This is a genomic window from Xanthomonas sp. (genome assembly GCF_017163755.1).
Classification (GTDB): Bacteria; Pseudomonadota; Gammaproteobacteria; order Xanthomonadales; family Xanthomonadaceae; genus Xanthomonas_A.
Map to the genome: position 1 here is coordinate 284786 of NZ_JAFIWC010000001.1, position 114145 is coordinate 398930.

Genomic DNA, 114145 nt, shown 5'->3' on the forward strand with positions numbered 1-114145 from the left:
CCGGCCCAGGCCGGGCCGGCCCAGGTCCGACAGGTCGCGGTTGAGATCGGCGTAGACCGCGCCGGGCAGGTGCGACTGCGCGTACACGCGGCGCCCGGCCTCGGCGTCGGCCAGCGCGAAACGCGCATCCACCAGCCGCAGCCCAGGCCGGCCGAGCGCCGCGGCCAGCGTCGGCGCATCGACCAGGCCCTGCCAATCGGGTATCGCCTCGCTCATGCGGTTTGCTCCAGTCGTCGGCGCAGGTTGAGCAGGATCGCCGCGGTCGCGCCCCAGATCCGCTGCTCCGGCCAGTCGTATTCGAGCACTTCGCGCTGCAGGCCGCGGTAGTCCACTTCCAGGCTGCGCAGGTTCTGCGGCGCCATCAGGTAGGCCAGCGGCACCTCGAACACCTCGGCGACCTCGTCCGGATGCGGCTGCGCCACGAACGCCGGATCGATCACCGCCACCACCGGCATCACCCTGAAACCGCTGATGGTCATGAACGGATCCAGGTAGCCCAGCGGTTCGGCCTGCGCGGCCGGCAGCGCGATTTCCTCGTGGCTCTCGCGCAGCGCCGCGGCCACCGCGTCGGCGTCGTCGGGCTCGATCCGGCCGCCGGGAAAACTGACCTGGCCGCCATGGTGGCGCAGGCGGTCGGTGCGCCGGGTCAGCAGCACCCGGGTGCCATCGGCACGCGGCACCAGCCCGGCGAGCACCGCGGCCTCGGCCGGCGGATCGGGCAGCAGGTCGCGCAGTTCGTGATGGTTCCAGCCCGGGCCGGTCGGCGGCGCGTGCAGCGGATGCAGCGCGCGCAGCAGGCGTTCACGTTCGGCCAGCACCGGCGGCGGCGCGGGCGGCGACCAGCCGCGCGCCGGCAGCACCTCGTCCATGTAGCGCTGGCGTTCGTCCTCGCTCATGGCTCGCCAGCGCGCGATCTCGTCGCCGGTGCGCAGGCAGCCCGCACAGTAGCCCTGCGCGTCCAGCGAGCAGATGCCGATACAGGGCGTAGCAACACGGGAAGCGGAATCCATCGGAGTTGACACCCGGCCAGCGTAGCGCGATTCGGCCGCGGCCACACTTTCATCGTCTACAAAAAAATGCGCCGGCGTTGCCGCCGGCGCATCGTGCAACGCAGGGACAGTCGCGATTACTTGACGCTGACCAGCTTGATCTCGAACTGCACCGCCACGTTCGGCGGGAACGGCGTGCGCGGGTCGGCGCCGTAGGCCTTGTCCGCCGGCAGCGTCACTTCCCACTTGGAACCGGCCGGCATCTGCAGCAGCGTGTCGCGCATGGCCTGCATCTCGACTTCGCTGACCTTGATCGACGGGATCTGCTGCGCCGGACGCGCCTGCGCCGGACGCTCGCCGTACGGGTACGGCCCGGCCACTTCCAGCTGCACGGTGCTGGCCTGGGTCGGCTTGGCGCCCTTGCCCGCCTCGATCACGCGGTACTGCACGCCGCTGGGCAGCGTCTGCACGCCGGCCTTGGCCTTGTTCTGCGCGATGAACTGGTCGCTCTTGGTCTTGTTTTCCGCAGCGGCCTTTTCGTACGCCGCCTTGGCCTGCTGGGCACGGCCCTGCTCGCGCTTCTGGAACGCCTCCACGGCCGGCTTGAGCTGGTCGGCGCTGATCGCCGGCTGCTTCTTGGCGTAGGCATCCTGCAGGCCCTTCACCACCGAATTGATATCCAGCTGCTCGCCGCGGCCGGACAGTTCGGCAAGGTTGTTGCCGTAGTCGTAACCGAAGTAATAGCTCAGCTTGCCCTTCTCGGACGTGGTGTCCTGGGCGAACGCATTGCCGCTCAGGGCTAGGGCCGCCGCGGCGACCGCAATAGAACGCAACTTCATCAAACAATTCTCCAGGGTGGTGGCACAGGGCGGCCTGTGCCGCCTGAGATGACGCGTTAGGATAGCCGCCGCGGCGCATAACCGCCACCGACGACGCAGATCTGACAGGTCTACGTCTACGGAGTTCCCTTTACCGTTTTTTTACATGCAGGAGCCGCCATGTCCGGCGAACCGGTCCTCATCGCCCACCAAGATGCGCTGCGCATCGTCACCGTGAACCGGCCCGACAAGCTCAACGCCTTGAATCGGCAGACATTAATCGCGCTGGACGCGGCCTTCGCCGAGGCCGAGGCGGACCCGGCGGTGCGCGTGGTGGTGCTGACCGGGGCCGGCGACAAGGCCTTCGTCGCCGGTGCCGACATCGCCGAAATGAACGAACTGACACCGGTTCAGGGCCGCGATTTCTCGCAACTGGGCCAGCGCCTGATGCGCCGCATCGAGCGCATGCCCAAGCCGGTGCTGGCGATGGTCAACGGTTTCGCGCTCGGCGGCGGGCTGGAACTGGCGATGGCCTGCCACCTGCGGGTGGCCGCCGATGGCGCCAGGCTCGGCCAGCCGGAGGTCAACCTGGGGCTGATTCCCGGCTTCGGCGGCACCCAGCGCCTGGCGCGGCTGGCCGGCCGCGCCGCCGCGCTGGAACTGTGCCTGCTCGGCGCGCCGATCGACGCGGCGCGCGCGCTGCAGCTGGGCGTGGTCAACCGCGTGGTGCCGGCCGCCGAGCTGCGCGCGACGACGCTGCAGATCGCCGGACAGCTCGCCGCGTCGGCGCCGCTGGCGGTGCGCGGCATCCTCGACGCGATCCAGGTCGGCGGCGAATGCGCGATCGACCAGGGACTGGACTACGAGACCACCCAGTTCGGGCTGCTGTTCGCCAGCGAGGACATGCGCGAAGGCACCCGCGCCTTCCTGGAACGGCGCAAGCCGGTGTTCCGCAACTGCTGAGCGGTGCCGAGCCCGATGCCACGCACACCTGACCCCTCCGCTGCGCCCCTGCCCCATCCGCTGCGACTGCTGCGCTGGGTGCTGGACGACGACCTGGACGCGGCGATCGACGCCGGCCTGATGGACTACCGCCCGGCCGCCGGCGACGACGCGCTCGATCCGCTGCATCCGCAGCTGAGCGCGCAGTTGCTCGCCGCGCAACGGCGCCTGCGCGAGGCCTGGGACGCGCGCGAGCGCTATCGCGCGCGCAGCGCACGGCTGGCGCGGCGCGGCGCCGAACGCGAAGCGCGCCGCGCGCCGCCGCCGGCCACGCCGAGCGCGGCCGCCGCGCTGCCCCCCGCCGCCGCCGCGATCCTGGCGCGGGCCAAGGCCAGGGCCGCCGAACGGGGCACGCGATGAGCGAGCTCGCCGCCGCGACGCGGCGCAGCCGCACGCTGAGCAAGCCGGAGATCCACGAACTGTTCTCGCGGCTGGCCGAGCTCAATCCCGCGCCGACCACCGAACTGGAGTACCGCACGCCGTTCGAACTGCTGATCGCGGTGATCCTGTCGGCGCAGGCCACCGACGTGGGCGTCAACAAGGCCACGCGCCGGCTGTATCCGGTGGCCAACACGCCGGCGGCGATCCTGGCGCTGGGCGAGGACGGCCTCAAGCCCTACATCTCCACCATCGGCCTGTTCAACGCCAAGGCCAAGAACGTCATCGCCACCTGCCGCATCCTGGTCGAGCAATACGCCGGACAGGTGCCGCGCGAGCGCGCCGCGCTGGAGGCGCTGCCCGGCGTCGGCCGCAAGACCGCGAACGTGGTGCTCAATACCGCCTTCGGCGAGCCGACCATCGCCGTGGACACGCACATCTTCCGCGTCGCCAACCGCACCGGCCTGGCGCCGGGCAAGGACGTGCGCGCGGTCGAGGACCGGTTGATGAAGGTGGTGCCGGACGCGTTCAAGCAGGACGCGCACCACTGGCTGATCCTGCACGGGCGCTATGTCTGCAAGGCGCGCCGGCCGGACTGCCCGCAATGCGTGATCCGCGACCTGTGCCGGTTCAAGGACAAGACGCCCGGCTGAGGGGAAGCCGCCACGGCGAATGGGCGGGGCCACCGCGAGCGGCAGCCCCATGAATGGGGCGCCCGCTCGGTGCACTGGATGCACAGCACCAGGATCCGTGGCCTTGTGCCGGCAGACGACCGAACCGGCCATCGCTTGCGTGTCGCGACTGAAGCCGCTCCTACCGGGAGCAGCGAACCTCCAGATGGCTGGCCGGACGCACTGCAGGAGGGGCTTGAGCCTCGACGCTGGCGACGCCGGGCACCCGCGCTCCGCGCGTCGCGGCTGAAGCCGCTCCTGCAGTGGCCTTCGGATGGAATCTGGAGCTGCCGATCGCCCCGGCGCCCTATGCTGCGCGCTGCCCCTCCACGCGGCGGTCCAGTTCCTTCCAGTCCACCACCAGTTGGCAGCCGCGCGCGGCCGCGTTGCGGCTCCAGTCGCGCAACAGCTCCAGGCAGGCGTGGTCGACGTGGTGCAGCCGCGCCACGTCCAGATGCAGTTCGGTGTTCGGTGGCAGCTGCTCCAGCGTGCGCGCCATCGTCGGCACGCGCAGGAACGTCGCCGAGCCTTCCAGCGACAGGCGCAGCCTGCCGCCGCCGGCACCGGCGCCGGCGCGCTCGTCCTCGTGCGCGTGCACGCCCACCTTCAGCCGCGACTGCTGCAACGCCAGGCGCAGCAGCGACAGCGCAAAGCCGGTCAGCACTCCGGTCAGCAGGTCGGTGGCGACGATCGCGAACGTGGTCGCCAGGTAGATAGCCGCAGTGCCGCGGCCGTATGCCGCCAGCTCGCGCACCTGCCCCAGCTTGACCATCTTCGCTCCGGTATAGACCAGGATGCCGGCCAGGCACGCCACCGGCGTCATCCGCAGCAGCCACGGCAGCAGCAGCGCGAACACCAGCAGCCAGCCGCCATGCAGGATCGTGGACATGCGGCTGGCGGCGCCGGCCTGCACGTTGGCCGCGCTGCGCACGATCACCCCGGTCATCGGCAGCGCGCCCAGAAAGCCGCACAGCATGTTGCCCACGCCCTGCGCCGCCAGCTCGCGGTCGTAGCGGGTGCGCGGGCCGTCGTGCATGCGGTCCACCGCCGCCGCCGACAACAGGGTCTCGGCGCTGGCGATGAAGGCGAAGGTGAACGCGGACAGCAGCAAGGTCGCGTCGAACACGCCGAGCAGTTGCGCCACGTCGGGAACGGCGATGGCCGAGAACAGGTTCGCCGGCACCTCGACCTTGGCCACGTCCAGGCCCTGCATCTGCACCAGCGCGGTCATCGCCACCACCGCCAGCAACGCGCCGGGCAGGAAGCGCAGCCGCGCCGGACGCAGCCTGTCCCAGGCGAGGATGATCGCGATCGTGCCCAGCCCGACCGACAGCGCGGTGCGGCCCACGCCCTCGTCCAGCGCGCGCCACAGCACCGCCGGCAACGCGGCGAAGTTCTCCAGGCCGCGCGCCTTCGGCGCCGCGTCCATCAGCACGTGCGACTGCGAGGCGACGATCAGGATGCCGATGCCCGAGAGCATGCCGGCGACCACCGCCGGCGAGGTCATGCGGAACCACACCCCGGCCCGGCACAATCCGGCGAGCAGCTGGATCGCGCCGGCGAGCAGCACCACCGGCCCCAGCGCGGCGACGCCGTGCTGGCGCACCAGCTCGAACACCAGCACCGCCAGGCCCGCGGCCGGGCCGCTGACCTGCAGCGGCGATCCGGCCAGTACGCCGACCACCAGCCCGCCGACGATGCCGGTGATCAATCCCGCCGCCGGCGGCATGCCCGAGGCGATGGCGATGCCCATGCACAGCGGCAGCGCCACCAGGAACACCACCACCGATGCCAGCAGGTCGCGGCCGAACAGGCCGCCGCGCAGATATCCTTCGCGTGTCGATCGCATCGTGCCGGCCTCCTTCATGCGGCGACGCCGCCCACCGCCTGCGCCAGGCGCGGCCGCGGGGTGGCTTCGGGGGTGCGGCCGCTGTCGGGCAGCAGCGGCACGAAACGGCCGTGCTCGGCGTCGAACGCGCGGATCTCGCCGTGCGCGATGTCGTAGATCCAGCCGTGGATGCGCAGCGTGCCGCTGGCCAGGCGCGCCGCCACCACCGGCTGCGTGCGCAGGTGGTCGAGCTGCGACACCACGTTCTCCTCGGTCAGGCAGGCCAACGCGGCGTCGCTGTGCGGCTCGTGGCCGTGCTGCGCGGCGACGTGGCGCGCGCTGTCGGTGTGCTTGAGCCATGCCGCCACCGTGGGCACGCCCTCCAGCGACTCGGGCCTGAGCACCGCCTTCATCGCCCCGCAGTCGCTGTGGCCGCAGACCACGATGTGCTTGACCTCCAGCACCGCCACCGCGTACTCGATCGCCGCGACCACGCCGCTGACGTGCTGCGAATACGGCGGCACGACGTTGCCGACGTTGCGGTAGACGAACAGTTCGCCCGGCTGGGTGGAGAACATCAACTCCGGCATCACCCGCGAATCGGCGCAGGTGACGAACAGGGTATGCGGGGTCTGGCCGGCGGCCAGTTGCCGGAACAGGCCGCGCTGGCGCGGATAGACCTCCTTGCGGAAGTGGCGAAAACCGTTCAACAGACTTTCCATGGGGCACCTCGGAACAGGGGGATGGGGAGAGCGTCGCCGCGGCAGTGCGCCGCAGAACTCAAGGAAGCGATAGGGACGGGTGGATGCCGGCGCGAGGGCGCGGCGGATCAGGCGGTCGCGACCGGGCGCCGGCGACAAGGAGGCCGCAACCACGACGGCAGGTCGCCGCCATGGCTGCGTCGCGTGGCCGGCTCGGGCCGCATCGGCAGCGCACGCGCGAAGCGCCGCAGCAACGGCGGCAGCATCGGCGTGTCGTCGTAGACGTTCTGGTCGCCCGGGTCGGCCACGTGTCCGGGCATTGCCGGATCGGCGTGCGCATCCGCGCCGGCGGCGGCCTGCGCCTGCGGCATCTGCCCGGCGTCGGCGCACGACGCTGGCATCGACGGCATCGCTGCCACATCCGGCGCCGCGATCCCCCATAGCGTCGGCAGCGCCGCGGCCAGCAGCACGGCGAGCGACAGCATCAGCATCCAACAGGTGGCCTGCATCCTCATGCGTCCACGCTAGCCAAGGCCGCGCGCATGCGGAAGTGGTGCAGCGCACAAATCGGCCGATACGCTGGCGCAACCGCGAGACGATGCGCCACTGTGTGATCGCGTTCCGCAGAAAACGCGCGACGCACGCTTCGTTTTCGCGCCTGCCATCTGCGCGCCATCTGCGCGCAACATCGCCGGCGTTCAATCGTCGCGTGCGATCTCGACCGGCATTGCCGTGCGTCGGTAATGTTGCAGTGTCACATTTACGCAATCTTCACATATTAGCCTGCGCGCATCTTCCCACCGCCCAGGCAACCCATGAAACTGTCTCGCACCCTCCTCTCGGCAGCCGTGCTCACCGCCGTGTTCGCGCCGGCCGCGCAAGCGGAAATCGCCATCGACGTGATCGGCGGCTCGGAAATCTCCTTCGAGGGCCTGTTCCAGGTCGACGGCAACTGGTACGACAACGACATCCAGGATCTCAACGGCGCGATCGGCGCCAACGGCAAGGATTCGGAGTTCGGCCTGCGCCGCGCCGAGCTGGTGCTCAAGGGCAAGGGCCCGGGCAACATCGAGTGGGTCGCCGGCTACGACGCCAGCACGCTGAAGGACGTGTCCATCCAGGGCACCACCGTGCGCAGCAGCGGCAAGTTCCTCGACACCAACATCAAGTACAAGTTCGGCGGCAACAGCAACCACTTCGTCCAGCTGGGCCAGTACAAGCAGCCCAACAGCCTGGAAGAGCTGTCCAGCACCAAGAACAACGACTTCATCTCCAAGTCCTCGGTCACCAACACCTATGCGGTGGCGCGCCGCCTGGGCGCCGCCTACGGCGTGGGCGACAACAACTGGAGCGTGACCGCCAGCGCGTTCGGCCGCGAGCTGACCCGCAACCTGGCCCACGGCAGCGGCTACGGCGCGCGCGGCACCTTCGCGCCGATCAACGAGTCCGGCAACATCCTGCATTTCGGCCTGAGCTACGTGAACTACGACACCGACGCCGACACGCTGCGCCTGCGCGCGCGTCCGAACGCGGACCTGGCGACGGTGCGCCTGGTGGACAGCGGCAGCCTGACCAATACCGACCGCATCGGCGTGATCGGCGGCGAAGCGATGTGGGTCACCGGCCCGTTCAAGGCGCAGGGCGAGTACTACAACGCCAAGGTCGAGCGCAACGGCGCCAGCGACAACTACAGCAACGACGGCTGGTACGTCAGCGGCGTGTGGAACATCACCGGCGAGACCTGGGGCTACAGGGGCGGCGTGCCGACCACCCCGCTGCCGAACGAACCGGCCAGCGGCATGTGGCAGCTGGGCGTGCGCTACGACAGCATCGACCTCAACGACGGCAACCTGGTGCCGCGCGCCACCGGCGCCCCGCTGGTCGACGGCGTGCTCGGCGGCAAGATGGACACCTGGACGGTCGGCGCCAACTGGTACTGGCGCTCCAACTTCAAGTTCGCGCTGAACTACGTGATGGTCGACAGCGAGAAGTACAGCAGCGCGGTCCGTGGCAACGTGTCGGACAAGCCGAACATCCTCGAAGCGCGCGCGCAGTTCTACTGGTAATCCGCGGCCGCTGCCTGCGGCCTTCCGAGCGCGGCGGCGACGCCGCGCTCCTCCCCGAACGCAATACCGCAGCGGCGTCATGCGCCGGTCATGGACCGGCCGCGGCGCCGTCATCGAACGGTTATGTAATGGCCGTCTGCGGCCACCCGCCCATCCTTTCAGGAGTTTCCTCGTGATCTTCTCGCTCAAGTCCCGCGTCTTGGCTGCCGCCGTCGCCGCGTCGTTCGTGTTCTCCGCCAACGCCGCCGACGTCACCGGCGCGGGCGCCTCGTTCATCTACCCGGTGATGTCGAAGTGGTCGGCCGACTACAACGCCGCCACCGGCAAGAAGGTCAACTACCAGTCGATCGGTTCGGGCGGCGGCATCGCCCAGATCAAGGCGGCCACGGTCGACTTCGGTTCGTCCGATGCGCCGCTGAAGCCCGAAGAGCTGGCCGCGGCCGGCCTGGCGCAGTTCCCGTCGGTGATCGGCGGCGTGGTGCCGGTGGTCAATGTGCAGGGCATCGCGCCGGGCGCGCTGAAGCTGGACGGCAAGACCCTGGGCGACATCTTCCTGGGCAAGGTCAAGACCTGGAACGACCCGGCGATCGCCGCGCTGAACCCGGGCCTGAAGCTGCCCGACGGCAAGATCACCGTGGTGCACCGCTCCGACGGTTCGGGCACCAGCTTCAACTTCACCAACTACCTGTCCAAGGTCAACCCGGACTGGAAGAGCAAGGTCGGCGAAGGCACCGCGGTGCAGTGGCCGGTCGGCATCGGCGGCAAGGGCAACGAGGGCGTGGCCGCCTACGTCAAGCAGATCAAGGGCGGCATCGGCTACGTCGAACTGTCCTACGCGCTGCAGAACAAGATGTCCTACACCTCGATGAAGAACGCCTCGGGCAAGTTCGTGCAGCCCAGCGACGAGAGCTTCGCCGCCGCGGCCGCCAGCGCCGACTGGGCCAGCGCCAAGGACTTCTACTTGGTGATGACCAACGCCCCGGGCGACGCCTCGTGGCCGATCACCGCGACCAACTTCATCCTGGTCCACAAGCAGCCGAAGAACCCGGCCAGCGCCAAGGCCACCAAGGAGTTCTTCAAGTGGGTCTACGCCAGCGGCGACGCCCAGGCCAAGCAGCTGGACTACGTGCCGCTGCCGGACGCGTTGGTCAAGCAGATCGATACGTACTGGAGCAGCAACCTGAAGTATTGATCGGCGGGTCTCTCTCCCCCAGCCGGTCGACACGGGACGCGGGCCTCTCACGGGGCCCGCGTTTTTTTTGTTCCTTCTTCCACCGGGAGAGGCTGCGCGCAGGCGGATGAGCGCGTCCGAAGCGTCCCGCGAAGGACGCCTCGGGACCCGCCGCGACGGGCGAACGAGCCGGCCGCGCTGCGCGAGACGTTCGCCCCGCCCCCCGCCCGGCCCTCCTGCCGGCGTGAACGGCCGGGCCAGGCTGACGCGCAACCGGCTGTTTTCCTTGACCAATTTCACGTACCGGCAGCCGCGTCATGAGGCTGTAACAAAAACATCATTTCATAGCCCGCATCCGCCGGACATCCGGCCATCTTCGCCCACGGAGTGACTCCATGAAACTGCAGCCGGCGCGCTTTGCCGTACTGTCCCTTGCCCTCGCTGTCGCCGTCGCCGCCTGCCAGCCGGGCAACGGCGACAAGCCGCAGTCCTCCGCCGACGCGGGCAGCAGCGCGCCCGCCGCCGCTCCGGCCGCCGGCGACAAGGCCATCGCCGAGATCTCCGGCGCCGGTGCGTCCTTCATCTATCCGCTGGTGTCCAAGTGGTCGGCCGACTACAACGCCGCCACCGGCAACAAGATCAACTACCAGTCGATCGGTTCCGGCGGCGGCATCGCCCAGATCAAGGCCGGCACGGTCGACTTCGGCTCCTCCGACAAGCCGCTGGACAGCGCCGAGCTGGCCGCCGCCGGCCTGGGCCAGTTCCCGTCGGCGATCGGCGGCGTGGTGCCGGTGGTCAACCTGGAAGGCATGGAGTCGGGCAAGCTGAAGCTGACCGGCGCGGTGCTGGCCGACATCTTCCTGGGCAAGATCACCAAGTGGAACGACCCGGCGATCGCCGCGCTCAATGCCGGCACCGCCCTGCCCGACACCAAGATCAACCTGGTGCACCGTTCCGACGGCTCCGGCACCAGCTTCAACTTCACCAACTACCTGTCCAAGCTCAGCCCGGAGTGGAAGAGCAAGGTCGGCGAAGGCACCTCGGTGCAGTGGCCCGGCGGCGTCGGCGGCAAGGGCAACGAAGGCGTGGCCTCGTACGTGCAGCAGATCAAGGGGTCGATCGGCTACGTCGAACTGGCCTACGCGCTGCAGAACAACATGCCGTACGCGTCGCTGCAGAACGCCGCCGGCAACTGGGTGCAGCCCAACGCCGACAGCTTCGCCGCGGCTGCCGCGTCGGCCGACTGGGCCAACGCCAAGGACTTCAACCTGGTCATCACCAATGCGCCGGGCGCGCAGGCGTGGCCGATCACCGCGACCAACTTCATGCTGATGCACAAGCAGCCCAAGGACGCGGCGCGCAGCAAGGCCACGCTGGAGTTCTTCAAGTGGGCCTTCGAGAAGGGCCAGCCGCAGGCCAGCGAACTGCACTACGTGCCGCTGCCGCCGGAGCTGGTGCAGCAGATCGAGGCCTACTGGGCCAAGGAATTCAAGTAATGCCACGCGCGCTCGCCGACAGCGGCGAGCGCGCCTGCGCGGGGCCGGTTTCGCAACGGATGCGGACCGGCGCCCGGGCTGCCGCCATCCGGCAGCCGACGTTGCACCGGTACGACGTACTCCGAACTTTCGGGTTCCCGCCTGCGCGGGAACTACGCCAGCCACTCGCCGCGACCGGCCACCCCCGCCGCGGCCACGACCGATCCCCGCCTGCGCGGGATTCGGCGACACCGAGCCCATGAACGCCACCCTCATTCCCGAAGTGATATCGGCTCCCACAGGACGCGATCTGCGCGACGCGCGCGCCGACCGATTCTTCCGCTGGACCCTCACCGCCACCGTGATCTTCGTGCTCGTCGCGCTGGCCAGCGCGGCGCTGTCGATGCTGTGGGGCGGCCGCCACGCGCTGCAGATGGAAGGCCTGAGCTTCTTCTATTCCAGCGAGTGGAACCCGGTCGAGAACAAGTACGGCGCGCTGGCGCCGATCTACGGCACCCTGGTCACCGCGCTGATCGCGATGCTGATCGCGGTGCCGGTGAGCTTCGGCATCGCCTTCTTCCTCACCGAGGTGGCGCCGCGCTGGCTGCGCGGCCCGGTCGGCACCGCCATCGAACTGCTGGCCGGCATCCCGTCGATCATCTACGGCATGTGGGGCCTGTTCGTGCTGGTGCCGGTGATGACCGAGTACGGCACGCCGTGGCTCAACGACCACGTCGGCACGCTGCCGGTGATCGGCCCGATGTTCCAGGGCCCGCCGCTGGGCATCGGCCTGCTCACCGCCGGCTTCGTGCTGGCGATCATGGTGATCCCGTTCATTTCCTCGGTGATGCGCGAGGTGTTCCTGACCGTGCCGACGCGACTGAAGGAGTCGGCCTACGCGCTGGGCTCCACGCGCTGGGAAGTGAGCTGGGACATCGTGCTGCCCTACACCCGCTCGGCGGTGATCGGCGGCATCTTCCTGGGCCTGGGCCGCGCGCTCGGCGAAACCATGGCGGTGGCGTTCGTGGTCGGCAACACGGTGCGGCTGTCGCCGTCGCTGCTCGAGCCCGGCACCACCATCGCCGCGCTGATCGCCAACGACTTCGGCGAAGCCACCGAGACCTACCGTTCGGCGCTGCTGCTGCTGGGCTTCGTGCTGTTCATCGTCACCTTCATCGTGCTGGCGATCGCCCGCCTGATGCTGCAGCAACTTTCGCGCCGGGAGGGCACCTGATGGCCAGCACCGTCGCCGACCGCCTGTACAACCGCCGCCGCGTGGTCAACGTGATCGCGTTGACCCTGTCGTGCGCCACCGCACTGTTCGGCCTGTTCTTCCTCGGCTGGATCCTGTGGACGCTGCTGGCCAAGGGCCTGCCCGGCATCGACATCGACCTGTTCACCAAGATGACCCCGCCGCCGATGCAGGACGGCGGCCTGCTCAACGCCTTCTTCGGCAGCGCGGTGATGTGCGGGCTGGCGATCGCCTTCGGCACGCCGCTGGGCGTGGCCGCCGGCACCTGGCTGGCCGAATACGGCAACGCGCGCAAGGCCGGCCTGGTGGTGCGCTTCGTCAACGACATCCTGCTGTCGGCGCCGTCGATCGTGCTCGGCCTGTTCGTCTACACCCTGTACGTGATGCAGACCGGCGGGCGCTTCTCGGCGATGGCCGGCGCGCTGTCGCTGGCGTTCATCGTGCTGCCGGTGGTGGTGCGCACCACCGACGAGATGCTGCGGCTGGTGCCGGCGCAGATGCGCGAGGCGGCGCTGTCGCTGGGCGTGCCGCAGTGGAAGGTGACGGTGCAGGTGCTGTACCGCAGCGCCTCGGCCGGCATCGTCACCGGCGTGCTGCTGGCGCTGGCGCGGATCAGCGGCGAGACCGCGCCGCTGCTGTTCACCGCGTTCGGCAACCAGTACTGGAACAACAACGTGATGCAGCCGATGGCCAGCGTGCCGGTGGTGATGAACCAGTTCGCCGGCAGCCCCTACGATTCGTGGAAGACGCTGGCCTGGGCCGGCGCCCTGGTGCTCACCGCCTTCGTGCTGATCGTCAGCCTGAGCGCGCGCGGCCTGCTGTTGCGCAACAAGATTTCCAACGATTGACACTCCTACGGACCCGGCCATGAACGATCTGCACAACGCCACGCCGATGCACCGCATCGCCGTGCCGAACGCCCACACCGCCCTGGCGCCGTCGCCGGTCAAGGTGGCCGCGCGCGGCCTGGATTTCTATTACGACAAGTACCACGCGCTCAAGGGCATCAACCTGGAGGTGCCGGAGAAGCGCGTCACCGCGCTGATCGGCCCGTCCGGCTGCGGCAAGTCGACGCTGCTGCGCATCTTCAACCGCATCTACGCGCTGTACCCGAAGCTGGAAGCGCGCGGCGAAGTGCTGCTGGACGGCGAGAACATCCTGTCGCCGAAGTACCCGATGAACCGGCTGCGCAGCAAGGTCGGCATGGTGTTCCAGAAGCCGGTGCCGTTCCCGATGACGATCTTCGAGAACGTCGCCTACGGGATCCGCCACCACGAGAAGCTGTCCAAGGCGGACATGAGCGACCGCGTCGAGCACGCGCTGCGCCAGGGCGCGCTGTGGGACGAGGTCAAGGACAAGCTCGGGCAGAGCGCGCTCGGCCTGTCCGGCGGCCAGCAGCAGCGCCTGTGCATCGCCCGCGCGGTGGCGCTGCGCCCGGACGTGCTGCTGCTCGACGAGCCGACCTCGGCGCTGGACCCGATCTCCACCAGCCGCATCGAGCAGCTGGTCGAAGAGCTGAAGAACTCCTACACCATCGTCATCGTCACCCACAACATGCAGCAGGCCGCGCGCGTCTCCGACTACACGGGCTTCATGTACCTGGGCGACCTGATCGAACACGACCGCACCGACGTCATCTTCTCGCAGCCCAGCAAGCAGCAGACCGAAGACTACATCACCGGCCGCTTCGGCTGACCGCGCGCGCGGCCACCGCCTCCTCGGCGGCGGCCGCACGCCAACGGCACGAAACCGGCCCTGCAACGCCACGGAAGGCCGCGGCGACACCCACGAATTCACCGGACTACGACATGACTACCCTGCCGAACGAGCACATCGTCAAGAGCTACGACGAAGAACAACACCGCATCTCCGCCGAGATCGTGCGCATGGGCGAGACCGCGGTGGCGCAGCTGGAAGCGGCGCTGGACGTGGTCGACCGCCGCGACGACAACGCCGCGCTGCGCATCGTGGTCAACGACGAGGCGATCGACGCACTCGAGCATTCGATCGCCAACGACGTGATGCGCCTGGCGCTGCGCGGTCCGATGGCGCGCGACCTGCGCGAGATCCTCGCCGGCCTGCGCATCCCCGCCGACATCGAGCGCATCGGCGACTACGCCGCCAACGTGGCCAAGCGCTCGATCGCGCTCAACGCCTCGCCGCCGATGCCGCACACCCTGGGCCTGCGCGCGCTCGGCCAGCTCGCCGCGCAGCAGGTGCGCGAAGTGCTGATCGCCTACCGCGACAACGACGCCGATGCCGCGCTGCGGGTACGCCAGGACGACGCTTCGCTGGACGCGCAGTACACCGCGCTGTTCCGCGAACTGCTGACCTACATGATGGAAGATCCGCGCAACATCACCCCGTGCACGCACCTGCTGTTCATGGCCAAGAACCTGGAGCGGATCGGCGACCACGCCACCAACATCGCCGAGAACGTCTGGTTCCTGGTGCACGGCGATCAGCCGCTGCCGCCGCGCGACAAGCGCGACGACACCAGCAGCACGTCCAGCGTCTAACGGTGGCGGCGTTCATCTTGCTGGACGCCGGGCATACGAACGCCATGGTCCAACGTGACCAGCGGCTGATTGTTACGAGCGATTCAGTGGTCGGCGCCTAGGGTGCAAGACGCAAGTGGAGCCCCTGCTCCACCGACACCAGGAATCACCATGAAGCGCATCATCGGTTCGGTCCTCGCGCTGTCGCTGCTCACCTCCGGCGCCGCCTTCGCGGCGGGCCAGGACGGGCGCCGCGATCAGGACGATCGCCAGGAGCATCGCGACGACCGCAAGGGCGTCGCCAAGGGCCACGACGACCATCGCGAAGGCGACCGCCGCGACGACGACCGCCACGACAACCGCGGGCAGGCCAAGCACCATCCGTCGCACAAGCGTGGCGAGCGCCTGGCCCTGGGCCATCGCGGCGATCGCGTTTCCGACTACCGAAAGCATGGCCTGAAGCCGCCGCCGCGCGGCCACGAATGGCGCCGCGTCGATGACCAGTACGTGCTGATCGCCGTCGCCACCGGCATCATTGCCAGCGTGATCGCCGGCAGCCGCTGACCGCGCCGGCGCAACGGCGTCCAGAAGGCCCCGCCCCGGCGGGGCCTTTTCTTTGGCCGCAGCCGGCCGCAAGACGCACTGCGTCGATGCGCGAGAAGCTTCGGAAAGACCCTCCAGGACTCGAGTCCCGGCCCGGCCTTGGCTGGGATCCACGACGTCTTCGGCTAAACGGCGGCCTGCGCCGCCGCGAACGGCGCCGCTCCGGTGCCTGCCAGCGGCCGTTCGTGCCGTACCGCCGGCCGGCCGAACCGACCGCAGCGCAGGCACATGCGGTGCCCGCCGCCAGCGGGTAGGCTGCCGTGGCAACCGCCGCACCTGCCGCACGATTCCTCCCATCCTGGAGACGCCCATGTCCACCCCGCTGCGATCTTCCACCGCCCTCGCCGGCGCCGTCCTGATCGGCGGCCTGAGCGTGGCCTCGCCGGCCTTGGCGATGAACGAACTGGCGCAAGGCTATGCGCTGGGGGCGCAGGCCGCGCCGCCGGCCGACCGCGCGCACGCCGACGCCGATCCTGCGCGCGAGGCCGACCACGCCGGCCAGGGCACCGGCACCGCGGCCGCGCAGCGGGCCGATACCGCGCTCGATCGCCGCGCCGCGCCGAAGGCGGCGCTGAAAACCAAGGCGAAGACCGACGCCAGCGCGGCCGGCGCGCCGCGCGAGCCGGCGAAGAAGATGGACGCCAAGGACATGGCCGAAGGCAAGTGCGGCGAAGGCAAGTGCGGTGGCGGCGGCTGACGGCCCCGCCCCTGCGTGCGCGCCGGCGCCTGCCGCGGCCGGCCTGGGCCTGCGTCGCGCGCTGCTGCAACCGCTGCTCGACGCGCCGGCGCAGGCGTTCGACTTCCTCGAATGCGCGCCGGACAACTGGATCGGTGTCGGCGGCCGGCTCGGCGCGACGCTGGCCGCGCTCGCCGAGCGCCACCCGCTCAGCTGCCACGGCCTGTCGCTGTCGCTGGGCGGGGTCGCGCCGCTGGACGTCGCGCTGCTGCGGCAGACCCGGCAGTTCCTGGACCGCCACCGGGTGGCGCTGTACAGCGAACACCTGAGCTACAGCGCCGACGACGGCCAGCTCTACGAACTGTTGCCGCTGCCGTTCAGCGACGAGGCGGTGCGCCATGTCGCCGCGCGCATCCGCCAGGCGCAGGATGCGCTGGGACGGCGCATCGCGGTGGAGAACGTGTCCTACTACGCCGCACCGGGCCAGCTGCTGAGCGAGGCCGAATTCGTCAACGCCGTGCTCGCCGAAGCCGACTGCGAGCTGTTGCTGGACATCAACAACGTCCACGTCAACGCCTTCAACCACGGCTACGACGCGCAGGCGTTCCTGGCCGCGATGCCGTCCGCGCGCGTCGCCTCCTACCATGTCGCCGGCCACTACGACGACGCGGCCAGCGCGCTGAAGATCGACAGCCACGGCAGCGCGGTGGCGGCGCCGGTGTGGTCCCTGCTGGCCCAGGCCTACCGCCTGCATGGCGTGCGCCCGACCCTGCTCGAGCGCGACGCGCACTTCCCGCCGCTGCCCGAGCTGCTGGCCGAGGTGCAGCGCATCCGCACCGCGCAGGCGCAGGCGCTTGCCGATGAATGAGTCGCTGCGCGCGCAGCAGTTCGCGCTGACCCGGCACCTGCGCGATCCGCTGCGCCACCCCGCGCCCGACGGCATCGAACCGCGGCGCCTGGCGGTGTACCGCACGCTGCTGTTCGACAACCTCGAACGACTGCTGTCCGGCAACTTCCCGGTGCTGCGCGCCTGCCTGCCCGGCGACGCCTGGCCGGCGCTGGTGCGCGCGTTCTGCGCCGAGCACCGCGCGCGCACGCCGCTGTTCCCGCGCATCGGCGAGGAGTTCGTGCAGTTCCTGAGCCAGCGCCAGGATCCGCGCCAGGCGCCATGGCTGGCGGAGCTGGCGCACTACGAGACGGTGGAACTGTCGCTACAGATCGACGATGCGCCGCTGCCGCCGCACGACCCGCACGGCGACCTGCTGGACGGCGTGCCGCAGTTGTCGCCGTGGCTGCGCCTGCTGGCCTACCGCTGGCCGGTACAGCGCATCGGCCCCACCTGGCAGCCGGCCGAACCGCCGGCCGCGGCGACCTTGCTGCTGGCGCGCCGCGACGGCGACGGCCAGGTGCGCTTTGCCGAACTGGCGCCGCTGGCCTACCGGCTGATCGACGCCTTGGGCACGGGCAGGCGCAGCGGCCGCGAGCTGCTGCTGCACCTGGCGGCCGAAGCCGGCGCCGCGGCGCCGGAGCTGCTGCACGAAGGCGCGGCGCTGCTGCAGCGCCTGCGCCAGCAGGACAGCATCCTGGGCACGCGCCGCGCATAGGGCGCTGCCGCGAGCCACCGCGGTTTGCCGCCCTCGATCCGGTACGCGCAGCGCCAGCCGAACCCGACGACCGCGACGGCCCCGCCAGGCGCACCCGCGCTGCGAGGGCGGAGTTTAGCCGCGCTCTGCTACCCTTGCCGGATGAACGATCATGTCGACACCTCGCCGCAGCCCCTCGCCGTCACGCCCATGTCGCGGCGCTTCCGCAGCTATCTTCCGGTGGTGGTGGACGTGGAGACCGGCGGCTTCGACTGGAACCGCCATGCGCTGCTCGAGATCGCGGTGGTGCCGATCGAGATGGACGAAAACGGCCTGCTGTATCCCGGCGCCACCGCCAGCGCGCACGTGATCCCCGCGGCGGGCACCGACATCGACCCGAAGTCGCTGGAGATCACCGGCATCATCCTCGACCACCCGTTCCGCTTCGCCAAGCCCGAGCGCGAGGCGCTGGACCACGTGTTCGCGCCGGTGCGCGCGGCGGTGAAGAAGTACGGGTGCCAGCGCGCGATCCTGGTCGGCCACAACGCGCACTTCGACCTGAACTTCCTCAACGCCACGGTGGCGCGTTGCGGCCACAAGCGCAACCCGTTCCATCCCTTCAGCGTGTTCGACACCGTGACCCTGGCCGGCATCGCCTACGGCCAGACCGTGCTGGCGCGCGCGGTGCAGGCCGCCGGCTTCGACTGGAACGCCGCCGACGCGCACAGCGCCGTATACGACACCGAACAGACCGCGCGCCTGTTCTGCAAGATCGCCAACGCCTGGCCGGCGCCGCAGATCGGCTGAGCGTCGCGCGCGCCGCGTCGCGCGATTGGATCAAGCAGTGGGCATCATCGGAGTGTCCGTGCAGAAGATTGACCTCAAGCAGGATCTGAAGCATCTCTACAAGCCGTCGGCCAAGGCGGTGGTCCGGATCGACGTGCCGACCCTGCGGTTCCTGATGATCGACGGCGAAGGCGATCCCGACACGTCGCCGGCGTATGCCCAGGCGGTGGAAGCGTTGTTCTCCGTGGCGTACACCGCGAAGTTCATGACCAAGAAGGGCCCCCTCGCGGTGGACTACGCGGTCATGCCGCTGGAAGGCCTGTGGTGGGCGGACGACCTGTCCACTTTCGCCGCCAACGACAGGGCGAAGTGGAAATGGACCATGATGATCATGCAGCCGGGTTTCGTGGCGCCGGAAGTTCTTCGCGCCGCCATCGCCGACGTGGAGAGGAAGAAGGCGCTACCGGCGGCGGGCAAACTCAGGATCGAGGACTTCGCGGAAGGTCCGTGCGCGCAGGTGCTTCATGTCGGCCCGTTCAGCGAAGAGGGTCCCACGATCCAGAAAGTGCACGCGTTCATCAACGCCAGATCCGGCCTGGCAGGCAAGCACCACGAAATCTATCTCAGCGACATCCGCCGTGCCGATCCGTCGAAGTGGAAGACGATCATTCGCCAGCCAATGAAATGATGGCCGGCAGTTCCCTCCGGCATGCACGCGACTGAAGGATGGCGTTGGGCATCGGCGAGCACGTCGCGGCCAATGCGGCACGATGCTCTGCACGGACGTTGGCACGAGCCGGCGTAGGACGCGGCCATCCCAGCGTCGTCCTGCACGGTGCGAGGGAGCATAGGCACGGTGCCTGTCGCAGCGTCGGAAGACGCCGGCCGCCGTAGACGGGCGCCGCATACGAAGGAAACGGCCAGTTGCGGTGCGGACCGCAACGTCCACCCCGCCCTCACCCCACGCAAACCCGGTCGCGTCCTTCGCTCTTGGCCCGGTACAAGGCCACGTCCGCGCGCTGCAGCAGCTGGTCCGCGGTTTCGCCCTCGGCCAAGGCCACCAGCCCGCCGCTGAAGGTGACCCGCAGCGTCGGCGCGTCGGCCCACTGCGCGCGCGCGTGGAAGCGCGCGCGCATGCGCTGCGCCACGCGCTCGGCCTCGGCCAGCGGGGTATCGGCGAGCAGCACCGCGAATTCCTCGCCGCCCATGCGCGCCGGCACATCCTCGGCGCGGCACGCCTCGGCCAGCAGGCGCCCGACCTCGCGCAGCACCGCATCGCCGACCGCGTGCGAATGGCCGTCGTTGATCTGCTTGAACCGGTCGATGTCCAGCACCAGCAGGCACAGCGGCAGGCCGCTGCGCTGCGCGCGGGCGATGCCGCGCGCCAGCGCGTCGTCGAAGTGGCGGCGGTTGGGCAACGCGGTCAGCGCGTCCTCGTGCGCCTGGCGCTCGAACGCGTCGGCCTGGCGCTGCAGTTCGTCCAGCAACCGGCTCTTCTCGGTGTCGGCGGCCAGCAGGCGTTCGGTCTGCAGCCGCAGGTCGCCGGTCCGCTGCTCGACCAGCCGCTCCAGGCGCAGGTTGCGGCGCTTGTAGCGCGCGATCAGGTAGCGGTACAGCGCCACCAGCGCGACCAGCAGCGCCAGCGCCGCGCCGGCCTGCACGCTGCGCCGCTGCCACCACAGCGGCGCGACGGAAAAGCGCCAGCGCGCTTCGTGGTCGCTCCAGCGCCCGTCGGCGTGCGCGGCGGCCACCCGCAGCGTGTAGTCGCCGGGCGGCAGGCCGATGAACTCGACGCTGCGCTGCTGCCCGCGCTCCACCCAGCCGCTGTCCAGCCCGTCCAGCCGGGTGCGGTAGCGGATGCGCTCGGGCAGCAGGTAGCTCAGGCCGACGTACGACACCGCGATGCGCTGGCCGCCCGGCAGCCGCGACTGCTGCCGCCACGGGAACGCGTGTCCGTCCAGGCGCACGTTCTCGATCACCGCCGGCGGCGGCAGGTGCTCGCGAAACCGCTGCAGGCGCCGCGGATCGACGCTGCTGAGGCCGCCGGCGGTCACCAGCCACACGCTGCCGTCGCCGCGCAGGATCGCCGACGGCCCGGAACTGCCGTTGGCCTGCGAGTTGGCCATGCCGTCGATCTCATTGTAGCGCGCCACCTGCAATCTGCCGCCGCGTCCATCGGCGGCCGCGTTCAGCGCCGCCGGCGTGGTCCGCAGCACGCCGCGGTTGCTGGTGATCCATACGTCGCCCTGGCGGTCGCGCACCAGCTGGAACAGCGCGTCCACCGGCATCCCCTGCTCCAGCCCGACCCGCGCCAGGCGGCCGTCGCGATAGCGGTGCAGGCCGCGGTCGGTGGAGATCCACACGTCGCCGTCCATGCCCTGGAAACCGAACACGGTGCGCGCGCCACCGAGCGGCTCCAGCGCCAGCCGCTCCACGCGCTCGCCGCGCAGCGCCGCGGCGCCTTCGACCGAACCGATCCACAGCGCGCCGTCGATGCTGGCCAGCGCGGTGATCAAGCCCTGCGGCAGCCCGGGCACGCGCGGACTGCTCGCCTGCTCGCCGTCGATGCGCACCAGGCCGCGTTGGGTGCCGATCCATACCGTGCCGGCGGCATCGACGGCGATGGTGCGCACGTGCCCGCTGGGCAGGCCGTCGGCCTGCCCGTAGTGGCGGCGCACGCGGCCGTCGCGCAACCGGTACACGCCGTCGGCGTAGGTGCCGACCCACAGGTCGCCGTCGGCGCCGCGCGCCAGGCTCAGCACCGATGGCGCCTTGCCGCCCGGCGTGCGCAGCGCGACCGGCGCGATGCGGCCGTCGCCATCCATCCGGTCCAGGCCGGCCGCGCTGCCGATCCACAGCGCGCCGTCGGGCGCTTCCAGCACCGCGCGCAGGTAGTCGCCGCTGAGCCCGTCGCGGCGGGTGTAGCTGGTGAACAGGGTCTCGCGCAGCCGGAACAGGCCGCCGTTGGCGCCGATCCACAGGCTGCCTTCGGCGTCCTCCAGCAGGCTGACCACGCGCCCGTTCGGCAGCAGGTCGCCGGCCGGCAGGTGCTCCACGCCATGGCGGCCGATGCGCAACAGGCCCTGGTTCTCGGTGCCCAGCCACAGTTCGCCGTTGCGGTCGCGCAGCATCGCGGTGAAGTGGCCCTGGCCGGGAATGCGCGCGACCCGCACCGCGCGCTCGCCCTGCAGACGGTAGATGTCCTCGCCGGCCACCAGCCACAGCGTGCCGTCGGCGGCGCGGTACGGCCACGCCAGTCCCGGCGGCAGCCCGAACGCGGCCGGGGCGCGGCGCAGCTGTCCGCGTTCGTCGCGAAGCAGCAACCCGTCCAGGCTGCCGATCCACACCCGGTCGCGCGCATCGATGGCCAGGTGCGGGAAGCTGGCCGCCAGCGGCACGCCCGGCGGCGGCGGCTGGTAGTCGAAGCGGCCGTCTGGCCACAGGCAGCCCAGCCCGTTGCCTTCGAACAGCAGCCACATGCGGCCGTGGCGGTCCTGCGCCATGGCGTGGATCAGCGCGCGCGGCCAGCCCGGCGGCTGCACCCAGAAGCGCCAGCGGCCATCGCGGCCGTAGCGGCCCAGGTTGCCGCGCGAATCGCTCAGCCACAGCGCGCCGTCGCGGTCGGCGTACAGCGCGCCCACGCCGTTGTCGGGCAGCCCCGGGCGCGTGCCGCGGTCGATCACCGCGAAGTCCAGGCCGTTGTAGCGGACCAGCCCCTCCCAGGTGGCGAACCACAGCTGGCCGTCGGGGGTCTGCGCCAGGTCGCGCAGCGAGTTGTGCGGCAGGCCGTCGCGCGAGGTCCACGCGTCCACCGCATAGTCGCGCAGCGGCGGCGGACCGGCGTCGCCGGCCGACGCCGCACCGGCCAGCCACCACAGCAGCAACGACAGCGCAGGCACGCCGCGCAGCCACGCCCGCCGCATGCGCCAACGCCGTGGCGCAGGCGCCTGTGCGATCGCCGCGGCACTCACCGCAGCGGCGCTCCGCGCCCTGCGCGGGCCAGCGGCATGCGGGATTCGGGGCGCGTGCATCGATCCGGAACGACGGCGCAGGGGTGACGCTGGCTCATTGCCGCAACGAAGGCGCGAAGGGGACGCTTATGGTAGGCAAAAACTCCGCTGCGCGGGCGTCCCCGTCCGCAAGCAGGGCCAGCGCTGCCGCCTGGACTGCCGGCCGAACGGCTGGGATGGCGCCCGACCTGCATGGCCGGACTGCGCCTGCGAGGCACCGGCCATGCAGCCGCGGACGTTCGCAGCGGAACCTGTCGCCGCCGACCTCCTTGCCGGCGAACGCCGCTTCAGCCGCGCTGTCGCACCGCCTCGAACAGGGTCACGCCGGCGGCGACCGACACGTTGAGGCTTTCGATGTCGCCCGGCATCGGGATCTTGACCAGGCCGTCGCAGTGCTCGCGGGTCAGCCGGCGCAGGCCGTCGGATTCGCCGCCCAGCACCAGCGCCACGTTGCCGCGCAGGTCCTGCGCGTACAGCGAGGTCTCGGCGTCGCCGACCAGGCCGTAGATCCACACGCCCTGCTTCTGCAGGTCGCGCAGGCAGCGCGCCAGGTTGGTCACCGCCACGATCGGGATGCGGTCGGCGGCGCCGGCGGAGGTCTTGCGCACGGTGGCGTTGACCGGCGCCGACTTGTCCTTCGGGATCACCACCGCGGTCGCGCCGGCCGCGGCCGCGCTGCGCAGGCAGGCGCCGAGGTTGTGCGGGTCCTGCACGCCGTCGAGCACCAGCAGCAGCGCGCGCCCCTCGGCGGCGGCGACCAGCCCTTCCAGTTCGTTCTCGCCCCAGGTGCGCGCGGCGGCATAGCGCGCCGCCACGCCCTGGTGCCGCACCGAACCGCCGACCCCATCCAGCGCCTGGGTGTTGACCCGGCGCACCTCGATGCCCTTGCGCCGCGCGTTCTCCTCGATCTCGACCAGCCGCGGGTTCTTGCTGCCCGCCTCGATCAGCACTTCGCGCACGTTGTCGGCGTCGTTCTCGATCGACGATGCCACGGCGTTGACGCCGACGATCCACGGGTTCTGCTTGCTCATGAGGCGGGGACTGCGAGGAAGGAAAGCGGGAATGGTAGGCGTTGCCGGCGCCCACGTCACATCGCCGGCGCGCGGGCTGGACCGCGCCCGCCTCCATGCGGTCCGCATCCGGGGGCCAAGCGCGCAGAAGTCCTGTCGCGAACGTGCGCCCACCGCGCGCGATTTACAGAAAGCCGCATGGAACGGCAGCACTCCGGCTCAGGCGGGCCAGCGCTCGGTGTCGTGGTCCGGATGCTGGTGCGACACCACCTGCGCCAGGAACGGCGCAGCGTCCAGGTCGGCATCGGTGCGGATCGCCGGCAACCGGTGCAGGCCGTCCACGAACGGCAGTTTGCCCTCCAGCCCGTACTGGATCCGCGGCGGCAGCGCCGCCGGGTCGTCGAACGCGCCGGCGGCCACCGCGACGCCGTCCGGCGCCTCGTAGGTCAGCGGCGTGCCGCAGTCGGCGCAGAAACCGCGCCGCACCAGATTGGAAGACTGGAAATGCTTCGGCGCCCCGCGCGTCCACACCAGTTCCGCGCCGCGCGTGGATACCAGCGGCGCGTAGTAGGCGCCGAACGCCTTCTGGCACATCCGGCAATGGCAGATCGAGGCGTCGTCGAGCCGGCCGCGCACCCGGAAGCGCACCGCACCGCACTGGCAACCGCCGCTGTAGTCGTCATGGTCCATGCATGCCCCTTGGTTGCGGACTTGGCGCTTGGCCGGCCCAAACTGTTTTACCAGAACGTCGCGATACAGACTGTGGAACGCGTGCAGCTTGCACAAGGCGCGCCTGCCGCGCCGCAGGAGCGACTCATTCTGCGCCGCCCGGATCGCGAAGCGGCATTTCGAACGCCACGTGGCCCAGGCGATTGCTGACCCGGTAAGCGCCTTCGCCGAGTTCTGCGGATTTAAACAGCTCGCGCCGGTCGATGAATCCCGGTACCTCGTGCATCCAGACCCGTTCTGCCTTTGCGTCCCCTTGGCTCGCGACTTCGCAATACCAGGCTTCGCCAACGTCGGAATTCAACAGCTTGAACACAGTGACCTTCCGCTTGCCGTCCTTGCTGCGTTTTGCAAGCCTTTTGATCGGAATCAGCAAGCGGAAACCGGCATTCAAGACCGAATCAGCGGTGGATTCCACGAGCTTGACGAGCCCATCGCCGCCACTCCTTTGGGCAATTGCAACCAGCGCGCCGCGCAGTTCTTCCAATAGCCTGATGTCCTGGCCCGGCCGGTCCAACGACAAAAAATGCTCGAAGTCGAAGTCTTCAACAAAGACGTTGGTCACGCCCAACACGTTGTCGAACACGGCCTCGTTGCCGCGCGGACCCAGCGACACCACGATCTTGCTGGAGCCGTTGATCTCCATCTTCGGCAGCAGCGCCATGAACATCTGTGTGATGTGATGGCTCGACCGACGAATACGGCCGTTCTCCGGGAGAACGGCCGCGTCGCTTTCCTGCAGGACGAGCAGATTCAGATGCATTGCTGTTCGCAACCATGAACCACATCGCGCGCGGCATGCCCGCCGCGCGCCACTTGCGCGATCGCGGCGGCCGCTGGGCGGCCCACCGCGATCCTGCGCCGTCAGTACTTCTTTTTCTTGCGCTTGGCCGGCTGCTGCTGCCCGCGTTCCGGCGGCGGCGGCATGGCGGTCATCGGCTCGCCTTCCACCACCAGGCGGAAGTCGATCTTGCGCTCTTCCATGCTGGCCTTGAGCACCAGGATGCGGACCCGGTCGCCGAGCCGGAACTGCATGCCGCGGCGCTCGCCGGACAGGGTCTTGCGCACCGCGTCGAACTGGTAATAGTCCTGCGGCAGCTGGGTCACGTGGATCAGGCCGTTGACCTTGGACTGGTCCAGTTCCACGAACAGGCCGAAGCTGGTGACGCCGCTGACCACGCCGTCGAACTGGCCGCCGACGTGCTTCTCCATCCATGCCGCGCGGTAGCGCTCGTCGACCTCGCGCTCGGCCTCGTCGGCGCGGCGCTCGCGCTCGGAGCACTGCAGCGCCAGCGCCGCCATCTCGCGCGGCGAGTACAGGTACTTGTCCGGCGCACCACGGGTCAGCGCGTACTTGATCGCGCGGTGCACCAGCAGGTCCGGATAGCGGCGGATCGGCGAGGTGAAGTGCGCGTACGCCTCCAGCGCCAGGCCGAAATGGCCGGCGTTGTCCGGCGAGTACACCGCCATGCTCTGGCTGCGCAGCAGCACCGACTCCAGCAACGCCGCGTCCGGGCGCTCGCGCACCTTCTTCAGCAGCTTGGTGTAGTCGCCCGGCACCACCTTGCTCCACGGCGGCAGGCTCAGCTTGAATTCCTTCAGGAACTCGAGCAGGTCCGCGTACTTGGACTCCGGCGGCCGCTCGTGCACGCGGTACGGCGCCGGGATGCGCGCCTCCAGCAGGTGCCGCGCCGCGGCCACGTTGGCGGCGATCATGCATTCCTCGATCAGCTTGTGCGCGTCGTTGCGCACCAGCATGCCGGCCTGGGTCACTTCGCCGGTGTTGTCGAGCACGAAGCGCACTTCCGAGGTCTCGAACTCGATCGCGCCGCGGCGCGAACGCGCCTTGGCCAGCACGTGGAACAGCTGGTACAGGCGCTCGATCTGCGGCAGCACCGCGGCCACGTCCTTGCGCACCTGTTCGTCTTTCTCGCCCACCGCCTGCCACACCTGGTCGTAGGTGAGCCGCGCATGCGAATTCATCACCGCCTCGTAGAAGCGCGCGCCGGCCACCTCGCCCTGGCGATCGATCTGCATGTCGCAGACGAAGCACATGCGGTCGACCTTGGGATTGAGCGAACAGATGCCGTTGGACAGCGTCTCCGGCAGCATCGGCACCACGAAGCCGGGGAAGTACACCGAGGTCGCGCGGCGGATCGCTTCCGCGTCCAGCGGCGTGCCCGGGCGCACGTAATGCGACACGTCGGCGATGGCCACCACCAGGCGGAAGCCCTCGGCGTTTGGCTCGCAGTACACCGCGTCGTCGAAATCCTTGGCGTCGGCGCCGTCGATGGTCACCAGCGGCGTCTGCCGCAGGTCCACGCGGCCCTTGATCGCCGCCGGCTCCACCGTCATCGGCACCGCCGCGGCTTCGTCGAGCACCGCCTGCGGGAATTCGTACGGCAGCTCGCGGCCGTGGATCGCAGTCTCCACCACCAGCGACGGGGTCAGCTTGTCGCCGAGCACGGCGATGATCTTGCCGATCGGCGGGCGCCGCCCGTCCGGGGTGGAGGTCAGTTCGCACACCACCAGCTGGCCGTCGCGGGCCTCGCCCATCGCATCGGTCGGGATCTGGATGTTGCGCTGGATGCGCTTGTCGTCCGGCACCACGTAGGCGATGCCGCCCTCCATGCTGAAGCGGCCGATCAGCCGGCTCAGGCCGCGCTCGATCACCCGCGCGATGCTGCCTTCGCGGCGGCCGCGGCGGTCGATGCCGGTGACGTTGGCCAGCGCGCGGTCGCCATGCAGCACCTTGCGCATTTCGTACGGCGGCAGGAACAGGTCGTCGCCGCCCTCGTCCGGGCGCAGGAAGCCGAAGCCGTCGGGATTGGCGATCACCACGCCGGGGATCAGGTTGGTCTGCTGCACCGGCGCGTAGCCGCCGCGGCGGTTCTGCACCAGCTGCGCCTCGCGCAGCATCGCGCCCAGGCGCTTGCTCAACGCCTCCATGCGCGTGGGCTCGGTCAGGCCGAGCTGCGTGGCCAGTTCTTCCAGGGTCTGCGGGCCATCGCAGCGGTCGAGCAGTTGCAGGATCGCCTCGCGGCTGGCGATCGGCTCGGCATAGCGCTCGGCCTCGCGCGCGGCGAACGGATCGGCGACCGCGGCAGGTTTCTTGCGCGAGGACGGTGCGGACACAGGCTCGGGCGGATGCAGCGGCTGCAACGGCGGCTTGGGGCTACGCCGCAGGAAGCTGGGGAGACTGGGCATCCACGACGGCATCCGGGATTTCTTCGCCGCAGGCGGAGCGGCCGGGGCGCCGCCCTTGCTGGCGGGCGTGTCGTGGGATGCAGACTTGCCGGGCTTGCCGGACTTGGTTTTTCGATTGGTCATCCCCCCATGGTACTCGCTGGGCCGTCAACGCAGGCAAACCCGCCCCCGGATCGGGGCCGCCCCAGAAACGACGAAGCCCGCGTCAGCGGGCCGGTCGTTGCGGGAGTTCAGCGCTCCCGCGGGTTGCATGTGGTGCCCAGGAGAGGACTCGAACCTCCACGGAGTTGCCCCCGCTAGCACCTGAAGCTAGTGCGTCTACCAATTCCGCCACCTGGGCGCTGAAGGCCGCGAATTCTGCGGGCAGCGTGCCGACTTGTCAACGCGCAGGCGTGCGCGACGAAACCGGCCGTCCCGGTCGGCGCGCGGCACCGCGTACCCGCTTTGTTGCGACAGCGGCAGCGCCGCGGTCGGGCGCCACCGATAGGCGCGAGCCGCGGATGCGCGCTCGACGCGCCGGCGCACGCGCATCCAGGGTGGCGCTATCGCGGCACCGCCGGCACATCGTGGCGCTCGCCAGGATCAGCCGGGCGCCGTTCGGTCGTCGGCAGCTTGCCGGCGCGCTGCCGGTGGTCACTGTGCAGCGCGGCCAGGCCCTCGATCAGATACGCGCGATGTATTCAATTCAAGCCGGGTTCCCGTGCAACGATCTTCCATGGCTGCCATTTCCCTAGCGCAGCCGGCTTGGCGGCGGGCGGCCCCCATCGAAGAGCTCATGCCTGCCGCACAGGGCGCCTCCGGTGCGGTCGACACGCGCTGCTCCGCTCTTCCCTGCCCTGTGCGACCGGGCACGGCGTGGCGCGCTTCAATCGGTGGCGCCACACGCCTGCCCATGCTTGACAGCGCCGCAGGCAGGCCGCAAACTTCGCCGCCTGTTGCCCAGGTGGCGGAATTGGTAGACGCACTAGCTTCAGGTGCTAGCGGGGGCAACTCCGTGGAGGTTCGAGTCCTCTCCTGGGCACCATCCTGAAAGACGCTCCAAGAAAAAACCCGCTGCGGCGGGATTTTTTTTGCCTGCGGTTCCCGCGGCACGCGCGCTCGCAGCCGCGCCGCGGATCGCCGCACGCCTCGCTTGCCACCGTACCGGTGTTCACGCCCGCGCCATGCCGGAGCGGTCGGTTCGGACGAGCCCTGCCCGGCTGCAGCGAAGGCGTGGCGCAACCGAATGATCCCTACGGACGTTCATCGCTCGCTAGCTCGGCGGCCGCGGCCGCCGATCCGCAGCGCGCTGCGGCGAGCGGATCGGGCATGATCGGTCGGCCGCCGCGAGCGGGATGCGGACGCGTCGAGCACAGGAAGAGGACGAAGCCTTCCGTTACACGTCACGACGGCTTCGCCGCGCGCGTGGCGAGATCCCGCATCCATGCGCCACGCGACCCGCGTGCCCTGCGCAGGCACCGCCGCGACGCGGTCGCTGTTCGCCGCTGCTTGACAGCCATGCGCGCAGCCAGCACACTTCTCCGCCTGAGTCGCCCAGGTGGCGGAATTGGTAGACGCACTAGCTTCAGGTGCTAGCGGGGGCAACTTCGTGGAGGTTCGAGTCCTCTCCTGGGCACCACGACTCAAGTAAACGGCAGTGAACGCAGAGACCCGCTTCGGCGGGTTTTTTGTTGCCCTGCCCGCTCTTTTTCCGTTCCCAGGTCCCGCGACGTCGTTGCCGCATGCTCAGTGCCTCAATGCGGCTCCATCGCCCAGGCGCCGGCGTCCACCCAGTTGCCGTTCACCCATGCCGCCACCCTGCGCACGCGGTAGCCGGGATTGTGCCGCTCGGCGGCGCGCGCGGCCTGTTGCGCCGTGACCGCGTGGACGATGACCCGCACCTCGCGCTCGAAGCGCCGCGCGCGCCGCAACGTCACTTCGTAGGTCGTCGCCATGGCCGGCGCTACCGTGCGGCGCCGCCCTGTGCGCCGCGTGCGCGGGTGCGTCGGCGCGCGCGCGTGGCGGCAGATGCGCAATGGCTACGGGAAGGCTCGCCGCCGGGCCGCGGCAGTAGCGAAAGGCGAAGCATCGGTGCGCTCCTGATCGTCCTTGTCGGGGGTGCGCGCCCGCGTTCGGCAAGGCCCGCACCGCAAAAGTATGGTTTTTCCGAATATACAGAGTCAAGCCTGCCTGTACGACAAGCCTACGGATGCTCCATATCTTGATAAGCCTCGATCAGGCAGGGGCCATCGCGATGAAAAGCTTCGGCGACCGCTTGCGCGAGGCCAGGAAAGCCGCCGGCCTGACCCAGGAACAGCTCGGCTTCGCGCTGGGCGTCACCAAGTCGTCGGTCTCGGCCTGGGAGAACAACCGCGAGACGCCCAGCTTCCGCCTGCTGCCGGCGTTGCGCGGCACGCTCAAGCGCTCGCTCGACGAACTGATCTGCGAGCACGGCAACGCCGCCTCGCGCGTGCAGGACACGCACGCCGACTACGCGTTGCAGGCCCACGACGTGCACGAGCAGGCGCTGCTGACCCGCTACCGCAACCTGCCCCCGCGCCGCCGCGAGGCGGTGCTGGAACTGCTCAAGCCGGACAAGGAAGACCTGCCGAAGACCCGCGCCAGGTCCAGGCGGGCATCGTCGTCGCCGCAGGAGTGATCCGGCGCCGGCGACCGGCATCGTTCGCGCTCGCCTCGCGCGTCTTTAGTCTGCGGGCCACCGACCCTGCGCGATGGATTCTTCCATCCGGCGAGCGAATCGACCGGGCGTATCGGTAAGGCCCCTCGCGACCGATCGCCGACGCTGCCCGAAATCGTTCCTGCAGCGCCGCCGATCGCGGACGCCGCGGAGCGGCGCTAGCGCAGCAGCCCGGTCTCGCCCAGCGCCTGGCCCCAGATCCGGTAGCCCTCTTCGCTGGGATGGGTGGTATCGGGCATCAGCGCCGGCGGCAGGCTGCCGTCCGGCTGCAGGAAACGTTCGCCGATCTCCAGCCAGCGCACCGCCGGATCGCGTGCGAAGCGCGCGGCCAACAGCCGGTTGGTGGCGCGGATCGGCGCGCGCAGCGGCGCGTCGGCGGCCAAGCCGCGCGGCAGGATGCCCATCAGCACCAGCTTGCTTCGCGGCAGCCGCCGCCGCACCTCGGCGACGATCGTGGCCACGCCGTCGGCGGTTTCCTGCGGGGTGCTGGCGCGCGCATTGCCGGTGCCGGCCAGGTTGTTGGTGCCGATCGCGATCACCACCCAGTCCGGGTCCAGCCCGTCCAGTTCGCCCTGGCGCAGCCGCCACAGCACGTTCTGGGTGCGGTCCCAGCCGAAGCCGAGGTTGAGCACCGGGGTGTCGCCGAAGGTGCGCCGCCACGCCTGCGCGCCGCTGACCCGCGCCGCCTGCGGCGGGCCGGCCCAGAAATGGGTGATCGAATCGCCGATCAGCACGCCGCGCGGCCGCATCCGCCGGCCCTGCTCGAGCGCCGCGTGATGGCGCGCGTACCAGTCGTAGGAATCGGGCTCCAGCCACGGCACCGGGATGGTCGCGGTGTTGACGTCGGTCATGTCCGCCAGCGGCACGCGCGGCGGCTCGCCGAGCAGCCTGGCCAGGGTCGGCTCGATCGCCTCGGCCATGCGCCGCTGGCCGCGCGTGTCCGGATGCAGCGCGCGGCCCGCCGGACGCAGCCGCGGATCGTAGAACAGGCCGCCGTCGAGCTTGCCGTCCTTGAGGAAGACCGAGCCGATGTCCAGGTAGGTCACGCGCGGATGCTCGCCGTAGCGCACCGCCAGCTGGCGATTGACCTCCGCGTCGCGCGCGCTCTTGTCGGCGGAGACGTCGCTGGGCAGCAGGCCGAGCAGCAGGATCCGCGTGTCCGGCAGGCGCCGCTGCAGCGACACCAGCACCGCATCGATGCCGAGCAGGGTCTGCGCCGCGCTCTGCCCTTCGTGGCCGGTGTTGTTGGTGCCGATCAGCAGCATCGCCACCTTCGGCCGCAGCCCGTCCACTTCGCCGTGCTCCAGCCGCCACAGCACGTGCTCGGTGGCATCGCCGCTGAAGCCCAGGTTGAGCGCGCCGCGCGCGCCGTAGAAGGTCTGCCAGGTCGGCTGGAAGTTCTCGTCCGGCAGCGTCGCCTTGTCGTAGTTGTGGGTGATCGAATCGCCGATCAGCAGCAGCGGCGCGTCGGCGTGCGCGCGCACCTGCGCGAGCACCTGCTGGTGACGCTGCGCCCACCAGGCTTCGCCGAGCCGGTCGGCCGGCGTGGTCGCGATCGCCGCATCGCCCGCATCGCCCGCATCGCCCGCGTCGTCGGCGGCGCGGACGCCGCCGGCGGCCAGGCATGCACATAGCGCCAGCGCGGCCAGCCACCCGCGTGCGCCGGCGAGACGCGGAACAGCCGACCAACCTACGCGTGATGCCAGGAAACCGTGCATGCCGAGCCTACCGATCCGCTGCGAGGGAGCGGCATTCTGGTCCGCGCGACGGCGCCGCCGCAAGCGCGGCGCTATGCGCGTGCGATCACGCGCGCATGCCGCCTGCGGTCAGCGCGAGCAAGGACGTCGCCTTGGCCCGGAGCCACGATGGTTGCGGAGACAGGCCGCGGCCAGAGACTCTGCCGGCAACGCGCGTCGGGACTGTAGTCCCTCCCACAGCTTCGCGGCGCTTCCGCAACGTCGCGGTCCCTCCCGCGACGCGGCGACTCATGCCGGCGACCGCCGCCATGGCGCAGCACCCCACCTGTGCAGGGTTGCCGCGCCGCGCGAGCCGCTCGCCGGCGCCGGCTCAGTGGCCGCCTGCCGCCGCCGCGCTGCCGCCGCCTGCGAACGGCGGCTTGGCCAGCCACAGGAAGAAGATGATGGCCAGGAACACCCAGCCGAGCAGGTAGAAGATGTCGTTGAAGCCCATCTGCGAGGCCTGGTGGTTGATGGTGTTGTTGAGGAACGCCGCGCCGGTCTGCAGGTCGCCCTGCCCCATCGCCTGCACCTGCTCCTGCATGCCCGGCGTATAGGTCGAAACGTGCTCGGTCAGGTGCGCATGGTGCATCTGCGTGCGCTTGGCCCACAGGTAGGTGGTCAACGACGCGGCGAAGCTGCCGCCCAGAGTGCGCAGGAACGTCGCCAGGCCGGAGCCGGCGGCGATCTCGCGCCCGTCCAGATCCGACAGCAGGATCTGCAGCACCGGCATGAAGAACAGCGCCACGCCCACGCCCATCAGCAGCTGCACGCCGGCCACGTGCTGGAAGTCGACCTGCAGGTTGAAATCCGAGCGCATGAAACTGGTCACGGCCATGAAGATGAAGGCGACGCTGGCGAGCATGCGCAGGTCGAAGCGCGGGGCGTACTTGCCGACGAACGGGGTCATGATCACCGGCAGGATGCCGATCGGCGCGGTGGCCAGGCCAGCCCAGATCGCGGTATAGCCCATGTCGCGCTGCAGCCACTGCGGGATCAGCAGCGACACGCTGAAGAATGCGGCATAGGCCACGATCAGCGCCAGCGTGCCGGCGCGGAAGTTGCGGTGGCGGAACAGGCGCAGGTTGACGATCGGGTCCTTGTCGGTCAGCTCCCAGATCAGGAACACCGCCAGCGCCACCGCCGAGACCGCGGCCAGCACGATGATCTTGTCCGAACTGAACCAGTCCTCGTCGTTGCCCAGGTCCAGCACCAGCTGCAGGCAGCCCACGCCGATGACCAGGGTGATCAGGCCGACGTAGTCCATGCGCGGGCGCTCGATCGGCTCGGGGCGGTCGCGCAGCTGCGAGCCGACCACGATCGCGGCGATGATGCCCAGCGGCACGTTGATCAGGAAGATCCATTCCCAGCTGTAGTTGTCGGTGATCCAGCCGCCGAGGATCGGCCCGGCGATCGGCGCGACCACGGTGATCATCGCCAGCAGCGCGAGCGCCTGGCCGCGTTTCTCGCGCGGGTAGATCGACACCAGCAGGCTCTGCGTGATCGGGTACATCGGCCCGCACACGAAGCCCTGGATCGCGCGCGACACCACCAGCATGCCCATGCTCTGGGCCAGGCCGCACAGCAGCGAGGCGGCGGTGAAGGCCAGCGTGGCCCACACGAACAGCTTGGTCTCGCCGAAGCGCCGGCTCAGGAAGCCGGTCAGCGGCAGCGCGATGGCGTTGCTGACCGCGAACGAGGTGATGACCCAGGTCGCCTGCTGCGAGCTGGCGCCGAGGTTGCCGGCGATGGTCGGCAGCGAGACGTTGGCGATGGTGGTGTCGAGCACCTGCATGAACGAGGCCATCGCCAGGCCCACCGTGCACAACGCCACGCTGGCGGGACGGAAACCGGCCGCCGGTGCGCCCGGTGCCCCGGGCGCGGCGGGGGTAGCTGCGGAAGTGGCCATGACCGGACTCAGTTCGCCTTGGCGGCGGCGGGCAGGTTGTCGTGGACGATGCGCTCGATGGTCGCGTCGGCCTGGCCGAGCAGCTGCGCGTAGACGTCGGTGTCGAGCACGCTGCCGGTGGCCGGCTTGGTCGGCAGCACGCCGCCGTCCTGCTCATGCAGGTTCACGTCCACCTTCATCGACAGGCCGATGCGCAGCGGGTTTTGCGCCAGTTGCTTGGGATCGACGGCGATGCGCACCGGCACGCGCTGCACGATCTTGATCCAGTTGCCGCTGGCGTTCTGCGCCGGCAGCAGCGAGAACGCGCTGCCGGTGCCCAGGCCCAGGCTCTGGATCGTGCCGCGGTAGCGCACCGCGCCGCCGTACAGGTCCGACTCCAGTTCCACCGGCTGGCCCAGGCGCATGTGCTTGAGCTGGGTTTCCTTGAAGTTGGCTTCCACCCAGACCTGCTCCAGCGGCACCACCGCCATCAGCGCGGTGCCGGGCTGCACGCGCTGGCCGACCTGCACCGAGCGCCGGGCCACGTAGCCGGAGACCGGCGCGACGATCGCGCTGCGGGCGTTGTTGAGGAAGGCCTGGCGCACCTGCGCGGCGGCGGCCTGCACGTCGGGCTGATGGGCCACGCCGTTGTCGTCGATCAGCGCGCGGTTGCGTTCCACCGTCTCGCGCGAGCCGCTGACCGCGGCCTGCGCGGCCGCCAGCTGGTCGCGCGCATGCGACAGTTCTTCGGCGGAGATCGCGCCGGTGGCGACCAGGCTGGCGCGGCGGGCGACGTCGGCGCGCGCGCGTTGCAGCGCCACCTGCTGCGCCGACAACTCGGCCTGCGCGCCTTCGACCGTGCGGAACAGGCCGCGCACCTGGCGCACGGTACGCGCCAGGTTGGCTTCGGCCTGCTGCAGCGCGACCTCTGTGTCGGAGGGATCGAGCTTGACCAGCAACTGGCCGCGCTCCACGCGCATGCCGTCGTCGGCGCCGATGCTGACCACGGTGCCGGCCACCATCGGCGTGATCTGCACCAGGTTGCCCTGCACGTAGGCGTCGTCGGTGTCTTCGTGCCAGCGGCCGGAGACGAAGTACCAGATCGCCAGCGCGATCAGCACCAGCACCACCACCACGGCCAGGCCGCGCAGCAGCTTGCCGCGCCGGCTCGGGGCGGGAGCGGAGGAATCGGGGGTCGTAGTCTGATTCATCGTGGGCGTCTCAGGAATGCGGGGATGCGGAAGAGATTCGGGGCGCTTCGGCCGCCGGCGTGGCCTCGAAGCCGCCGCCAAGGGCCTGGTTCAGCCGCACCGAAACCAGGATCTGGTTGGACTGCAGCGAGGCCAGCCGCTGCTGCGCTTCGAGCAGCTGCTGCTGCACGCTGAGCACGTCCAGGTAGTTGCCGATGCCGGCGCGGTAGCGCTGCTGGGCCAGGTCGAACGCCGCCTGCGCGGTGCTCACCGCCTGCGCCTGCTGCTGCGCCTGCTGCTCGAGCGAGCGCGCCGCGTTGACCTGGTCGGCGACCTCGCGCAGCGCCGCGACCAGGGACTGGTTGTAATCGGCCACCGCCAGGTCGTACTGCGCGTCGCGCTCGGCCAGCTGGCTGCGCAGGCGGCCGCTGTCGAACAGCGGCAGGCTCAGCCCGGGCGAGACATAGCCGAGCACCGCATCGCTCTTGAACAGGTCGGTCAGGTCGGTGGCGGCGACGCCGCCGAGCGCGGTGAGGTTGATGCTGGGATAGAACTGCGCCTTGGCCGCGCCGATGCCCTGCCCGGCCGCCTCGACCCGCCAGCGTGCGGCGACCACGTCCGGGCGCCGCCCGAGCAGGTCGCTGGGCAGCACCGACGGCAGGCGCACCGCCAGCGGATCGAGCGGCCGCGGCCGCTCGATCTGCAGGCCGCGGTCCGGGCCGCGGCCGAGCAGCGCCGCCAGCGCGGTACGCGCCTCGTCGATCTGCTGCTGCGCCGCCTGCTGCTGCTGGCGCGCCGCCGGTACCCGCGCCTCGGCCTGGCGCAGTTGCAGGTTGCTGTCGATGCCGGCGTCGCGGCGCTGCTGCACCAGCTTCAGGCTGCTCTGCGACCGCGCCAGTTCCTCGCCGGCCAGGTCGTACAGGCGCCAGGCGTAGCCGAGCTGCGCATAGGCGCGCGCCACCGCCGCGGACAGGTCCAGGCGCGCGGCGCGCGCATCGACCTCGGCCGCATGCGCCTGGTCCACCGCCGCTTCCCAGGCAGCGCGCTTGCCGCCCCACAGGTCGAAGCCGTAGCTGAAATCCAGCAGCGCCTGCTCGTTGTGGATGTACTTGCCGCCGATCTCCTCGCCCGCCAGCCCCTTGGGCAGCTGCACGCCGGTGTAGCCGGCCGACAGCGACAGGCTGGCGCCGCGGTCGGCATTGGCCGCGCCGGCCTGGGCCTGGGCCAGGCGCAGCCGCGCGTCGGCCGCCTCCAGGCTTGGCGTGCCCTGCAACGCCTCGGCGATCAGGCCGTCGAGCTGCGCATCGCCCAGCGCCTTCCACCAGTCCTGCTGCGGCCAGGCCGCCGGGGCCAGCGCCTCGGCGCCGAGGGTGCGCCCGGCCTGCAGGTGGCGGTCGGTGTCGAGCAGCCGGCCCTGCGGCTCCAGTCCGCGGCTGCTGGCGCAGGCGGCCAGTACCAGGGCGAGCGCCGCGGCCGCGAGCGGGCGCAGGCGATGGGACGAGACGGAGAGGTTCATAAGCGGATTCATGGCGAGTTGAGGGAGTCGCGGACGCGGGTCAACAGCGAGGTGAGCTGTTCGCGCTCGTCGGCGGAGAGATCGCGCAGGGCCACGGCGATGGCGTCTTCGCCGCGCTGCTTGAGCTGTTCCCACAGCGCCTGGCCTTCATCGGTCAGCACGATCTGCAACGCGCGGCGGTCCTGCAGATGCGCCTCGCGGCGCACCCAGCCCAGGTCTTCCAGCTTGTCCAGCAGCCGGGTGACCGCGCTGGGGTTCTGGCCGATCGCCTGGGCCAGTTCGTTGGCGGTGCATGGCTGCATGTGCGCCAGCGCCTTCATGCCCAGGTAGTGGCTGAAGCCCAGCCCCAGCTGCAGTTCGGTCATCGATTGGTCGAGGTGGCGCATCAGGCCGTCGCGCACCTGGCGCAGCAGCAGGCCGAACGACGGCGGGTCGGGAAACGGAGGACAGTTCATGGCGGCCTATTATTTTCATATGGTAATATTTGTCAAGAAAATATCGCGCAAATAACTAAAAGCTGTGTTGCAGCACCGCAACAGCCGCCGGGCGCCACACTAACGGGTGCGTCCGCTGGCGCGGTACTACAATCGGGACAATGGATATCGAAATTCGGCCATCGCTACGATCTTCTCTCGATCCGCTCGACCGGCGCGTGGCCGAATGGTTCGAGCGCGTCGACGGCCCGCCGGTGCTCGGCTTCCTGGCCCATACCCCGACCGCGCTGGAGCACGAGGTGGACTGGCACCGCCATGCCCGCGGCCAGATGATGTGCGTGGACGCGGGCCTGCTCAGCACCCGCACCGAGCGCGGGCACTGGTCGCTGCCGCCCGGCTGCGCCGGCTGGATGCCGCCGCAGGAGCTGCATACGGTGCAGATCTCCGGGCCGCTGCGCGGCTACATGCTGCTGGTCGGCCCGGCGGCCTGCGCCGGGCTGCCGGATCGTCCCTGCGTGATCGGCATGAACGGCCTGTTCCGCGAACTGCTCCTGCGGGTGGCCTCGTGGGGCGTGCCCGAGGCCCTGGGCGAGGACCGGCAGCGGATCTGCGCGGTGCTGCTGGACGAACTGCGCCAGGCGCCGATCGAACGCCTGCACCTGCCGATGCCGCGCGACCGGCGCCTGCTGCGCATCGCCGCGCAGCTGATCGCCCGCCCCGCCGACGACCGCTCGCTTGCGCAGTGGGCGCAGTGGGCCGGGTTGTCGCCGCGCAGCCTGAGCCGGCATTTCCGCGCCGAGACCGGCCTGAGCTTCGCCAACTGGCGCCAGCAGGCGCGGCTGGCCGAGGCGCTGCGGCGGCTGACCGACGGCGCCAGCGTCGCCGATGCCGCGCACCAACTGGGCTACAGCAGCCCCAGCGCCTTCGTCACCGCGTTTCGCGGACACTTCGGCAGCCCGCCGGCGCGCTACCTGGCCAGCGCCGCCGCGGGCCTGTCCACGCACGGCTTGGCATCCCCGGCCGCATCCGGATAATCGACCGGCTGACCAGCGGCGCACCCGTCGCCGCCTTCCCCTATTAGGTAACTCCCGCGCATGACCGATCTCGCCCGCCCCGCCTTCCACGGTTTCGAACAGCTGCCGCTGCGCGAATACGCCGAACGCGCCTATCTCGACTACTCCATGTACGTGGTGCTGGACCGCGCCCTGCCATTCCTCGGCGACGGCCTGAAGCCGGTGCAGCGGCGCATCATCTACGCGATGAGCGAGCTGGGCCTGAACGCCGGCGCCAAGCCGAAGAAGTCCGCGCGCACCGTGGGCGACGTGATCGGCAAATACCATCCGCACGGCGACAGCGCCTGCTACGAGGCGCTGGTGCTGATGGCGCAGCCGTTCTCGTACCGCTATCCGCTGATCGAGGGCCAGGGCAACTTCGGCTCCACCGACGACCCCAAGTCGTTCGCGGCGATGCGCTACACCGAATCCAAGCTGACCCCGATCGCCGAGGTGCTGCTGGGCGAACTGGCCCATGGCACCGTGGACTGGGCGCCGAACTTCGACGGCACCATGGACGAGCCGACCTGGATGCCGGCGCGGCTGCCGCACCTGCTGCTCAACGGCACCACCGGCATCGCCGTGGGCATGGCCACCGACGTGCCGCCGCACAACCTCAACGAGATCGTCAGCGCGCTGATCCGCCTGCTCGACGACCCCGACGCCAGCGTCGCCGACCTGTGCGAGCACGTGCGCGGCCCGGACTACCCGACCACCGCCGAGATCATCACCCCGGTCGCCGACCTGCGCACGATGTACGAGACCGGCCACGGCAGCGTGCGCGCGCGCGCCACGTTCGTGAAGGAACACGCCAACATCGTGGTCACCGCGCTGCCGTACCAGGTCTCCCCGTCGAAGGTGATCGAGCAGATCGCGCAGCAGATGCGCGCCAAGAAGCTGCCGTGGCTGGAGGACATCCGCGACGAGTCCGACCACGCCAACCCGGTGCGGGTGGTGCTGGTGCCGCGCTCCAACCGCGTCGATGCCGACCAGCTGATGGGCCACCTGTTCGCCACCACCGACCTGGAGCGCAGCTACCGGGTCAACCTCAACGTGATCGGCCTGGACGGCCGCCCGCAGGTGAAGAACCTCAAGACCCTGCTGGAGGAATGGCTGCGCTTCCGCAGCGACACCGTGGTGCGCCGCCTCAACCACCGCCTGGAGAAGGTCGAGCGGCGCCTGCACCTGCTGGAGGGCCTGCTGGTCGCGTTCCTCAACCTGGACGAGGTGATCCGCATCATCCGCAGCGAGGACGAGCCCAAGCCGGTGCTGATGGCGCGCTTCGGGCTCAGCGAGGAGCAGACCGACTACATCCTGGAGACCCGCCTGCGCCAGCTGGCGCGGCTGGAGGAGATGAAGATCCGCGGCGAGCAGGACGCGCTGGCCAAGGAACGCGAGCAGCTGACGGCGATCCTGGCCAGCAAGACCAAGCTGAGGAAGCTGATCAAGGACGAACTGACCGCCGACGCCAAGAAGTTCGGCGACGCGCGCCGTTCGCCGCTGGTGCAGCGTGGCGCGGCGCAGGCGATCGACGAGACCGAGCTGGTGCCGAGCGAGCCGATGACCATCGTGATGTCGGAGAAGGGCTGGATCCGCGCCGCCAAGGGCCACGACGTGGACCCGGCCGGGCTGTCCTACCGCGATGGCGACGGCCTGCTGGTCGCGGTGCGCGGGCGCAGCACGCAGCAGGTGGCGTTCCTGGATTCGGAGGGCCGCGCCTATTCGACGCTGGCGCACACCTTGCCGTCGGCGCGCGGCAACGGCGAGCCGCTGACCGGGCGCTTCTCCCCGGCTTCCGGCGCGTCGTTCCAGAGCATGGCCAGCGGCGACAACGATGCGCGCCTGGTGCTGGCCTCCTCGCACGGCTACGGCTTCGTCACCCGCTTCGAGAACCTGACCAGCCGCAACAAGGCCGGCAAGGCGATGCTCAACCTGACCCCGGGGGCGAAGGTGCTGCAGCCGGCGTCGGTGAGCAATGCGCAGACCGACCGCGTCGTCGCGGTGACCAGCGCCGGGCACCTGCTGGCGTTCCCGCTCGCCGACCTGCCCGAGCTGGACAAGGGCAAGGGCAACAAGATCATCGACATCCCCAAGGCCAAGCTCGGCACCGAGCGCGTGGTGGCGATCGCCGCGGTGGCGCCGGGCAACACGCTGCTGGTGAGAAGCGGCCAGCGCACCATGTCGCTGTCGTTCAAGGACCTGGACGCGTACCTGGGCGCGCGCGCCAGCCGCGGCGGGCTGCTGCCGCGCGGCTGGCAGAAGGTGGACGGGCTGGCGGTGGAGTAAGCCGGATCCGGGCTGCGGGCCCGGCCCGGGGCGCCGGACGGCCTGAGCGCGCCGGTCGGACGAAGTCGCCGGGGCGCGCCGCTCCGGCGTCGCCCCAATCCGAGCTGATCGGGCATGGCCCGATGGCTTGGCTTCCTACGCAATGCCCAGCCGACCGCGCGCCGCATTCCACGCAGGCCGGAACGGCGCCAGCGTCAGCCCGGCGCCCCGCACAGCCTCGACCGGATGGACGGGCGATCCCTTTGCGATGTTTGCGAGGAGCGACCCGCGCCGCGCGCACCGTGGATGGCCCCAAGGGTGGAACGCGGACGTCCGTCGATCTGGGACAATGGCGCCACCATCGGAGCAGGAGCGGGCAATGGGCAGATTCCTGGCGCTCTACCTCGGCTCGGCCTCGGAGGCCGAGAAAGCTGCGGCTCCCGTCGACGCCCGGACCCAGGCCGACGGAATGAAGGCCTGGGGCGCGTGGATGGGCCGGCACGCCGCCAGCATCGTGGATGGCGGCGGCCCGCTGGGGCCCACCAAGCGAGTGTCCAAGGCCGGCATCGCCGACACGCGGAACAACCTCACCGGCTACGTGATCGTCGAAGCGGAGACGCTCGATGCCGCTGCCCGGCTATTCGAGGATCATCCTCATTTCTCCATCTTTCCCGGCGAGGCGGTGGAGATCGTGGAGTGCTTGGCGTTGCCCGGCATGTAGGACAACGCCATGGCGCACGTCCGCGCTGGGGCGTCAGCCGACCCTCCGCTCATGCGTCTTTAACCGGATCGACGGCGATGCCCGCTTGCCGCGGCGCCGCCAGAGGACGCGCGACCGCTCGCGCATGCTGCCGCGCAGGTGGCGGCGGCTTAACTGAGCACTGCCGGGAAATGCAGCGCGACCATCGCCCGTAGCTAGCCCGACCCGGTCCGCCTTCGCGATCGGACCGCCGAGCTTGGATCGGCGGGTGCGTCCGTTCTTGCCGCCAGGACCCGGCTCGCCGGGAATCGAACGCAGCGGCGCCGTCCGTGGCCGCCGCATCGTGCGCCGGCGACTCAGCGCAGGTCCACCTGCACGTCGGCCGGCAGCGCGCGGATGCGCAGTTCGCCGTTCTCCCATTGCGCCGGCTCGCCGTTGACCAGGGTCCGGCCCGGCGCCTCGGAGGGGTACGGCCACGGCAGCACCAGGCCGCCGCCGGGCACGCGCAGGCCGCCGTCCACGTGCAGGGTCAGGCGGTTCTTCTGCCGGCGCAGCTGGTAGCTCAGCTGGCCCTGCGGCGTGCGCAAGGCGCGGATGGCCACGCCCTTGTCGGCGAACCAGGCCGGCGGTATGCCGGCCGCCAGCACCAGGCTGTCGTCGATGTCGCGCGAGTAGGCGAACATGTCCAGCACCGAGCGCACGAAGTCCGACCCCACCCAGGCGTGCGGCAGGTCGCCGACGAAGAACGGCTTGCGCGGCGTGCGCGACACCACCTCGGCCCACTGGTTCCACGGCTGCGGCGCGCGATCCTTGAAGAAGAACTGAGTCGCGTCCCAGGCGCGCTCGCGCCAGCCCAGGCGTACGAACGCGGCGACGTTGCGCCACTCGTACGGGGTGTAGTCCTTCCATTCGCGCTTGCCGTCGCGGCGGCCGACGAACTCGCCCCAGTAGCGTTCGAAGGTGGCGTTGAGCAGTTGCGGCGGCAGCCTGCCCTGCTCGCCGCCCGGCGCCAGCGCGATGGTGCTGGAAGTGGGGTCGAAGTCGCCGAGCTCGGCCGAGCCGGGCAGGAAACCGATGCCGTGCTGCGCGGCGGCCGCGTCGATCGATGCGTACAGGTCCTGGCGGAACTGGTCGCGCGAGGCGGCGAAACGCGCCGCGTCGTCGATCCGGCCCAATTCGGCGGCGATCTCCACCGCGTCCTTGTAGCCGCGCAGCGCCCAGAAGTTGTCCCAGTACGAATGCATCGGCTTGGCCGAATAGCCTTCGTGGCTGATCGACACCGGCATCATCCCGTAGAACGCCGGGTTGCGCGCGCGGTTCTCCTCGGTGCGCTCGCTCAGGCGCAGCTGCTCCATGTACTCGTACGCGGCCAGCACGTGCGGCCACATCTTCTCCAGGAACGCGCGGTCGCCGCTGTAGCGGTAGTAGTCGGCGATGTTGAAGATCAGCTCCCCATGGCTGTCATTCTCCGGCACCGGATCGCTGCCGCGGTCGTCCACGCAGCACGGCACCATGCCGTTGGCGAACTGGTACGGCGCGTACCAGTCCACGTACTCGCGCACCACGTCCTCGCGGCCCAGGCGCAGCAGGCCTTCGGAGATCATCGCGCCGTCGCGGATCCAGCTGCGCGAATACGAGCGCGTGCCCGGCTGCAGGCGCGGGCCGATCCGCGAGATCAGCATGTGCGCCAGCGCGGTGCGCAGCGTGTCCACCACCGCCTTGCCCTGCTCGGGCACGCGCAGCTGCACCCGGTCCAGTTTCTCGCGCCACTGCTCGGCCACCGCCTGCTGCGCGCGCGCGGCGTCGAAACCGGACGGCAACGCGCGTTCGCCGGTCTGCGGGATCACCAGCGCCACTTCGCGCACCTCGCCCGGGGCCAGCCGGCCGCGGTACAGCATCGCGCCGGAGGCCAGCCCGCTGGGATCCTGCGCCGTGGGCGACAGCGTCGACGCGTCGGCGCCCAGGCGTTCGATGTCGATGCCGCCGTCGAACGGCGTGGCATAGGCCGCATCCGGCTTCTGCGCCGCGAACACCCGTGGCTGCCCGTCCACCAGCACCTGGCTGCCGTCGAAGGCCAGCGACCGGATCGGGCTGACGCCGCCGACGGTGTTGAGGAACTGGCTCGGCGGATTGACCTGGAACGGCCGCACCGCCAGCGCCAGGGTGTAGTCGTGCGGCTTCTTGCTCGGGTTGCTGAGCCGGTAGCGCGCCACCAGCTGCGCCTGTTCGGGCCGGCCTTCGACGAACGCGGTGACGCGCAGCCCGGCGTTGTCGTGGCTCCAGTCCACGCTGGGAATGGGCAGGTAGTCGTCCTGCAGGCTCTGCGTGGTCTTGACGTCGGCCCAGGTCAGCGGCTTGCCGTCCAGCAGCACGAACGGCTCGATGCTGAAGCCGCCCTTGCCCACCTCGATCGCGCCGTCCTCGCCGATCAGGCCCTGCTCGCGGCCGCCGTCCAGGCCGACGATGGTCCAGTACGGCTGCTCGCCGCTGAAGCCGCGCGGGAACCAGCCGCGGGTGGACTGCGCGGCCACCGACTTGACGAAGTCGTTCGGCGTGGCCGCGAACGCCAGCGGCTGCAGCGCGATGTCGGCGATGCCGTAGCGGAAGCTGGGGCCGTCCTCCAGGTCCAGGCGCAGGTAGCGCGCCTCGGTCTCCGGCAGCGCCAGCCAGTCGGTGCCGCCGTTGCCGGCGGTGACCTCGCGCAGCTCGCGCCAGCTGCGGCCGTCGGCCGAGCCCTGCACCTTGTAGCGCGAGGCGTACACGCCCGGCGCCCATTGCACCCTGGCGCCGCCGAATTCGCGCACCTTGCCCAGGTCCAGCATCACCGTCTGCGCCTTGGCGTTGCCGCTGTACCACACGGTGTCGGCCTTGCCGTCGGCGATGCGCTGCTCCAGCGCCGGCGCGGTATCGGCGCTGACCTTGGCGCTCAGCGGCGAGTCGTCCTGCGCCGGCAGCGGGGTCAGCGCGAGCTGGTCGAAGCACACCGTGCCCTTGCCGCCGACCTGGTTGTAGAGGGTGAACTCGACCTGCGCGCTGCGCTTGAGTTCCTTGTCCGCGCCCGGGCCCCACGCCTTCTCGATCTGGCGCTTCTTGTAGCTGACCGTGCTCCACTGCTTGGGGAACGCGTAGCGCGGGCGGTTCACCCACCACACGTTGTCGCCGCTGGGGTCGACCAGCTTGAACTGCAGGTCGTTGCTCGGCGAATCGCCGCGCAGCTGGAACGAGAGCTGGTAGTTGTCGGGGAAGTCGATCAGCAGCGCGCGGCGCAGGCCGGCGTAGCCGGAGACGCCATTGAAGTCGTAGTCCAGGCAGATCGCCTTGGCGCGTCCGCCGCTGGCGGCCTGCACCAGCCGGGTCGAGGCGCTGACCTGGTTGGAGGCGACGATCTGCCAGCTGTCCAGGTTGTTGAAGCCGTCCAGCGACACCGGCGCCGTCGCCGGCGCGGCGAGGGCCTGGGTCGCCGCCAGTCCCAGGAAGACCACCGTCAACCGCCTGCTCGTCATCGCCGCTCCCGTCATAGACCTCGTCCTGTTCGTGTCGTTGGTTTTGGTAGGAGGATTTCAATCCCGACGCGTTACCGGCAAGGCGTCGGGGCTGAAGCCCCTCCTACGCGTATATCCCCATCATCGCCCATGGCTTAGTGCGAAGCGATGCATCAGCCTTTTACGCTACCCAGCAGCAATCCTTGGATGTAGTAGCGCTGCAATGCCAGGAACAGCGCCAGCACCGGGATCACCGTCACCACCGCGCCGGCCATCATCATCTCCACGTCCATGATGTGCTCGCGCGACAGCGCCGCCAGCGCCACCGGCAAGGTGTAGTGCTCCTGGTCGGTCAGCACGATCAGCGGCCACATGAAGTCGTTCCACGCCGCCATAAAGGTGAAGATGGTCAGCGTCACCAGCACCGGCTTGAGCATCGGCAGCACGATCTGGAAGAAGATGCGCATCTCGCCGGCACCGTCGATGCGCGCCGCCTCCAGCAGCTCGTCCGGGATCGAGCGTGCGTACTGGCGCACCAGGAAGATGCCGAACACCGTCGCCAGCGCCGGCACCACCACGCCGCCGAAGTTGTTGACCAGGTGCAACTGCTTCATCAGCAGGAACAGCGGCAGCATCGCCACCTGCGCCGGGATCACCAGCGCCGCCAGCAGGATCTGGAAGATCCGCTCCTTGCCGACGAAGCGCAACTTGGCGAACGCGTAGCCGGCCATGGTGTTGATCAGCAGCGAGCCGAAGGTGATCGCGCACGACACCAGCAGGCTGTTGGCGAAGTTGCGGGCCATGCCGGTGCGCGAGAACAGCTCGCCGTAGTTGGCCAGGGTCGGGCCGGTCGGCAGCATCGGCGGCGGGAAGCGGCTGGCCTGCCCGGCCGGCATGAACGACACCGACACCATCCACAGCAGCGGCGCCAGGCTGACCAGCGCCAGCAGCAGCAGCCCGCCGTTGACCAGCACGGTGTTCCAGCGCGAGGCGCCGATTTCGCGGCTCATACCAGGTCCTTCTTGCGGCCGAAGCGCAGCATCACGGTGGTCACTCCCAGGATGATCAGGAACAGCAGGAACGCCACCGCCGACGCGCGGCCCAGGTTCCACCACTTGAAGCCTTCCTCGAACATGAAGTACAGCACGCTGACCGTGCTCTGCAGCGGGTCGCCGCGGGTCATCACGTAGGGTTCGGCGAACAGCTGGAAGTAGCCGGACACGGTGATCACGCCGACCACCAGCAGCACCGGCCCCAGCATCGGCAGGGTGATGTGCAGGAACTGCCGCCACTTCGACGCGCCGTCGATGCGCGCGGCCTCGTACAGGTCCTGCGGGATGCCCTGCAGGCCGGCCAGGAAGATCACCATGTTGTAGCCGAAGTTCTTCCACACCGCGAACAGCATGATCGTCGGCATCGCCCAGCGCGGGTCGCCGAGCCAGTCGACCGGGCCGATGCCCAGATGGCTCAGGCCGTAGTTGACCAGCCCGTAGCTGGTGTGGAACAGGTAGCGCCAGATCACCGCCACCGCCACCAGCGTGGTCACCACCGGCGCGAACAGCGCGGTGCGGAACAGCGCCTTGAACCGCGCCACCGGCGCGTTGAGCAGCAGCGCCGCGCCCAGCGAGGCGGCGATGGACAGCGGCACGCCGACGATCACGAAGTAGGTGGTGTTCCACAGCGACTTCCAGAACATCTGCGTCTGCAGCAGCTCGATGTAGTTGCCGAAGCCGACGAAGCGCAGGTGGTTGCTGTCGGCCAGCGCGTACAGGTCGAAGTCGGTGACGCTCAGCGCCAGCGCCGACAGCACCGGCAGGCCGAAGAACACGCCGATGACGATCAGCGCCGGCCCGGCGAACAGCCAGCCGACCAGGGAACCGCGCTTCATCGCGCCGCTCCCGCGGCCGGCGCCGCCGCTGCCTGCTCGCGCTTTTGCTGATCGATCCAGCGCCGCTTCTCGAGGATTTCGTCCACGCGCTTGTCCAGGTCCTGCACCGCCTTCTCCTGGCTCTCGCCGCCGCGCACCACGCGCTCGGTGACCAGCCGCATCTCCTGCACGATGCGCTCCCACTCCAGCACCTTGGGGGTCGGCTTGACCCGCTCCAGCTGGTCGCGGAACGCGTGCGCCAGCGGGTCGTTGGCCAGCGACGGGTACTCCCAGGTGCTGCGCCGCGGCGGCATGTCGCCGATCAGCGCGTGGAAGCGCGCCTGGATCTGCGGACGCGACAGGAACTCGATCAGCTTCCACGACGCTTCCTTCTGCTGCGACTTGCGGAAGATCACCAGGCTGGTGCCGCTGGCGATGCCGGCGCCCGGACCGTCCGGGCCCGGCAACGGCATCGTGCCCCACTGCCCTTTCAGCGCCGCCGGCTCGAGCTTGCGGAACTCGCGGATGTTCCACGGGCCGGAGATGTAGAACGCATAGAAGCCGTTGAAGAACTCGTCCCACACGTTGGAGATCTGCGTCTCGGACATCTTCGGCGCCCAGTCCTGCTCGAACATGTTGGCGTAGAAGCCCAGCGCCTTGCGGAAGCCGGGGCTGCGGAAGTTGCCGTAGTTGTTGTGGTCGCGCAGCAGCGGGTCGTCCAGCTGCAGGCCCAGCGACAGCTGCTGCTCGAATTCGTTGATCGGCATCAGGATCGCGTAGCGCTTGGGGCCCACGTGCTTCTTGACCGCCGCCATCGCCTGTTCCCACTCGGCCCAGGTCTGCGGCAGCGTATCCACGCCGGCGTCCCGGAGCATGTCCTTGCGGTAGAACAGCAGGCGCGTGTCCACGTACCACGGCACGCCATACAGCTGGCCATCGATGACGTTGGTGTCCCAGATGCCGGCGAAGTAGTCGTTGGGCTCCACCACCTTGGAGCGGTCCACGTACGGCTGCAGCGGCTGCAGCGTATCGAGCGCGGCGAACTCGGGGATCCAGGTGTTGCCGAGCTGGCACACGTCGGGCAGGCCGTCGGCGGCGAAGGCGGTCAGCAGTTTCTCGTGCGCGGCGGTCCACGGGATGTTCTGGATGTCCACGCGGATGCCAGGGTTCTCCTTCTCGAACTCCGGGATCAGCTCGGCCACTACCTCGGCCTCGCGGCCCATCGCCCAGAAGCGCACCACCTCGCCTTCCGGTTCGCGCGCGCAACCGCACAGCGCCAGCGCGGCGAGGCCGGCGGCCAGCCAGCGGCCGATGCCGAGTTTCGTGCGGGTCGTGCGGATCATGCTCATTCGGGCTTCTGCGGCTGGCGCTGCGCGGGATTCTGCTGCGCCTCGGCGGCGGCCGCGCGCGATTCGGCGATGCCGATCGCACGCGCCGCGGCGGCCTGCTCGTCCTTCTTCGGCACCGGCTGCGCCTCGCCTTCCGGGGTCAGCCAGCCGCCGCTGAAGCCGGCGCGCTCCAGGCCGGTGCGGATGTACTTGTTCTTCTTCATCACGTTCCAGACGAATTCGTTGCGGTAGTTGGCGATCATGGTCAGGATCGGGCCCTGGTCGATGCCGATGTAGTCGCTGGACACCCAGCCGCGATCGGGTACCACGCGGCCGGTCTTGAGCGGGATGTCGTAGTCGAAGCTGGGGTTGAACGAATCCAGGAAGCCGTAGCTGGAATAGATGTAGTTGCCGTAGCGCTTGTGCATCTCCTGGGTGGCCGGGATCACCACTTCCGGCGCGAACACGATCGAGGCCACTGCCGCGGTCGGCGCCAGCGTGCCGTCGTCGAAGTTCTCGCGCAGGCCGGCGCCGCGCGAGGAGTAGTGCCGGAACTGGCGCTGCTCGCCGCGGTAGTCCTGCGCGGTGTTCTGCGGGCCGTCGCTGGCGGTCAGGCCCCACACGTTCTCGCCGTAGTCCTTCCACTTCATCGGGTTGGCGATGGCGTATTCGCGCTGCGCCAGCACCGCGCGGCGGCTGTTGAGGAAATAGTCGATGCCGCGCTCGCGCATGTACTGGTCCTGCAGGTCGCGGAAATCGATCCACACATGGCTGTACTGGTGCGCGAACATCGGGCCGAAGGACAGGTACTCCTGGCCGTAGTACACGCCCCAGTCGTTGTTGTAGGTGCGCGTCCACACGGTCCACGCGTCCGGGCTGACCGGGTGGGTGGGCGAACCGAGCGCGAGCACGTACAGCATCATCGCCTCGTTGTAGCCCATCCAGTCGTGGCTGATGAAGCCGCTCTCCGGGAACCAGCCCATCGAGATCAGCGGCTCGCGCTGCTGCAGCCAGTTCCAGTCCACGCGCTTGTACAGCACGTCGGCGATCTCGCGGATCTCCTTTTCGCGCGCGTCGTCGCCGTCGTAGTAGGACTGCGCGAACAGCACGCCCATCATCAACAGCGCGGTGTCCACGCTCGACAGCTCGACCCAGCTGTCGTAGCGGTGGCCGTTCTGCATGTCCAGGAAATGATAGTAGAAGCCCTTGTAGCCGGCCTTGCCGGTGCGCTGCGGGCCTACCGGCGCGTCGCGGAAGAACTTCAGGGTGGTCAGGGTGCGGTCGACCGCCTGGTTGCGGCTGATCCAGCCGTTCTCGATGCCGATCGGATAGGCGGTCAGCGAAAAGCCGACCGAGGCGATGCTGGCGAACGGACGCGACGGGAAACGGTCGGGCGTCAGCCCGTTGACCTCGTTGGTGGTGTCCCAGAAGAACTGGAAGGTGCGGCGTTCGATGTCGTCGAACAGCGGCGGCAGCTCCGGCTTGAGCGGCTTGGGCGGCAGCTCGGCCTCGATCAGGATCACCTGCACCGGCTTCTTTTCGCTCAACGCGGGCTCCTCGGTTTTCTTGCACGACGTCAGCAACGCGCCGACGGCGATCGTCAGGACCAGCGAAAAGCGTACGAAAGCGCGCTGCTTCATCATCGTGCGACCCCTGTGTAATCGTTTACATCCACGCTGAAAATATACCCCACTCCGCTACCGCCGCGGCCCCCGGCGATCCGGGAGCCGCGGCAGCAGGACTTACCAGTTCAAGCCGAACGACAGCTTGAACGTGCGCATCGGCGAGGCCAGCACCCCGTTCGGCGTGCCAAACGACGTGTTCAGGTCGTCGAAGGTGCCGGTGGCGGTGTTGTAGTCCGCATAGTTGGTCCAGTTGAACAGGTTGATGACGTCGGCGCGCACGTTGAACTTGATGCCCGCGCCGGTATCCCATTCCTTGTTCGCCGCCAGGCTGAATTCCTTGTAGCCCAACGTGGAATCCGGCTTGTACTGGATGATATAGCACTGCTCGTTGCCTGCCAGGCAATTGGTGCCATAACGCGGGGTCTGGCTGGCCAGCGACAGCTTGCCGGACAGGGTGATGGCGTACGGCAGGTCGTAGATGCCGGTCACCACCAGGCGGTTCTTCGGGATGCCGCCGGCCTCGCGCCAGCCGTAGCCGGCCATCGACTCCTGGTCCAGCGCGTAGTGCTCGCCGTACTGGCGGTTCTCCTTGGCGTCGGAGAAGGTATAGGCCACGGTCAGGCCCCAGCCCGATTGCTCGTCGTACGGCTTGTCCAGCTTCAGCGCCAACTGGTTGTTGCGCGTCTCCAGGCCGTTGGTGCCCAGCACGATCGCGCTGTAGCCGGAAGGCGACTCGGTCGGCACGCCGGAGGTGGTGCCCGGCAGGAAGAACGAGCCGTCGGCACGGCGGTTGCCGCGCAGGAACACGAAGCCGTCCTTGCTCACGATCCGGCTCAGGGTCACGTCGGTGTACCAGTCGTTGCCCCAGAAGTGCAGCATGTTGCGCATGCCGATGCTGAACTGGTCCGAGTACGGCACCTTGATGTTGTTGTCGATCAGGTAGACCTCGCGGCCGCCGCCACCGCCGGCGCCGCTCGCGGCCAGCGCGTCCAGGCCGGCCTGGGTGGTATAGCTTTCGTTCCATTCCACACAGGGGTCGCCCAGACAGGGGGTCGCACCGCCATTGTTGTCTACCCCGTTGAAGTAGTAGCTGTACGACTTGAAGCTGTTGTTGAGCTGCTCCAGCGCCAGGTAGTCGAAGATGTTGCGGTCGTAGGCGCGGCCGGCGCCGCCGTAGACCACGTGCGCCTGGTCGCCGAACAGGTCGTAGGAGAAGCCCAGCCGCGGCTGCCAGGCGTCCTTGAACGCCTTGCGGTTGTTGCCGGTGCTGATGTAGTTGGAGATGTCGTAGTTGGCGTTGTCCAGGTTGCTCCAGTTCTGCAGCGCGCTGGCGACGTCGGTCGGGGTGACGAAGTCGAGGAACGACGGGGTCTTCTCGTAGTCGTAGCGCACGCCCAGGTTCAGCGTCAGGTGCTCGTTGACCTCCCAGTCGTCCTGCAGGTAGATGCCGTACTGCTTGTTCTTGGACACCACCGAGCCGCCGCTGTTGGCATCGCCCCAGCGCACCCGGTACGGGGTGTCGGTGTCGGTCAGGATGTTGTAGTAGTACTGCGGATTGGCCGGGTTGATCTGGGTCGAATCCAGCTCGATGTCCTTGTACTTGAAGCCCATCTTGACCGTGTGGCTGCCGTGCCAGTCCATGCTGTTCAAGGTCAGGTCGTCCTGCAGCGTCCAGCCTTCCTGGCCCTTGTTCTGGAAGCTGCTGCCGGCCCCGGCGGTGAGGATGGTGGTCTCGTTGCCGGCCTGCGGCACGTACGACAGCACGTAGCCGTTGCCGTCGGTGAGCGGATCCTGGGTCCAGTACGCGCTTTCGTAGCTCAGGTTCAGGTCGTTGAGGAACGCCGTGCCGCTGTACTGCCAGCGCAGGTTGGCGCGCTTCTCTTCCTGGCCGTTGGTGCTGCCGTGCTGGTAGGTGGTGGTGTCGCCGATGTCCGACAGCTCGTCTTCCTCGCGGTACTTGCCGGACAACTCGAACAGGTGGTTGTCGCCCAGCGTCCAGTCGATCTTGGCGAAGTACAGGTCTTCCTTGAACGGGGTGCTGTAGGTGGCCACCAGCGGCTGCAGGTCGGCCGGCAGCTGGTCGACGCGGTCGGCATAGATGCCGCCGGGGATCACCGTGTTGGGCGTGGTGTATTCCTTGGCCTCGTAGGCGACGAAGAAGTGCGCGCGGTCCTTCAGGATCGGGCCGCTGAACGTGGCGCCGTACTGGGTCTCGGAGAAATCGTCGCGTTCGCCGGCCTTGCGCTCCAGCGGGCTCTCGGCGCGCCAGTCGTCGTTGGTGGTGTCCCAGAAGAAGCTGCCGTGGAAATCGTTGCCGCCGGACTTGGTCGAGGCGACGATCGCCGCGCTGCTGACCTGGTCGAACTCGGCCTTGTAGTTGGAGGTGATGACCTTGTACTCGCCGATCGCCGACTGCGGGAACGGGTTGCCGCGGCTGGAATCCTGGCCGCTGACGCCGCCGGTCAGCACGTAGTTCTTCTGGCTGATGCCGTCGATGTAGACGTTGGTGCCGTTGGCCGAGGTCGCGCCCGAGCGCACCGTGGTATTGCCGCGGGCGTCGCGCTGGAACTGCACGCTCGGCACGCTGTCGGCCAGCTCGAGGAAATTGCGCGTGGCCTGCGGCAGCTTCTCGATCTGCACGTTGGAGATGTAGGTGGCGTTCTCGGAGGTGCGGGTTTCCACCAGCACCGGCGGCGCGGTGACCTGCACCGCGTCGAGCGTGGTGGCGCCCTCGCCGCTGGCGGTGGCCGGCTGTCCGCCCACGCCCAGGTTCAGCGTCGCGGTCTGGCCGACCTGCACGGTGACGTTCTGCGAGGTGGTCTGGCCGTTGGCGGTGACGTCGATGCGGTACGAGCCCGGCGGCAGGCCGCCGACCGAGTAGGTGCCGTTGCTGGCCTGCACGCTGCGGGTCAGGCCGCTGGCCAGGTTGGTCGCGGTGACCTGGGCGTCGGTCGCCGGCGCCGAGTCGACCATCACCTGGCCGCGGATGGTGGCGGCGGTGCTCTGCGCGAAGGCCGGTGCGCTGCCGAGCAACAGGCAGCTGGCCAAGGCGCAGGTCAGCAGTTTGCGGCTCGGGCGCGAGGTGGGACGTGGGGTGTACTTCATGGGTGGTGCTACCTCCAGGTGGTGTCGCTAGTTGTTGTTGTTTTGGGTCCGGCGGCATCCGCCGGACGGGTCGAGCGCGCGGGCGGCTCGAAATGTGGCCGCGCCCGCGGTACTGCTAAGCCCGGGTCATGCTCGAATCGCGCACGACCAGAACCGGGGTAAGGGTTTGCCTGCGCCCGTCGTCGGCGCCGGGGTGGTCGATCAGTTGCAGCAACCGACCCATCGCCTGCTCGCCGAGGCCGGCGATGCTGACGTGCATCGTGGTGAGGGACGGGTGAACGAAACGCGCCAGCGGGATGTCGTCGAAACCGGCCAGGGCGATGTCCTGCGGCACGCGCACGCCGGCCTGCGCGAACGCGTACAGGCAGCCGAGCGCGGTCATGTCGTTGGCGGCGAACACCGCATCGGGCAGCGCGCCGGCCTGCAGCATCGCCTGGCCGGCGCGATAGCCGGAGGCTTCGTCGAAATCGCCCGGGAACTCCTGCGCCTGCGCCGCCACGCCGTGGCGCACGAGGGTGTCGCGGAACCCGCGCAGGCGTTCGCGCGCATCGAAGTTCAGTTCCGGGCCGCCGATGAAGGCGATGCGCCGGTGCCCCATCGCCAGCAGGTGCTCGGTCATCGCCACCGCGCCGGCATGGTCGTCGATGCTCAGCACGGGATAGCCGCCATCGGGCAGGTGCGTGTTGATCAGCACCGTCGGCAACGCCTGCGGCAGGTTGTCGGTGAGGAAGCCGGGGCGCTCGGCGTACGGCGACAGCACCAGCAGGCCGTCCACGCGCCCGCGCATCGCGCGCAGCGCGCGCCCCTGCTCTTCCGGGTCGCCGTGGTAGCTGGACACCAGCAGGTGCTGGCGGCGCGCGCGCGCCGCGCCGTCGATGCCGCGGATCAGCTCGGAGAAGAACTCGCCATACAGGTCCGGCAGCACCACGCCCAGGGTCTGGGTGCGGCGGCTGCTGAGGCTGCGCGCGGCCGCGTGCGGGCTGTAGCGCAGGCGGTCGGCGACCTCCAGCACCAGCTTGCGCACCGGCTCGGCCACGTTCTCGTGGCCGTTGAGCGCACGCGACACCGTCGCGACCGACACATTGGCCTCGCGGGCGACATCCTTGATGGTTACCGCACTCTTCGCCATCGTGCCGCCCTCCGCGGCAGAGACATTGAGAAACTGGCGCGGACTGTAATCGTTTTCACATCAAGGCAGAAGCCTTTTGTTATTTTTTAAGCAAATTCCTTTATATTCATACACTTGCCGATATAGGAATTCGCCGCGATCATGATGCGGCGCAACAAAAATCGGATTATCTATGCGCTGATGGCGCGTTCGGAGCCCCGCGGGACAACCGGGGACAGGACACCGGCTTGATCCCGCGCGGGCGGACTAGGGCCTGTTAACGCTCTCGGGATAGCCTCAACAGACCCTAGGGTGTCCGGCCCGGCGCTTCGGCCTTGATCGACAAGGCATGGATGTCGGTCTGCATCATCTCGCCCAGCGCGGCGTAGACCGCGCGATGCCGCGCCAGCGGCGCCATGCCGGCGAAGGCGGCGCTGACGATCACCACATTGAAGTGTCCGCGCCCGTCGCGTGCGCCGGCGTGGCCGGCATGGCGGTGGCTGTCGTCCTCGACCTCCAGCGCCTGCGGCGCGAACGCCGCCTGCAGCGCGGCGCGGATGCGCTCGACCCGGTCGATGGCAAGCCCGCTCATGGCAGCGTCTTGCGGAACGGCCGCACCTCGACCCGCGCGTACACGCCGGCGGCCACGTACGGATCGTCGTCGGCCCAGGCTTGCGCCTCGGCCAGCGAGCTGAACTCGGCCACGATCAGGCTGCCGCTGTAGCCGGCCGCGCCCGGATCCTCGGCGTCGATCGCCGGGCACGGCCCGGCCAGCAGCAGGCGTCCGGCGTCCTTCAGCGCCAGCAGCCGGGCCATGTGCGGCGGGCGCGCGGCCAGCCGCCGCTGCAGCACATCGGCCCCGTCGTAGCCCTGGATCACGTACCACATGCCGTCACCTGCCTTGCTTCGCGTATGAACCTGGGCCAATTCTAGCGCCACGGCGCTGGACACCGACCCGGCCGGCGCATTACCCTTGGCGACATTGCACGCGGCCGGATGCAGCGGCCCGTCGGTTTAACGGCTTCCCTGCCCTTCCGACGATCGATTCGCTGCCTGACACCGCCCGCGCAGACGACCTCCTCAGCTGTTCCGTCGCCGCAACGCTCATGCGGCGTACGCCTTGTGTCTTGTTGAAGTGTGGATCGCGTTGCCGGGACGACGCGACAAGAACCGCAGTACCGCAGGCAAGGCGCCGCGCCGGATCGCACCTGCCCGGGCCTTCGCTACCGCAATACCCTGATGTCGAACTGATGACCTCCGAACTCGCGCACGACGCGAACCCGCCAATCCAGCCCGCCTCTCCGCAGCAGCAGGAAATGCCGCTGGCGGTGGTGCATGGGCAAGCGGTCCTGCAGATCCCGCAGGATCTGTACATCCCGCCGGATGCGCTGGAAGTCATCCTCGATGCGTTCGAAGGCCCGCTGGACCTGCTGCTGTACCTGATCCGCCGGCAGAACCTGGACATCCTCGACATCCCCGTCGCCGAGATCACCCGGCAGTACGTGGACTACATCAACGTGATGCAGGAGCTGCGCTTCGAACTGGCGGCCGAATACCTGGTGATGGCCGCGATCCTGGCCGAGATCAAGTCGCGGATGCTGCTGCCGCGGCCGCCGGTGCAGGAAGGCGAGGAAGCCGACCCGCGCGCCGAGCTGGTGCGCCGCCTGCAGGAGTACGAACGTTTCAAGCAGGCGGCCGAGGACCTGGACGCGCTGCCGCGGCAGGACCGCGACACCACGCCGGTGCAGGCGCACGTGCCGGACCGCGCCGCGGTGAAACTGCCGCCGCCGGTGGAACTGAAGGAGATGCTGCTGGCGCTGTACGACGTGCTCAAGCGCGCCGAGCTGTTCAGCGGCCACGCGATCAAGCGCGAGGCGCTGAGCGTGCGGCAGCGGATGGGCGATGTGCTCAGCCGCCTGGACGACGGCCGCTTCTATCGGTTCGAGTCGCTGTTCACCGCCGAGGAAGGCAAGCTCGGCGTGCTGGTCACCTTCCTGGCGCTGCTGGAACTGGCCAAGGAACAGCTGCTGGACATCGTCCAGGAAGCGCCGCTGGCGCCGATCTACGTCAAGTCGCTGGCGCTGGGCAACACCAACGAGCCGCTGCAGTTCAACAGCGAGTTCGACGACAGCGACGCCGCCAACGACCCCAACTGAGTCCACGAAGACCCACTACGCATGGATCAAGCGCTGATCAACCGCATCGTCGAGGCCGCCCTGCTCGCCGCCAACCAGCCGCTGCCGCTGGCGCAGCTGCACGGCCTGTTCCCCGAGGACGAGCCGGCGCCGCCGGGCAGCGTCGAACGCGCGCTGGAACAGCTGCGCGAGGCCTGCGCGGGACGCGGCGTGGAACTGGTCGAGGTCGCCTCCGGCTTCCGCTACCAGGTCAGCAGCGAGGTGCACCCGTGGGTGGCGCGGCTGTGGACCGAACGCAAGACCCGCTACACCCGCGCCACGCTCGAGACCCTGGCGCTGATCGCCTACCGCCAGCCGATCACCCGCGGCGAGATCGAACAGGTGCGCGGCGTGGCGGTCAGCAGCAACATCATCCAGGCGCTGGAAGAGCGCGAATGGATCCGCGTGGTCGGCCACCGCGACGTGCCCGGCAAGCCGGCGCTGTTCGGCACCACCAAGGGCTTCCTGGACTATTTCGGGCTCAAGCGCCTGGACGAACTGCCGCCGCTGTCGGAACTGAAGGACATCGGCGAGCTGGAGCCGCAGCTGCCGCTGGAGCGCGACGCGATGCCGGTCGGCGACATGGCCCAGGCCGCGCCCGATGCCGGCGGCGGCGCGCCGGCGCCAGGCGACAGCGCCGCGTCGGCGGACGCCGGCGCAGATGACGCCGGCGACGGCGATGCGGCGGACCGGACCGATCCGCTCGACGCCGACGCCGACGCCGACGCCGACGCCGCAGCACAGCATCAGCAGCACACCGGCGCGGACGCCGGGCAAGACGCGCAGGATGCGCAAACCCCCGATACCGCCCTCACGGGCGAACCCGAAGCCGCGCCGGGCGAGCGCGCGGCGGATGCGAACGAAGCCGAAGACAACGCCGTCGCGACGACGACCGTGGCTGTTGACGATGCCGATTCCGAACCACAGGCCGACGCGCCCCGCGCCGGCCGGAGCCAAGTGAATGAGTGACACCTCCCGCAAGCTGTCGTTGAACAAGCTTTCGCTCAAGCGCGACAGCGCTGCCGAGCAGCCGAAACTGGAAGAACGCCTGCACAAGGTCCTGGCGCAGGCCGGACTGGGCTCGCGCCGCGCGCTGGAACAGCGCATCGCCGACGGCCTGGTCAAGGTCAACGGCGAAGTCGCGCAGACCGGCATGTCGGTCAAGAGCGGCGACAAGATCGAGCTCGACGGCCGCAGCTTCGTCGCCAGCGCGCTGACCGAGCCGTCGCGGATCCTGATCTACAACAAGCCCGAAGGCGAAGTGACCACGCGCGAGGATCCCGAAGGCCGCCCGACCATCTTCGAGGCGCTGCCGGCGCTGAAGGGCGCGCGCTGGATCGCGATCGGCCGCCTGGACATCAACACCACCGGCCTGCTGCTGCTCACCACCGATGGCGAGCTGGCCAACGCGATGATGCATCCGTCCTACGAGATCGAGCGCGAGTACGTGGTGCGCGTGCGCGCCCCGGAAGGCCAGGAGAACGTGCCGGACAACCTGGTCGACCGCCTCGCCCGCGGCGTGGCGCTGGAGGACGGCCCGGCCAAGTTCGACGAGATCGAGCGCATCGGCGGCACCGACTCGCACGACTGGTTCCGCGTGGTGGTCAAGGAAGGCCGCAACCGCGAAGTGCGGCGCCTGTGGGAATCGCAGGGCTGCCAGGTCAGCCGGCTCAAGCGCACCCGCTACGGCAAGGTGTCGCTGCCGCGCGAACTGCTGCGCGGGCAGTCGATGGAGCTGCCGCTGGACAAGGTCGAGGCGCTGCGCGCCGAACTGAAGCTGGAGGAAGGCGCGCCGTCGGCGCTGACCCTGCAGCCGGTGATCGGCCAGCGCAAGGCGGCCAAGGCCACGGTGCAGGTCGGCCGCGGCGGCAACGCCTACGTCAACGGCCACAACGTCGCCGACGAAGGCCGCGAGCTGCGCCGCTTCGACAACTTCCGCGAGGACCGCGGCCGCGGCCGCGGCGGCAAGAAGCCGCACGGCGGACTGACCGTCAGCGGCGAGATGGCGGCCAAGCAGGCGCAGAAGCCGTTCAAGCAGCGCAACCCGAAGGGGCCCAAGCCGCTGCCGGACGGCAACCCGGCCGCGTTCCGCACCTGGTACGTGCCCGAAGGCGTCAGCACCGGCCCGACCGGCCACCGCAACGCCGGTCCCGGCCCCGGCCGTGGCGGCCAGGGTCAGGGCCAGGGCCGTCCCTACGGCAAGCCGCGTCCGGCCGGTGGCGGTGCCGCCGGTCAGGGCGCCGGACAGGGCCGCGCACAAGGCCAGGGCCAGCGCAAGGCGCATCCGTACGGGCATCCGGGCAATGCGCCGAGCTTCCCGTCCGATCACGCCAACCCGGGCTTCAGCCCCTACGGCGCCGCGCCGCGCAGCGCGCGTCCGGCCGGCGGCCGTCCCGACGGCGGCCAGAAGCGCGGCCCCGGTCCCGGTGGGCGCGCACCCAGTGGTCGTCCGGGCGGACGCCCCGGCGGCAACCGCCCGGGTGGCGGCGGCAACCGCTCCGGCGGCGGCAATCGCGGCCCGCAGGGCGGCTGATCGCGCCGGGCCACGGCGGCAAAGACAATAAAGACAAAGGGCGTCCCCGCAACGGGACGCCCTTTTCATTGGCGGGCCTTTTGCCGGCGGGGCGTTCTACAACCACCATCGCGCGCGCGAGGCACCGGTCGCTGTACGCCGGCGGGGAGAAGCCATATCCTGCGCGCTCCGCCACCCCCGTCGTGCGACGGCCGGCCCACTTTCAGGACCCACCATGTCACGGAAGATACTGTTTCCCCTGCTGATCGCCGCCGTGCTGAGCCTGGGCGCCTGCAAGAAGGTGCAGGAAGAAATGGCCGCGGCGCAGAACCCCTATCCGAAGAGCTCGCCGCTGCACGCGCCGTTCGACCGCATGGTGCGCAAGCTGGTCAACGATCCGCGCTACATGGCGCTGCTCAAGCAGGGCGACAAGGCGCAGGCGCAGACGGCCGGGTTCGAGCTGGCGCAGAAGGGCATCGCGCGGCTGGACGCCGCGGCGCTGGAGCAGCGCCTGAAGATCATCGCCGCGGTCACCGAGGCCGCGCCGGTGGCGCAGTGCGCGGTGCTGGCGCGCGGCGGCGACGCCAAGAACGCGCAGGCGATGAGCGATGCGATGCTGCAGGGCCTGGAACGCCTGCCGCCGGCGCAGATCGACGCCTGGTTCGACATCTCCTTCCAGGCCACCGACGCGCAGCTGAGCCAGCGCCCGCCGCAGCCGGTGGCGCCGGCGCAGGTCGAAGCGGCGATGGGCAAGCTGATCACCGCCCTGCCCGGCGAACAGCAGCAGCGCCTGGCACGGGTGCTGCCGCAGATCGCCAGCGCCAGCGACGAGGACGCCTGCTGGGCCGCGCGCACGCTGTACCGCGAGGCGCTGGCGATGGACCAGCCGACCCGCGGCCAACTGGCCTGGCTGTTCGCGCAGCAATAACCGCGGTGCGGGACGACGGGCTCCCGGGCGCATGCGCGCACGGGAAACCGTCATGCCGGCACGGCCCTGCTTCGTTCCGATAGACCGCCAACGCCGAGGACGCGCCACCGCAAAACGGCGCGCCCGTTGGCTCAGCGCCGCTCGATGGTGAAGCCGCCGACCGCCACGCCCAGGTCCCAGCCCTTGCCGGTGCCGGCCAGCGCCAGCGAGATATCGCCCTTGGTCATCACCTGCGCATCGGACGACTTCACCGCGCCGGCGTGGGCGCCGGCCACGACGTAGGTGCCGAACAGGTCGTTGAGCGTGTAGGCGCCGGTGAAGCGCCCGCGGCCGTCGACGATCTTGGACTTGCCCACGCTCAAGCCGCCGCCCTTGCTGCTTATCTTGACCGGGATGCTGGCGCCGTTGTCGCAGGTGATGGTGCCGGTGCCCGAGGCGGTCTTGTAGAACGCCGACCAGCCGGACAGGGTGAAGCGCAACTGGCAGTCGATGTTGCCGGCGGCATGCGCTTGCGGCACGAGGGCGAGGCCGGCGAGCAGCGCGGCGGTGGTCAACAGCTTGTTCATGGCGCAGTTCCTGCGGATGTGAAAACCGCGCCGAGCGTAGCAGCGCCGCGCGCACGGCGGCGTGGCGAAAACGCCTGCCGGAACGGCGGCGTTCAGCGATCGGCGTTGGCGCCGCCGAGGGTGAACGCATCGGCGTCGAGCATCGCCGGGAAGCGCTCGCGGTGCGCCGCCAGCGCCGCTGCCGAGATCGTGGTGGTGACCACCTGCTCGCGCTCGCGGATCTCCACCTGCGGCTGGCCGAGGAAGTCGATCACCGCGCTGTCGCCGGCATAGTGCAGGTCGTTGCCGTCCACGCCGACGCGGTTGACCGCCGCGACATAGCACAGGTTCTCGATCGCGCGCGCGCGCAGCAGGGTTTTCCACGGGTAGGCGCGCGCCGACGGCCAGTTGGCGACGAAGATCTGCAGGTCGAAGTCCAGTTGGCCCGGGCGCTCGACGTCGTAGCGGTTGCGGCAGAACACCGGGAAGCGCAGGTCGTAGCAGACCTGCGGATTGATCCGCCAGCCCTTCCACTCCACGCTCAGCCGCTCGCGCCCGGCGGCGTAGCGTTGGTGCTCGTTGGCATAGCGGAACAGATGGCGCTTGTCGTAGTACTGCAGCGCGCCGTCCGGCGTGGCCCACAGCAAGCGGTTGAACACCCTGGCCGCGCCGTCGTCGCCGGGCACGCGCAACTGCACGCTGCCGGTCACCGCCGCGCCCAGCTTGGCCGCCTGATCGCGGACCCAGGCCACGGTCGGCCCGTCCATGCCCTCGGCCTTGTCGATGGCCTCGTTGGAGAAACCGCTGGTGAAGGTCTCCGGCAGGATCACCAGATCGGTCGCGCCGGCCAGCGGCGCCAGCAACGCGCCGTAGTAGTCGCGATTGCCGGCCGGATCGTGCCAGCGGGTGGCGCCTTGGATCAGGGAGACGCGCAGGTCGATGGGGTGCATGGAGAGTGTCCGGAGGTTTGAAGGAGCGGGACCGGGGACCAGGGACCAGGGACCCGGAAAATCAAGAGCGAAGACCGGCAGCTTTTGCTCTTCCGGGTCCCCGGTCCCTGGTCCCCGGTCCCGGCGACTCGTCAGAGCCGCCGCAATCGTTCGATCGCCGCGTCCAGCGTCGCCTCGTTCTTGGCGAAGCACAGCCGCGCCAGGCGTTGGCCCTGGGGCGGGCTGTCGTAGAACGGCGACAGCGGGATCGCCGCCACGCCCTTCTCCACCGTCAGCCATTTCACGAACTCGGTGTCGGGCAGGTCGCTGACCGCCGAGTAGTCGACCAGCTGGAAATAGCCGCCCGGCACCGGCAGCGGCGTGAGCCGGGTGCCCAGCAGCTGTTCGCGGAAGCGGTCGCGCTTGGCCTGGTAGAACGCGCCGAGCTGCTCGTCGTGTTCGGGCTCGTCGTGGATCATCGCCGCGAAGGCGTGCTGCGCCGGGCCGAAGCTGGCGAAGGTGTTGTACTGGTGGACCTTGCGGAACTCCGCGCTCAGCGCCGGCGGCGCGATCGCGTAGCCGATCTTCCAGCCGGTGCAGTGGTAGGTCTTGCCGAAGCTGGAGATGACGAACGCGCGCTCGCGCAGCTCCGGCCAGCGCAGCACCGATTCGTGGCGGCGGCCGTCGAATACGATGTGCTCGTAGACCTCGTCGGAGATCAGGAAGATGTCGCTGCCGCGCAGCAGCCCGGCGACGGCCTGCATGTCCTCGGCGCCGAACATCGCGCCGGACGGGTTGTGCGGGCTGTTGATCATCAGCAGCCGCGTGCGCGGGGTGATCGCCGCGCGCACCCGCTCCCAGTCCACCGCGAAGGTCCGCGGGTCCAGCGGCACGTGCACCGCGCGCGCGCCGGCCAGGTCGATCGCCGGCTCGTAGCTGTCGTAGGCCGGGTCCAGCACGATCACCTCCTCGCCCGGCCGCACCACCGCGTGGATGGCGTTGAACAGCGCCTCGGTGGCGCCGCTGGTGACGGTGACCTCGGTGTCGGCATCGACCTGCGCGCCGTAGCAGCGCAGCGCCTTGCCGGCGATCGCCTGGCGCAGCGCCGGCACCCCGGTCATCGGCGGGTACTGGTTGTGGCCCTCGCGCATCGCCCGCTGCAGCGCCTCGATCAGCCGCGGCGGCACCGCGAAGTCGGGAAAGCCCTGGCCCAGGTTGACCGCGCCGTGTTCGGCGGCCAGTTGCGACATCACGGTGAAGATGGTGGTGCCCACCTTGGGCAGCTTGGTCTGCGGGTGCATGCGTCCGGTACGGGGAACGGAAAACGCCGAGTGTACGCAAAGCCGGCCGCCGGCGATGCCGCGCCCGGCCGCAAAACAGCGTCCTGCCTGGCATCGCCGGCCACGGTCCACCGCCACGCTCGCGCAGCCGCGCCGCGGCGCTGGCCGCGCATGCCGATACAATGCGCGCTCCCTGGCCTCGCCCTGCCCCGCCCCGGTCGTGCGACCGCGGCTCTACGCCGATGACCGACCCGCAGCACTCCCCGCCGCCGCTGCTCGCCGCGCGCGGGCTGACCTACGCCCGCGACGAGGCCGCCGTGTTCGGCCCGCTGGACTTCCACCTCGACGCGGGCGAAGCGCTGCTGGTGCAGGGCGACAACGGCGCCGGCAAGACCACGCTGCTGCGGGTGCTGGCCGGCTTGCTGCGCGCCGAGGCCGGGCGGATCGAGATCGATGGCCGCCCGGTGCGCCGCGGCGACCGCGCGCGCTTCATGGCCTACCTCGGCCACCTGGGCGCGCTGAAGGCCGACTTGAGCACGCTGGAGAACCTGCACTACCTGTGCGGGCTGCAGGGCCGCCGCGCCAAGCAGATGCCGGGCAGCGCGCTGGCCATCGTCGGCCTGGCCGGCTACGAGGACACGCTGGTCAGGCAACTGTCGGCCGGGCAGAAGAAGCGCCTGGCGCTGGCCCGGATCTGGCTGTCGCCGGCGCCGCTGTGGCTGCTCGACGAACCCTACGCCAACCTCGACCTGGAAGGCATCAACCTGGTCAACCGGATGGTCGCCGCGCACCTGCGCAGCGGCGGCGCGGCGCTGGTCACCACCCATGGCGCGTACGCCGCGCCGCCGGTGCGCAGCCGGCTGCTGACCCTGGGCGGGGTGGCCGCATGAGCCTGGCCGCCCCGCTACCTTCGCTGTGGCAGGCCACCCGCGCGCTGCTGCTGCGCGACCTGCGGTTGCTGTGGCGGCGCCGCGGCGACGCGCTGCAGCCGGCGCTGTTCGCGCTGCTGATCGTGGCGCTGTTCGCGCTGGCGCTGGGCAACCGGCCGCGGCTGCTCGGCGAGGTCGCCGGCGCGGCGCTGTGGCTGGCGGTGCTGCTGGCCGGGCTGCTGGCGCTGGACAGCCTGTTCCGCGGCGACGCCGAGGACGGCTCGCTGGAGCAATGGCTGCTGGCGCCGGTGCCGCTGGCCTGGCTGGTGCTGGTGCGGGTGCTGCTGCACTGGCTGACCACCGCGCTGCCGCTGATCGTGGCGGTGCCGCTGCTGGGCGAATTGCTGCACCTGCCGCATGACCGCATGCCGGTCCTGCTGGCATCGTTGGCGCTCGGCACGCCGCTGCTGAGCCTGCTCGGCGCGGTGGTGGCGGCGCTGACGGTGAGCATGAAGCGCGCGGGGATCCTGGTCGCGCTGCTGGCGTTGCCGCTGTACGTGCCGGTGCTGGTGTTCGGCGCCGGCAGCGTCGCGGCCAGCGCGCAGGGGCTGGATCCGGGCGGCGGGTTGCTGCTGCTGGCGGCCGGGCTGGTCGCCGGCCTGGTGCTGGCGCCGCTGGCCGCGGCGGCGGCGATCCGCATTTCGTTGAGCTGACCGGTCGCGGCGCCGCTGCGCCGGCCGGCTCGCCGGAGCGGACCGCTGCCGCCGCGCTTGGTCTATTGTGGAACCGTTGTCGCCGCACCGAAGCAGAACGCAAGCCTCCCGCCCGCTAGAATCGTCCGCATGCCCTCCGTCGTCCGCTGGTTCCACCAACTCGGTTCACCGCCCACCTTCGATCGCTTCGCCGCGCGCTGGACGCCGTGGTGCTACCTGGCCGCGCTGCTGCTGGGCGGCATCGGGATCTGGCAGGCGCTGTTCGTGGTGCCGGCCGACCGGCTGCAGAGCGACGCCTTCCGCATCCTCTACATCCACGTGCCCAGCGCGTGGATGAGCCTGTTCGTGTTCGGGCTGATGGCGCTGTACGCGGCGATCGCGCTGGTGTGGCGGATCAAGCTGTGCGAGATCCTGGCGATGGCCTGCGCGCCGATCGGCGCCGCCTTCACCCTGATCACGCTGCTGACCGGCAGCATCTGGGGCAAGCCGATGTGGGGCGCCTGGTGGGACTGGGACCCGCGCCTGACCACCGAGTTGATCCTGCTGTTCCTGTACATCGGGGTGATGGGCCTGTACCTGGCGATCGAGGACCGCCGCAACGCCGCGCGCGCGGCCGGCCTGCTGGCGATCGTCGGCGTGGCGCTGCTGCCGGTGATCCGTTATTCGGTGGTGTGGTGGAACTCGCTGCACCAGGGCCAGACCATCCGCCTGTTCGGCGCCTCCAGCATGGACCCGAGCATGCTGCCGCCGCTGTGGCTGATGGTGGCGGCGACCAAGTTCTGGTTCCTCGGCTCGCTGCTGGCGCGCGCGCGCGCCGACAACCTGCGCCGCGAGGCCGGCAAGGACTGGGTGCTGAAGCTGGCGGAGGCGCGCGCATGAACTACCTGCCGTACGTGATCGGCGCCTATGCGGCATTCGCCGGCGTGCTGCTGGCCGACTTCGTGCTGGCGCGCCTGCAACTGCGCCAGGCGCTACGCCAGGCGCGGCTGCGCGCGCAACGCCAGCGCGCCAAGCCCGACCCGGCGACGCTGGAACTGAGCCGATGAACCCGCAACGCAAGCGTCGCCTGCTGCTGGTGATGGCGCTGGTGCTGGCTGCCGGGCTGGCGACCACGCTGGTGGCGATGGCCCTGCAGCGCAACGTCGCCTACCTGTACACGCCGGCGGAGGTTCTCGCCGGCCAGACCGGCGAACACGCCCGTTTCCGGCTCGGCGGCATGGTCGAGAAGGGCTCGTTCCGGCGCGCGCCCGGTTCGCTGCTGGCGCATTTCCGGGTCACCGACGGCGACGCGCAACTGACCGTCAGCTACGACCGGATCCTGCCGGACCTGTTCCGCGAGGGCCAGGCGGTGGTGGCCACCGGCAGCATGCGCGACGGCGTGTTCGTCGCCGAGGACGTGCTGGCCAAGCACGACGAGACCTACATGCCCAAGGAACTGGAAGACAAGATGGGCAGCGCGCATCGCAAGCACGATGTGGCGGAGGCGGCGCAGTGACTGGATGGTGGTGCGGGACCCGGGACTCGGGACTCGGGACTCGTAAAAGCCAACATCCAGGCCGCGCGCGGTCCCGCTTTTGCGGGTCCCGAGTCCCGAGTCCCGAGTCCCGGCTTCACCATGCTTCCTGAACTCGGCCAAGTCCTGCTGATCCTGGCCCTGCTCGCCACGCTGCTGCAGGCGGTGGTGCCGCTGGCCGGGGCGCAGCGCGGCGACGCGCGCTGGATGGCGGTGGCGCGGCCGGCGGCGTTCGCGCAGCTGGCGCTGGTCGCCGGCGCCTTCGCGGTGCTGACCCATGCGTTCGTGGTGCAGGATTTCTCGGTGCGCTACGTGGCCGAGAATTCCAACTCGCTGCTGCCGCTGCTGTACCGCTATTCGGCGGTGTGGGGCGCGCACGAGGGTTCGCTGCTGCTGTGGACGCTGATCCTGGCGCTGTGGACCGGCGCGGTGGCGGTGTTCTCGCGCAGCCTGCCGGCACCGGTGGTGGCGCGGGTGATCGGCACGCTGGCGCTGGTCAGCCTGGGTTTTCTGGCGTTCCTGTTGTTCACCTCCAATCCGTTCGCGCGGCTGCTGCCGGCGCCACTGGAAGGCCGCGACCTCAACCCGCTGCTGCAGGATCCGGGCCTGGTGATCCACCCGCCGCTGCTGTATGCCGGCTATGTCGGCTTCGCGGTGCCGTTCGCGTTCGCGATCGCCGCGCTGCTCGACGGCCGCGTGGATGCGCGCTGGCTGCGCTGGACCCGGCCATGGACCAACGTCGCCTGGGGCTTTCTGACCATCGGCATCGCGCTGGGCAGCTGGTGGGCGTACTACGAACTGGGCTGGGGCGGCTGGTGGTTCTGGGACCCGGTCGAGAACGCCAGCTTCATGCCGTGGCTGGTCGGCGCGGCGCTGCTGCATTCGCAGGCGGCGACCGAGAAGCGCGGCAGCTTCACCGCGTGGACCCTGCTGCTGGCGATCGCCGCGTTCTCGCTGTCGCTGCTGGGCACCTTCCTGGTGCGCTCGGGCGTGCTGACCAGCGTGCATTCGTTCGCCGCCGATCCCGGCCGCGGCCTGTTCATCCTGATCTTCCTGAGCCTGGTCAGCGGCGGCTCGCTGCTGCTGTACGCGCTGCGCGCCGGACGCCTGACCGGCGACGGCGACGACAGCCGCCAGCGCTTCGCCGCCAGTTCGCGCGAGACCCTGCTGCTGGCCAACAACCTGCTGCTGAGCTGCGCCTGCGCGATGGTGCTGCTCGGCACGCTGTACCCGCTGCTGGCCGACGCGCTCGAACTGGGCAAGCTGTCGGTCGGCCCGCCGTACTTCGGCACCCTGTTCGTGGTGCTGATGGCGCCGCTGGTGGCGCTGCTGCCGTTCGGCCCGCTGACCCGCTGGCAGCGCGAACAGGTCTCGCGGCCGCTGGCGCTGCTGGCGCCGTGGGCCGGGCTGGCGCTGCTGGCCGGCGTGCTCGGCTTCTTCATGGCGCCGCAGGGGCCGTGGAAGACCGCCGCCGGCGTCGCCGGCGCGGCCTGGGTGCTGTTGGGCACCGCGCGCTTCGTGTGGAGCCGGGTGCGGCTCAAGGGCGGCCGCTTCACCGCCGAGATGCTGGGCATGACCCTGGCGCACGGCGGCATCGCCGTGTTCCTGGTCGGCGCGCTGCTGGTCGAGTCGCTGGACATGCAACGCGAAGTGTCGCTGGCGCCCGGGCAGAGCCTGCAGATGGGCCGCTACCGGTTCCAGTTCCAGGGCCTGGACGAGACCCGCGGGCCCAACTACGTGTCCGAACGCGCGCACGTGCAGGTGCTGCGCGACGACCGCCCGCTGGCGCTGCTGCATCCGGAAAAGCGCGCCTACGCCAGCGGCGGCCAGAGCATGACCGAGGCCGGCATCCATCCCGGCCTGTTCGGCGATGTCTACATCGCCCTGGGCGAACCGCTGGGCGGCAACGCCTGGGCGATGCGCCTGCACGTCAAACCGTTCGTCCGCTGGATCTGGATCGGCGCGGCGCTGATGGCGCTGGGCGGTTTCGTCACCGCCACCGACCGGCGGTTCCGTCGTCCCCTGGAGAAACCCTGATGTCCGCCCCCGCTCCCCGCCGCCTGCCTCCTGTCGCCATCGCGCTGGGCGCGCTGCTGTTCCTCGGCCTGCTGGCGCTGATGTTCTATGCGGTGCAGCGCTCCGGCCGCGCCGACCGCGACGCGCTGCCGTCGGCGCTGATCGGCAAGCCGGCGCCGGCGTTCGACCTGCCGGTGCTGCACGATGCGTCCATCCGCGTGCGCAGCAGCGAGCTGCGCGGCGCGCCGTACGTGCTCAACGTGTGGGGCAGCTGGTGCCCGGCGTGCCGCGAGGAACACCCGGTGCTGACCCGCTTCGCGCTGACCAAGCGCGTGCGGGTGATCGGCTACGACTGGAAGGACACCCGCGAGGACGCGCTGCACTGGCTGGAACAGCTGGGCAATCCGTTCTTCGTGGTGCTGTTCGATCCGGAAGGCCGCACCGCGATCGACTGGGGCATCGCCGCCGCGCCGGAGACCTTCCTGGTCGATGCGCAGGGCGTGGTGCGCTGGAAGCACTCCGGCGCGCTCACCGACCGCGTCGTGCAGGACGAACTGCTGCCGGCCCTGCTCGAGGCCGAACGCGCCGCGCCGGTGGCCAGGCAGGGCCAGGCCACGCCGTGAAGCGCCTGGGGCTCGCACTGCTGATGCTGGCCTGCGCCGCCATGGCGGCGGCGCAGCCGGTCGCCGATCCGCGCCCGCTGCAGTACCGCTCGGCGCAGGAGGAAGCGCGCTTCCACGCGCTCACCGCCGAACTGCGCTGCGTGCAGTGCCAGAACCAGTCGCTCGCCGATTCGCATGCGCAGATCGCGATGGACCTGCGCCGCGAGGTGCTGGCGCTGATGCAGCAGGGCCGCTCCGACGCGCAGATCAAGGCGTTCCTGGTCGCGCGCTACGGCGATTTCGTGCTGTACCGGCCGCAGGTGGAATCGCGCACCTGGCTGCTGTGGTTCGGCCCGCTGCTGCTGCTCGGCGCCGGCGCGCTGCTGCTGGTGCGGCTGGTGCGCCGCCGTGCGCCCATCGACGCGGCCAACGCACGGGACGAGCAGGAATGGTGAGCTGGGGCATGCACGCGCTGGCCGCCGCGCTGGCGATCGGGGTGCTCGGCGCGATGCTGTGGCCGTTGCGCCAAGGCCGCGGCGGCACCGCCGTGCTCGCCTGCGCGGTGCTCGCGCTGGGCCTGGCCGCCGCCGCGCTGTACGCGCTGGTCGGCACGCCGCGCGCGCTGCTGGCGGAAAACCGCCAGGCGCCGCGCACGCTGCAGGACGGCGTCGCCCAGCTCAAGGCGGCGCTGGCGCAGGACCCGCAGCGCGCGGACGGCTGGGCGCTGCTGGCGCGGTCGCAGATGTCGCTCGGCCAGACCGGCGAGGCCGCCGCCTCGTTCGCGCGCGCCGCGCAGCTGGCGCCGGACGAACCGCAGATCCTGGTCCAGGCCGCCGAGGCGCGCGCGCTGAGCCTGCCGCAGCGGCAGTTCGACGACCAGGCCATCGCCTGGTTGCGGCATGCGCTGCAGGTGGCGCCGGACAGCGAACGCGCGGCCTGGTTCCTGGGCATCGCGCAACGCCAGCGCGGCCAGTCGGCCGAGGCGGCCAAGACCTGGGAAGCGTTGCTGCCGCGCGTGGACCCGCGCACCGCCGCCGCGCTGCGCCCGCAGATCGACGCCGCGCGCGCCGATGCCGGGCTGCCGCCGCTGCCGGCGGCGCCGCTGGCCGCGCAACCGGCGCCGGCCGCGGTGGCCGGCGCGGACGCGCGGACGGTGACAGTGACCGTGTCGCTGGCTCCGGGCGCCGCCGCGCGCCTGCGCGGCGACGCCAGCGTGTTCGTGATCGCGCGCGTGCCCGGCGGGCCGCCGATGCCGGTGGCGGTGCAGAAGCACCCGCTGCAATCGCTGCCGCTGACGCTGACCCTGAGCGACGCCGACAGCCCGATGCCGACCCAGCGCCTGTCCGCGCTGACCCGGGTGGAGCTGGTCGCGCGGCTGTCCAGCAGCGGCGATGCGATGCGCCAGGAAGGCGACCTGGAATCGGCGCCGGTGACCGTCGCGCTGCCGGCGAAGACGCCGGTGGAGTTGGTGATCGGAAGGCCATGACGCGGCATGCCGTCACCGTGGCTTCCCCTGTAGGAGCGGCTTCAGCCGCGACACCGGCGCCAAGAAACTACGGTTGCTGAAAATGCCGATCGCGGCTGAAGCCGCTCCTACAGGGCGCGTCGCTCATTGCTCGCTCGTCCATGCGTCTTCCTGCGCCAGGCGCGCGCGCCGCATCCGCCGCGGCGCGGCTAGAATCGGCGCATGACCGAATTCATTCCTCCCGGCAGCCGTTTCCTCGCCCTGCCCTCGCCGTTCCCGATGAAGCGCGGCGGCCAGCTCAGCGGCGCCCACGTCGCCTACGAAACCTGGGGCACGCTGGCGCCCGGCGGCGACAACGCGATCCTGATCGTCACCGGCCTGTCGCCCGATGCGCACGCGGCCGCGAGCGCCGACGATCCCTCGCCGGGCTGGTGGGACGCGATGCTCGGCGCCGGCAAGCCGATCGATACGCAGCGCTGGTTCGTGATCTGCGTGAACTCGCTGGGCAGCTGCAAGGGCTCCACCGGCCCGGCCTCGCGCGATCCGGCCAGTGGCCAGCCGTACCGGCTGGCGTTCCCGGAGCTGTCGATCGAGGACGTCGCCGATGCCGCCGCGCACGTGGTGCGCGCGCTGGGCATCGCCCGGCTGGCCTGCCTGATCGGCAACTCGATGGGCGGCATGACCGCGCTGGCGCTGCTGCGCCGGCATCCGGGCCTGGCGCGCAGCCACATCAACATTTCCGGCAGCGCGCAGGCGCTGCCGTTCTCGATCGCGATCCGCTCGCTGCAGCGCGAGGCGATCCGCCTGGATCCGAACTGGAACGGCGGCGACTACGACGAGACCACCTACCCCGAGTCGGGCATGCGCATGGCGCGCAAGCTCGGCGTGATCACCTACCGCTCGGCGCTGGAATGGGACGGCCGCTTCGGCCGCGTGCGGCTGGATTCGGACCAGGCCCACGACGATCCGTTCGGCCTGGAATTCCAGGTCGAAAGCTATCTGGAAGGCCACGCGCGACGCTTCGTGCGCCGCTTCGACCCGAACTGCTATCTGTACCTGAGCCGCTCGATGGACTGGTTCGACCTGGCCGAATACGCCGGCGGCGACGTGCTCGCCGGACTGGCGACGATCCGGGTCGAGCGCGCGCTGGCCATCGGCGCCAACACCGACATCCTGTTCCCGGTGCAGCAGCAGCAGCAGATCGCCGACGGCCTGCGCGCCGGCGGCGCCGACGCGCGTTTCCTGGGCCTGGATTCGCCGCAGGGCCACGACGCGTTCCTGGTCGACTTCGCCCGCTTCGGCCCGGCGGTGCAGGCGTTCCTCGACGCGCTGTAGCGGCATGCGAGACGGCTGCTGGCATGCCGCTGGGCTCCTGAGGCATGGGCGGCAGCGTTCGCTCGCCTGTGGGTCGCGGCGACACCGCGGTGCGGCGTCCTGCTCAGGGGCCGGTGCCGAAGCGGCGTGCGGGGACATCGCGCCGCCCGGCGCTAGCGCCTGTCGGGCGGCTTCGATCACGTCGTCCAAAATCGGCGGCCGAGGCCGCCCTCGTTGCTGGCGAAGGTCAGGCGCTTGCCGTCGGCGACAGTTCGAACAGCTCCACGTGCAGTCGATGCCGACGCTGATCAGCTGCGGCGCGCCGCAGCCGGGCACCTGCAGGCGCAGCCGCCGGAATCGCTAGGGGTGCACATGCATGCGCATCGGCGGCCTGTGCATGCGCGCAAGCCGGCCCGGCTCGTGCCTCCGCCCGGCGCAGCGGCAGAGGCCGCCGCGCGCCCTCACTCCGACGCGGTGCCGCCGTCGATCTTGGAAGTCTGGTACAGGGGCAGGCCCAGGCGCTGGATCAGGCTCAGCTGCTGCTCCAGCCACCAGGCGTGGTCTTCCTCGGTGTCCTTCAGCTGCGCCAGCAGCACGTCGCGGCTGACGTAGTCCTGGTGCTGTTCGCACAGTTTCATGCCGGCGGCCAGATTGGCGCGCACCTCGTACTCCACCTTCAGGTCCTTGCGCAGCATCTCCTCGACCGTGCGCCCCGGCTCGAACGCATGCGGGCGCATGTCCGGGTCGCCTTCCAGGAACAGGATGCGCCGCAGCAGCGCATCGGCATGCTCGGTTTCCTCTTCCATCTCGTGGTTGATCCGCGCGTACAAGGCCTGCAGGCCCTGGTCCTCGTAGCGGCGCGAGTGGATGAAATACTGGTCGCGCGCGGCCAGCTCGCCGCGCAGCAACGCCTTCAGGCATTCCACTACTTCGGGATGACCCTTCATGCGGGCAGCTCCGTTCGATTCTCGTGGCGCCTATAGTGCCCGAGCCGCCAGCGCCGGGTTTCAATCGGAATCATTAGCATCCCGTTTCCGCGCCCGCATCGCCGGTCGCGCCGCGCCGCGCCGCGAGCGTTCCGAGCCTGCGGCGCGTGCTGGACCTGGGACTGCAGCGGATCGGCATGGCACGCGCTCGATACCTGCCTTGCACGGCACGAGGAAACCGCAGGCGGCCACGGCCGGCGGCGCCGGCGCGCGGCGTTCGGACTCCCCACGCCACACTGACGCGTTCCCCACCGGCGCCGCGGCTGACGCGGGAACGCAATGCCGGCCCGTCTAGAATTGGCGCTCGGCCGACGGAGAACGATGCGTGCGCAAATGGTGGGGACGTTTGGCGCTGCTGCTGGCGGCATCGGGACTGGGGCTGGCGCTGGCGCTGTGGCTGGCGCTGCGCGGCAGCGTGGCCGCGCTCGACGGCCAGGTCGCGCTCGACGGGCTGTCCGCGCCGGTCGGCGTGCAGCGCGACGCGCTCGGCACGGTCACCATCGACGCGGCCAACGAGACCGACGCGATGCGTGCGCTGGGCTTCGTGCATGCGCAGGAACGCTACTTCGAGATGGACCTGATGCGCCGCAGCGCCGCCGGCGAGCTGTCGGAGCTGGTCGGCGCCGCGGCGCTGGACCTGGACCGGCAGCGCCGCGTGCACCGCTTGCGCGCGCGTGTGGACGCGCACCTGGGCGCATTCGCCGGCCGCCACGCCGCGCAGCTGCAGGCCTACAGCGACGGCGCCAACCGCGGCCTGCACGCGCTGCGGGTGCGCCCCTGGCCGTACCTGCTGCTGCGCCAGGCGCCGCGCGACTGGCAACCGACCGACTCGGCGCTGGCCGGCTATGCGATGTACTTCGATCTGCAGGACAGCCAGGACACGCGCGAGCTGGCGCTGGCGCGGCTGCAGTCGGCGCTGCCGCCGGCGCTGTTCGCGCTGCTGCGCAGCGACGGCACGCCGTGGGACGCGCCGATCTCCGGCCAGGCGCGCGCCGATGCCGCGCTGCCCGACGCCACCCAGGTGGACCTGCGCACGCTGCCCGGCGCCGACCGTCCGGTCGCCCATCCGCCCGAACTCGGCGCGCCCGGCAGCAACAACTGGGCGGTGAGCGGGCGCCGCACCGCCGACGGCCGCGCCATCGTCGCCAACGACATGCACCTGAAACTGCGCGCGCCCAGCCTGTGGTTCCGGGTGCGGCTGCGCTACGCCGACGCCGCCGCGCCGGGCGGGCGCGTGGACATCGCCGGGTTCTCGCTGCCCGGGCTGCCGGCGATCGTCGTCGGCAGCAACGGCCATGTCGCCTGGGGCTTCACCAACAGCTATGCCGATACCGCCGACTGGTACCGGCTGACGCCCTGCGCCGCCGCGCCGGCCGACGGCTGCACCGCGGTGCGCCGGCATCGCGAGCGGCTGCGCGTGGCCGGCGCCGCGCCGGTGGAGTTCGAGGTCGAGGACACCGACTATGGCCCGATCCTGCACCACGAGGCCGACGGCAGCGCGCTGGCGCTGCGCTGGGTCGCTCAGCAGCCGGGCGCGTTGAACCTGGGGCTGGCCGACTTCGCCCGCGCCGGTTCGCTGGACGCCGCGTTCGCCAGCGCGCAAGCGGCGGCCACGCCGGCGCAGAACCTGATGCTGGCCGACGCTGGCGGCCGTATCGGCTGGCGCGTGCTCGGCCCGCTGCCGCTGCGCGGCCCCGGCTGCGCGGTGGACGCGCTGGTGCACGACGTGCGCGCCGGCATCGCCCCGCCCGGCGGGCGCTGCGCGCCGTGGCCGATCTCCACCCGGCATTCGCCGCAGCGCATCGACCCCGACGACGGCCAGCTGTGGACCGCCAATGCGCGCGTGGTCGACGGCGACGAACTGGCGGTGCTCGGCGACGGCGGCTACGCGCTGGGCGCCCGCGCGCGGCAGATCCGCGACGACCTGCGCCTGCACCCGCACCTGGACGAACGCCAGCTGCTCGCGATCCAGCTCGACGACCGCGCGGTGTTCCTGCAGCGCTGGTGGGCCTTGCTCGAGCGGCAGCGCGACAATGCGCGCACACCGGCGCTGCAGGCGCTGGCGCAGGCGGCCAAGCACTGGGAGGGCCGCGCCAGCACCGATTCGGTCAGCTACCGCGTGGTGCGCGCCTGGCGCCTGGCGGTGCTCTCGCGCATCGCCGAGGGGCTGACCGCGCCGGCGCAGGCCGTCTTGGGCGATGCGTTCATCGCGCCGAAACTGCCGCAGCTCGAAGGCGTGGCCTGGCCGCTGCTTCAGCAACGGCCGCCGCACTTGCTGCCGCGCCGTTACGCCAGCTGGCAGGCGCTGCTCGAGGACGCGGCGGTCGAAGTGCGCGACGAACTGGCGCAGGCCGGCCCGCTGCCGCAACGCGCCTGGGGCGAACAGAACACCGCCGCGATCTGCCATCCGCTGGCCGGCGCGCTGCCCGCGCCGGCGCGCCGCTGGCTGTGCATGCCGGCCGAACCGCTGCCGGGCGACAACGACATGCCGCGCGTGCAGCGTCCGGACTTCGGCGCCTCCGAACGCATCGTCGTCGCGCCGGGCCACGAAGCCGACGGCATCGTGCACATGCCCGGCGGCCAGAGCGGGCATCCGTTGTCGCCGTTCTGGGGCGCCGGCCACGCCGACTGGGTCCAGGGCCGCGCCTCGCCGTTCCTGCCCGGGCCGGCGCGCTACACGCTGACGTTACGGCCGCCTGCGCGACAATGACCGATTGCCGTGCGGCTCGCGCGCTGCGCCCCATGGCGTGCACGCAACGCCGCCGCGCGGCGCGGCCAGTCACTGGCCGGCCCTTCGTCCCCCAAGCGGAGCTTCTGCCCGATGACCCATCGCCCCCTGCTCGCCCTGCTGCTGCCGCTCGCCATGTGCGTGCCGTTGAGCGCTTGCGCCGCCGCGGCCAGGCCGCCGGCGCCCGCCGACCCGTCCGACTGCAGCGTGCGCGCCGAGCCCGGAGACGACCTGCAGGCCGCGGTCGACCGCGTCCCCAACGACGGCAAGCCGGCCACGGTCTGCCTGGCCGCCGGCGAGTTCCACGTGACCAGGCTGCTGTCGATCCAGCGCGACGGGCTGCGCCTGCGTGGCCAGGGCGATGCGACAGTGCTGCGCATGCGCGACGGCGTGCAGCAGCCGACCATCGTGGTCGGCGACTACCAGAACGAACGCCCGCAACGCACGATCCGCGACGTCAGCATCGAGCGGCTGCAACTGGTCGGCGGCGAGGCCGAAAAGGAATTCATGCCCGAGCGCCCCTACCTGAGCAACAGCCTGGTCGTGGTGCGCGCCGGGCACAACATCCGCCTGTCCGGGCTGCGCGCGAGCAAGTGCCGCAGCGCCTGCCTGCTCAGCGAATACGACAGCCGCGACCTGCTGATCGAACGCAACGACGTGTCCGGCGCGATCTGGGACGGGGTGTCGTTCAACCGCACCGCCAAGGTCAGGCTGATCGACAACTACATCCACGACAACGTCGCCGCCGGCATCACCACCGAGCACCTGGAAGACAGCGAGATCCGCAACAACCGCCTGGAGCGCAACGGCAGCCAGGGCGTGTACCTGGCCGACGCGCGGCGCAACGTGTTCGCCGGCAACCAGTTCACCGGCAACAAGGGCGCGGGCGTGTACCTGGCCTGCTCGATCCGCCAGCGCACGCCGGAGATCCTGTGCTGGGACAACAGCATGAGCCAGGACAACGTGTTCGAGAACAACAGCTTCAAGGGCAATCCCTACACCTACACGATCGGCGTGGACCGCGCCGCCAACTGCGCCGGCGCGGACTTCCGCCCGAACCTGTGGCGCAGGAGCAATCAGGCCGACGCCTCCGGCGTGGACATCCAGCCCGAGCGCTACGGGCGCTGCGTGCGCTTCGAATAGGCGCGCGCAAGACGATGGCGATACACGCGGCAACAACCGTCCCGCCGGGGCCTTCGCGCAGGCGGCCGCCGTGGCCTGCGTCGGCGCTTGCCGCGCACGCGCGCCGGCATCCGGGCGACATGCCGCCGTGCCGATAGTCGGCGATCGGCCCAGGCCTATCGCGGCATCGCGGCCGCAGCCCGATGGCCTGCCGCTGACCGGCGCCGTGGCGAGCCCTCCGGCCGACGAAATCGCCTATCAGAACCACATCCGCCGCATGCTCGGCAGCGCGATCGTGACCATCCAGTTGCTGACGCTGGTGGCATGGCCGGCGTCGCTGCTGTGCAATCCGCATCTGCAGCAGCCGCTCGACGCGCGCTACGTCCTGGTGTTCGCCGCCCTGCTGGCCAGCTGCGCGAACATGAGCCTGGCCGAGCGCTTCTGGCAATGGCGGCAGAGCGGCCTGCTGTTCGTGATCGCGCTGGCCACCGCGTTCCGGATCGAGCTCAACGACATGGGCGAGCACGGGCTGTTCTGGCTGCTGCCGGTGACCATCACCATCGGCCTGGGCATCAGCCTGCTGTTCTCGGTCTCGCGCGGCTATCTGCTGGCCCTGGCCTGCACCTGGGCGATCATGCTCGGCGGCCAGGAACGACTGGTGCCGGACGCCGGCGATCTTCCGCTGCTGGCGATCCTGCTGACGGCGGTGACGCTGCTCGGTTTCACCCTCAACCGCATGTTCGTCGGCGCCATGCGCACCACGTATGCGCTGAAGGAAGACTACCGGCGCCTGTCCGAAACCGATGCGCTGACCGGCATGGCCAACCGACGCGCGCTGATGGCGCAATTGCACGCGGCCACGGCGCGCGGGCGCGGCGCGCTGCATTTCGCGATGCTGGATATCGACGACTTCAAGCGGGTCAACGATGGCCATGGCCACGACGTCGGCGATGCGGTGCTGCTGGCGCTGGCCGCGGAACTGAACCGGCTCGATGCCCGATGCCGGGCCGGCAGGCTGGGCGGCGAGGAATTCGGCGTGCTGTTCGAGGACATGGCCGACGCGCAGGTAGGCGAACTGCTGCAACGGCTGCTCGACCGGGTCTGCGCGCTGCGCGTGGAAGGCGTGAGCTTCGCCTTCAGCGCCGGCGCCGCGCGGCTGGAGGCCGGCGGCGACGTGTCGGACCTGATCAGGCGCGCCGACCAGGCGCTGTATGCGGCCAAGCGCGAGGGCAAGGGACGCATCCGCGTCGGCGCCGGCGCCGGCGGCGTCCACGCTGGCGATTGACCCAAGACGACCGCTTCCGGTCATCGCCGATCGTCGCGGCGGCCACGCTGGGTCACGGTTGGCGCCGGCGACTGGCCGCCGCACCCGCCTCACCGTTCTCGCTAGCGGCTCACGAGGCCAGCGCCTGCTCGTGCACCCCCGCCACCGCGCGGCCGGAAGGGTCGGCCATCGTCGCGAAGCTCGCGTCCCAGGCGATCGCCGCCGGCGACGAACAGGCGATCGACTTGCCGCCGGGCACGGTCTCGGCCGCGGCCGGGCTCGGGAAGCTGCGTTCGAACAGCGTGCGGTAGTAGTAGGCCTCCTTGGTCTGCGGCGGGTTGACCGGGAAGCGCTTGTCGGCGGCGGCCAGTTCGCGGTCGCTGACCTGTACCTCGGCGTGCGCCTTCAATCCGTCGATCCAGCCGTAGCCGACGCCGTCGCTGAACTGCTCCTTCTGCCGCCACAGGATCGATTCGGGCAGGTAGCCCTCGAACGCGTCGCGCAGCACGCCCTTCTCCATGCGCGCCGCGCCGCCGCTGGTCTTGTCGATCATCTTGTACTGCGCGTCCATGCGCATCGCCACGTCCATGAACTCCACGTCCAGGAACGGCACGCGCGGCTCCACGCCCCAGGCCATCATCGACTTGTTGGCGCGCAGGCAGTCGTAGTTGTACAGCGCGTCGAGCTTGCGGATCAGCTCCTCGTGGAACTCGCGCGCGTTCGGCGCCTTGTGGAAATACAGGTAGCCGCCGAAGATCTCGTCGCTGCCCTCGCCGGACAGCACCATCTTCACCCCCATCGCCTTGATCCGCCGCGCCAGCAGGAACATCGGCGTGGAGGCGCGGATGGTGGTGACGTCGTAGGTCTCGATGTGCCGGATCACCTCCGGCAGCGCGTCCAGGCCTTCCTCGAAGGTGTATTCGAAGCCGTGGTGCACGGTGCCCAGCGATTCGGCCGCGATCGCCGCGGCGGCCAGGTCCGGCGAGCCCTTCAGGCCGATCGCGAACGAATGCAGGCGCGGCCACCAGGCTTCGGCCTCGTCGTTGTCCTCGATGCGCTTGCGCGCGAAGCGCGCCGCCACCGCCGCGACCAGCGAGGAATCCAGCCCGCCGGATAGCAGCACGCCGTACGGCACGTCGGTCATCAGCTGGCGGTGCACCGCGCGCTCGAAGGCCTCGCGCAGCTCCTGCTTGCTCACCTGCACGCCCTGCACCGCGGCGTAGTCGCGCCACGGCTTGCGGTAGTACCGCACCAGTTCGCCGCTGGCGCTGTCGTAGTAGTGGCCGGGCGGGAACTGGGCGACGTCGGCGCAGCTGTCGGCCAGCGACTTCATCTCCGAGGCCACACGCAGCCGGCCCTGCGGGTCGTGGCCCCAGTACAGCGGACACACGCCCATCGGATCGCGCGCGATCAGCGCGCGCCCGGCGGCCCTGTCCCACAGCGCGAAGGCGAAGATGCCGTTGAGCCGGTTGAGCAGCGCGGCCGGCGCGTCTTCGCGATACAGCGCGTTGATCACCTCGCAGTCCGAGCCGGTCTGGAACGCGTACGGATGGGTCAGCTGCTTCTTCAGCTCGCGGTGGTTGTAGATCTCGCCGTTGACCGCCAGCGCCAGCTGGCCGTCGGCCGACAGCAACGGCTGCGAGCCGCCGGCCGGGTCGACGATGGCCAGGCGCTCATGCACCAGGATCGCGCCGTCGTCGGCATACACGCCGCTCCAGTCCGGGCCGCGGTGGCGCTGCCGCTGCGAACAGTCCAGCGCCTGCCGGCGCAGCGCCTGCAGGTCGTCGCCGGGTTGCAGGCCGAAGATGCCGAAGATCGAACACATGAAAAGCTCCTGGGATGTGGGGGTGCGGCGGGGTCGGGTCGGTGAATCGACAGCGTTGGAGGCCGGCAGGGCGGTCGCGCAAAAACACCGCGCACAAAAAAACCCGCATCGGCCGATGCGGGTTTCTGGTGACTGGGCGCGGTGTCTTCGCTGGCGCCTAGTCGCAGACCCGCATCGGCCGCGCACGATTATTCGCCAGCGCATTATTGCGGCCGTTGGCGTGGATCGGGCGGAGGGCGGGCAGCGAGGTCATGCGGCGACCGTAACCCGGCACGCCGGGCGACGCAACTGTTACGACAGCAACCGTTCGATCAGGCGCCGGTACAGCGCCGGCAGCGCCTCCAGGTCGACCACGCGCACATGCTCGTCGACCTGGTGGATGCTGGCATTGACCGGCCCGACCTCGATGCACTGCGCGCCAAGCGGGGCGATGAAGCGCGCATCGGAGGTGCCGCCGCCGGTGCTCTCTTCCGGCGGCGCACCGGCGAACTCGCCGAGCACCTGGCGGGCGACGCTGCGCAGCCGCCCTTGCGGCGTGTAGAACGGCTCGCCGCTGCGGTGCCAGCGCAACGCGTAGTCCAGGCCGTGCCGGTCGAACAGCGCGGCGATCTCCGCCTCCAGCCGCGGCGCGTCCCAGTGCGGGTTGTAGCGCAGGTTGAAGGCCAGCTGCAGTTCGCCGGGAATGACGTTGTTGGCGCCGGTGCCGGCGTGCACGTTGGAGACCTGCAGGCTGGTCGGCGGGAAACTCTCGTAGCCGTCGTCCCAATGCCGCGCCACCAGTTCGGCCAGCGCCGGCGCGGCCAGGTGGATCGGATTGCGCGCCTTGTGCGGATAGGCCACGTGTCCCTGCACGCCGCGGACGGTCAGCGTGCCGGACAGGCTGCCGCGGCGGCCGACCCGCAGCAGGTCGCCGAGCCGCTCGGTGGACGAGGGCTCGCCGGTGATGCACCAGTCGATGCGCTGGCCGCGCGCGGCGAACAGTTCGGCGACCTTGCGCACCCCGTCGAGCGCATCGCCCTCCTCGTCGGACGTCAGCAGCAAGGCCAGCGTGCCCGGATGCTGCGGCTGCGCGGCGACGAACTGTTCGGCGGCGACCACGAACCCGGCCACCCCGCTCTTCATGTCGGCGGCGCCGCGCCCGTACAGCACGCCGTCGCGCACCTGCGGCGCGAACGGATCGCTACTCCAGGCCTCGCGCGGCCCCGGCGGCACCACGTCGGTATGCCCGAGCAGCACCAGCACCGGGCCGCCGGCGCCATGCGTGGCCCACAGGTTGTCGACCTCGCCGAAGCGCAGCCGTTCGATGGCGAAGCCGGCACGCGCCAGCCGCTGCGCGATCAGCGCCTGGCAACCGGCATCGTCCGGGGTCACCGAGGGGCGGGCGATCAGGTCGCAGGTAAGGTCGACGACGTCGGACATGGTCTGGGGTCACTGTAGGAGCGGCTTCAGCCGCGACAAGATCTGCGTGGTGTTACACCGCTTTGCCAGTGCGCTGGGCTGCTTTCCAATGAAACCCAAGCATGACGGTCGCGGCTGAAGCCGCTCCTACACGGAGCAGCGCGCGCGGCGGCAGCGCCGGCTCAGCTCACGCCGAAGCGCTGCTTGAACCCGTTGTCCGAAAACCCCTGGCTCAGCGTGCCATCGGCGGTGACGACCAGCGGCCGCCGGATCAGTTGCGGGTATTCGCGCAGCAGCAGTTTCCATTCGGCCTCCGAGCCTGGCGTCTTCTTGTTGTCCGGCAGTTGCCGCCAGGTGGTCGAGGACTTGTTGACCAGCGCATCGAAGCCGCCGGCCTTGCCGGCCCACTCGACCAGGGTCTCGGGGCTGGGCTTGTGCTCGCGGTAGTCGACGAAGGTGTAGGCCACGCCGAAACGGTCCAGCCACTTGGTCGCCTTCTTGCAGGTGTCGCAGTTCTTCAGTCCGTACAGCGTGGTGCTCATATGCGTTCCAGGTAGGCCGCGCGCGGCGCGGCGCCGGCGGTCAGCGCAGCGGATGCGCCTGCACGCCTTCGTGGGTGATCTTCACCGGCAGGATATGGCCCTGCGCGTCGAAGTACATCCGGTCGATCGACGTCACCCGGTGGTTGCGGTCCGTCTCGCCCAGCGGGCGACGATGGTAGACGATGTACCAGCTGTCGTCGTCGGGCGCACGGATCACCGAATGGTGGCCGGCGCCGGTGGCGATCGCCGGATCCTGCTGCAGCACCTTGCCGATGCGCTTGAACGGCCCGGTCGGCGCGTCGGCGATCGCATAGGCGACCGAGTAGTCCGGCCCGCCCCAGCCGCCCTCGGACCACATGTAGTAGTAGCGGCCATCGCGCTTGAACATCAGCGAGCCCTCCACGTATTCCGGTGCCGGGGTGATCTCCTTGAACGTGGTGCCGTCGGCCATCGGCTCCACGCCGGTGAAGTCGTCCTTCAGCTTGACGATGTTGGCGTGCTTCCACCCGCCGTAGATCATGTACCAGCTGCCGTCGTCGTCTTCGAACACGAACTGGTCGATCGGCTGCGCGCCATTGTGGAACTTGTCGATCAGCGGCTTGCCCAGCAGGTCGCGGTACGGGCCCTGCGGCCTGTCGGCCACCGCCACGCCGATCCCGCCGACCTCGGCATCGCTCTGGATGTCGTTGGCCGAGAAGAAGAAGTAGTACTTGCCGCCCTTGCGCACCACCGACGGTGCCCACAGCGCCTGCTTGGCCCAGGGAATCGACGGCAGCGACAGCACGTCGGCATGCCGGGTCCAGTGCACCAGGTCCGGCGAAGAGAAGGCATCGAAGCTGGTCTGCTGCGCGTAGGGGCGCGAGGTGGTCGGATAGATCCAGTAGGTCTGGTCGAACACCACCGCTTCCGGGTCCGCGTACCAGCCGGGGAATACCGGGTTGCCGGAGCGCGCGACCGGCGTGACCGCGGCCGCCAGCGTCATTGCCGACATCAACGCGATGCCTGCCACCACCATGCCGAATCGCATCGGACACCTCGAGCGGAAAGTCGTGGTCCGAGTGTAAGACGGTTTGGACCGCAATGGCCGCTACCGCGCCGGCGCGGCACTCGTGCACGAAGGCGCGGCACGCAGTCCAAAGCGCATTGATAGGCATTCGCCCCGTCGGCCAAGTGCGCAGCAGGTAGCACGGCGCACCGTGGCGAAGGGTGACGCGCGGGCAAGCGCCACGCGTCGCCGTGCAGGCGCGAAGGCGCGATGGCGGCGCGTGGCCGACGGCGCATTCAAGCCTGTCGTCGCGCCCATGGCGACCGTATCGCCGGCATCAATCGGCCGGCACTTCCCTGAGCTGCGCCGATCCGATATGCCAGCGCAACTGCTCGGCCGAGGCACCGTCCACACCGTTGACGCGGCGCAGGGTGTACGTGCCCTGGAATCGCTGGCGCGCGCCGTCGTCCAGCGTCGCCTCCACGGTCACCGGCACCGGCTGGTAGAGCGAACCTGTGCCGGCATCGCCCGGTCCAGGCGTGCCGAGCGTCACCTGGGTCGAGCGCGTGCGCGCGAAGCCGGCCTTGAACGCGGCGAAGGTCTGGCCGGGGCGCCCGTGCTCGCCCCACTGGCGCCACGCCGTCTCGTAGTCGCGCGCGTTGATCGCCGAATAGTAGCGCTGCACCACGGCGGCGGCGGCCTGCGCACTGCTGGGCGCCGGGTCGCAGCCCGCCATCGGCGGCCCCTTGCCGTCGAACAGCGCGCAGCTGCGCGCGATCTCGTCTTCGACCAGCGCGCAGCTGTTGGCGGCGTTGCACGGCGGGTGGGTCGCCGGCGAGACCTCCAGGCAGGTGGCCACGCGCCTGGCCGCGGCGGCGGCGCCGATCTCGGCCGCGCAGGACAGCGGCGCGCCCGGCGGCGCGTCGGCGGCCGCAACGGCGTCCGGACCGGAGGGCGCTGCCGCGGCCTTTGCCGGTGCGGTGGACGCAACCACCGCGCTCGGCATGGCGCTGCGTTCGGAAGCGGGCGAAGCCTCGCGATCGGGCGCCGCGTCACAGCCCGACAGCGCGAAAACGGCCGCAGCCAACCAAGGACCCATCGTCATTCGCATATCGTTCTCCTGTCAGCGCGGATGCAGCGGCCATGGGCAGCGCGGACCGGATGCGATGCCGATCCCGGAGAAACCGGCGGCCCGGTGCGCTGCGCGATGTCGCGGCGCAGGTTATCCGGCGGCCGATGTACGTGCGCTTTGCGGCTCCGTGGCCGGGGGAGAACCGGCCACGGAGCCGCGGCTTGTCCGCCAGCGCCGCGATCATGCCGCCGGCGGGGAGCGCGGCCGGATCCGCATCGCAGCGGCCCCGCCCGGCGGCTCAGTCGGCCAGGCCGCGCAGCAGGTCGTTGACGCTGGTCTTGCTGCGGGTCTTGGCATCGACCTGCTTGACGATCACCGCGCAGTACAGCGAGTGCGTGCCGTCCTGGGCCGGCAGCGAGCCGGACACCACCACGCTGCCCGGCGGCACGTAGCCGTAGGAGATCTCGCCGGTGGCGCGGTTGTAGATGCGCGTGCTCTGGCCCAGGAACACGCCCATGCCGATCACGCTGTGATGGCCGACGACCACGCCTTCGACCACTTCCGAGCGCGCGCCGATGAAGCAGTGGTCCTCGATGATGGTCGGGCTGGCCTGCAGCGGTTCCAGCACCCCGCCGATGCCGGCGCCGCCGGACAAGTGGCAATGCTTGCCGACCTGCGCGCAGGAACCGACCGTGGCCCAGGTGTCGACCATGGTGCCCTCGCCCACGTGCGCGCCGATGTTGACGAAGCTCGGCATCAGCACCACGTCCTTGCCGAAATAGGTGCCGCGCCGCGCCACCGCGCCCGGCACCACGCGCACCCCGGCCTTGCGGAACCTGGCCTCGTCGTAGCCGGCGAAGCGCGCTTCGACCTTGTCCCAGAACGGCGCCGGCTTGGCCTCGACCACCGCCATGTCGTTGACCCGGAAGTACAGCAGCACCGCCTTCTTCAGCCACTCGTTGACCTTCCAGCCCCCGTGCCCGTCCGGCTCGGCGACGCGGAACAGGCCCGATTCCAGGCCGTCGATGACCCGGTTGACCACCGGCCGGGTGGAGCCCTCGATCTCGTCCAGGGTCAGCGCCGCGCGGCGCTCGAAGGCGCTGTCGATGGTGAACTTCAGCTCGTCGGCACCGCTGCCGGCGGGCTTGGCGCGCGCCGGCTTGCCGGCCGCCAACGCCTTCTTCGCCGCGGGCTTGGCCGCGGCAGGCTTGGCCGCCGCGGGCTTGGCGGCGACGGGCTTCTTGGTGGCGGGCTTCTTGGTGGCCATCAGCGGGATTCTCCGGTCTTGGTATCGGGGTCCAGGCAGGCCTGCAACGCGGCGTGCAGGGCCTGGCGGGCGTCTTCGGGCAACGGCAGGTCGTGCTCGTCGGTGATCTGGAACTGGTCTTCGGCGCGTTCGCCGAACGTGGCGATGCGCGCGTCGTGCACGCGCAGCTGCTGGCCGCGCAGGATCTGCGCCACGTCGGACAGCAGGCCGGGACGGTCCGGCGCGACCAGGCTCAGGCGGGTGCGGCGGCCGTCCACCGTCTCGCGGAACTCGATGCGCGGGGCGAAACGGAAATGCCGCAGCTGCCGGGGCACCACCCGGCGCGCCGGGCGCAGCCGGCCCAGGTCGCCGGCCAGCGCGGCGCGCAGCGCGGCCTCGAGCTGGGCGATGTCGCCGGTGGCGAAGCTGTCGGCGGGCATCACCTCGAACGTATCGAAGATCGCATCGTGCGGCGCGTCGAGCACGCGCGCGCGGTGGATGCCGTAGCCGAGCCGGTCCAGGGTCATCACGATCGCCGCGAACAGGCCGTCGCGGTCGGGCGAATAGACGAACACCTCCAGCGCATCGTCGTCCGGGGTGACCGGACGCACCTTCACCAGGGTGCCGCCCAGCGCCACTTCCATCAGCGCGCTCGCCTGCCAGGCCAGCTGCTCGGGACGGAAGCGCAGGAAGCTCTCGTTCGGCATGCCGGCGAACTGGCGATCGATGGTGGCGTCGTCGTGGCCCTGGATGTGCATCAGCGCGCGCGTGGCCTCGCGCGCCTCCTGCACGCGCTCGGCCGCCGGCACCGGGTTTTCCAGGCCCTCGCGCAGCGCGCGGCGCGCGGCGAAGTACAGGTCGGCCAGCAGGCGGTCCTTCCATGCGTTCCACAGTTTGGGGCTGGTGCCGGCGATGTCGGCGCAGGTCAGCAGATACAGGTAGTCCAGCCGCTCGCGGTCGCCGACCAGGGTGGCGAAGCGGTGGATCACCTCCGGATCGGAGATGTCCTGCTTCTGCGCGGTCACCGACATGCGCAGGTGCTGCTCGACCAGCCACACCACCAGTTCGGTGTCCTGCGCGCTGAGCGCGTGGGCCGCGCAGAACGCGCGCGCGTCCACCGCGCCGAGTTCTGAATGGTCGCCGCCGCGGCCCTTGGCGATGTCGTGGAACAGCCCGGCCAGCAGCAGCAGTTCCGGCTTGCGCAGCCGCGGCCACACCTCGTGCGCGATCGAGAAGCGGTCGTCGGCGCGCGCGCTGGCGAACACCGCGATGTTCTTCAGCACCATCAGCGTGTGCTGGTCGACGGTGTACACATGGAACAGGTCGAACTGCATGCGCCCGGACACCTGCGCGAAGGCCGGGATCCACTGCCCGAGCACGCCCAGCCGCGCCATCCGGGTCAGGATCTGCACCGCGCGCGGGCCGCGCAGCAGGGTCATGAAGCGCTCGCGCGCCAGCGCGCTGGCGTCCTCGTACGACGGCAGTTGCGACAGCGCTTCGGCCAGCGCGCGCGCGGTCAGCGAATGCAGCCCGCGCACCTCGCCGTGCGCGGCCCAGGTGGCGAACAGCGCGAACACCTGCACCGGGTCGGCCTGCGGCCAGCTCTCCGCGTCGGCGGCAAGGTAGCCGCGGCGCAACGAGAAGCCGCCGCCAAGCGGCTGCGGCTGCGCCTCGCCGTCGAACTGCTCCTCGAAGCGCTGCAGCAGCCGGTCGCTGATGCGCCGGACCATCGCCGCGCTGCGGTAGAAGCGCTGCATCATCTTCTCCACGCCGAGGTTGTCCGGGTCGTCGGCGTAGCCCAGGCGCTGCGCCAGGGTCTTCTGGTAGTCGAACCGCAGCCGCTCCTCCGGGCGCCCGGCGACCAGGTGCAGGCCGAAGCGCAACCGCGCCAGCGACTTGCGCTCGCGCGCCAGCGCCTCGGCCTCGTCGTGGCCCAGGTGGCCCAGCCCGACCAGCGCCTCCAGGTCGCGCACGCCGAACGCGCGCAGCGCCATCCAGCCCAGCGTATGCAGGTCGCGCAGCCCGCCCGGGCCGTCCTTGATGTCCGGCTCAAGATTGTCGGCGGTGTCGCCGAAGCGCTGGTGGCGGTTGAGCAGTTCCTCGCGCTTGGCCTGGAAGAACTCGCGCGGCGGCCACACCCGCTGCGGCGCGATCGCCGCGGCCAGCGACGCCCTGGCCGCGGCGTCGGCGAGCAGCGGGCGCGCCTCGATCAGCGCGGTGAGCACGGTCTGGTCGGCGCAGGCCACGGTGCATTCGGCCGCCGAACGCACCGCGTGGCTGACCGGCACCCCGGCATCCCACAGCAGCGCGAACAGCCGCGCCAGCGCCTGCTCGTGGGCGCGCTGCGCGGCCGGCTCGCCGAGCACCAGCAGGTCGATGTCCGAGCGCGGGAACAGCTCGCCGCGGCCGTAGCCGCCGACCGCGTACAGCGCCAGGCCGGCATCGGCCGGCACGCAGCGCGCCCAGACGTTCTTGATCAGCTGGTCGACCGCGCGCGCGCGCAGCGCCAGCAGCCGGTCGATGTCGTCGTCCTGGTCGAAGCGCCTGCACAGCTTGGCGTCGGCGTTGGCCAGCAGCTGCCGGATCGAGGCGACCCAGTCGCCGTCGTCGGCGCTACCGGCCGGCGTGCCGGCGTCGCTGCCGGCCGGCAGCGGGCTCACGGCTCGCCGAGACCGCCGGGCGACAGGGTCAGCACCTCGACCCCGTCCTCGGTGACCGCGACCATGTGTTCCCACTGCGCCGACAGCTTGCGGTCCTTGGTGACCACGGTCCAGCCGTCGGGCAGCACCCGGGTGTGGCGGGCGCCTTCGTTGATCATCGGCTCGATGGTGAAGGTCATGCCCGGCTTGAGCACCAGGCCTTCGCCGGGGCGTCCGTAGTGCAGCACCTGCGGTTCGTCGTGGTAGACCTTGCCGATGCCGTGGCCGCAGTACTCGCGCACCACGCTGAAACGCTCGCCCTCGGCGTACTGCTGGATCGCGTGGCCGACGTCGCCCAGGGTGGCGCCGGGACGCACCGCGCGGATGCCGCGCCACATCGCCTCGTAGGTGGCCTCGACCAGGCGCCGCGCCATCACCGACGGGGTGCCGGCGTAGTACATGCGGCTGGTGTCGCCATGCCAGCCGTCCTTGATCACGGTGACGTCGATGTTGACGATGTCGCCGTCCTTGAGGACCTTGCTGTCGCTGGGGATGCCGTGGCAGATCACGTTGTTGACCGAGCTGCACACGGTCTTCGGGTAGCCGCGGTAGCCGATGTTGGCCGGGATCGCCTGCTGCACGTTGACGATATGGTCGTGGCAGATGCGGTCCAGTTCGGCGGTGGTCACGCCGGGTTTCACATGCGGCCCGATGATGTCGAGCACCTCGGCGGCCAGCCGGCCGGCGATGCGCATCTTCTCGATGTCCTGGGGGGTTTTCAGATTGACGGTCATGGGAACCATTATCGCCCATACCGCCGCTTGCTGAACGGGCCGTCGCGGCCGGCGGTTCGTTTCGGCTCAGTTGCCGCCGCCCCGGCTCCCGGCGCGGCGCCCGCGGCCGCTCGCACCGCCGTGCGTTGCGCGGCGGCCCCGTCCGGGCTACACTTCGCCGGCTCCGTTGTGCCTCTCGGCCCGACGGATACCGTCCACGCCGGACGCACCGGCGAATTCACACCTGCTGCCATCGCCCGTGCCGGGGTGCTCCGCGAGGAGTTCGGACACGTAAGGCCGCAGGGAGGCCCAACCCCGGAATCGTCGTGCGAGCCCGCCAAGGCCCGCACGCCATGCGCGGACTCCATCTACCACAGCCGCGCACGGCCGGTTCCCCATCAGGAGTCACTGCAATGCCCCAGGTCACCATGCGTCAGATGCTGGAAGCCGGCGTCCACTTCGGCCACCAGACCCGCTACTGGAACCCCAAGATGGCGCCGTACATCTTCGGCGCGCGCGGCAAGATCCACATCATCAACCTCGAGAAGACGGTTCCGCTGTTCAACGACGCGATGAACTTCATCTCCAGCGTCGCGCAGAAGCGCGGCACCATCCTGTTCCTGGGCACCAAGCGCAGCGCGCGCGACTCGGTGAAGGAAGAGGCCGAGCGTTGCGGCCAGCCGTTCATGACCCAGCGCTGGCTGGGCGGCACGCTGACCAACTTCCGTACCGTCAAGCAGTCGGTGGCGCGCCTGAAGGAGCTGGAAGCGGCCGAGACCGACGGCACCTTCGACAAGCTGGTCAAGCACGAAGTGCTGACCCTGCGCCGCGAGCGCGACAAGCTGGAAGCCTCGCTGGGCGGCATCAAGGAAATGAACCGCCTGCCGGACGCGCTGTTCGTCATCGACATCGGCCATGAAGACATCGCCATCAAGGAAGCCAAGAAGCTCGGCATTCCGGTGATCGCGGTGGTCGACACCAACTACAACCCGGAACTGGTGGACTACGCCATCCCGGGCAACGACGACGCCATCCGTGCCGTGCAGCTGTACGCCCGCGCCGCCGCCGACGCCGTGCTGGAAGGCAAGGCCGCCGCGCCGAACGCCGCCAGCGTGCGCGAGGAAGAGTTCACCGCCGAGGCCGGCGACGACAAGGGCCGCGGCCCGCGCAAGAACGGCAAGAAGGCCGAAGAAGCCGCTCCCGCCGCCGAGTAACCGGCGCGCCATGCGGCGGCGCGATCATGCGCAGCCGCATCCCGGCGCGCGCCGCGCGCCCGGGTCCGTGGGCGTCGCAAGCGCCCGCTCCCCAGAATTACCGGCCGGCCGCAGGCCGGCCCTTTCCCACCTTTTGTGAGGTCACCCCGTGGAAATCACTGCTTCCCTGGTCAAGGAACTGCGCGAGCGCACCGGCGCCGGCATGATGGAGTGCAAGAAGGCGCTCACCGAGAACGCCGGCAACATCGACAACGCCGCCGAGTGGCTGCGCAAGTCGGGCCTGGCCAAGGCCGACAAGAAGGCCGGCCGCGTCGCCGCCGAAGGCCGTATCGCGGTCGCCCAGGACGGCGGCAAGGCCGTGCTGGTCGAGATCAACTCCGAGACCGACTTCGTCGCCAAGGACAACAACTTCCTGGCCTTCGCCGACGCCGTGGCCCAGGCCGCGCTGAACTCGGCCGTGGCCGACGCCGAGGCGCTGAAGGGCGCCAAGCTGGCCGGCGGCGAGACCGTCGAGGAAGCCCGCGCCGCGGTCATCGCCAAGGTCGGCGAGAACGTGCAGGTGCGCCGCCTGGCGCGCATCGACAGCGCCAACAACGTCGCCGCCTACGTGCACGGCGGCCGCATCGGCGTGCTGGTCGAGGTCAAGGGCGGCGACGCCGAGCTGGCCCGCGGCATCGCCATGCACATCGCGGCGATGAACCCGCCGCACGTGAAGGCCTCCGACGTCCCGGCCGACTTCGTCGCCAAGGAAAAGGAGATCGAGCTGGCCAAGATGTCCGAGAAGGACAAGGCCAAGCCGGCCGACATCCTGGAGAAGATCATCAGCGGCAAGATCGCCAAGATCGTCAACGAGGTCACCCTGTACGGCCAGCCCTACGTGCTGAACACCGACCAGACCGTCGAGCAGGCGGTCAAGGCCGCCGGCGCCGAGGTGCTGGGCTTCCAGCGCCTGGCCGTGGGCGAAGGCATCGAGAAGGTGGTGGAAGACTACGCCGCCGAAGTGATGAAGCAGGCCGGCCTGGCCTGAGCCGGCGCGCCCGGTGAAAAGAAGCCGCGACCTGTCGCGGCTTTTTTTTGCCTGGTGTTAACCTGCACCGGCAGGGACGTATGCTGTCCCAGTTCACACTTTCGCGGAACCGCATGCGCCCTGAACTCGAAGCCGTCCTGGCTCACTCCCGCAACCTGCCCTCGCCGCCGGGGATCGCGCTGCGCATCATCGACCTCGCCCAGGACCCCGAGGTCGACCTCACCACCACCGCCGACGCGATCGCGATGGACATGGCGCTGAGCGCACGCATGCTGCGCATCGCCAATTCGCCGCTGTACGCCAGCCGGCGCCGGATCGACAACCTCGGCCAGGCGCTGACCATGCTCGGGCTCAACGCCGCGCTGAGCCTGGCGCTGGGCTTCTCGATGGTGCAGAGCCTGCGCCACGGCACCGCCTCGGGCGACCTGCAGGAGCGGATCTGGCGGCGCAGCGTGCTGGCGTCGCTGGCCAGCCGCCTGCTCGGCCAGGCCGTGGGCCTGCGCAAGCACGAGGAACTGATGCTGGCCGGGCTGCTGCACGACATGGGCGCGCTGGCCCTGCTCCACGTCTGCCACGACGACTACGCGCCGCTGCTGCGCCAGGCCGACGGCGACGAGGCGCTGGTCGCGCTGGAGCGCGAGCGCCTGGGCTGCGACCACGCCGAGGTGGGCGCCTGGCTGGCGCAGAAATGGAAGCTTCCCGGCTACCTGCAGCGCAGCATCGGCGGCGGCGAAGCCACCCGGCCCAGCGAGCAGCTGTTCGACAAGTGCGTGGCGCTGTCGGGCCTGGTCGCCGACATCTGGTTGGCCGCCGACACCGATGCGGCGCGGCGCCAGGCGATGGAACGGGTCTACCGCGAACTGCAGCTGGACAGCGGCCGCTTCGACCAGGTGATCGCCGCGATGGCCGAGGCGCTGCCGACGATCGCGCCGATCTTCGAGGTCCGCATCGGGCAGCCCGAGCGCATCGACGCGATCATCAGCCATGCCAGGGAACTGATGGTGCTGCGCAACCTGCGCGAGATCCAGGAGGCCACCCGCGCACGCCACCAGGCCGACGAATCGGAGCATCGCGCGCGCCGCCTCGCCGAGCAGGCCAGCCGCGACTCGCTGACCGGCGTGTACAACCGCCACCAGCTGGAGGTGCTGCTGGAGCAGCAGTTCGAACTGGCCACGCGCCACGACTGGCCGCTGTCGGTGGCCTTCATCGACCTGGACGACTTCAAGAAGATCAACGACGTGCACGGCCACCTGATCGGCGACCAGGTGCTGCGCGCGTTCGCGCAGACCCTGCAGCCGATGCTGCGCAGCAGCGACACGGTGTCGCGCTTCGGCGGCGAGGAATTCCTGATCCTGCTGCCCAACACCAGCGAGGAGGCGGCGCTGGCGGTGATCCGGCGCATCCTCGCCGACATCACCCAGCGGCCGATGACCGAGGTGAAGAGCGGCCCGCTGCACATCAGCTTCTCCGCGGGCATCGCCACCCAGGGCGGGCGCGAGCGCTTCAGCACCGCGCAGGACCTGCTGCAGGCCGCCGACGACATGCTCTACCGCTCCAAGCACACCGGCCGCAACCGGGTCACCGCGCGCTCCTTCAGCGGCGATACGCTGGCCTGAGCGCGGCACGGCGCGGCGGCCGCGCGCGCGGCCGGCAGATTTCCGCGCCCCGCTTCCGCTAGAATCGCCCTCGTTTGCCCGTCCCCCACGAGGTCCCTATGTCCCAGCTCGCCTATCGCCGCATCCTGTTGAAACTTTCCGGGGAGGCGCTGATGGGTAGCGGCGACTACGGCATCGACCCCAAGGTCATCAATCGCCTCGCGCACGAGGTCATCGAAGCGCAGCAGGCCGGCGCCGAAGTGGCGCTGGTGATCGGCGGCGGCAACATCTTCCGCGGCGCCGGCCTGGCCGCCGGCGGCATGGACCGGGTCACCGGCGACCACATGGGCATGCTGGCCACGGTGATCAACGCGCTGGCGATGCAGGACGCGCTGGAGAAGCTCGGCGCCAAGGTGCGGGTGATGAGCGCGATCAAGATCAACGACGTGTGCGAGGACTTCATCCGCCGCCGCGCGATCCGCCACCTGGAGAAGGGCCGCATCGCGATCTTCGCCGCCGGTACCGGCAACCCGTTCTTCACCACCGACTCCGGCGCGGCGCTGCGCGCGATCGAGATCGGCGCCGACCTGCTGCTGAAGGCGACCAAGGTCGACGGCGTCTACGACAAGGACCCGAAGAAGCACCCCGACGCGGTGCGCTTCGACAGCCTGACCTACGACGAGGTGATCGCGCGCAACCTGGAGGTGATGGACACCGCCGCCTTCGCGCTGGCCCGCGACAGCGACCTGCCGCTGCGCATCTTCGACATGGGCCAACCCGGCGAACTGCTGAAGATCCTGCGCGGGGCCAACATCGGCACGCTGGTGAAGGGGCGCAGCTGAGTGTAGCCGGGATTCGGGACTCGGGACTCGGGACTCGGGACTCGGAGAGCATTGCACTGCAGCACCGATGCGAGCGCTTCGGCTGCCTGCAACGGTGCGACAAGCCCCGCTCCCGGCGGTGTCCGCGCCTTTCCGAGTCCCGAGTCCCCTGTCCCGAGTCCCGGCAGTCCCCGGTCCCGGCTATAATCGTCCGATTCAGATTCAGCACGGACACCGGCGATGCTCAACGAAATCAAACAAGACGCGCAGACCCGCATGGCCAAGAGCATCGACGCTCTGCGGCATACGCTCATCAAGGTGCGTACCGGCCGCGCCTCGACCGCGCTGGTCGAGCACCTGCGGGTCAACTACTACGGTTCGGACATGCCGCTGAGCCAGGTCGCCAGCGTCGCGGTCACCGACGCCCGCTCGCTGACCATCAGCCCGTGGGAAAAGCAGATGGTCAGCGCGGTGGAGAAGGCGATCCTGGCCTCGGACCTGGGCCTGACCCCGAACACCTCCGGCACCACCATCCGCCTGAACCTGCCCGCGCTGACCGAGGAACGTCGCCGCGAGCTGTCCAAGGTCGTGCATGGCGAAGGCGAGGACAGCAAGGTCGCCATCCGCAACATCCGCCGCGACGCCAACCAGCAGATCAAGGACCTGCTCAAGGACAAGAAGGTCACCGAGGACGAGGCCCGCGCCAGCGAGGACGACATCCAGAAGCTGACCGACAAGGCGATCAAGGACGTGGACGAGGTGGTCAAGGCCAAGGAACAGGAACTGATGGCGGTCTGAGCCTGCGCCGCCCCGGCCTGCCCGACGACCCCGCCTCCATGTCCCTACCCCGCCATATCGCCATCATCATGGATGGCAACGGCCGCTGGGCGCAGCGCCGCCGGCGTCCGCGCGTGATCGGCCACCGCGCCGGCGCGCGCGCGGTCAACCGCACCATCGACTTCTGCCTGGAGCGTGGCATCCCCGCGCTGACCCTGTTCGCCTTCTCCAGCGAGAACTGGGGCCGGCCGCAGGAGGAAGTGGACGCATTGATGAAGCTGTTCCTGCACGCGCTGGACCGCGAGGTCGAGGAACTGCAGCGGCGCGGCGTGCGCGTGCGCTTCATCGGCGACCGCAGCCGTTTCGCCCCGGCGCTGCGCGAGCGCATGGCCCAGGCCGAGGCGCGCACCGGCGACAACCAGGCGCTGCACCTGTCCATCGCCGCCAGCTACGGCGGCCGCCAGGACATCGCCCAGGCCGCGCGCGCGCTGGCCGAGGAGGTCGCCGCCGGGCGCCTGCGCCCGGAGCAGATCGACGAGGCCGCGCTGTCGGCGCGGATGGCGCTGGCCGACCTGCCGGCGCCCGACCTGTTCATCCGCACCGGCGGCGACACCCGGATCAGCAACTTCCTGCTGTGGCAGCTGGCCTACACCGAACTGTGGTTCACCGAGACCCTCTGGCCGGAGTTCGGCGCCGAGGTGCTGCAACAAGCCCTGGACGACTACGCCGGCCGCGAGCGGCGTTTCGGCCTGACCAGCGCACAGGTCGCCGCCCCGGCGACGGAGAGCACATCCGCATGACCCGTACCCGCGTCATCGCCGCGCTGATCATGGCCCCGGCCGCCGTCTGCGCCATCCTGCTGCTGCCCACGCAGTGGCTGGCGGCGCTGGCGGCGCTGCTGTTCCTGGTCGGCCTGTGGGAATGGCTGAAGCTGGCGGAGATCGACGACAGCCTGCCGCGCACCATCCTGCTGCTGCTGAACCTGCTGCTGATGGTGCTGCTGGTGTGGGCCTCGGCCGGGTCGCTGGTACTGTTCCAGCTGACCACGCTGGTCGGCGTCGGCTGGTGGTGCGTGGCGCTGCTGTGGCTGCGTTTCTTCCAGTTCGGCTCCGACCACGCCACCTATGCGCGGGTGTTCAAGCTCGCCGCCGGCACCCTGGCCATCCTGCCCGCGTGGGCGGCGCTGGTGCTGCTCCACGCCGGCGAGCCCCATGGCCACCGCTGGCTGCTGACCGCGCTGGCCACGGTATGGGCCGCCGATTCGGGCGCCTATTTCGCCGGCCGCCTGTTCGGCCGGCACAAGCTGGCGCCGCGGATCAGCCCGAACAAGACGGTCGAGGGCCTGCTCGGCGGCCTGTTCGCCGGCCTGCTGGTGGCCGCCGGCTTCGGCTGGCTGGCCGGCGTCACCGTGCCGCAGCTGCCCGGGCTGCTGATCGTCGCGGCGGTCAGCGTGCTGGCTTCGGTGGTCGGCGACCTGTTCGAAAGCCTGCTCAAGCGGCATGTCGGCGCCAAGGACTCGGGCAACGTGATCCCCGGCCACGGCGGCGTGCTGGACCGGATCGACGGTGTGCTCGCCGCGCTGCCGATCTTCGCGCTGGGCAAGGAAATCTTCGGGTTCTAGGGCCTGCTAACGCTGTTGGGATGGGTCACGCCGCGCTTGGGCGCGTGCGGGGCAAGGAAGAACGAGAGAACGCATGTCGACAAGCCAGCCAGTGATGACGCCGCCCCGTGCGCGCCCAAGCGCGGCCTTTCCGGCCGCGCCTGGCGTCCACGCCGCCGCGCGCGGCCTGCATGGGCGCCCCGCCACACGCACCCGGGCGGACACCGCCCATCGCGCCATGGCCTACCCATGGCGTTAGCAGGCCCCGGCATGGCCGCACCGGCCGTCCGCAGCGTCGCCGTCCTCGGCGCCACCGGCTCCATCGGCGCCTCGGCGCTGGACGTGATCGCGCGCCACCCGCAGCGGTTGCGCGCCAGCGTGCTGGCGGCCGGCGGCAACGTCGCCGCGCTGCTCGCGCTGTGCGCCACGCACCGGCCGGAGCATGCGGTCATCGCCGACCCGGCGCTGTACGCGGCGCTGCGCGACGGCCTGCGCGAGGCCGGCCTGCGCACCGAGGCCCATGCCGGCGCGCAGGCGTTGCACCAGTTGGTGGCCGGGCCGGCCTGCGACAGCGTCGTGGCGGCGATCGTCGGCGCCGCCGGGCTGGCCTCGACCCTGGCCGCCGCGCACGCCGGCAAGCGCCTGCTGCTGGCCAACAAGGAATCGCTGGTGCTGGCCGGCGAGCTGGTCACCGCCGCGGCCGCCGCGGCCGGCGCCGAGATCATCCCGATCGACAGCGAGCACAGCGCGATCTTCCAGTGCCTGCGCTCGCGCCACACCGGCGCGGCCGTGCGCCGCGTGGTGCTGACCGCTTCCGGCGGCCCGTTCCGCGGCTGGGACCGCGCCCGGCTGCAGGCGGTGACCCCGGCGCAGGCGGTAGCGCATCCGAAATGGTCGATGGGGCCGAAGATCTCGGTGGACTCGGCGACGCTGATGAACAAGGGCCTGGAGGTGATCGAGGCGCACCACCTGTTCGGGCTTGCGCCTTCGCGCATCGACGTGCTGGTGCACCCGCAGAGCCTGGTGCACTCGCTGGTCGAATTCATCGACGGTTCCACCTTGGCGCAGATGGGTTTGCCGGACATGCGCACCACCCTGGCGGTGGGCCTGGGCTGGCCGGAGCGGATCGAGTCGGGGGTGGCCGGGCTGGACCTGCTGGCCCATGGACGCCTGGATTTCGAGGCCCCGGACCCGGCGGCATTCCCCTGCCTGGGCCTGGCCTGGCGCGCGATGCAGGCCGGCGGCACCGCGCCTGCGATCCTGAACGCGGCCAACGAAGTGGCCGTTTCAGCCTTTCTTCAGGGCCGTATCGGTTTCCTATCGATTCCTGCGCTGGTCGAGAACGCCCTGACCGTGCTGCCTGCGGGCGCGGCCGACTCCCTGGACGCGCTGCTGGCAGCGGACGCGCAATCGCGCAAGATCACCGAACTCGCCATTGCCCGCCAGCCTGCCCATGTCTGAGACGCACGCCCCTATGAGCCACGCGCATGGGTGATTTCATCGGGTCCGTCTGGTGGATGATCGTCAGCCTGGGCGTGCTGGTGACCTTCCACGAGTTCGGCCATTTCTGGGTCGCCCGCCGCTGCGGGGTCAAGGTGCTGCGCTTCTCGGTCGGCTTCGGCAAGCCGCTGTGGTCGCGCCGCGACCGCCACGGCACCGAGTTCGCGATCGCCGCCATTCCGCTCGGTGGCTACGTGAAGATGCTCGACGAGCGCGAAGGCGACGTGCATCCGGCCGAATATCCGCACGCCTTCAACCGCAAGAGCGTATGGCAGCGCATCGCCATCGTCGCCGCCGGCCCCATCGCCAACCTGGTGCTGTGCGTGGCGCTGCTGTGGGCGATGTTCGTGATCGGCAAGCAGGACTACGCGCCGGTGGTCGGCCGCGCCGACGGGCTGGCGCTGCAGGCCGGCTTCCAGCCCGGCGAGCGCATCGTCCGCATCGGCGAGCGCGAGGCCGCCACCTGGAGCGATGCCAGCATGCAGCTGACCGTGGCCGCGATGGACCGGCAGGACGTGCGCATCGACACCGAGGACGCGCAGGGCAACGCGCGCACGCACACGCTGCGCCTGTCGCAGCTGCCGGTCGGCTTCGACGAGCAGCAGGTGCCGACCCTGGCCGGCTTCACCTGGCGCTTCTGGCTGCAGCCGGCGATCGTGTCCGAGGTGACCGAGGGCTCGGCGGCCAGCGGCCTGCTGCGGCCCGGCGACCGCATCCTGGCGGTGGACGGGCACCCGATCGACAGCGCCGACCAGGTCGCGCCGCAGGTGCAGGCGCTGGGCCGGCAGGGCAGCGGCATGATCGAGGTCGAGCGCAACGGCGAGCGCCTGGCGCTGGAAGTGACGCCCAGGCGCAGCGACGACCCGCAGCGGCCGGGCTGGGCGCTGGGCATCGGCATCGCCGCGCAGGCGCGGCCGGCGTTCGACGCCAAGCGGCAGTACGGCCCGCTGGCGGCGGTCCCGGCCGCGTTCCGCGAGACCGGCAAGCTGGCCGCCGATTCGCTGGGGATGATGCGGCGCATGCTCACCGGCCAGGCGTCGGTGAAGAACATCTCCGGGCCGATCACCATCGCCCGGGTCGCCAACGCCTCGGCCAAGCGCGGCCCGGACTGGTTCCTGAACTTCCTGGCGCTGCTGTCGCTGAGCCTGGCGATCATAAACCTGCTGCCGATCCCGATCTTGGACGGCGGGCACCTGCTGTATTACCTTATCGAGTTGGTCAAGGGCAGCCCGCTCAGCGAGCGTGCCATGGCCGCGGGGCAGTTCGTCGGCCTGGCGATGCTGGCCGGGCTGATGGGGTTGGCGTTCTACAACGACATCTTCGGCCTGGTCCTGCGATGAACCCGATGCTGATTCACTCGATCCCGCTGTCGTCGTCTTGCGCCGGCGCCCATGCAACAACGATATCGACCTCTACCGGACGTGACATGACGAGATTTCCCACTCGCCGCCTGCTTGCCCTCGCCCTCGCCGCCAGCCTCGGCTTGCCGGCCCTGGCGCAGGCGATGGAGCCCTTCACCGCCAGCGACATCCGCGTCGACGGCCTGCAGCGCATTTCCTCCGGCACCGTCTTCACCTACCTGCCGGTCGAGCGCGGCGACACGGTCGACGACGCCAAGGTCGGCGACGCGATCCGCGCGCTGTACCGCACCGGGTTCTTCGAGGACGTGCAGGTCGATCGCCAGGACAACATCCTGGTGGTCACGGTCAAGGAACGCCCGGCGATCAACAAGCTCACCGTCACCGGCAACAAGGACATCAAGAGCGAAGAGCTGCTCAAGGGCCTGTCGGACATCGGCCTGACCGAGGGCGGCACCTTCGACCGGCTGAGCCTGGACCGGGTGACCCAGGAGCTGACCCGCCAGTACAACAACCGCGGCAAGTACAACGTGGAGATCACCCCGACGGTGAGCCCGCTGGACCGCAACCGCGTCGACGTGGCGATCGCGATCAAGGAAGGCAAGGCGGCGAAGATCCAGCACGTCAACCTGGTGGGCACCGAGAAGTTCGCCAACGAGGACATCCTGGAAGGCTGGGAATCGCGCGAGCACAACTGGCTGTCGTGGTACCGCCGCGACGACCAGTACTCCAAGGAGAAGCTGTCCGGCGACCTGGAGAAGCTCAATTCCTGGTACCTGGACCGCGGCTACGTCGATTTCAGCATCGACTCCACCCAGGTCTCGATCAGCCCCGACAAGCGCGACATGTACCTGACCGCCGGCATCACCGAAGGCGAGCAGTACAAGATCTCCGAGATCAAGGTCACCGGCGACACCGTGCTGCCGCAGGAAGAAGTCGAGAAGCTGGTGATCCCCAAGCCCGGCGACACGTTCTCGCGCGCGCTGCTCGAGTTCAGTTCCGACGCGATCACCAACACGCTGAGCAACATCGGCTACGCCTTCGCCAAGGTCAACCCGATCCCGACCAGCGACCGCGAAAAGCGCACCGTCGCCGTCAACCTGCAGGTGGTGCCGGGCCCGCGCGTGGCCGTGCGCCGCATCGTGTTCAGGGGCAACACCCGCACCTCCGACGAAGTGCTGCGCCGCGAGATGCGCCAGTTCGAGGACAGCTGGTACTCGCAGGCGGCGATCGACCGTTCCAAGATCCGCCTGCAGCGCCTGGGCTACTTCGAGTCGGTGGACGTGGAAACGCCGCCGGTGCCGGGCAGCAACGACCAGGTGGACGTGGTCTACAACGTCAAGGAAACCACCTCCGGCAGCTTCACCTTCGGCCTGGGCTATTCGCAGACCTACGGCGTGACCACGTCGATCCAGCTGTCGCAGAACAACTTCCTCGGCGGCGGCAACCGCGTGGCGGTGGACGCCTCGCGCAGCAGCTACCAGGAGCGCTACTCGTTCTCCTATACCAACCCGTTCTTCACCGACGACGGCGTCTCGCTGGGCTACAACGTCTCGTACCGCAAGCTGGACTACTCCGACTTCGGCACCGCGCAGTACAACAGCACCAACGGTGCGGCGCAGGTGATCTTCGGCGTGCCGATCACCGAGAACGACACCGTGTCGGTGATGTTCGGCATCGACAGCAACCAGATCACCACCTACACCGGATTCACCCCAAGGGCGATCATCAACTACATCGATGCGATCGGCCAGCGCACCTTCCATGCGTGGCGCAGCGAACTGGGCTGGGCGCGCGACACCCGCAACGACTACTTCATGCCGACCCGCGGCATGTACCAGCGCGTCGGCCTGGAAGCCACCCTGCCCGGCTCGACCGTCGAGTACTACAAGCTGAGCTACCAGATCTCCAAGTACTGGACGATCATCCCGTCGCTGGTGCTCAACACCCGCGCCGAGTTCGGCTACGGCGATAGCTACGGCAACGACGTCTCGCGCGACATCTGCGGCGTGGAGCAGAACAACACCTACACAGCGGCGGCCTGCGATGGAAGCAACCTGATCCGCCGCGTGACCGCGTCGGGCCTGCCGTTCTATGAGAACTTCTATGCCGGTGGCACCAACTCGGTGCGCGGCTTCGAGGACAACACCCTCGGCCCGCGTTCGGAGGCCACCTCCTCGTACAGCCGCGGCCAGCCGCTGGGCGGCTCGTTCAAGACCGTCGGTTCGGCGGAAATGTACTTCCCGCGGCTGTTCGACAGCCCGTCGGCGCGCATCTCCGCGTTCGTCGACGTCGGCAACGTGTTCAACGGCGTGGACAACTACAAGACCAACGAACTGCGCGCCTCCACCGGCGTGGCGCTGCTGTGGCGCGCGCCGGTCGGGCCGATCTCGATCAGCTATGCGGTGCCGCTGAAGAAGGAAGACAACGACGAGATCGAGCGTCTGCAGTTCACCTTTGGTGGGCAGTTCTGACGAACTGCCCACCCGCCGCCAGGGCGTGGCCCTGGCGGCCCATGCTCCCGCTGTGCGGGAGCATGGGGATCGGAGCTTGGCCTTCCAAATCCCCGCGCCTGTCGGCGCGCCCCGAGCGCGTCATCGCGTTCGCGCTGACGCCCCACGATTTGCGGTGCAAATCGCGGGCCCCAGCTCATATGCTTCCAGATCCCCGCGCCTGTCGGCGCGCCCCCTTTACTAAAGGGGGCTTTTCTCCAGTTGACTGACCGCAGCTGACCGGTCCGCATGCGGTGGCTGATCCGCGCCACGATGGCTGCTGCGCAGGGGCAGCATGACCGGGGTGATGGCACACGGTAGAATCCCGGTGTGAATACTCCTACCTATACCGCACACGACATCGCCGAGCGCTTCGGGCTGCAGCTGCATGGCCCGGGCGAGACGACGATCCACGGCGTCGCCACGCTGGCCCATGCCGGTCCCGGACAGCTCAGCTTCCTGGCCAACCCGCGCTACCGCGCGCAGCTGGCCGACAGCCGCGCCTCGATCGTGGTCCTGCGCGCCGACGATGCGCCGTCCGCGCCGGGCACCGCGCTGATCGCCAAGGACCCGTACACCGCCTTCGCCAAGATCGCCGCGCTGTTCGACATCGCGCCGGCGCGCGAAGCGGGCGTGCACCCGATGGCGGTGGTCGATCCCAGCGCGCGCGTCTCGCCTAGCGCGCATGTCGGCCCGTTCGTCAGCATCGGCGCACGCAGCGTGATCGGCGACGGCTGCGTGATCGGCGCCGGCAGCGTGATCGGCGAGGATTGCGTGGTCGGCGACGGCACCGAACTCATCGCCCGGGTCACCCTGGTCACCCGGGTGCGGCTGGGCAAGCGCATCCGCATCCATCCCGGCGCGGTGATCGGCGCGGACGGTTTCGGCCTGGCCATGGACGCCGGCCACTGGATCAAGGTGCCGCAGCTGGGCGGCGTGGTGATCGGCGACGACTGCGAGATCGGCGCCAACGCCTGCATCGACCGCGGCGCGCTGGAGGACACCGTGCTCGAGGAAGACGTGCGCATCGACAACCTGGTGCAGATCGCGCACAACTGCCGCATCGGCGCGCACAGCGCGATCGCCGGCTGCACCGGCATCGCCGGCAGCGCCAAGATCGGCCGCTACTGCATGCTCGGCGGCCACGTCGGCGTGGTCGGCCACCTGGAGATCTGCGACAAGGTGGTGATCACCGGCAAGTCGGTGGTGCGCAACTCCATCCACGAGCCCGGCGAATACTCGTCCGGCACGCCGCTGACCGATACCCGCACGTGGCGCAAGAACGCCGCGCGCTTCAAACAGCTCGACAGCCTCGCTCGGCGCATCGCCGCGGTGGGCAAGGAGAAGGAATGAACGACACGCTGCAGCTCCCGATCGACGTCACCATGATCCAGACGTTGATCCCCCACCGCTATCCGTTCCTGCTGGTGGACCGCGTGGTCGAGCTGGATCTCGGCAAGAGCATCGTGGCGCACAAGAACGTCACCATCAACGAGCCGTTCTTCCAGGGCCATTTCCCCAACCAGCCGATCATGCCGGGCGTGATGGTGATCGAGGCGCTGGCGCAGGCCGGCGGCATCCTCACCCAGCTGTCGCTGGGCCGCAACGCCGAGTCGCAGCTGTTCTACATGGTCAAGGTCGAGAACGCGCGCTTCAACAAGATGGTGGTGCCCGGCGACGTGCTCGAGCTGCACGTGGAAGTGAAGCGGATCATCCGCAACATGGCCTGGTACCACGGCGTCGGCAAGGTCGCCGGCGAAGTCGTGGCGTCGGCCGAGGTGCTGTGCGCGGGCTCGCGCAAACCCTGAGGAGGCCGGCATGTCAGCTAGCGCACCGTTGATCCATCCCACCGCCGTCGTCGATCCGGGCGCCGTGCTCGCCGCCGACGTGCGCGTCGGCGCCTTCACCCTGATCGGCGCGGAGGTGGAGATCGGCGCCGGCAGCGTGATCGGCCCGCACTGCAGCATCACCGGCCCGACCCGGCTCGGCCGCGACAACCATCTGGTCGGCCATGTCGCGCTCGGCGGCGATCCGCAGGACAAGAAGTTCGCCGGCGAGCGCACCGAGCTGGTGATCGGCGACCGCAACGTGATCCGCGAGTTCGTCACCGTCAACCGCGGCACCGGCAACGGCGGCGGCGTCACCCGCGTCGGCAACGACAACTGGTTCCTGGCCTACACCCACGTCGCGCACGACTGCAGCGTCGGCGACCACTGCGTGTTCTCCAACAACACCACCCTGGCCGGCCACGTCGAAGTCGGCGACCACGTGATCATCAGCGGCTTCGCCGGCGCGCACCAGTTCTGCCGCATCGGCGACCACGCCTTCCTCGGCATGGGCGCGCTGGTCAACGGCGACGTGCCGCCGTTCACCATGGTCGGCGGCAATTCGCTCGGCCGCCCGCGCGGCATCAACAGCGAAGGGCTGAAGCGCCGCGGCTTCGACAGCGAGCGCGTGGCCGCGATCAAGCGCGCCTACCGCGCGCTGTACGTGGCCGGGCTGCCGCTGGCCGAAGCCAAGCAGCAGCTGGCGCAGATCGCCGAAACCAGCGACGACGTGCGCGCGATGCTGGAGTTCATCGAGGCCGGCGAGCGGCCGTTGTTGCGATGAACATCGGGACTCGGGACTCGGGACTCGGGACCCGGAGCAGCGTTTCATCGGACGGCTCCAACGGTTCCACGGAGCAGATTCAAGGCGGCAACGCGCCTTTCGAGTCCCGCGCTGCGAGTCCCGAGTCCCGAGTCCCGAGTCCCGGCGCAGCGAAGCTGCGCGTCGTCCTCATCGCCGGCGAGGCGTCCGGCGACCAGCTCGGCGCCGGGTTGATCGAGGCGCTGCGCGTGCGCTATCCCGAGGCGCAGTTCGCAGGCATCGGCGGCGATGCGATGCGCAGCGCCGGCTGCCAGACCTGGTTCGACGCCAGCGAACTGGCGGTGATGGGACTGAGCGAAGTGCTGCGGCACCTGCCGCGGCTGCTGAAGCTGCGCCGCGCGTTCCGCGAGCGTGCGCTGGCCTGGCGGCCGGACATGGTCGTCGGCATCGATGCGCCGGACTTCAACCTGGGCGTGGAACGCTGGTTCAAGCAACGCGGCATCCGCACCGTGCACTACGTCAGCCCCTCGGTCTGGGCCTGGCGCGAGAAGCGCGCGGCCAAGATCGGCGCCAGCGCCGACCGGGTGCTGTGCCTGTTCCCGATGGAGCCGCCGATTTACGCCCGGCACGGCGTGGACGCGCGCTTCGTCGGCCATCCGATGGCCGATGCGATCTCCCTGCGCAACGACCGCGATGCCGCGCGCGCCGAGCTCGGGCTGCCGAGCGGCGCGACCGTGCTGGCGGTGCTGCCGGGCAGCCGGCTCGGTGAGATCGGCCGGCTCGGCGACACCTTCTTCGCCGCCGCCTGGCAGGTGCTGCAGCAGGTGCCGGGCGCGCACGTGGTGGTGCCGGCGGCCAACGCCGCCTGCAAGGCGCTGATCGCCGAACAGCTCTCGCGCTCGGCGCTGCCGGTGGTGTATTCGCACCTGCTCGACGGCCAGGCGCGCACCGCGATGCTGGCGGCCGACGTGGTGTTGCTGGCGTCGGGCACCGCGACGCTGGAGGCGATGCTGGTGAAGCGGCCGATGGTGGTCGGCTACAAGGTGGCGCCGCTGACCTACCGCATCGTCAAGGCGCTGGGCCTGCTGAAAGTGGACCGCTACGCGCTGCCCAACATCCTCGCCGGGCACGACCTGGCGCCGGAACTGATGCAGGACGACTGCACCGCGGACACGCTGTCGGCCGCGATGCTGCACTGGCTGCGCGACCCGCAGGCGGTGGACGCGCTGCTGCCCGAATACGATCGGCTGCACCGGCTGCTGCGCCAGAACGCCTCGGAGCGCGCGGCCGATGCGGTGGCGGAGTTGCTTGGGAGCCGGGACTCGGGACTCGGGACTCGGGACCCGGAAGAAGCAACGGCATGAAGCATCCCGATCGCATATCGCCGCAGCAGTTCCTGCTTCCCGAGTCCCGAGTCCCGGGTCCCCAGTCCCGGCTTTACGCCGGCGTCGACGAGGCCGGGCGCGGTCCGCTGGCCGGGCCGGTGGCGGTGGCCGCGGTGGTGTTCGATCCGTCCAAACCGCGCATCAACGGGCTGGACGACTCCAAGCAGCTCAGCCCCGAGCGCCGCGAGCTGCTGTACGCGCGCATCGTCGAACGCGCGCTGGCCTGGTCGGTGGTGCTGATCGACAGCGAAGAGATCGACCGCATCAACATCTACCAGGCGACGATGCTCGGCATGCGCCGCGCGGTCGAGGGCGTGGCGCATGTGGCCCAGTTCGCGCGCATCGACGGCAACCGCCTTCCCAAGGGCCTGCCGTGCGCGGCCGAGGCCCTGATCGGCGGCGATGCGCGCGACCGCGCGATCATGGCCGCGTCGATCGTGGCCAAGGTGACCCGCGACCGCCTGATGCGGCAGTTGCACGAGCAGCATCCGCACTACCGCTTCGACCTGCACAAGGGCTACAGCACGCCAACTCACCTTGCGGCCCTGCAGACCCATGGCCCGTGCCCGCAGCACCGGCGCAGCTTCGCGCCGGTGCGCCGCGCGCTTGGGGAGCCGGGACTCGGAACTTGGGAGCCGGGACTCGGCGAAGCAAATGCGGATTTCGCAAGCACAGGCGCCACGGAAGCGATCAACGCCGGCTAGGTCTCGCTCAAACCCAAATGAGACCGGTCCCGAGTCCCGAGTCCCGAGTCCCGAGTCCCGAGTCCCGAGTCCCGAGTCCCACCTGTCAAGCCTTGTTCGCCTGCGCCCCCGCCGCTAACCTGACCGGGCATCGTCCTGGTTCCGCATGTCCACTTCCCGTTTCGTCCATCTGCACGTCCACACCGAGTTCTCGCTGGCGGATTCGACCATCCGTGTGCCCGAGAAACCGGATCAGGCCGACCCGAAGAAAGCCAAGCAGGCCAACCTGCTCAGCCGCGCGGTCGAGTTGAACCTGCCGGCGCTCGCGGTCACCGACCTGAACAACCTGTTCGCGCTGGTCAAGTTCTACAAGGCCGCCGAGGGCGTGGGCATCAAGCCGATCGCCGGCGCCGACCTGCTGATCGCCGACAGCGCCGCCGAGACCCCGTGGCGGCTGACCGTGCTGTGCCGCAACCGCGACGGCTACCTGAGCCTGTCGCGGCTGCTGACCCGCGCCTGGCTGGAAGGCCACCGCAACGAAGGCGGCGTGGCGATCCGCTCGGACTGGCTGAAGACCGGCTGCGACAACCTGTTCGCGCTGGCCGGGCGCGAGAGCCTGGCCGGACGCCTGGCCAGCGAAGGGCGCCACGACCTGGCCGAGCAGCAGCTGGCCGACTGGCAGCGCAGCTTCGGCGACGGCCTGCACCTGGAACTGACCCGCACCGGCCGCGACGGCGAGGACGCGTTCAACCAGTTCGCGCTGCACGCCGCCGGCATGCGCGGGCTGCCGGTGGTCGCCAGCAACGACGTGCGCTTCCTGTACGCCAGCGATTTCGCCGCGCACGAGGCGCGCGTGTGCATCTCGTCGGGCCGCGTGCTCGACGACCCCAAGCGCCCGCGCGAGTACAGCGACCAGCAATACCTCAAATCGGCCGAGGACATGGCCGCGCTGTTCGCCGACATCCCCGATGCGGTGGACAACACGCTGGCGCTGGCGCAGCGCTGCAACATCGAGATGCAGCTGGGCACCTACTTCCTGCCCGCCTATCCGGTGCCCGACGACGAGACGCTGGACAGCTGGATCCGCAGGCAGTCCCGCGACGGCCTGGACGCGCGCCTGGAGAAGAACCCGCTGGCGCCGGGCAAGACCCGACAGGACTACGTCGACCGGCTGGAATTCGAGCTGGACACCATCATCAAGATGGGCTTCCCCGGCTACTTCCTGATCGTGGCCGACTTCATCCAGTGGGGCAAGAACCACGGCATCCCGATCGGCCCGGGCCGCGGTTCCGGCGCCGGCTCGCTGGTGGCGTGGGCGCTGCAGATCACCGACCTGGACCCGCTGCCCTACAACCTGCTGTTCGAGCGCTTCCTCAACCCCGAACGCGTGTCGATGCCCGACTTCGACATCGACTTCTGCATGGACCGCCGCGACGAGGTGATCGACTACGTCGCGCGCAAGTACGGGCGCGACCGGGTCAGCCAGATCATCACCTACGGCACCATGGCGGCCAAGGCGGTGGTGCGCGACTGCGGCCGCGTGCTCGGCTTCCCGTACGGCCTGGTCGACGGCGTGGCCAAGCTGATCCCGAACATCCTGGGCATCACGCTGAAGGATGCGATGGGCGAAGGCAAGGAATCGGAGATGGCTTCGCCGGAGCTGATCCAGCGCTACCAGAGCGAGGACGACGTCCGCGACTTGATGGACCTGGCGCGGCAGCTCGAGGACCTGACCCGCAACGCCGGCAAGCACGCCGGCGGCGTGGTGATCGCGCCGACGCCGCTGTCGGACTTCTGCCCGCTGTTCGCCGAACACGACGTCGACGGCCTGGGCAAGAACCCGGTGACCCAGTTCGACAAGGACGACGTCGAGCAGGTCGGCCTGGTCAAGTTCGACTTCCTCGGCCTGCGCACGCTGACCATCATCGACTGGGCGGTGAAGGCGATCAACGTGCGCCGCGCCAGGACCGGCGAGGCGCCGCTGGACATCGCCACGCTGCCGCTGGACGACATGCCCACCTACAAGGACATCTTCGCCTCGGGCAATACCGGCGCGGTGTTCCAGTTCGAATCCTCGGGCATGCGGCGGCTGCTGAAGGACGCCAAGCCCGACCGCTTCGAGGACCTGATCGCGCTGGTGTCGCTGTACCGGCCCGGTCCGATGGACCTGATCCCGGACTTCAACGCGCGCAAGCACGGCCAGCAGGAGATCATCTATCCCGATCCGCGCACCGAAGCGATCCTGAAGGACACCTACGGCATCATGGTGTACCAGGAGCAGGTGATGCAGATGGCGCAGATCGTCGGCGGCTACTCGCTGGGCGGCGCCGACCTGCTGCGCCGCGCGATGGGCAAGAAGGTGCCGGCGGAAATGGCCAAGCACCGCGAGATCTTCCGCGAGGGCGCGGCCAAGGGCGGCGTCGGCCAGGCCAAGGCCGACGAGATCTTCGACCTGATGGAGAAGTTCGCCGGCTACGGCTTCAACAAGTCGCACGCCGCCGCCTACGCGCTGGTCAGCTACCAGACCGCGTGGCTGAAGCGGCACTACCCGGCCGAGTTCATGGCCGCCACGCTGTCCTCGGACATGGACAACACCGACAAGGTGGTCGGCTTCCTCGACGAGGTGCGCAACCTCGGCCTGACCGTGCTGCCGCCGCGGCTCAATGCCTCGGCGTACATGTTCGAAGCGGCCACACCGGACACCATCCAGTACGGCCTGGGCGCGATCAAGGGCGTGGGCCGCGGCGCCTGCGAGGCGATCGTGGCCGAGCGCGAGCGCGGCGGACAATACGCCACGCTGCTGGATTTCTGCACCCGGGTCGAATCGGCCAAGCTCAACAAGCGCACGCTGGAGGCGATGATCAACGCCGGCGCGATGGACGGGCTGGGCAGCAACCGCGCCACATTGATGCTGCAGCTGCCGGAAGTGCTCAAGGCCACCGAGCAGATGGCGCGCGAACGCGCCTCGGGGCAGAACTCGCTGTTCGGCGGCGCCGACACCAGCGCCCCGGCGCTGCGCCTGGAACTGCCGGAAAGCAAGGAATGGCCGCTGGGCCAGCTGCTGTCCGGCGAGCGCGAAACGCTGGGCTTCTACCTCAGCGGGCACCCGTTCGACCCGTACCGCGACGAGGTCCGCGACCTGGTCGGCTGCGACCTGAGCGCGCTGGACAAGATCTGTTCGCAGTCCGGCGGCGGACGCGGCGGCGGCGATGGCGAGAAGCGCGCCTGGCGCCCGGAAACCAGCGCGATCCTCGCCGGCCAGGTGGTCGGGGTGCGGCGCAAGGGCGACAGCCAGATCTTCGTGCAGCTGGAGGACGGACGCGGGCGCGTGGAATGCAGCGCGTTCTCCGATGCGATCGCCGAGTTCGGGCACCTGCTCACCCGCGACCGCATCCTGATCGTCAAGGGCGGCCTGCGCGAGGACGAATTCAACGGCGGCTACGCGCTGCGCATCCGCCAGTGCTGGGACTACGAGCAGATCTGCACGCACCACGCGCAGCGCCTGTCGCTGCGCCTGGACCTGCGCCAGCGCGACACCTGGCGGCGCATCGACGCGCTGCTGGCGCGCCACCGTCCGGGCAAGACGCCGCTGCGCCTGGACCTGCTGCTGCGCAGCGCGCAAGGCGGCGTGGCCGGCATGCTCGACCTCAACGGCAGCCAGTCGGTGCGGGTGGATCCGCAGCTGCTGGACATGCTGCGCGCCGATCCGGGAGTGCGCACGGTCAAGGTGAAGTACAACCCGCCGTGGGCGACCTGAGTCCGCAACGCCGCTCCTCGCGCCAACCATTCCCTTCCGCACACACCGAGCACCGCCCATGACGCGTTTCCTGCCCCTGCTGTTGTGCGCCGCGCTGCTCGGCGGTTGCGGCGAGTCGGCGCAGCGCTTCGTGGTCGACAACCCGACGTCGGCACCGCTGCACATCGTCGTCGACGACCAGGCCCACACCGTGGCCGCGGACAGCGCGATCCCGCTCACGCTGGCGCCCGGCGCGCACCGGCTGCGGACCGCCGCGCTGGGCGAGGTGCCCTTCATCGTCTACGCCGGCGGCGACGGCGGGCTGATCAACCCGACCCTGTCCGACTACGTGATCGGCCGCGAGATCTACGTCACCGATGCGTCCAAGCTGAAGAACTTCGGCACGGTGGAGAACGCCGTGACCCTGCAAGGGGTGACGGTGCGCGGCCCGTTCGAGGCGCGGCACGCGCTGTTCATCGGCAAGCAGTGGGACTACGGACTGCGCGAACCGTTTCCCGAGCGTGCCATGACCTACGTCGCCGACCGCGGCGGCAACATCAAGTCCAAGCTGTTCGGCGCCGCCGAGTTCATCGCCTACTACGAGGCCGGCAGCGGCCAGCCCGGCTACTTCGCCCAGCAGCGCGCACCGGGCTGGCGCGCGCCGCGGCGCACGCTGGAGACCGCGCCGCCGGCATTGCCGCCGCTGGCCCCGGCGTTCGAGGCGCACGCCGCGCCGCTGCGCCAGGTCTACGCCCGCTATCTGCATGCGTCCGATCCGGCACAGCAGCGCCAGCTGCAGAAGGACTACTTCCAGGCCATGCTGCAGTTCACCGCGGCCACCGCCACGCTCGGCGCGGACCTGGGCGCCGAGGCGAACCAGGCGCGCAACGACTTCGTGCTGCAGCTCGGCCAGGCCTTCGGCAGCCCGGCGCTGGTCGCCGCCGCGCCGGCCGCGGCCGACCCGCGCCGCTGACCCCGCAGCCCGACCCGCCCCTGCGCTACACCGCACGGCCCCGTACGGGTTGGCCGCAGCCGTTCGGCTACACTTGCCGCTTTAGTTCACGACGGTTTCCAATGAATCCGAACTACCTCGACTTCGAGCAACCCATCGCCGATCTGGAAGCCAAGATCCAGGAACTGCGCAATGCCAGCACCGGGCCGGCGGTCAACGTCGACGCCGAAGTGCGGACCCTGCAGGACAAGCTGCGCGTGCGCACCGCGCAGATCTTCCGCGACCTGTCCTCGTGGCAGATCTCGCAGCTGGCGCGGCACCCGCAGCGGCCGTACACGCTGGACTACATCGGCGTGTTCTGCGACGAATTCCAGGAACTGGCCGGCGACCGCGCCTTCGCCGACGACAAGGCGATCGTCGGCGGCCTGGGCCGCATCAACGGCCGCCCGGTGGTGATCATCGGCCACCAGAAGGGCCGCGACACCAAGAGCAAGGTGGCGCGCAACTTCGGCATGCCGCGCCCGGAGGGCTACCGCAAGGCGCTGCGCCTGATGAAGCTGGCCGAGCGCTTCAAGCTGCCGCTGCTGACCTTCATCGACACCCCCGGCGCCTACCCCGGCATCGGCGCCGAGGAACGCGGCCAGTCCGAGGCGATCGCACGCAACCTGATGGAGATGGCCGAGCTGAAGGTGCCGGTGATCTGCACCGTGATCGGCGAAGGCGGCTCCGGCGGCGCGCTGGCAATCGGCGTCGGCGACCGCACGCTGATGCTGGAGTACGGCACCTATTCGGTGATCTCGCCGGAAGGCTGCGCGTCGATCCTGTGGAAGGACGCCGGCAAGGCCAAGGACGCGGCCGAACAGCTCGGCCTGACCGCCAAGCGTCTGTCCGCGCTGGGCCTGGTCGACAAGGTCGTGCGCGAGCCGATCGGCGGCGCGCACCGCAACCCGACGCAGATGGCCAAGCGCCTGAAGGCGGTGCTGCTCAACGAGCTCGATGCGCTGGAACAGCTGCCGCTGGAGCAGTTGCTGCGCAAGCGCTACGAGCGCCTGCGCGGCTACGGCGCCTACGAGGCGGCGTAGCCGTTTGGCAGGATTGGGAATTCGGGATTCGGGAGTGGTATCGGCAGGCCGGCAAGGCCGAAGAACGCGACATCCGCCGATCCCAATCCCCGCTCAGAACGGCTTGAACAGCACCAACCAGATCACCACCAGCAACAGCAGCACCGGGATCTCGTTGAACCAGCGCAGCGTGCGCGAGGACGGCAGCCTGCGCGCCTGGGGCACGCCCTTGAGCCAGCGCCCGGCCACCGTGTAGTGCGCCATCAGCAGCAGCACCAGGGCCAGCTTGGCGTGCAGCCAGCCGCTGCCCGGCGCGACCATCGTCGGGAACGCGGGCAGCACCTTGTAGCCCAGCCACAGCACCGCGCCCAGGATCAGCGCCAGCCCGAACACCATGTGCCCGAAGCGGTACAGGCGCCGGCCCATCAGCACCAGCCGCGCCTGCACTTCCGGCTGGCCGGCGCTCTCGGCGATGTTGACCAGGATCCGCGGCAGGTAGAACACCGCCGCCATCCACGCGATCACGAACAGCAGGTGCAGGGTCTTGACGCCCAGATACAGCGTGTAGGGATCGATCCATGGGGTGGATGGCATGCGCTGGCTCCGTGTCGCTGGCGTAGGATGTGACGCCATTTTCGCCTATCCGCCGCGCGCACGCATGGACACGCCACGCTTGAACAAATCCTACGACGCCGACTACTTCCAGCGCTGGTACCGCCGCGACGGCATCGGCGACGCCGCGCGGCTGGCGCGCAAGGTCGCGCTGGCGGTGGCCCAGGCCGAGTACTACCTGGAGCGGCCGATCCGCAGCGTGCTCGACATCGGCTGCGGCGAAGGCGCCTGGCGCGCGCCGCTGCTGAAGCTGCGGCCCAGGCTGCAGTACCTGGGCTTCGACAGCAGCGACTACGCGGTGCGCCGCTACGGCCGCCAGCGCAACCTGCACCCGGCGCGCTTCGGCGACTTCGCCTGGCTGCGTCCGTGCGCGCCGGTGGACCTGCTGGTGTGCGCCGACGTGCTGCACTACGTGCCCAGCCGCGAGCTGCGCCAGGGCCTGCCCGGCCTGGCCGAGCTGTGCGGCGGCGTGGCCTTCCTGGAAACCTTCGCGATGGAAGACGACTTCGACGGCGACCACGACGGCTTCCAGCCGCGCCCGGCACGCTGGTACCGGCGCCAGTTTGGTGCGCAGGGCCTGCGCGCGGTCGGCAGTCACTGCTGGCTGTCGCCTGCGCTGGCGGGCGATGCCGCCGCACTGGAAGGGACCGGCCTGCCGCCCCATTAAGGTGCAACCACACCGGATAGGCTATGCTGCACGGCAGCATACGCTCAGGATGGGAATCACGGCATGCTCTACCAGTGGCACGAACTGACCCGCAACCTGCTTGCTCCCTGGGTCCACCAGGCCGCGGCCAACGCCAAGATCTTCTCCGACGCCAACAGCCTGTGGGCCACGTTGCCCGGCGCCGAGCGCCTGGCGGCGACCAACGAATTGCTGCACCGCCTGGGCAAGGACTACGAGAAGCCGGCCTGGGCGCTGGACCACGTCGAGGTGGACGGCCACGCGCTGCCGATCGTCGAGCAGGAAGTGCTGCGCAAGCCGTTCTGCCGCCTGTTGCGCTTCAAGCGCTTCAGCGACGACGCCAAGGTGGTCGCCGGGCTCAAGCAGCAGCCGGCGGTGCTGGTGGTGGCGCCGCTGTCCGGCCACCACGCCACGCTGCTGCGCGACACCGTGCGCACGCTGCTGCGCGACCACAAGGTCTACGTCACCGACTGGATCGATGCGCGCATGGTGCCGCACAGCGACGGCGACTTCGGCCTGGACGACTACGTCAACTACGTGCAGGACTTCATCCGCCACATCGGCGCCGACAAGCTGCACGTGATCAGCGTGTGCCAGCCGACCGTGCCGGTGCTAGCCGCGGTGTCGCTGATGGCCGGCCGCGGCGAACCCACGCCGCGCTCGCTGGTGATGATGGGCGGGCCGATCGACGCACGTTGCAGCCCCACCCAGGTCAACAACCTGGCCACGCGCAATCCGCTGTCGTGGTTCGAGAACAACGTGATCCACACCGTGCCGCAGGCCTATCCGGGCCATGGCCGCCAGGTGTATCCGGGTTTCCTGCAGCACACCGGCTTCCTGGCGATGAATCCCAGCCGGCATTTCATGTCGCACTGGGATTTCTACGCCAACCTGGTCAAGGGCGACCTGCAGGACGCCGAGGCGCATCGGCGCTTCTACGACGAATACAACGCGGTGCTGGACATGCCGGCCACCTACTACCTCGACACGATCCGCGTGGTGTTCCAGCAATTCCTGCTGCCGCGCGGGGAATGGGTGATCGGCGGCGAGCGGGTCGATCCGGCGGCGATCCGCGACACCGCGCTGCTGAGCATCGAAGGCGAGCTGGACGACATCTCCGGGCTCGGCCAGACCGCGGCCGCGCACGCGCTGTGCACCGGCATCGCCGCCGATCGCCACCAGCACATCGAGGTCGAAGGCGCCGGCCACTACGGCATCTTCAGCGGGCGCCGCTGGCGCGACATCGTCTACCCGCAGGTGCGCAGCTTCATCGCCCGCAACGCACCGCAGCAGGCGGCCGCGCCGGCGGCCAGCAACGTCACCCCGCTCAAGCGCCGCGGCGGCCGCAAGGCCGGCTGAGCGGGTGCGCCGGCCGCTGCGAGCGGCGGCCGGCGGCCAGGGAATCTCCTGGACCGCATTCGTCTTCGTCGTGTGAGCTTGTGAATTCCCCTTGGGCGCACGGCACAGCGTGCGCTCTCGCGAAAGCGGCGTCAGCCCGACACGCATCGTCGCTCGACACGGCCGCCCTCTCTCTCGCCCGACGGCGCAGCATCCGCGGCGCGCCCCCAAGCGCGTACAGCCGGTTACTGCGCCGAACTGTGCACCAGCAGGTGCTTGGCCAGCAGCCCGTGCAGCTTGCCGAACAGGCGTGCCAGGTGCAGCGTGCCGAACAGCATCACGATACCCAGCACGCTCCACAGCAGCAGCGACCAGGGCGCATCGCGGGTCACGTTCCAGTCGCCGAAGGACATATAGAAATCGTTCGGGAACAACAGCGCCAGCGGCGCGGCCACCAGCGCCAGCGCGGTGCTCAGCAGGGTGATGAACACGCTGAAGTAGAAGATCCCCAGCGGCAGCATCAGCAGGAAGTACAGCATCGTGGTCCAGGTGCGCGCGTCGGTGAACATCTGCCCGATGCGCCGCAGCCACGGCTGCTCGCGCTCGCTGTACAGCGGCCTGCGCGGCATGCGCTCGCCGAGCAGCACCTCGACCACGCGCCCTTCGACCAGCGACAGCACCCGCACCGAGCCGAAGAACAGCACCAGCAGCGGCACGCCGATGATCAGCACCAGCAGGCCCAGCGAGGTGCTGGCGCCGGTGACCACCCAGGTGAAGTAGAAGATGCCGGTGACCAGCGACAGCAGCATGTAGAACAACGCACCGTAGGCGCGCGGGTCGGCGGCCACGCCGAAGAAGCGGCCCAGCAGCGACTTGCGCTTGGGCGGCGCCGGCGGCTTCAGCGCGCGGCTCACCGTCACCTCGGTCTCGCGGTAGATCTCGGCCACCTCTTCCGGGGCGCCGTAGCTGCCGGCCACCCCGGCGATGATCTCGGCCTCGCTCTTGCCGGTCTGCTCGGCCAGCTCCGAACGCAGGTACTCCTCCGCGTCGTAGAGCGCGTCCTGGATCATCGCCGGATCGGCGCCGGCCAGCGCCGCGCGCAGCTGGGCCAGGTATTCGGGAATGGTGGTCGGCAACGGCCGCACCGCAACGTGTTCGATGTTCATTCTGAAACCCCCTCCAGCACGGAATCGACGGAATCGCGGGTGGCGCGCCACGCGGCAGCCCATTGCTGCAGCGCCTCGCGCCCCTGCTCGGTAATGCGGTAGTAGCGCCGCGGCGGCCCGGCCATCGACGGCTCGACGTGGCTGAGCAGCAGCCCGGCCCCCTCCAGGTTGCGCAGCACCGGATACAGCGCGCTCTGCTTGCCGCTGAGCACGCCTTCGCCCACTTTCTCCAGGCGCTTGGCGATCAGGTAGCCGTACATCGGCTCGCCCGCCTCGGCCAGCACCGCCAACAGCGCCAGCGACACGGTGCCCGCGCTCAGCTCCTTCTGGAACTTCCTCAGCTGCGCATCCGGCTCGACCATGACCGCCTCCCGCTATGTTGGAGTCGATACTAGTGTTGAGTCAGCTATAGCGAATGTGCCGATAGTCATCCGCGCGCGCTACCCGCGGCTGCGACCCCTCCGGCGGCGTCGCCGCGCGCCCCTGTCATTGCCGCACGGGGTCGGCGAGAATCCGCTGACCTTCCTGCCGGCCCGACCGATGCCCCTGCGCCCGACCCTGCTCGTCCTCGCGCTGTTGCTTCCCGCCACCTTGGCCATGGCCGCGGCGCCATACCGCAGCCCGCAGCAGATCCTGGACGCCTCCGCGCCCGGCGACTGGCGCACGCTGGACCCGGCCAACACGCTGTACC

General features: G+C 70.1%; 97 protein-coding genes, 3 tRNA genes and 3 pseudogenes (2 of these 103 cut by a window edge). 60 read left to right on the forward strand and 43 right to left on the reverse strand.

Annotated features, from left to right (window positions below):
* The 3 genes from JR065_RS01230 to JR065_RS01240 form a co-directional block, all read right to left on the reverse strand.
* Window positions 1-216 carry the beginning of a sulfurtransferase gene (locus JR065_RS01230; RefSeq protein ID WP_206231493.1) on the reverse strand. It extends 648 nt beyond the left edge of the window, so the window shows 216 of its 864 coding nt (coding positions 1-216); it begins with the start codon at window positions 214-216; its stop codon lies beyond the left edge, outside the window.
* Window positions 213-1010 carry a CoA pyrophosphatase gene (locus tag JR065_RS01235; protein ID WP_206231494.1) on the reverse strand — a complete coding sequence of 266 codons (798 nt, stop codon included), beginning with the start codon at window positions 1008-1010 and terminating at the stop codon, window positions 213-215. Before JR065_RS01235 ends, JR065_RS01230 begins: the two co-directional genes overlap by 4 nt.
* A 116-nt stretch (window positions 1011-1126) precedes the next feature.
* A complete protein-coding gene (locus tag JR065_RS01240; RefSeq protein ID WP_206231495.1) occupies window positions 1127-1828 on the reverse strand; it encodes an FKBP-type peptidyl-prolyl cis-trans isomerase N-terminal domain-containing protein in 702 nt (233 codons plus the stop codon).
* A gap of 159 nt (window positions 1829-1987) precedes the next feature.
* Here JR065_RS01240 and JR065_RS01245 point away from each other — a divergent pair, with 159 nt between their 5' ends.
* Genes JR065_RS01245 through nth form a run of 3 tightly spaced genes read left to right on the forward strand, consistent with a single transcriptional unit; the run spans window position 1988 to window position 3840 of the window.
* Window positions 1988-2770: an enoyl-CoA hydratase-related protein gene (locus JR065_RS01245; protein WP_206231496.1), complete on the forward strand. Its 783-nt coding sequence runs from the start codon at window positions 1988-1990 to the stop codon at window positions 2768-2770.
* 15 nt (window positions 2771-2785) lie between these two features.
* Window positions 2786-3169, forward strand: a complete 384-nt coding sequence (locus JR065_RS01250; protein WP_206231497.1) for a hypothetical protein — start codon at window positions 2786-2788, stop codon at window positions 3167-3169.
* Window positions 3166-3840, forward strand: a complete 675-nt coding sequence (nth, locus tag JR065_RS01255) for an endonuclease III (protein WP_206231498.1) — start codon at window positions 3166-3168, stop codon at window positions 3838-3840. Before JR065_RS01250 ends, nth begins: the two co-directional genes overlap by 4 nt.
* Before the next feature lie 325 nt (window positions 3841-4165).
* Here nth and JR065_RS01260 read toward each other — a convergent pair whose 3' ends face one another.
* The 3 genes from JR065_RS01260 to JR065_RS01270 form a co-directional block, all read right to left on the reverse strand.
* The gene (locus tag JR065_RS01260; protein ID WP_206231499.1) at window positions 4166-5707 is read right to left on the reverse strand and encodes a SulP family inorganic anion transporter; all 1542 of its coding nucleotides are present in this window, start codon (window positions 5705-5707) and stop codon (window positions 4166-4168) included.
* Window positions 5708-5721: 14 nt separating this feature from the next.
* Window positions 5722-6408: a carbonic anhydrase gene (locus tag JR065_RS01265; RefSeq protein WP_206231500.1), complete on the reverse strand. Its 687-nt coding sequence runs from the start codon at window positions 6406-6408 to the stop codon at window positions 5722-5724.
* Window positions 6409-6515: 107 nt separating this feature from the next.
* Window positions 6516-6896 carry a hypothetical protein gene (locus JR065_RS01270; protein WP_206231501.1) on the reverse strand — a complete coding sequence of 127 codons (381 nt, stop codon included), beginning with the start codon at window positions 6894-6896 and terminating at the stop codon, window positions 6516-6518.
* Window positions 6897-7202: 306 nt separating this feature from the next.
* Between JR065_RS01270 and JR065_RS01275 the strand changes: the two genes are divergently transcribed.
* The 13 genes from JR065_RS01275 to JR065_RS01335 all read left to right on the forward strand — a co-directional run bounded on the left by JR065_RS01275 (window position 7203) and on the right by JR065_RS01335 (window position 19185).
* Window positions 7203-8453, forward strand: a complete 1251-nt coding sequence (locus JR065_RS01275; protein WP_206231502.1) for an OprO/OprP family phosphate-selective porin — start codon at window positions 7203-7205, stop codon at window positions 8451-8453.
* Between the two features lie 172 nt (window positions 8454-8625).
* Window positions 8626-9645 (forward strand): phosphate ABC transporter substrate-binding protein PstS, encoded by a 1020-nt coding sequence (gene pstS, locus JR065_RS01280; RefSeq protein WP_206231503.1) that lies wholly within the window; start codon window positions 8626-8628, stop codon window positions 9643-9645.
* A gap of 374 nt (window positions 9646-10019) precedes the next feature.
* Window positions 10020-11120, forward strand: a complete 1101-nt coding sequence (gene pstS, locus JR065_RS01285) for a phosphate ABC transporter substrate-binding protein PstS (protein ID WP_206231504.1) — start codon at window positions 10020-10022, stop codon at window positions 11118-11120.
* Between the two features lie 238 nt (window positions 11121-11358).
* Window positions 11359-12333 carry a phosphate ABC transporter permease subunit PstC gene (gene pstC / locus JR065_RS01290; RefSeq protein ID WP_206231505.1) on the forward strand — a complete coding sequence of 325 codons (975 nt, stop codon included), beginning with the start codon at window positions 11359-11361 and terminating at the stop codon, window positions 12331-12333.
* Window positions 12333-13199 carry a phosphate ABC transporter permease PstA gene (pstA, locus tag JR065_RS01295; RefSeq protein WP_429001824.1) on the forward strand — a complete coding sequence of 289 codons (867 nt, stop codon included), beginning with the start codon at window positions 12333-12335 and terminating at the stop codon, window positions 13197-13199. Before pstC ends, pstA begins: the two co-directional genes overlap by 1 nt.
* A gap of 19 nt (window positions 13200-13218) precedes the next feature.
* Window positions 13219-14046, forward strand: coding sequence for a phosphate ABC transporter ATP-binding protein PstB (gene pstB, locus JR065_RS01300; RefSeq protein WP_206231506.1), 828 nt, complete (start codon window positions 13219-13221; stop codon window positions 14044-14046).
* A gap of 113 nt (window positions 14047-14159) precedes the next feature.
* On the forward strand, window positions 14160-14870 hold the full coding sequence (phoU, locus tag JR065_RS01305) for a phosphate signaling complex protein PhoU (RefSeq protein WP_206231507.1): 711 nt from the start codon (window positions 14160-14162) through the stop codon (window positions 14868-14870).
* A gap of 150 nt (window positions 14871-15020) precedes the next feature.
* On the forward strand, window positions 15021-15413 hold the full coding sequence (locus JR065_RS01310; protein ID WP_206231508.1) for an RcnB family protein: 393 nt from the start codon (window positions 15021-15023) through the stop codon (window positions 15411-15413).
* A gap of 349 nt (window positions 15414-15762) precedes the next feature.
* Window positions 15763-16149, forward strand: a complete 387-nt coding sequence (locus tag JR065_RS01315) for an HvfA family oxazolone/thioamide-modified RiPP metallophore (protein ID WP_206231509.1) — start codon at window positions 15763-15765, stop codon at window positions 16147-16149.
* Window positions 16136-16996 carry an HvfB family MNIO-type RiPP peptide maturase gene (locus JR065_RS01320; RefSeq protein WP_206231510.1) on the forward strand — a complete coding sequence of 287 codons (861 nt, stop codon included), beginning with the start codon at window positions 16136-16138 and terminating at the stop codon, window positions 16994-16996. The genes JR065_RS01315 and JR065_RS01320 overlap by 14 nt, the downstream gene beginning before the upstream one ends.
* The gene (locus JR065_RS01325) at window positions 16989-17732 is read left to right on the forward strand and encodes an HvfC family RiPP maturation protein (RefSeq protein ID WP_206231511.1); all 744 of its coding nucleotides are present in this window, start codon (window positions 16989-16991) and stop codon (window positions 17730-17732) included. Before JR065_RS01320 ends, JR065_RS01325 begins: the two co-directional genes overlap by 8 nt.
* Window positions 17733-17873: 141 nt before the next feature.
* Complete coding sequence (rnt, locus tag JR065_RS01330) at window positions 17874-18518, forward strand: ribonuclease T (RefSeq protein ID WP_206231512.1); 645 nt, start codon at window positions 17874-17876, stop codon at window positions 18516-18518.
* A 58-nt stretch (window positions 18519-18576) separates the two neighbouring features.
* The gene (locus JR065_RS01335) at window positions 18577-19185 is read left to right on the forward strand and encodes a GyrI-like domain-containing protein (protein ID WP_206231513.1); all 609 of its coding nucleotides are present in this window, start codon (window positions 18577-18579) and stop codon (window positions 19183-19185) included.
* A gap of 268 nt (window positions 19186-19453) precedes the next feature.
* Here JR065_RS01335 and JR065_RS01340 read toward each other — a convergent pair whose 3' ends face one another.
* The 6 genes and pseudogenes from JR065_RS01340 to JR065_RS01365 all read right to left on the reverse strand — a co-directional run bounded on the left by JR065_RS01340 (window position 19454) and on the right by JR065_RS01365 (window position 27790).
* A complete protein-coding gene (locus JR065_RS01340; protein ID WP_206231514.1) occupies window positions 19454-22420 on the reverse strand; it encodes a ligand-binding sensor domain-containing diguanylate cyclase in 2967 nt (988 codons plus the stop codon).
* Between the two features lie 374 nt (window positions 22421-22794).
* The gene (rlmB, locus tag JR065_RS01345) at window positions 22795-23538 is read right to left on the reverse strand and encodes a 23S rRNA (guanosine(2251)-2'-O)-methyltransferase RlmB (protein WP_206231515.1); all 744 of its coding nucleotides are present in this window, start codon (window positions 23536-23538) and stop codon (window positions 22795-22797) included.
* A gap of 198 nt (window positions 23539-23736) precedes the next feature.
* The gene (locus JR065_RS01350) at window positions 23737-24207 is read right to left on the reverse strand and encodes a GFA family protein (protein ID WP_206231516.1); all 471 of its coding nucleotides are present in this window, start codon (window positions 24205-24207) and stop codon (window positions 23737-23739) included.
* A 124-nt stretch (window positions 24208-24331) separates the two neighbouring features.
* Window positions 24332-25006 carry a hypothetical protein gene (locus tag JR065_RS01355; RefSeq protein WP_206231517.1) on the reverse strand — a complete coding sequence of 225 codons (675 nt, stop codon included), beginning with the start codon at window positions 25004-25006 and terminating at the stop codon, window positions 24332-24334.
* Window positions 25007-25107: 101 nt separating this feature from the next.
* Window positions 25108-27342 (reverse strand): annotated as a pseudogene (gene rnr, locus JR065_RS01360) (ribonuclease R); the annotation flags it as partial.
* Window positions 27343-27703: 361 nt separating this feature from the next.
* Window positions 27704-27790, reverse strand: a tRNA-Leu gene (locus tag JR065_RS01365).
* Window positions 27791-28387: 597 nt separating this feature from the next.
* On the opposite strand from JR065_RS01365, the gene JR065_RS01370 reads away from it, so the two are divergent.
* Window positions 28388-28474, forward strand: a tRNA-Leu gene (locus JR065_RS01370).
* 507 nt (window positions 28475-28981) lie between these two features.
* Window positions 28982-29068 (forward strand) — tRNA-Leu (locus JR065_RS01375).
* 115 nt (window positions 29069-29183) lie between these two features.
* On the opposite strand, the gene JR065_RS01380 is transcribed toward JR065_RS01375, so the two are convergent.
* Window positions 29184-29384, reverse strand: a complete 201-nt coding sequence (locus tag JR065_RS01380; protein WP_206231519.1) for a hypothetical protein — start codon at window positions 29382-29384, stop codon at window positions 29184-29186.
* Between the two features lie 299 nt (window positions 29385-29683).
* On the opposite strand from JR065_RS01380, the gene JR065_RS01385 reads away from it, so the two are divergent.
* On the forward strand, window positions 29684-30088 hold the full coding sequence (locus tag JR065_RS01385) for a helix-turn-helix domain-containing protein (protein ID WP_206231520.1): 405 nt from the start codon (window positions 29684-29686) through the stop codon (window positions 30086-30088).
* Between the two features lie 197 nt (window positions 30089-30285).
* Here JR065_RS01385 and JR065_RS01390 read toward each other — a convergent pair whose 3' ends face one another.
* The 5 genes from JR065_RS01390 to JR065_RS01410 all read right to left on the reverse strand — a co-directional run bounded on the left by JR065_RS01390 (window position 30286) and on the right by JR065_RS01410 (window position 36912).
* The gene (locus JR065_RS01390) at window positions 30286-31845 is read right to left on the reverse strand and encodes a GDSL-type esterase/lipase family protein (RefSeq protein WP_206231521.1); all 1560 of its coding nucleotides are present in this window, start codon (window positions 31843-31845) and stop codon (window positions 30286-30288) included.
* Between the two features lie 349 nt (window positions 31846-32194).
* Window positions 32195-33772: a DHA2 family efflux MFS transporter permease subunit gene (locus JR065_RS01395; protein ID WP_206231522.1), complete on the reverse strand. Its 1578-nt coding sequence runs from the start codon at window positions 33770-33772 to the stop codon at window positions 32195-32197.
* Window positions 33773-33780: 8 nt separating this feature from the next.
* Window positions 33781-34962 (reverse strand): efflux RND transporter periplasmic adaptor subunit, encoded by a 1182-nt coding sequence (locus tag JR065_RS01400; protein ID WP_206231523.1) that lies wholly within the window; start codon window positions 34960-34962, stop codon window positions 33781-33783.
* A 10-nt stretch (window positions 34963-34972) separates the two neighbouring features.
* Window positions 34973-36457, reverse strand: coding sequence for an efflux transporter outer membrane subunit (locus tag JR065_RS01405; RefSeq protein ID WP_277420115.1), 1485 nt, complete (start codon window positions 36455-36457; stop codon window positions 34973-34975).
* A gap of 8 nt (window positions 36458-36465) precedes the next feature.
* Window positions 36466-36912: a MarR family winged helix-turn-helix transcriptional regulator gene (locus JR065_RS01410; protein ID WP_206231525.1), complete on the reverse strand. Its 447-nt coding sequence runs from the start codon at window positions 36910-36912 to the stop codon at window positions 36466-36468.
* 140 nt (window positions 36913-37052) lie between these two features.
* On the opposite strand from JR065_RS01410, the gene JR065_RS01415 reads away from it, so the two are divergent.
* The 3 genes from JR065_RS01415 to JR065_RS01425 all read left to right on the forward strand — a co-directional run bounded on the left by JR065_RS01415 (window position 37053) and on the right by JR065_RS01425 (window position 40929).
* Window positions 37053-37925 (forward strand): AraC family transcriptional regulator, encoded by an 873-nt coding sequence (locus tag JR065_RS01415; protein ID WP_206231526.1) that lies wholly within the window; start codon window positions 37053-37055, stop codon window positions 37923-37925.
* Between the two features lie 60 nt (window positions 37926-37985).
* Window positions 37986-40229 (forward strand): DNA topoisomerase IV subunit A, encoded by a 2244-nt coding sequence (parC, locus tag JR065_RS01420; RefSeq protein WP_206231527.1) that lies wholly within the window; start codon window positions 37986-37988, stop codon window positions 40227-40229.
* A gap of 358 nt (window positions 40230-40587) precedes the next feature.
* Window positions 40588-40929: a hypothetical protein gene (locus JR065_RS01425; protein WP_241093275.1), complete on the forward strand. Its 342-nt coding sequence runs from the start codon at window positions 40588-40590 to the stop codon at window positions 40927-40929.
* Window positions 40930-41264: 335 nt separating this feature from the next.
* On the opposite strand, the gene JR065_RS01430 is transcribed toward JR065_RS01425, so the two are convergent.
* The 9 genes from JR065_RS01430 to JR065_RS01470 all read right to left on the reverse strand — a co-directional run bounded on the left by JR065_RS01430 (window position 41265) and on the right by JR065_RS01470 (window position 54311).
* On the reverse strand, window positions 41265-44411 hold the full coding sequence (locus tag JR065_RS01430; RefSeq protein ID WP_206231529.1) for a discoidin domain-containing protein: 3147 nt from the start codon (window positions 44409-44411) through the stop codon (window positions 41265-41267).
* Window positions 44412-44563: 152 nt separating this feature from the next.
* A complete protein-coding gene (locus JR065_RS01435; protein ID WP_206231530.1) occupies window positions 44564-45400 on the reverse strand; it encodes a carbohydrate ABC transporter permease in 837 nt (278 codons plus the stop codon).
* Window positions 45397-46278, reverse strand: a complete 882-nt coding sequence (locus tag JR065_RS01440) for a carbohydrate ABC transporter permease (RefSeq protein ID WP_206231531.1) — start codon at window positions 46276-46278, stop codon at window positions 45397-45399. Before JR065_RS01440 ends, JR065_RS01435 begins: the two co-directional genes overlap by 4 nt.
* A complete protein-coding gene (locus JR065_RS01445; protein WP_206231628.1) occupies window positions 46275-47600 on the reverse strand; it encodes a sugar ABC transporter substrate-binding protein in 1326 nt (441 codons plus the stop codon). The genes JR065_RS01440 and JR065_RS01445 overlap by 4 nt, the downstream gene beginning before the upstream one ends.
* A gap of 2 nt (window positions 47601-47602) precedes the next feature.
* Window positions 47603-49228, reverse strand: coding sequence for a glucoamylase family protein (locus tag JR065_RS01450; RefSeq protein ID WP_206231532.1), 1626 nt, complete (start codon window positions 49226-49228; stop codon window positions 47603-47605).
* A gap of 99 nt (window positions 49229-49327) precedes the next feature.
* The gene (locus JR065_RS01455; protein WP_206231533.1) at window positions 49328-52315 is read right to left on the reverse strand and encodes a TonB-dependent receptor; all 2988 of its coding nucleotides are present in this window, start codon (window positions 52313-52315) and stop codon (window positions 49328-49330) included.
* Window positions 52316-52430: 115 nt separating this feature from the next.
* Entirely contained in the window at window positions 52431-53444 is a 1014-nt protein-coding gene (locus JR065_RS01460; RefSeq protein ID WP_206231534.1) for a LacI family DNA-binding transcriptional regulator, read from the reverse strand.
* 286 nt (window positions 53445-53730) lie between these two features.
* Window positions 53731-54000, reverse strand: a complete 270-nt coding sequence (locus JR065_RS01465; RefSeq protein ID WP_206231629.1) for a BolA/IbaG family iron-sulfur metabolism protein — start codon at window positions 53998-54000, stop codon at window positions 53731-53733.
* An 11-nt stretch (window positions 54001-54011) separates the two neighbouring features.
* A complete protein-coding gene (locus tag JR065_RS01470; RefSeq protein WP_206231535.1) occupies window positions 54012-54311 on the reverse strand; it encodes a YciI family protein in 300 nt (99 codons plus the stop codon).
* 362 nt (window positions 54312-54673) lie between these two features.
* Here JR065_RS01470 and JR065_RS01475 point away from each other — a divergent pair, with 362 nt between their 5' ends.
* The 4 genes from JR065_RS01475 (at window position 54674) to JR065_RS01490 (ending at window position 59037) form a co-directional block, all read left to right on the forward strand.
* Window positions 54674-55579: a segregation/condensation protein A gene (locus tag JR065_RS01475; RefSeq protein WP_206231536.1), complete on the forward strand. Its 906-nt coding sequence runs from the start codon at window positions 54674-54676 to the stop codon at window positions 55577-55579.
* Between the two features lie 21 nt (window positions 55580-55600).
* Window positions 55601-56566 carry an SMC-Scp complex subunit ScpB gene (scpB, locus tag JR065_RS01480; protein WP_206231537.1) on the forward strand — a complete coding sequence of 322 codons (966 nt, stop codon included), beginning with the start codon at window positions 55601-55603 and terminating at the stop codon, window positions 56564-56566.
* Entirely contained in the window at window positions 56559-58130 is a 1572-nt protein-coding gene (locus JR065_RS01485; RefSeq protein ID WP_206231538.1) for a pseudouridine synthase, read from the forward strand. The genes scpB and JR065_RS01485 overlap by 8 nt, the downstream gene beginning before the upstream one ends.
* 214 nt (window positions 58131-58344) lie before the next feature.
* Window positions 58345-59037 (forward strand): hypothetical protein, encoded by a 693-nt coding sequence (locus JR065_RS01490; RefSeq protein ID WP_206231539.1) that lies wholly within the window; start codon window positions 58345-58347, stop codon window positions 59035-59037.
* A gap of 131 nt (window positions 59038-59168) precedes the next feature.
* Here the strand turns inward: JR065_RS01490 and JR065_RS01495 are convergent, their stop codons facing one another.
* From JR065_RS01495 to JR065_RS01505, 3 genes are all read right to left on the reverse strand, one after another.
* Window positions 59169-59603, reverse strand: a complete 435-nt coding sequence (locus JR065_RS01495; RefSeq protein ID WP_206231540.1) for a hypothetical protein — start codon at window positions 59601-59603, stop codon at window positions 59169-59171.
* Between the two features lie 92 nt (window positions 59604-59695).
* On the reverse strand, window positions 59696-60532 hold the full coding sequence (locus tag JR065_RS01500; protein ID WP_206231541.1) for an amidohydrolase: 837 nt from the start codon (window positions 60530-60532) through the stop codon (window positions 59696-59698).
* A 131-nt stretch (window positions 60533-60663) separates the two neighbouring features.
* On the reverse strand, window positions 60664-61812 hold the full coding sequence (locus JR065_RS01505) for a pyridoxal phosphate-dependent aminotransferase (protein WP_206231542.1): 1149 nt from the start codon (window positions 61810-61812) through the stop codon (window positions 60664-60666).
* 221 nt (window positions 61813-62033) lie between these two features.
* Between JR065_RS01505 and ccmA the strand changes: the two genes are divergently transcribed.
* The 10 genes from ccmA to metX all read left to right on the forward strand — a co-directional run bounded on the left by ccmA (window position 62034) and on the right by metX (window position 70304).
* Window positions 62034-62681, forward strand: coding sequence for a heme ABC exporter ATP-binding protein CcmA (ccmA, locus tag JR065_RS01510; protein ID WP_206231543.1), 648 nt, complete (start codon window positions 62034-62036; stop codon window positions 62679-62681).
* The gene (ccmB, locus tag JR065_RS01515) at window positions 62678-63373 is read left to right on the forward strand and encodes a heme exporter protein CcmB (RefSeq protein ID WP_206231544.1); all 696 of its coding nucleotides are present in this window, start codon (window positions 62678-62680) and stop codon (window positions 63371-63373) included. The genes ccmA and ccmB overlap by 4 nt, the downstream gene beginning before the upstream one ends.
* Window positions 63374-63502: 129 nt before the next feature.
* Entirely contained in the window at window positions 63503-64252 is a 750-nt protein-coding gene (gene ccmC / locus JR065_RS01520) for a heme ABC transporter permease CcmC (RefSeq protein ID WP_206231545.1), read from the forward strand.
* Entirely contained in the window at window positions 64249-64419 is a 171-nt protein-coding gene (ccmD, locus tag JR065_RS01525; protein ID WP_206231546.1) for a heme exporter protein CcmD, read from the forward strand. Before ccmC ends, ccmD begins: the two co-directional genes overlap by 4 nt.
* Window positions 64416-64868: a cytochrome c maturation protein CcmE gene (gene ccmE / locus JR065_RS01530; protein WP_206231547.1), complete on the forward strand. Its 453-nt coding sequence runs from the start codon at window positions 64416-64418 to the stop codon at window positions 64866-64868. The genes ccmD and ccmE overlap by 4 nt, the downstream gene beginning before the upstream one ends.
* 120 nt (window positions 64869-64988) lie before the next feature.
* A complete protein-coding gene (locus JR065_RS01535) occupies window positions 64989-66923 on the forward strand; it encodes a heme lyase CcmF/NrfE family subunit (RefSeq protein ID WP_206231548.1) in 1935 nt (644 codons plus the stop codon).
* Entirely contained in the window at window positions 66923-67525 is a 603-nt protein-coding gene (locus JR065_RS01540; RefSeq protein WP_206231549.1) for a DsbE family thiol:disulfide interchange protein, read from the forward strand. Before JR065_RS01535 ends, JR065_RS01540 begins: the two co-directional genes overlap by 1 nt.
* 23 nt (window positions 67526-67548) lie before the next feature.
* On the forward strand, window positions 67549-67959 hold the full coding sequence (locus JR065_RS01545) for a cytochrome c-type biogenesis protein (protein WP_206231630.1): 411 nt from the start codon (window positions 67549-67551) through the stop codon (window positions 67957-67959).
* Window positions 67953-68990 carry a tetratricopeptide repeat protein gene (locus tag JR065_RS01550; protein WP_206231550.1) on the forward strand — a complete coding sequence of 346 codons (1038 nt, stop codon included), beginning with the start codon at window positions 67953-67955 and terminating at the stop codon, window positions 68988-68990. Before JR065_RS01545 ends, JR065_RS01550 begins: the two co-directional genes overlap by 7 nt.
* 201 nt (window positions 68991-69191) lie before the next feature.
* Window positions 69192-70304 (forward strand): homoserine O-acetyltransferase MetX, encoded by a 1113-nt coding sequence (gene metX, locus JR065_RS01555; RefSeq protein WP_206231551.1) that lies wholly within the window; start codon window positions 69192-69194, stop codon window positions 70302-70304.
* A gap of 440 nt (window positions 70305-70744) precedes the next feature.
* Here metX and bfr read toward each other — a convergent pair whose 3' ends face one another.
* A complete protein-coding gene (bfr, locus tag JR065_RS01560; RefSeq protein ID WP_206231552.1) occupies window positions 70745-71230 on the reverse strand; it encodes a bacterioferritin in 486 nt (161 codons plus the stop codon).
* A 364-nt stretch (window positions 71231-71594) separates the two neighbouring features.
* Here bfr and JR065_RS01565 point away from each other — a divergent pair, with 364 nt between their 5' ends.
* From JR065_RS01565 to JR065_RS21790, 3 genes are all read left to right on the forward strand, one after another.
* On the forward strand, window positions 71595-73979 hold the full coding sequence (locus JR065_RS01565) for a penicillin acylase family protein (protein ID WP_206231553.1): 2385 nt from the start codon (window positions 71595-71597) through the stop codon (window positions 73977-73979).
* A gap of 111 nt (window positions 73980-74090) precedes the next feature.
* Window positions 74091-75140 carry a right-handed parallel beta-helix repeat-containing protein gene (locus tag JR065_RS01570; RefSeq protein ID WP_206231554.1) on the forward strand — a complete coding sequence of 350 codons (1050 nt, stop codon included), beginning with the start codon at window positions 74091-74093 and terminating at the stop codon, window positions 75138-75140.
* Between the two features lie 205 nt (window positions 75141-75345).
* On the forward strand, window positions 75346-76404 hold the full coding sequence (locus JR065_RS21790; RefSeq protein WP_343237225.1) for a GGDEF domain-containing protein: 1059 nt from the start codon (window positions 75346-75348) through the stop codon (window positions 76402-76404).
* 109 nt (window positions 76405-76513) lie between these two features.
* Here JR065_RS21790 and asnB read toward each other — a convergent pair whose 3' ends face one another.
* From asnB to map, 8 genes are all read right to left on the reverse strand, one after another.
* Window positions 76514-78208, reverse strand: a complete 1695-nt coding sequence (asnB, locus tag JR065_RS01580) for an asparagine synthase B (RefSeq protein ID WP_206231555.1) — start codon at window positions 78206-78208, stop codon at window positions 76514-76516.
* Between the two features lie 291 nt (window positions 78209-78499).
* A complete protein-coding gene (dapE, locus tag JR065_RS01585) occupies window positions 78500-79627 on the reverse strand; it encodes a succinyl-diaminopimelate desuccinylase (RefSeq protein ID WP_206231556.1) in 1128 nt (375 codons plus the stop codon).
* 161 nt (window positions 79628-79788) lie between these two features.
* Complete coding sequence (locus JR065_RS01590) at window positions 79789-80148, reverse strand: arsenate reductase (RefSeq protein WP_206231557.1); 360 nt, start codon at window positions 80146-80148, stop codon at window positions 79789-79791.
* Between the two features lie 40 nt (window positions 80149-80188).
* The gene (locus tag JR065_RS01595; protein ID WP_206231558.1) at window positions 80189-81175 is read right to left on the reverse strand and encodes a glycoside hydrolase family 43 protein; all 987 of its coding nucleotides are present in this window, start codon (window positions 81173-81175) and stop codon (window positions 80189-80191) included.
* Between the two features lie 295 nt (window positions 81176-81470).
* A complete protein-coding gene (locus JR065_RS01600) occupies window positions 81471-82139 on the reverse strand; it encodes a hypothetical protein (RefSeq protein WP_241093277.1) in 669 nt (222 codons plus the stop codon).
* A gap of 364 nt (window positions 82140-82503) precedes the next feature.
* Window positions 82504-83511, reverse strand: coding sequence for a 2,3,4,5-tetrahydropyridine-2,6-dicarboxylate N-succinyltransferase (gene dapD, locus JR065_RS01605; RefSeq protein ID WP_429001829.1), 1008 nt, complete (start codon window positions 83509-83511; stop codon window positions 82504-82506).
* The gene (locus JR065_RS01610) at window positions 83472-86111 is read right to left on the reverse strand and encodes a [protein-PII] uridylyltransferase (RefSeq protein ID WP_343237226.1); all 2640 of its coding nucleotides are present in this window, start codon (window positions 86109-86111) and stop codon (window positions 83472-83474) included. Before JR065_RS01610 ends, dapD begins: the two co-directional genes overlap by 40 nt.
* Window positions 86108-86884, reverse strand: coding sequence for a type I methionyl aminopeptidase (gene map / locus JR065_RS01615; protein WP_241093278.1), 777 nt, complete (start codon window positions 86882-86884; stop codon window positions 86108-86110). The genes JR065_RS01610 and map overlap by 4 nt, the downstream gene beginning before the upstream one ends.
* Window positions 86885-87276: 392 nt before the next feature.
* Here map and rpsB point away from each other — a divergent pair, with 392 nt between their 5' ends.
* The 18 genes from rpsB (at window position 87277) to JR065_RS01705 (ending at window position 109674) form a co-directional block, all read left to right on the forward strand.
* Entirely contained in the window at window positions 87277-88077 is an 801-nt protein-coding gene (gene rpsB, locus JR065_RS01620) for a 30S ribosomal protein S2 (RefSeq protein WP_206231562.1), read from the forward strand.
* Between the two features lie 148 nt (window positions 88078-88225).
* Window positions 88226-89104 carry a translation elongation factor Ts gene (tsf, locus tag JR065_RS01625; RefSeq protein ID WP_206231563.1) on the forward strand — a complete coding sequence of 293 codons (879 nt, stop codon included), beginning with the start codon at window positions 88226-88228 and terminating at the stop codon, window positions 89102-89104.
* A 113-nt stretch (window positions 89105-89217) separates the two neighbouring features.
* Window positions 89218-90720, forward strand: a complete 1503-nt coding sequence (locus tag JR065_RS01630; protein ID WP_206231564.1) for a sensor domain-containing diguanylate cyclase — start codon at window positions 89218-89220, stop codon at window positions 90718-90720.
* Window positions 90721-90818: 98 nt separating this feature from the next.
* Window positions 90819-91541 (forward strand): UMP kinase, encoded by a 723-nt coding sequence (gene pyrH / locus JR065_RS01635; protein WP_206231565.1) that lies wholly within the window; start codon window positions 90819-90821, stop codon window positions 91539-91541.
* Between the two features lie 219 nt (window positions 91542-91760).
* Entirely contained in the window at window positions 91761-92318 is a 558-nt protein-coding gene (gene frr / locus JR065_RS01640) for a ribosome recycling factor (protein ID WP_206231566.1), read from the forward strand.
* A gap of 38 nt (window positions 92319-92356) precedes the next feature.
* Window positions 92357-93097, forward strand: coding sequence for a polyprenyl diphosphate synthase (gene uppS / locus JR065_RS01645; protein ID WP_206231567.1), 741 nt, complete (start codon window positions 92357-92359; stop codon window positions 93095-93097).
* Window positions 93094-93918 (forward strand): phosphatidate cytidylyltransferase, encoded by an 825-nt coding sequence (locus JR065_RS01650; protein ID WP_206231568.1) that lies wholly within the window; start codon window positions 93094-93096, stop codon window positions 93916-93918. The genes uppS and JR065_RS01650 overlap by 4 nt, the downstream gene beginning before the upstream one ends.
* A gap of 249 nt (window positions 93919-94167) precedes the next feature.
* Window positions 94168-95358: a 1-deoxy-D-xylulose-5-phosphate reductoisomerase gene (gene dxr, locus JR065_RS01655; protein ID WP_206231569.1), complete on the forward strand. Its 1191-nt coding sequence runs from the start codon at window positions 94168-94170 to the stop codon at window positions 95356-95358.
* 26 nt (window positions 95359-95384) lie between these two features.
* The gene (gene rseP / locus JR065_RS01660) at window positions 95385-96737 is read left to right on the forward strand and encodes an RIP metalloprotease RseP (protein ID WP_206231570.1); all 1353 of its coding nucleotides are present in this window, start codon (window positions 95385-95387) and stop codon (window positions 96735-96737) included.
* An 86-nt stretch (window positions 96738-96823) separates the two neighbouring features.
* Window positions 96824-99229, forward strand: a complete 2406-nt coding sequence (gene bamA, locus JR065_RS01665) for an outer membrane protein assembly factor BamA (RefSeq protein WP_206231571.1) — start codon at window positions 96824-96826, stop codon at window positions 99227-99229.
* A gap of 348 nt (window positions 99230-99577) precedes the next feature.
* Window positions 99578-100600, forward strand: coding sequence for a UDP-3-O-(3-hydroxymyristoyl)glucosamine N-acyltransferase (gene lpxD, locus JR065_RS01670; protein ID WP_206231572.1), 1023 nt, complete (start codon window positions 99578-99580; stop codon window positions 100598-100600).
* Window positions 100597-101055 (forward strand): 3-hydroxyacyl-ACP dehydratase FabZ, encoded by a 459-nt coding sequence (fabZ, locus tag JR065_RS01675; protein ID WP_206231573.1) that lies wholly within the window; start codon window positions 100597-100599, stop codon window positions 101053-101055. Before lpxD ends, fabZ begins: the two co-directional genes overlap by 4 nt.
* 10 nt (window positions 101056-101065) lie before the next feature.
* Window positions 101066-101857: an acyl-ACP--UDP-N-acetylglucosamine O-acyltransferase gene (lpxA, locus tag JR065_RS01680; protein ID WP_206231574.1), complete on the forward strand. Its 792-nt coding sequence runs from the start codon at window positions 101066-101068 to the stop codon at window positions 101855-101857.
* The gene (gene lpxB, locus JR065_RS01685) at window positions 101854-103200 is read left to right on the forward strand and encodes a lipid-A-disaccharide synthase (RefSeq protein ID WP_206231575.1); all 1347 of its coding nucleotides are present in this window, start codon (window positions 101854-101856) and stop codon (window positions 103198-103200) included. The genes lpxA and lpxB overlap by 4 nt, the downstream gene beginning before the upstream one ends.
* On the forward strand, window positions 103197-103925 hold the full coding sequence (locus tag JR065_RS01690; RefSeq protein ID WP_206231576.1) for a ribonuclease HII: 729 nt from the start codon (window positions 103197-103199) through the stop codon (window positions 103923-103925). The genes lpxB and JR065_RS01690 overlap by 4 nt, the downstream gene beginning before the upstream one ends.
* Window positions 103926-104070: 145 nt before the next feature.
* Window positions 104071-107661 (forward strand): DNA polymerase III subunit alpha, encoded by a 3591-nt coding sequence (gene dnaE, locus JR065_RS01695; RefSeq protein WP_206231577.1) that lies wholly within the window; start codon window positions 104071-104073, stop codon window positions 107659-107661.
* A 58-nt stretch (window positions 107662-107719) separates the two neighbouring features.
* Complete coding sequence (locus JR065_RS01700) at window positions 107720-108613, forward strand: hypothetical protein (protein WP_206231578.1); 894 nt, start codon at window positions 107720-107722, stop codon at window positions 108611-108613.
* Window positions 108614-108714: 101 nt separating this feature from the next.
* The gene (locus JR065_RS01705; protein WP_206231579.1) at window positions 108715-109674 is read left to right on the forward strand and encodes an acetyl-CoA carboxylase carboxyltransferase subunit alpha; all 960 of its coding nucleotides are present in this window, start codon (window positions 108715-108717) and stop codon (window positions 109672-109674) included.
* Window positions 109675-109767: 93 nt separating this feature from the next.
* Here JR065_RS01705 and JR065_RS01710 read toward each other — a convergent pair whose 3' ends face one another.
* The gene (locus tag JR065_RS01710) at window positions 109768-110247 is read right to left on the reverse strand and encodes a CopD family protein (RefSeq protein WP_206231580.1); all 480 of its coding nucleotides are present in this window, start codon (window positions 110245-110247) and stop codon (window positions 109768-109770) included.
* Between the two features lie 79 nt (window positions 110248-110326).
* On the opposite strand from JR065_RS01710, the gene JR065_RS01715 reads away from it, so the two are divergent.
* Window positions 110327-110932: a class I SAM-dependent methyltransferase gene (locus tag JR065_RS01715; protein ID WP_206231581.1), complete on the forward strand. Its 606-nt coding sequence runs from the start codon at window positions 110327-110329 to the stop codon at window positions 110930-110932.
* A gap of 63 nt (window positions 110933-110995) precedes the next feature.
* Window positions 110996-112309: a polyhydroxyalkanoate depolymerase gene (locus JR065_RS01720; RefSeq protein WP_206231582.1), complete on the forward strand. Its 1314-nt coding sequence runs from the start codon at window positions 110996-110998 to the stop codon at window positions 112307-112309.
* Between the two features lie 224 nt (window positions 112310-112533).
* Here JR065_RS01720 and JR065_RS21845 read toward each other — a convergent pair.
* From JR065_RS21845 to JR065_RS01730, 3 genes and pseudogenes are all read right to left on the reverse strand, one after another.
* Window positions 112534-112629 (reverse strand): annotated as a pseudogene (locus JR065_RS21845) (sensor domain-containing protein); the annotation flags it as partial.
* A pseudogene (locus JR065_RS01725) lies at window positions 112615-113517 on the reverse strand (sensor domain-containing protein); the annotation flags it as partial. The pseudogenes JR065_RS21845 and JR065_RS01725, both read right to left, overlap by 15 nt.
* Window positions 113451-113816, reverse strand: a complete 366-nt coding sequence (locus tag JR065_RS01730; RefSeq protein WP_206231583.1) for a PadR family transcriptional regulator — start codon at window positions 113814-113816, stop codon at window positions 113451-113453. The gene JR065_RS01730 and the pseudogene JR065_RS01725, both read right to left, overlap by 67 nt.
* 178 nt (window positions 113817-113994) lie before the next feature.
* Between JR065_RS01730 and JR065_RS01735 the strand changes: the two genes are divergently transcribed.
* On the forward strand, window positions 113995-114145 hold the 5' end (the start) of the coding sequence (locus JR065_RS01735) for a peptidylprolyl isomerase (protein WP_206231584.1). Its footprint extends 755 nt past the window's final position; 151 of the gene's 906 nt are visible here — the first part of the coding sequence; it begins with the start codon at window positions 113995-113997; the stop codon falls past the right edge of the window.

Coding starts and splice junctions, on each gene's coding strand:
- JR065_RS01235 (WP_206231494.1), bottom strand. CDS start 1,010: ATGGATTCCGCTTCCCGTGTTGCTACGCCCTGTATCGGCATCTGCTCG.
- JR065_RS01240 (WP_206231495.1), bottom strand. CDS start 1,828: ATGAAGTTGCGTTCTATTGCGGTCGCCGCGGCGGCCCTAGCCCTGAGC.
- JR065_RS01245 (WP_206231496.1), top strand. CDS start 1,988: ATGTCCGGCGAACCGGTCCTCATCGCCCACCAAGATGCGCTGCGCATC.
- JR065_RS01250 (WP_206231497.1), top strand. CDS start 2,786: ATGCCACGCACACCTGACCCCTCCGCTGCGCCCCTGCCCCATCCGCTG.
- nth (WP_206231498.1), top strand. CDS start 3,166: ATGAGCGAGCTCGCCGCCGCGACGCGGCGCAGCCGCACGCTGAGCAAG.
- JR065_RS01260 (WP_206231499.1), bottom strand. CDS start 5,707: ATGCGATCGACACGCGAAGGATATCTGCGCGGCGGCCTGTTCGGCCGC.
- JR065_RS01265 (WP_206231500.1), bottom strand. CDS start 6,408: ATGGAAAGTCTGTTGAACGGTTTTCGCCACTTCCGCAAGGAGGTCTAT.
- JR065_RS01270 (WP_206231501.1), bottom strand. CDS start 6,896: ATGCAGGCCACCTGTTGGATGCTGATGCTGTCGCTCGCCGTGCTGCTG.
- JR065_RS01275 (WP_206231502.1), top strand. CDS start 7,203: ATGAAACTGTCTCGCACCCTCCTCTCGGCAGCCGTGCTCACCGCCGTG.
- pstS (WP_206231504.1), top strand. CDS start 10,020: ATGAAACTGCAGCCGGCGCGCTTTGCCGTACTGTCCCTTGCCCTCGCT.
- pstC (WP_206231505.1), top strand. CDS start 11,359: ATGAACGCCACCCTCATTCCCGAAGTGATATCGGCTCCCACAGGACGC.
- pstA (WP_429001824.1), top strand. CDS start 12,333: ATGGCCAGCACCGTCGCCGACCGCCTGTACAACCGCCGCCGCGTGGTC.
- pstB (WP_206231506.1), top strand. CDS start 13,219: ATGAACGATCTGCACAACGCCACGCCGATGCACCGCATCGCCGTGCCG.
- phoU (WP_206231507.1), top strand. CDS start 14,160: ATGACTACCCTGCCGAACGAGCACATCGTCAAGAGCTACGACGAAGAA.
- JR065_RS01310 (WP_206231508.1), top strand. CDS start 15,021: ATGAAGCGCATCATCGGTTCGGTCCTCGCGCTGTCGCTGCTCACCTCC.
- JR065_RS01315 (WP_206231509.1), top strand. CDS start 15,763: ATGTCCACCCCGCTGCGATCTTCCACCGCCCTCGCCGGCGCCGTCCTG.
- JR065_RS01325 (WP_206231511.1), top strand. CDS start 16,989: ATGAATGAGTCGCTGCGCGCGCAGCAGTTCGCGCTGACCCGGCACCTG.
- rnt (WP_206231512.1), top strand. CDS start 17,874: ATGAACGATCATGTCGACACCTCGCCGCAGCCCCTCGCCGTCACGCCC.
- JR065_RS01340 (WP_206231514.1), bottom strand. CDS start 22,420: ATGCGGCGGGCGTGGCTGCGCGGCGTGCCTGCGCTGTCGTTGCTGCTG.
- rlmB (WP_206231515.1), bottom strand. CDS start 23,538: ATGAGCAAGCAGAACCCGTGGATCGTCGGCGTCAACGCCGTGGCATCG.
- JR065_RS01350 (WP_206231516.1), bottom strand. CDS start 24,207: ATGGACCATGACGACTACAGCGGCGGTTGCCAGTGCGGTGCGGTGCGC.
- JR065_RS01355 (WP_206231517.1), bottom strand. CDS start 25,006: ATGCATCTGAATCTGCTCGTCCTGCAGGAAAGCGACGCGGCCGTTCTC.
- JR065_RS01380 (WP_206231519.1), bottom strand. CDS start 29,384: ATGGCGACGACCTACGAAGTGACGTTGCGGCGCGCGCGGCGCTTCGAG.
- JR065_RS01385 (WP_206231520.1), top strand. CDS start 29,684: ATGAAAAGCTTCGGCGACCGCTTGCGCGAGGCCAGGAAAGCCGCCGGC.
- JR065_RS01390 (WP_206231521.1), bottom strand. CDS start 31,845: ATGCACGGTTTCCTGGCATCACGCGTAGGTTGGTCGGCTGTTCCGCGT.
- JR065_RS01395 (WP_206231522.1), bottom strand. CDS start 33,772: ATGGCCACTTCCGCAGCTACCCCCGCCGCGCCCGGGGCACCGGGCGCA.
- JR065_RS01400 (WP_206231523.1), bottom strand. CDS start 34,962: ATGAATCAGACTACGACCCCCGATTCCTCCGCTCCCGCCCCGAGCCGG.
- JR065_RS01405 (WP_277420115.1), bottom strand. CDS start 36,457: ATGAACCTCTCCGTCTCGTCCCATCGCCTGCGCCCGCTCGCGGCCGCG.
- JR065_RS01410 (WP_206231525.1), bottom strand. CDS start 36,912: ATGAACTGTCCTCCGTTTCCCGACCCGCCGTCGTTCGGCCTGCTGCTG.
- JR065_RS01415 (WP_206231526.1), top strand. CDS start 37,053: ATGGATATCGAAATTCGGCCATCGCTACGATCTTCTCTCGATCCGCTC.
- parC (WP_206231527.1), top strand. CDS start 37,986: ATGACCGATCTCGCCCGCCCCGCCTTCCACGGTTTCGAACAGCTGCCG.
- JR065_RS01425 (WP_241093275.1), top strand. CDS start 40,588: ATGGGCAGATTCCTGGCGCTCTACCTCGGCTCGGCCTCGGAGGCCGAG.
- JR065_RS01430 (WP_206231529.1), bottom strand. CDS start 44,411: ATGACGAGCAGGCGGTTGACGGTGGTCTTCCTGGGACTGGCGGCGACC.
- JR065_RS01435 (WP_206231530.1), bottom strand. CDS start 45,400: ATGAGCCGCGAAATCGGCGCCTCGCGCTGGAACACCGTGCTGGTCAAC.
- JR065_RS01440 (WP_206231531.1), bottom strand. CDS start 46,278: ATGAAGCGCGGTTCCCTGGTCGGCTGGCTGTTCGCCGGGCCGGCGCTG.
- JR065_RS01445 (WP_206231628.1), bottom strand. CDS start 47,600: ATGATCCGCACGACCCGCACGAAACTCGGCATCGGCCGCTGGCTGGCC.
- JR065_RS01450 (WP_206231532.1), bottom strand. CDS start 49,228: ATGATGAAGCAGCGCGCTTTCGTACGCTTTTCGCTGGTCCTGACGATC.
- JR065_RS01455 (WP_206231533.1), bottom strand. CDS start 52,315: ATGAAGTACACCCCACGTCCCACCTCGCGCCCGAGCCGCAAACTGCTG.
- JR065_RS01460 (WP_206231534.1), bottom strand. CDS start 53,444: ATGGCGAAGAGTGCGGTAACCATCAAGGATGTCGCCCGCGAGGCCAAT.
- JR065_RS01470 (WP_206231535.1), bottom strand. CDS start 54,311: ATGTGGTACGTGATCCAGGGCTACGACGGGGCCGATGTGCTGCAGCGG.
- JR065_RS01475 (WP_206231536.1), top strand. CDS start 54,674: ATGACCTCCGAACTCGCGCACGACGCGAACCCGCCAATCCAGCCCGCC.
- scpB (WP_206231537.1), top strand. CDS start 55,601: ATGGATCAAGCGCTGATCAACCGCATCGTCGAGGCCGCCCTGCTCGCC.
- JR065_RS01485 (WP_206231538.1), top strand. CDS start 56,559: ATGAGTGACACCTCCCGCAAGCTGTCGTTGAACAAGCTTTCGCTCAAG.
- JR065_RS01490 (WP_206231539.1), top strand. CDS start 58,345: ATGTCACGGAAGATACTGTTTCCCCTGCTGATCGCCGCCGTGCTGAGC.
- JR065_RS01495 (WP_206231540.1), bottom strand. CDS start 59,603: ATGAACAAGCTGTTGACCACCGCCGCGCTGCTCGCCGGCCTCGCCCTC.
- JR065_RS01500 (WP_206231541.1), bottom strand. CDS start 60,532: ATGCACCCCATCGACCTGCGCGTCTCCCTGATCCAAGGCGCCACCCGC.
- JR065_RS01505 (WP_206231542.1), bottom strand. CDS start 61,812: ATGCACCCGCAGACCAAGCTGCCCAAGGTGGGCACCACCATCTTCACC.
- ccmA (WP_206231543.1), top strand. CDS start 62,034: ATGACCGACCCGCAGCACTCCCCGCCGCCGCTGCTCGCCGCGCGCGGG.
- ccmB (WP_206231544.1), top strand. CDS start 62,678: ATGAGCCTGGCCGCCCCGCTACCTTCGCTGTGGCAGGCCACCCGCGCG.
- ccmC (WP_206231545.1), top strand. CDS start 63,503: ATGCCCTCCGTCGTCCGCTGGTTCCACCAACTCGGTTCACCGCCCACC.
- ccmD (WP_206231546.1), top strand. CDS start 64,249: ATGAACTACCTGCCGTACGTGATCGGCGCCTATGCGGCATTCGCCGGC.
- ccmE (WP_206231547.1), top strand. CDS start 64,416: ATGAACCCGCAACGCAAGCGTCGCCTGCTGCTGGTGATGGCGCTGGTG.
- JR065_RS01535 (WP_206231548.1), top strand. CDS start 64,989: ATGCTTCCTGAACTCGGCCAAGTCCTGCTGATCCTGGCCCTGCTCGCC.
- JR065_RS01540 (WP_206231549.1), top strand. CDS start 66,923: ATGTCCGCCCCCGCTCCCCGCCGCCTGCCTCCTGTCGCCATCGCGCTG.
- JR065_RS01545 (WP_206231630.1), top strand. CDS start 67,549: ATGCTGGCCTGCGCCGCCATGGCGGCGGCGCAGCCGGTCGCCGATCCG.
- JR065_RS01550 (WP_206231550.1), top strand. CDS start 67,953: ATGGTGAGCTGGGGCATGCACGCGCTGGCCGCCGCGCTGGCGATCGGG.
- metX (WP_206231551.1), top strand. CDS start 69,192: ATGACCGAATTCATTCCTCCCGGCAGCCGTTTCCTCGCCCTGCCCTCG.
- bfr (WP_206231552.1), bottom strand. CDS start 71,230: ATGAAGGGTCATCCCGAAGTAGTGGAATGCCTGAAGGCGTTGCTGCGC.
- JR065_RS01570 (WP_206231554.1), top strand. CDS start 74,091: ATGACCCATCGCCCCCTGCTCGCCCTGCTGCTGCCGCTCGCCATGTGC.
- asnB (WP_206231555.1), bottom strand. CDS start 78,208: ATGTGTTCGATCTTCGGCATCTTCGGCCTGCAACCCGGCGACGACCTG.
- dapE (WP_206231556.1), bottom strand. CDS start 79,627: ATGTCCGACGTCGTCGACCTTACCTGCGACCTGATCGCCCGCCCCTCG.
- JR065_RS01590 (WP_206231557.1), bottom strand. CDS start 80,148: ATGAGCACCACGCTGTACGGACTGAAGAACTGCGACACCTGCAAGAAG.
- JR065_RS01595 (WP_206231558.1), bottom strand. CDS start 81,175: ATGCGATTCGGCATGGTGGTGGCAGGCATCGCGTTGATGTCGGCAATG.
- JR065_RS01600 (WP_241093277.1), bottom strand. CDS start 82,139: ATGCCGAGCGCGGTGGTTGCGTCCACCGCACCGGCAAAGGCCGCGGCA.
- map (WP_241093278.1), bottom strand. CDS start 86,884: ATGACCGTCAATCTGAAAACCCCCCAGGACATCGAGAAGATGCGCATC.
- rpsB (WP_206231562.1), top strand. CDS start 87,277: ATGCCCCAGGTCACCATGCGTCAGATGCTGGAAGCCGGCGTCCACTTC.
- JR065_RS01630 (WP_206231564.1), top strand. CDS start 89,218: ATGCGCCCTGAACTCGAAGCCGTCCTGGCTCACTCCCGCAACCTGCCC.
- pyrH (WP_206231565.1), top strand. CDS start 90,819: ATGTCCCAGCTCGCCTATCGCCGCATCCTGTTGAAACTTTCCGGGGAG.
- frr (WP_206231566.1), top strand. CDS start 91,761: ATGCTCAACGAAATCAAACAAGACGCGCAGACCCGCATGGCCAAGAGC.
- uppS (WP_206231567.1), top strand. CDS start 92,357: ATGTCCCTACCCCGCCATATCGCCATCATCATGGATGGCAACGGCCGC.
- JR065_RS01650 (WP_206231568.1), top strand. CDS start 93,094: ATGACCCGTACCCGCGTCATCGCCGCGCTGATCATGGCCCCGGCCGCC.
- dxr (WP_206231569.1), top strand. CDS start 94,168: ATGGCCGCACCGGCCGTCCGCAGCGTCGCCGTCCTCGGCGCCACCGGC.
- rseP (WP_206231570.1), top strand. CDS start 95,385: ATGGGTGATTTCATCGGGTCCGTCTGGTGGATGATCGTCAGCCTGGGC.
- bamA (WP_206231571.1), top strand. CDS start 96,824: ATGACGAGATTTCCCACTCGCCGCCTGCTTGCCCTCGCCCTCGCCGCC.
- fabZ (WP_206231573.1), top strand. CDS start 100,597: ATGAACGACACGCTGCAGCTCCCGATCGACGTCACCATGATCCAGACG.
- lpxA (WP_206231574.1), top strand. CDS start 101,066: ATGTCAGCTAGCGCACCGTTGATCCATCCCACCGCCGTCGTCGATCCG.
- lpxB (WP_206231575.1), top strand. CDS start 101,854: ATGAACATCGGGACTCGGGACTCGGGACTCGGGACCCGGAGCAGCGTT.
- JR065_RS01690 (WP_206231576.1), top strand. CDS start 103,197: ATGAAGCATCCCGATCGCATATCGCCGCAGCAGTTCCTGCTTCCCGAG.
- dnaE (WP_206231577.1), top strand. CDS start 104,071: ATGTCCACTTCCCGTTTCGTCCATCTGCACGTCCACACCGAGTTCTCG.
- JR065_RS01700 (WP_206231578.1), top strand. CDS start 107,720: ATGACGCGTTTCCTGCCCCTGCTGTTGTGCGCCGCGCTGCTCGGCGGT.
- JR065_RS01705 (WP_206231579.1), top strand. CDS start 108,715: ATGAATCCGAACTACCTCGACTTCGAGCAACCCATCGCCGATCTGGAA.
- JR065_RS01710 (WP_206231580.1), bottom strand. CDS start 110,247: ATGCCATCCACCCCATGGATCGATCCCTACACGCTGTATCTGGGCGTC.
- JR065_RS01720 (WP_206231582.1), top strand. CDS start 110,996: ATGCTCTACCAGTGGCACGAACTGACCCGCAACCTGCTTGCTCCCTGG.
- JR065_RS01730 (WP_206231583.1), bottom strand. CDS start 113,816: ATGGTCGAGCCGGATGCGCAGCTGAGGAAGTTCCAGAAGGAGCTGAGC.